Origin of the sequence: Pseudoalteromonas luteoviolacea NCIMB 1944 (genome assembly GCF_001625565.1) — a bacterium.
In the GTDB taxonomy this organism is placed as follows: domain Bacteria; phylum Pseudomonadota; class Gammaproteobacteria; order Enterobacterales; family Alteromonadaceae; genus Pseudoalteromonas; species Pseudoalteromonas luteoviolacea_F.
Map to the genome: position 1 here is coordinate 1 of NZ_AUXS01000016.1, position 115,343 is coordinate 115,343.

Here is a 115,343-nt window from a genome sequence, read left to right on the forward strand (position 1 = left end):
ACCACCAATAAACATGGATTGCGGGGCAAGCCCACAATTACAGGCTAAAACAACTAAGCCCGCAATGACGAACCTATAATATCAACCCATCACCAATAAAACATGGATTGCCAGGATAGATCATTATCATACAAAGTGTGCATTTAATTGCATTTATGAATCATTCCTAATAATAGGTAATACTTTAGTTACTCAAACTTTAATACTGTAAAATAAAGCCGAATGCTTTTAACACCCTATCAAAATCAATTCTTTATAACTATAAAAAGAACCAAAAACCAATCCTAATCCATTATCTCTCCATATTTTGTTGTTCTAATCCCGCCCCTCGCCACTCATGGGTAATTCTGAGTAGGCATGAAAAGGATTTAGCGCGTCGTATTTGCCTGCACCAGCTTATGGTTCTAGGTAACGCTGTTGTTATAAAACATTCAATTTTAGGCTTTTTCATGCTCGAACTCGAATCCTACTTTAAGCAATTTAGAACACACACAATTGGTACTGATCTTATTTCACCAAACGGTCACCAAGTTGTATACGCTGATTGGACAGCCAGTGGAAAGCTGTATCAACCAATAGAGTCTTTTATCACAACACAGCTTGGTCCTTACGTTGCTAATACCCATACTCATACTAGCCTTACTGGTTCAACTATGACTCTGGCATATGAAGAGGCCAGAGCCACTATCAAAAAGCATGTTAACGCCAGCGAGCAAGATATGCTTATCGCGGGGGGCTCTGGCGTAACAAGCTTAATAAATAAGCTGCAAAGGCTAATGGGGCTGCGAAACCATTCTGCTAAAAAGCAAACGAGCACCTCTGAAAACGATAAACCCTTGGTCCTTGTTACCCACATGGAGCACCATTCAAACCATACTTCATGGAACGAATGCGACGTCACTGTAGAAATTATTCCGCCCAATGAACAGGGAACACCCTGCTTAAATCAACTTGCCTTATTGCTTGATAAGTACCAAGACCGAACACTAAAAATTGGCTCTTTTACCGCATGTAGCAATGTGACCGGCATATTTACGCCTTATCGAGAAATGGCCAAGTTACTCCACCGAGCCGGTGGCTACTGCTTCGTCGATTTTGCAGCATCTGCCCCTTATGTCGACATTGATATGCACCCCAAAGATGACAAACTAGCATACCTAGATGCTGTATTTATCTCTGCACATAAATTTCTGGGTGGGCCAGGAGCCTGTGGGATCATGGTCTTTAACCAATCGCTTTGTGTTCACGACATACCCGACAACCCTGGTGGGGGGACTGTAGACTGGACCACTCCATGGGGTGAGCAACGTTATGTAAAAAATATTGAATCTCGTGAAGATGGCGGTACTCCCCCCTTTTTGCAAATGATAAAAGCGGCACTTGCAATAAAGCTAAAAGAACAGATGAGCACCGAAAAAATCCATATTCGCGAACTCAGCATAGCGAATTATATTTACAGTGCGTTAGTTGAGCATAACAATGTGGTCGTACTCGAGCCAAAATCACGGTCACGACTCAGCATGATATCCTTTTATATTCCTGATTTGCATCACAACTTAGTGGTCAAATTACTATGCGACCGATTTGGTATTCAGGCAAGAGGAGGCTGCGCATGCGCGGGCACTTACGGCCATTACTTACTCGGCATAGATAAAGCGCAGAGCAAAGTGATAACTGATAAAATTGATGCTGGCGAAGCGGCAAGCAAACCAGGCTGGGTTCGCATATCATTACACCCGATAAACACAGACCGTGAAATAAAGTTCGTTGTTAAGGCCATAAAGGACATCGCCAAGCACGGCAAAACATGGCAGTACGATTATATTTGCGATACAGAGACAGGCGAGTTTGCAAGTTACAGAGGCGATGTAGCACCAGTTTCATTGAGTTCGTTTTCAGCATTGATGAAACCAAAACCAACGTTTTGGAAAGCGATTTTTCAAAGGCTATAGCACACGCCTTTGAAATAATATTTACATTAAAAACAGGGAGATGTTTAGGCCAAACAGATTTCTAGAATTAGGCTATTAAGTCTTTCGAGTCATACTGGTTAACGGGTTTCAAACCACTAGCAAAGAAAATAACCGAAATAGACTTAATTAAACACAAAGCCGCCAATACGCCGACTAACACTGACCAAGGGTTAAAGTCATAACTCAAAGCACAGTGAAAACACTTTCTGGTTGGTAGAGACATATTAAATGTCGCGACACTTAGTAGCCAACCACATAAAAAATAGCAAATCGCCTTTATCATCATTTAATTTCTTCTCTTAAGTTCGTTTTCAGCATTGATGAAACCAAAACCCACGTTTTGGAAAACTATTTTTCAAAGGCTATAGCACTGGCCTTTGAAATAATATTTACATCAAAAACAGGGAGATGTTTAGACCAATCAAATCTCTAAAATTGGGTTATTAGGTCTTTCGAGTCATACTGGTTAATGGGTTTCAAATCGTAAACAAAGAAAATAACCGAAATCGACTTAACTAAACACAAAAAAGCCAGCAAACCCAGCAACACTGACAAAGGACTAAAAACATAGCTCCTAGAACAAGTAAAACAGCAGCAGGAGGGGTAAGACATAATGAAAGTCACAACACTCAATAGCCCACCACATAAAAAATAGCACATCGCCTTTATCATCATTTAATCTCTTTTCTTAAGTCATCCAGCTTTAAACGAAAAACCTAGGCTCTGACTGCTCGACAAAGTCCCAAGAGTCAGCCCCGTCGAAATACCGCACTGACACCTCATTGAGTAGCGCTTTATCAAACATACGTAAATTAACTGCCATACGGGTAGTATTATACTTTTCAGTGGGGGTATAGTGCGTTACACAACCACAATCTGAACAGTGATGGAACGCTAGGTATTGATCTCCATGTTGGTAAGACTTTACCTGTGAATTTGTAACAGTTAATTCTACTTCTGACAGCTCAAAGTACCCCCAAATAGCGCCATACCGATGACAGAGTGAACAATTACAGCTGGTTACCAGGTCAACCGCTTTTTTTAGCGTAATCGCGATATTTCCACAATGACAACTGCCACTAAGATCCATACGAAGCCCCTTTCCTGCATACTACTTTATTATTTTTTTCAGTTGTATTGTATTGATAAGAATAACCAAAAAGCAAGACGACTCTGGGTGCAGGCAGGGCATTCAATGAATTCATGCATTATCTCATAAACTCTTGATATTGAATGTGCAGCTGGCTCGCCAGTTGTTCGATTTCAGTTAATGATTCCACTCTATTATCAAACTCAATCAAAGAGAGCCCACCATTAAAGGCCCCCCAGATAGCGCCCGCCATTGCAGCAATGGTATCGGCGTCGCCTCCGAGTTCACAGATAACTTGTAGCATCTGAGAGTATGACTGCCTTCGATATGCCATTGCAAAATATAATGCAGTAACACAAGACTCACTCGCCAACATACCGTTGCCAAACTCAGCTTTTATAATGCGCGGGTTTTGCACTTTGGCACTGGCAATAAACTGCAAACAAAGGCTGAGTTGGCGCTTGTATTCAGGGTGTAATGCACTTGTACACAGCGCTTGCAAAATACCGATATTCTCCACATTGATTAAAGCCAAACGTGTTGCTTGCGCAATTATTTGTGCACCTTCGATGGCCAATGGGTGTGCATGTGTGATCTCCGCGCTATCGTGGATATAATCAGTTAGTGAGCCTTCACACCCTAGACTACACAGAGTGGCAATGGGCGCTCGCATCGCCGCACCATTACCCATTGACCCTGCTTTGTATTTTTTGCGATTGAGGTTTTGCCATGCTTGCCCTGCACGGACACCTTTAAGTAGTACTGCGGCACTGGGTCCATACCCCCTGCTCCATTGATAGCTGCTGGCAAAAGTATGTGCTAGATGAGTCTGGTCGACATGACCACACTCCAAAAATGAATTGGCGATATCAATCGACATTTGCGTGTCGTCTGTATATCGTCTTTCGCCCTTTTTTGTTCTTCCTATAAAGCGCCAAAATAACCGCTCGACAGGTCCTCCCTCATAAGACGCTGCAAAAGCATCACCAATAGCAAGGCCTTTGAAGCACCCAACAAACTTATTTTTTTCAATCATGCCATGCCCCATCAATTACCTAAAGAGCGAACTTAATCATATGTTTAATACTAGAAACTAATACATAATATTAGCTTAATATGACATGAAGACATCCAAATATAACAATATAGTTAGTCTTTTAACTTATCGTTTTTCAAACAATAAAAGCCCCTAAAAAAGGATACATCTACTCAAAGTAGAACATATAGCTACCATCACTAGATGGTAAATAAAATCACCATTTTATGTAAATTTAATATTAATTAAAGAGTCTAACTGATAGCATTGCAATTGTTTAAAAAACAAACTTCACAAACACAAGGAATGAAGATGAAAAAAACCTCTAATAAAACCACTATATTACTAGCGTCGCTTGCCGGTATGGTTAGTTTAACGTCTGTCGCAGCGGACAAACCATTATATAGAGCCTATAAACACGGCAATCACTTTTATACTACTGATCTGGTTGAAATGTTAAATGCCACTGCATCTGGCGGGTTTAAATACGAAGGTATTACCGTTCATTTAGTAGAATACGGCGACAGTGATGCCAAGGACGCATTTTATCGCCTTTATAATGAAAATGCAGGGCCTGGCGGCAACCACTTTTATACCTCCGATTTATTGGAAGCATTGAATATTAAATCATTGGGCTATGTGTATGAGAGAACGGAAGGCTACACAACCAAGTCAAAAGCTAAAACGATTTATCGCGGTTACCACAGTGAACTTGATAACCATTTCTACACCGCTGATGTAGTCGAAATGCTAAATGCAACGGCTTCTGGCGGTTACACCTACCAAAAAGAAGAAGGTTACGGTAAGTAACCCGCATTGGCATCAGTTTACTAAAGCTGGTGCCTAACAGGATCAGATAATGACAAGATTTAAACCTCGTTATTTTTCAATTTTATTGCTCTGTGTTCTACTCTCTGTCGCTACTTTTGCCCAGTTTCAAATCACCATGCTTTCGAAGCGTATTGCCATGTTAGAAACACAGCTCGCTCTGGCAAAACAACCTAAATCACAGCCAGGCCTAAATTTTGAAGACACGCTTATTGATATACAAAATCGTCTACAAACTATCGAGCAGCGCACTAATAAAGATAGCTTTGCAGCGAAAACCAACTTGCCTGTAACCCGAAAGAACACGCAGCCCGAAACACCTGAAGAATACGAGCAAAAGGCGCTTTTAGAAGGCAGAGCCCAATGGGAAGAGAAATATTTACCGACACTTTATGAGGACTCCGACAAAAAGGCCCAATTAATGGTGGAGCACTTAACACGCCAGCACACAATACCAGATCATACAAAACGGCAAATCCACGCGATATTAAAAGATAACTTTATTAACATAGCCTATGCCATATCTGATGTTGACGGGTTCCCATCGTTTGCTGAGTTTTCACAACAAATAGACTCGTTGAATAAAAGTAAGTTAGCAAAACTCGAATTACTACTAAACCCGGAGCAGCTCGCGGTTCTCAACCGAACCGATTGGCATAGCCAATTCAAACAGCATGCACTGCATTAAGTTTAGGGAAATCGCTTAGTTCAGCATACTTTACAAACAAAGCGGTTAGTTAATCAGCAAAAGCGCTCTGGGTTCACACAAAAGCCATAAAAACTATTGCTAAGCCAATATATTAGGGCTACAATGCCGGAAAATAACAGCTTTACTTGGCGTTAACAGTAAAGTTTTTATGTACTGAATGAAAGATTTCAGGGGCTGATTAGGATTCGACAGGATTCATGAAGCCTGAGGTGCATGTCGAGGGGCGGTTGGCCTCGTAAAAAAGCCGCATTTAAAGTAATCGCAAACGACGATAACTACGCTCTAGCGGCATAATAAGCCCGCTAGCACTCCTCCAAGAAATGCTTGTGGTTCTGGATTTGGAGTGTCACCCTACATAAGATCGCTACGGAAACCCTGGCCGGGGTTGAAGGGCTAAATATAAGCGGCCTCGCCTTTACTTATCGTGTTCGTCCGAGATTTAAAGGTTAACCAATAGACGATACTAAACATGTAGGACCGAGGGTCGACGCTTTCTGGACGGGGGTTCAAATCCCCCCAGCTCCACCACATTAAGTGTTATAAAACAGCCAGTTAGAGAACTTCTTTAACTGGCTTTTTTGTGTCTGTAGTATTATGTCCATATATTTTAAACTACACTACTCGCGGGCGGTCACTTACAAATAGATGTGGTTTTTCGGGAGAGCTTTCGCTTTTTTAGTATCGATTTTTCTCGGTCGAATCGATTGATAAGGGCTTCAAACTTTTGATTCTTCTATAGTTCGAAGTCAAAGCTTGCGACTTTAGAGCTTGACCGCTCCATTCAACTTCTTAGGGCTGTTTCCCCCATTGAACAGCATGCCTCCGAAAATGAATATTTTTATTCAAAGCGAACAGCCTCAAGTATAATTCCGAGTTAAATGTTCACCCCTTGTTGTCATTTGGCCCCATAGTTGAGTGGCGCTCATGCCGTATTAAGTTATATCGGGTTCTCGTGAACCACTCCGCTCTGCCTCTAGTATGAGCACAAGTAATAAAGTGTAATATTATTTCTGCCAAAGTATCTTATCTTTCATATTCTATTGCTCAGTCCCACTACTTACTCATATGGAGATTTCAATTATGACCAGGGCTAAATACGCTGCATTAAGAAGTACTAGAACGGGATACTATTTAAATGATTCAGGAGATTTCGTAAAAACATTTAATGTTTCTACCTGTATGGTTCGAATATACGAAAAAGAAGGAAAAAGTATCATCAGGCATGATATGCATCACAAATATCTTAGCGCGCTTAAAGGCTGGAGTGATGATATACCAAATGTTGAAGCTCAATTTTTCACTGAATATTGCGATGAAAGTCATTTAGATATTCTGCGAACTTCCTCATCTGACGACAAAAATGGCGCTAGTAACCTGCATTCAGACCGAGAACTGTTTATCGAAGAACGTGATGAACGAAAAGTTATAAGTGCACCAACAGGAAACTATCAAATTCTTTCCAATAGCCAACTTGACGAGATCAACACCTTGGCCAAAGGCGGTAGTGGTCTTACAGCGTTTGCAAACAAACGAGCATTGGCCGAAGATAAATCTGGGAACTTGGTGAAAAAAATTGGAGAAACTCCTGAAGCTGAACAAGAGCACTTATGGGTTAAAGCTCATCTAAAAGACGGTACACCAATCCAATATTCAAACCATTTCGGCGCAAGAATAACTGTAATCTATCAGAAGAAGGTTAGTAAATTCGGAGCCGGAATAGCAGAAAAGCTTAGACAGCAATCTGCACATAACGCTAACGAATTTGACGAAAATTTAGAGGAGGACTACGGCGAAACATCAGAATTAGTTTTCATGCTTCAATCAGGTGAAACAACTACTTTTCAAAACTTCGTCAATTTATCAGGAAAAATTGTACCTAATATAGTTCTGACGTCTTTACTTGTCAAAGGGCTTAATGCTTTTGCCAGAAACATGGTTCTGAAAGGCGTTCAGAGAACCATATCGAGAGCATTAGCTTTAGGATTAGAGAACTCAATGACTCAAGAATTATGGTATGTAAGACTTACTTCATATTTGACTAGAGGCCCATGGTATTCTTCAGGGCGATTAATCGCTGGAGCCTTCAACTTAGGAGCTGCGCTAGCAATTGGTTACGCCATCAGCGTAATTATTGAACTATATGTATTTGTTCCACAAAAATTGAGAGTTAGTATATTAAATATGACGAAAAGCTCTCTTAACTTAGGGGCTGCGTACTTAGATAATGTACCCGAAAACCTCGCAGCACCAACTCCTGATAGTCCATATAACTTACCCGCAATGACAACCGCAGGTGAAGTAATAACCATAGATCCAATTCTAGGACCAATAACAGCGGACCAAACTGTAGTTTATGGTGCAGACACTGTTGCAAATAATGACAATATTATTGCAGAAGGGTTAGGTATTTTATATTCCATAGTTCCTAATTCACCAAGTTCTATTCAAAATGTATTTGCATCTGTTGACATCCCATATGCCCGCTCCAACAACTTAAACATTGACTTTGACGTTAGTTCAACAAATTATAAGTCGATTTTCAATAGGTTAGAAAGCGGACATAAAGAGCTATCGTACTCAGATAAAAAAGGTGATGTTGCAGTAGAAATGTCGCTTAATGCACTCACAGGCAGTGACCACGACTATGTTGCACAAATTCTTATAAAGCCTAAAACATAAAGCGCTAATATACGGATCTTAACCCCTCTGTTAACAAGCCATCACTGAGTTTTCATTTTAGGTGTCAAGATCTGATAAGGCGTTTTCCCCTTCCAACCACCAAGTGGTCTGTGACAGTTATAAAACGCCTTCCTACCAGCTAATTTATCCTGCAGGTTAATGCCACCTTATACGTTAACCCGTTATAAAAGAGTATTTCAACTTAACTGTTTAGATTGAGGCTAACCAGCTTAATATAGCCATGCTACAAACTAAAATTTTTACAATGCCAACGAAACTCAGATTGGAATTCTTAATCACAGTAATTTGGGCTAAATTACGGCTGCATAACTCTACTAAAAAGCTGTACTAAAGCTAGGGTAGTTACACCTACTCTCCCTCTCAACTCATTCATACTCTGACGCATACGTATCTTCATAAGAGTGTGAATAAAATTCAAATAGATTGCCAAAAGGGTCTTCTAGGTAAACCATTTGCGCTTGTTTTAGCTCATCTTCTGGATGATAACGCATGATATCCATTCGTACTTTACCGCCATATTCTTCAACACGGCTGATCGCAGTATCAAACTGCTCTTTTGGTAGATGTAAACAGAAATGGAAGATCCCCAAGCGTGAGAAGTCAACAACGTGACGTTCTTCACGGTCCACCATCTCAAAAAGCTCAATACCGATACCATCACTCGTGACTAGGTGCGCAATATTAAACCCTTTAAAGCCTTCGCCAAAAACTGCAATACACATGCGACCAATTGCAGACTCTCGCTCTTCTGTCACTTTCGTGTTGTTCATCACAACTCTAAGACCAAGCGCTTTAGTGTAAAACTCAACGGCTTTATCCATATCACCAACCATGATGCCAACGTGGTTCATTTTCATAACTTACTCCTAGATATCTCTTTTACCTTCGATCTAATTGTTGAGCAAATGATATGAAAAGCCTTTGATTAGATAAAATTATCAAATATTATTAAAATGATAATTTAAAATTATTGAAGGTATTTATGCTAAACCCAATTTGGTTAGAAACTTTCATTACGCTTGTTGATACTGGGCACTTTACGCAAACAGCAGACAAACTGTATATGACTCAACCCGGAGTTAGTCAGCATATCAATAAACTCGAAGAAGCTTGCGGGCATACTTTAATCAAGAGAGAGAAGAAGTCATTTGTCATTACCGAGCAAGGTCGACTCGTCTACAACTACACTAAAAAGTTGCTCAGAGGTGAAAAGTCTCTCTTTGGGCAGCTAAGCTTTGACGACCCTTTTTCTGGACAATACTCTTTAGCATGTTCCGGCTCAGTATCATTGTTGCTTTACCCAAAATTATTAAAACTTCAAAATAAATATCCAGATATTTACATCAATATTAAAGCCGCGCCCAATCATCAAATTTTAAGTGATATTAAAAATGGCCATATTGATCAGGGGATCGTGACAGATATACCCAAAAAAAGTTTTTTTGATTTTGAGGAGCTTGGTCAAGAAGAACTTTGTTTGATATTACCGCACAAGACTGACGTGAATAAAAGCTGGAAACAGCTCTTGTTAGATCTAGGATTAGTTTCTCACCCAGATGCCGAGCATTATTTATCCTTGTACTTCAGGCAATGCCAAGAACAAGAGCTAAAGTTACTTGATATCAGTAAAATCCCGGTCGTGGGTTCAATTAATCAAATTAGTCAAATATTAGAGCCTTTAGCTCAAGGGATCGGATTTACCATACTACCTAAAAGTGCAGTGGATAGCTTTCACAGCCCAAACCTCTTAAAAGCCCTCAAACCTCAACAACCTGTAATGGAAAGTTTATATTTGGTCCGTCAGAAAAATAGAGAGCTGCCCGCTCGTTATGAAACCTTAAATTCAATTATCCGAAAGACATGGGCTTAAATCGACTATTTAGCGCTAGCGGCCCTTAAAGAAAGTCGCCACAAAACACATTTTAAATTGAATTTTACCAGCCGAGATATCACAAGGGCCTTTGTATTCACTCCGTAAAACTACAAATATAGAGCTCTTTGGCAGGAAGATTTATACTAGATTATTACACGCTCACTCTCATCATGGTAGCTCTTCCCCGCCTTGATGATGGCAAAAATAACAAATCCTTTCAGAATAAATATCTGAGCAAGGGCAGATCCCTATGCCCCACTAAATAAAGTAAAAACAAGTAATTAAACCCTTTACTTTGTTGGTGCAGTGTATCTGTAGTGCGCACTCCCCCTAAATAATTTACATCTCAGTACATTTACATCTCTCATTTCTCCAAACAGTCCCATGCAGGGACTCTTTTCCAAATACTGAATACACAGCAAAGTAAACCCGATGAATAAGCAACAAAAAATAATACAAAAATACACATTGATTACATTATTAAAAATATGTTAGTTTTATTTTGATTTTTTAAACACAAAGGAAATAATGTGAATAACAAAAAACTACAAAAAACCATAATGACAACACTCTTTGGGCTGACTCTGGGCGCAGGTTCTTTTTCTGCAATGGCAGATAAAGTTAATTGTCGCATGGAAACCACATCACAAAAAAATATCTACAGTGGTACTGCACAATGTACAGGAACATTTTGGTATACCACCTGGGAAAATAGACGCATTGTTAGAAAACAAGGTTCCAAGTCATTACAGCAATTCTTTGAGCCCACAACTAATTCAAGTGCCATCTTGTCGGGTATCGCATACGTAACGACCAGCTCATACGGTGGCCAACCTTTGAATGAGTCATTTGTTGTAAGATGTTCAGCAAGCATTCCATTCAGTCATAAAGAAGATGTAAAAGAAGAAGTATGCGACCACACGCCAACAGCGAGTGTCGGTGTAAATCACCACGAGTTTTGGGATGTTAGTTTTTGGGCTAGCGGCCGAGATGAAGACGGTACCATTGTTTCAAAAGAACTTTGGGTCGATGGTGTAAAACAATCAAGCAGCAGTGTATGGAAAACTTCTTCACAAAATCGCACTTACAATATTCGTGTTAGGGTAACAGACAATGATGGTTATACATCAGAAGCAACGCGTACCTACCATGCAACAAACAAAGGTCCTGTTATGTGCGGCAAATACCCTTGCTAATCATTAAGTAAGTATCTATTGATACATTTTACCAGCGTCGTCTCTATGTCGACGCTTTTTTTATGCAGCATACAGCAACTAGCTAATTTGGCGCTAACGGATAAGCTGCGCTATCAAGCCCGCTCTCTTTGGACGATTTGTATCCTCGTATGCCTTTACTTAGAACAGTTTCCCAGATCCATAATTTTTATAATCACATCACAGTGCCGGCTTAGTTAAATCTAAAAATACCATAACATTGCAGCCACGCATGATAAGAAAATAATGAAATATATAATAAAAACAAACACTAAAGACACAGAAAGCAAATAAAGTTATGATATTAAAAAATTTCGACTAAGGATTTAATTAATGAAAAAAGCGCTATTTCTCTCTTTGGCAGTAGGGTTATCGTCTTCGTTTTACGCTGTATCATCACCAAGTTCGGAGGCGTTGCTTTCAGAGCAGGCGTTCACAAAAGCTTATTTGAAAGAGGTAAAAAAGCACTTCAAGGATGCACAATTTAAGGTTACTGATGATTTATCTATTGAAGTTACGTACTCAACAGGCGCGACTTTTTCAACAAATCTCGTAAACGCTTATTTAAGATACTCAGAAGAAAAAGACGCACTTGAAGAGATATTTGCATATTATATAGATTCGACTAAAAGTGCTCGCCAGTTATCAGAAAAGTCAAAGTTACAAGTTAGCCAATTAAGGCCCGTTATTAAGCCAACCTCTTATATCGAACATATAACGGCTAAAATAAACCAATCAAGTGATAAAAAGGTCCCTTTCCCGTTTTATTACGAAAAAATTAACGATGAACTCGTCCTACTACTAGCAATAGATACACCTTCAAGCATTCAGTATGTCAGTAAAGAGAAGATAGATGAATTTAAGCTACCCGTTGAGCAACTCAAAGAGATTGCGAAATCTAACTTAGATACACACCTCGCTGAACTGGGTGCAAAACTCCAAAGAATTGAACAAAAAGAAGGAAGCAGTAACATACATATGTTTATTGCTGACGAGACCTACGAAGCCAGTGCTGTTTTCTCAAATTATTTTAAGCAACAGGTCAAAGCTACATTCGAAGGCCCTGTCGGATTAGTTTTCCCCAATAGAAGCAACGTGTTGGTTGTGCCGCTGAATGATGAAGCAGCACTTTATCAAATTGCGATGCTCGCTTATTCAGAGTATCCAAACCTATCTTACAACGTATCACCATTTGCTTATGAATATCATGATGGTGAACTAAAGCGTATTCAGTTTTAAGTTGTGGGCCTCCAGCCTCCTCTTGCTAGCAAGCCAAAGTTAGCATTCAGTGTTTGAAACAAGCCCCTCATCAGGCGTTTACCCTTACAATCACCATGTGGTCTAAAACGCCTGTCACACCACACCCTTTCCTGTCCAAAACTGAAGTGGGTTTAGAACATATTGGAGTTAAATAAAACGATTTGCCATTTGTTGCATAGCCGTTTTTCTCCAACGTGTTGCTCAGGATACGCTCTGATAACGGCCCCCTGTACTGACATTTTAATTGCTTTGCGTGGTTAAGAGTGGGTTGCAGGTAAGCCTCATCACTGCATATCTTTACCACGCAATTTCGTGATGTAATATCGTGTATTTACTTTCTTTCAAAATACTGGATATTCGGTAAACAAAACTCATCGCCAAAAATTAAATACATCTCGTATACCAGCTCCATGGTCATATAGGTTTTACCGGTTTCAAAATTACTGATCGTCGCTTGGTCAACGTTGAGCTTATCCCCGAGTTGCTTTTGCGTTAAGTTATTACTTTTTCTGGTGCTCCTTAAATTGTTTTGCATTTCGACCATCAATTTATTTATTACTAACCTGCGCCTGATTGCGTCATGTCTCATAAATCTACTAACCATACAATTTCCTTATAAGTAAGTGATCAAGTTATATAAACGGTATCCTTTTATACCCATTGTAGATCACCCTAAAATTATCCTATGAAAAAATAGTGTTAAGATTTTAAACCGCTGGGTGTGAAAAAATCTTCAATCGCTAAGGAGATATCGATTAAGTGCATGAATTTAATGTTATAAAGCTGCTATAGTTATCGCTTTCAAGATGATGGCATACACGTAAATAAATAACTTGAAATGTTCTCAGCCACAAATACAGAATTCGGTTCCTACAAATAACAAACAGATTTATGGTCAACTTGAACTCTGTAAAACAGCTACTAAGCGCACGTTGAATCAAACCGTTGTATATAAAAAATTTAGTCCATAGTGACTTCAACATGTTGAAGTCGGTTTAAGCAATAGTGAAAAACACGCAACTCATGAACTTAACGATTATTGTCGTGTTTTTTCATTAACCCTATTGACCCGTCTATTACTTTACAGTTTAGAGTCTCACCCATCGTAATAAAACATCGCAAGAAAATACCGATGACTATACCAGGAGCCAAAATGAACATTTGTATTCGAGACGAACAGCCCCACGACGCAGTGCACATAGAGTCGCTTACTAAAGCAGCATTTGCTGAAGTAACGCATTCTGATCAGTGCGAACACTTTATTATTCGAGCTTTGAGGCGTGCAAATGCACTGACAATTTCACTCGTGGCTGAGTATGAAGGTGCTGTAGTCGGCTATGTAGCCATCTCTCCCGTTGTACTTTCGGATAATCAACAAGGCTGGTTTGGACTGGGCCCAGTGGCAGTTTCCCCTGCTCAGCAAGGCCAAGGCATAGGCTCGCAATTGATCAATAAGGCACTTGAAATGCTCAAACATAGTCAAGCTAAAGGCTGCGTGGTGCTTGGAGAACCTGCGTATTACAGCCGCTTTGGATTTGCGGCCAATGAAAAGCTCGTGATGGCAGGCGTTCCTCCTGAATACTTCCAAGTATGTGCATTTAACCAAGACGTACCTACTGCTAGCGTCACGTACCATAACGCCTTCGGCGCAACATCTTAAACCAAATGAGCGGGAGAGAGATTTAACACTCCCGCATTATTAATCCGCAAATACCTTCCCAGCAACACACTCACTGAGCAAACTTTTGAGGCTAGCTGATAGGCTTTTCACCACAATATAAACATGTACTGCTGCAGGCAAGATGCTGTAAATATTTAAGGTACACTTGTGTTATTTTTTTGCTTGTTTATTCGTCATAAAAATGACTTTTAATGCTAATCAATAAGGAATATACAATGAAATTAGCTTCTCTCATTTCAATGGTTGCAATCATTTGTGCCGCTTCATTTAATACACAAGCAAACGACATCGACATCAAGTCAGCAACGAGTAATACCCATTATTTAATTGAATGTTTTCCAAGGTATTCACCAACGCCTTATTGGAGCACTGTAGAGTGGCAAGAATCGCAGATCCGAGCGGTGCTTTATGAGTGTCGCTCAGAAGGTGGGTTTCCAAAAATAACTGAGCTCTTTTAAATTAATAACTCAGTTGCCAATGTTGGGGAGAGCTTAGCCCCAACACTGCCTATATTGTCGGAATTACAATTTTAACGGGTGTTTATCACGTTGCTTTTGCACATAACTTTTGGCCGTCATACCATATTGCTTTTTAAAGCATGCACTAAAGTAAGACGCCGAATTGAACCCAACCAATTCAGACACAACCGCCACACTTTTACCATGTAACAATGGAGTGATCGCTTGATACAAGCGGTACGTTCTCAGGTATTCATTTGCCCCCATAGAAATGACCGCAGTGAGTTTGCGATGCAACTGTCGCTCACTCAGCGCCATCTCTTTGGCAAGTTCAGCTACAGAAACATCTGGGTTTTGGTAGCGCTCGTGGATCACCCCATCTAGTTTGTCCAAAAAGTCGTAGATGTGCGGTTCATCTTTAAACTCAAATTTTGGCAACATGGGTAAACTGTCAGCTGCTTTTTTACCCCCTTGCTCAATACGCGCATGCCATCTAGCAGCATTGGCTGCATAGTGCGAAAACACGTTGCGCACTTTAAGCTCTAACGCCTGTACACTAAACGGTTTAGTTATGTAATCATCGGCTTGGCGGCTGAGGCCTTCAAGCTCTCTTTGTTCATTTAAGTTGGCCGTCAATAAAATAACCGGAATATGCGCAGTTAGAGGGTCTTGTTTAATGCGGCTCAACAATCCGAAGCCATCAAGCTTTGGCATCATCACATCGGAAATAATCAGATCGGGAAGTTGCGCTTTTGCCTTTTCAAGGCCTTGTGCGCCATCAACAGCAACCTCTACTTTATAATCCTGCTCAAAAATACTACTGAGTAAAGTCAACATATCTGGCGTATCATCTACGATAAGAACCGTCTTATCGCTTAGATCGTGCCGTGAGCTAGATACTTGTGCCTCATTGTCAGAACACGATATGGCAGGAAGTGCATTAAAGACCAAACTAAACTCACTGCCCTTACCTAACGATGACACAACGTCAATAGACCCTTTTAGCTCATCTGCAATCGCTTTCACGACACTCAACCCAATGCCCAAGCCAACATTTTGCCGTTTACCTGTGTCGGTTCTATATTCAGGTGTAAAAATGGCCTCCAATTCACTTGGCTCAATACCTACCCCTTCATCTTGAACATGCAAAATACAGCGAGGCGCTTTTTCATCACCTTGTAAACTCAAATTGAGTGACACGGTTTTACCCACAGCGCTATATTTAATTGCATTGCTTAGTAAGTTACTCACACATTGCTCGAGCTGATCTGGGCGAGCCAGAACATGGATATCGTCTTCAATATTTGTTTTCAGCATAATATCGCTTTGCTCAGCCATTGGACCAAATGCAGCTATCTGCTCTAAACAAATTTGAGACAAATTAAAGCTGGTGAGTGACTGCGTCGGGCTGACAATCGGCAACTGAGATTCTTGATTGAGGTTTGATACCCGCATCAACTGCTCTATTAACACCTTTAAACGCTTGGCATTGCTAATCACGATATTTGCCATTTTGCTGCGTTCATCAGGTTGTTGGACTCTGTTGAGTTGCTCTGCAGGCCCTTGAATTAGAGAAACTGGCGTCATCAGTTCGTGAGACAACGTTTTTAATAACAGCGTTCGCTGCGCTTGTGCTTGTGCCAATGCATCTGACTTTTCGGTAAGCAGTTTGTTTTGTTTACTTATTTCTCGTGTTTGCTCGGCAACTTCAATCTCCAATGCGGTTTGGATACGTTTCAAAGCCGCTATACGAATTTGATAAATAATATATAAAATCAATATCGAACCGAGTGCATATGCACAATATGCCCATACAGTTGCATACCATGGGGTTTCAATGGTAAAAGAAAACTCGCTGATGTTCTGTGACCAGTTTCCGTCACTGTCAGTGCTTTGCAGTAACAACTTGTATTGGCCGTATGCCAGCTTGGGGATCATCAATACCCGGCTTTTCCCCAACTCTACCCAAGTGTTAGCGATCCCCTCTAGTTTGTACCTAAATTGCTGCTTCGAGACACTGGCAAAGTTATTGTTAGCAAGCACAAAGCGCATACTCGCGTGTTCGTAGGGAAGTGCAACCAGATTTTCTTGGTGAAAGTAACGCTTCGACTGTCCGTTTGCAAAAGTAAGCTCAAATTCACTCACCTTAGGCTGCGCGTCGGAAAAACCAAGTTTGTTAGGGCTGAATAAAGTCATTCCATCAGGTGCTATAAAAGCGAGTTGTCGCTCAAAAGCAGCACCTGCACTGCCTAAATACCCTTGTGTAAACAGGCCATCTCCTTTGTCAAAATGGCGAACGCTCAAGTCCGAGTCCTCTGGAGACCACCCCATCACGCCAAAGCTACTGGCAAACCACGCATAGCCTGTATCATCAAAAACAACACTGGTATTGGTCAACCTTTTGAGCTTATCTGGTAAGGCTTTCCATGATTGGGTTTTTAGATCCAGTACTTGTAAACCACTTTCAGTTTGAACAAATAAAAAGTCTTTTGGGCTGAGATAAAGGTCATAAACCGCATTTGAGACTCTATCGCCAAGCGCTGTTTTTGGTTCAAAACGCTGCGTGCTGACATCAAAGGTTTGCAGCCCACTTGATGTGGCCACCCACAGGAGCTCGTTATGAAGAACCAAGCTGTGTATTTCATCACTTAACAGGCCTGAGTTTTCAGTATTAAATCGCTCTACGTGTTTAGTACGCGGGTTTAATCGAGTCAAACCATCAAAGCTATGGGACAGCCAAATAGTTTGTTCGTCTTGAATAACAATGCTATAAATCGCATCGGGGATATTATATTTCTCAAAATCAAATTGTTGAACCACTGTCATTGATTGTGGTTCGACTTTCACTAAGCTTTTATAGAGGCTGATCCACACATGTTCACTCGGCGATACAGCCATTGCTTGAGCAGATAAGTCTTCGGTATCAAGGCAACGTTGAAAGTCACCCTCGAACGAGTAACGGCATACACCAGCTAGTTGATCGGCAAGCCAAATAGACTCATCCGTAATCAATACATCGTTGATTTCATACTGTCCGGTTTCACTTGGATGAGCAAACTCTCGGTTTTTAATTGCATTGTGATTGGTTGAAAGCAGCGCAACACCTTCGCTGTATGTGCCATAAGCCTTTACTTGTTGGTCTTGGTACAATGACAGTAATGGTGGCAATCCACTACTGACCTCCACCTTGCCACTGTTTAAGGTCAGTAGCCCAGTGTTCAGTGACGCTGCATAAAATTCGCTTTCACTTTCTTGAATATCAAATACATAGCCAACAGTGTCAAACTCGTTCTCGTCAATGTAGCGCATTTCTAACTTGCGCTCGCTATGCTCATAGGTAGCCAAGCCATAGCCATGAATGCTTAACCAAATTGACCCATTATTTAGACGCCACACTTTGTCAGCGAAGGCTGGCTGACCATTTTCATGTAATAAGTATTCAGCTCGCAGCGTATTGGTATCAACAATCATAATACCACTATCAGTCGCGAGTATTAGTTTGGACAGTTCAACCTCGGTTATCGATAATACTTGAGGGGTAATGGAACGCCCATCCAGCATCAGCGCCAATGGGTTAAGTTGATTTTGTTCAAACTGATAAACGCCAGACTTCGCGCCAACCCATACGATACCGTCACTTGATTCAAATACACTGTATGCGTTTAGCTGTGTATCTGGCTGGGACGACGCAATTGGTTCAAAACGCTCACTTTTAGCACCGAGTACTCCAACGCCTTGATCGCCAACAGCCCACAAGCGATTTTGAGAATCAAACAATAAATCACGCACCCGAGTCGACTGGTTTGTACTGAGTGTTTTATGTGAGAAAAAGCGTACCGTGTTTACGCCATCAAATCGGGCAAGGCCTTGGCCGGTAGCTATCCACATAAACCCCCGGTGATCACGCTCGATGTCAAACACACGATTGCCCGGCAATCCATCTCCCACGCCTAAAGCTAAGTGGGTATCAGATTTACCAAAGCTTTCGCTGCTGAACAGCATACCAAATATAATTAAAAAACCGACATAAAGCGCGGTGACGAAATTCCTATACATATTATTAAAACATTGTTTTTATTGCTTATTTTTATAATTAACGTTGGTAAAACTTGTACCTGTGCTACATAATAACAACAACTTAGCAATTATCAAACTTTGTTGTTATTTGCGATTTAAGGCAGATTATTGCGCATTTTTGTCTGTTTTTCGCTACCTGCAACACAGTGAGTTTCCCTATAATGAGCACATTGACTTAGTCTAGGCCTTTAATAGAACCGAGCTAGTCGAACTTCTAATAACAATAGTTAAAGACACATTTAATCTAATTTTTGCAGTAACCAATAAGCCTGCGCCAATAATAAGGAACGTGCATGTATAAATCACATTTAAAGACCCTCTCACTGGCCATACTCTGTAGTACCTTATTTACAGGCTGTGGTGGCGGCGGCGGTGGCGGTGGCCCCAAAGGACCCAGTATTGACTTGAGTAACAACAATAATACGCCTAGCCAAAATACCGGCTCGACAGCGTCAAATAATAACAATACAACCACAGGTACAGTGAATAACAATAGTGGCAATACCGTAACCAACCCACCTGTTACGGATGACCATAGCCGCTATGCACGACGTGGACGAGTGATTGACGGCTATGTGCAAGGAGCAACTGTTTGGCTTGATCTAAATAACAATGCGGTTAAAGATGATAATGAGCCATCTGTGGTTTCAACAGATAAAGGCAGCTATGAATTAGAACTCACTGAGGAGCAAGCCCAGTGTGCTGCCTATGTGCCAACCTATGTCGATGTGCCGGTTGGTGCCATTGACGAAGACCTTGGTGAAGTTACTAAGGCTTATCAAATGGTTCTGCCACCTACGCTAACAAGCCTAGAAGGTGAAGATCAGCAGCACATTACACCACTAACTACGGTGCTGTGGCAGTCACTTTATAAAACTGATGCATATAAAGATAAAACATGTACCACCATACTTGCAGATGACGTGCTTCAAGAGCAGCTGAAAATTGTAATGCGCGAAACCATTGATCAGGTGATTGAGCATTACAATATTTCTGAACAGCAATTATTCAGTGACTATATCGAGAGTGGTGACGAAGCGCTAAAGAAACTCGCTGAAGACATTGTTAAAGGGCTTCAAGCAAGTGTAGAGAAATATCTAAAGCTTGCAAAAGAATATGTAGACGCGCATGAAATTCGTGTTCTCCACTATCTCGATACTCCGCCAGAGCAACCAGATAGCACCGAACTTGTGTGGTATAGAAGTATTCTTATTTATGGAAAAGACGGTAGTACCCCAGTTGATGAGCGTGTACGCATGGATGACAATCTTGAGACTGTGCTATTTGTCCAATATGACCGCAAAGAAATAACCAGCCCTTGGAGCGATAACCACACCTATATTCAAACAACAGATTTGGTAAAAAATAGTGCTGACGATATCGGCCACTGCTTCCAGTTTGAGAGATTAGAAGTGAAAATTAGCGGCTTCACCTATGAGTTACGCAATTGGAAAAGTATTGACCGTACATCGCAACAGCAAGCTTGCGATGACAACATTGACTTTAGTGACGCAGAAAACCGCGTATTATCTGTATCTTACAGTAAAGATAAAGTTTCCTATCTAACCGAGTTTCACCAAAATGCGGAGTCAATTGCTGAGCTAGACGACTGGAAAAATATGAGTGAAAAGTCAGAGATTTTAGATGTACTCGTATTGGTGGCATACTTCTCATTGGCAGGCTACGAGTTTGACGATAACGTCAACATCCCTTTCTCTTCTTGGCATAAGCGCGTTACAGATGACTCAGGTGATAACCGAGTCATCACCTCCAGAGATAGCGATGGCACATGGCAACGCCAAACATATCAAGACGATTTCACTTATGTACAGGAATGCAGTACCGATGGGCAAACTTGGGCCGAGTGTAGCAACTAATAAAGATCCTTTTTAAGGGCTGTTTATAACAAAGTAGCCCATGGTTCTCCCATAAAATAGTTCTCCCATAAAACGGTGTAAGCATTATTCAACTTACACCGTTTTTTGTGCCTAAGTCACTCAACAAAATTTGCCCCATGGTCTCTTGCCAGCTTTGCTTGTCCAAGCCTTCAGCATCTGGTCTTTGCTGTTGCTATGAATGGCTGAATAAGCACCTAAAACAAGCTAATAACACTATGAGCACTCAGACAGTGCCTTTTACTCAATTTAAGCCTCTTGTACATGTAATTACTCAGTCAGGCCAATTCAACAGCCTCCTGAGTGCACATCACAGCATTGTATTGTCTCTGGAATAAAAACGCCCAAATTTAGCACTGACAACGGCGAACACGTTGCCCATGCTCCTCAAAGCAGACTTCTTTGTTTGATGTTTAACCACAATGAGGCATCATCACACATTTGCTTTTTCTCGTGGTGAATACAGCGGAACCTTGAACAGGCTAATACTTTTTAAAAATTGGTGAGCTTATCAAAATCACATTATTGTGTTTTTGTACTTAATATAATAGTGCAATAATGATAATATGACACTATACCAAGATTCCTTAGCTTTTATTATTAAAATTTAGCGAATAATCAAATAAAAACTACTAAAAAACACTCCACACTACACTAATACTTTGTCATTAAAAACCCTGTAAGAAAAAACAATAAATTTTTTAATTTTTTGTCAATTCATGGTTTATTTCTCAAAAACACCTTGATATTATCAATCGCAACAAATGAAATATTTAATAAACATCAGGTGTAGAAAAATCGAGTAAGCGTTAAATTACTATTTAGATAACATGATAATATTCATATTAACTGTCAGATATCGATAAAAGCTTGCAATTACAAGCTTTTAAGTGATAGCTTTTGTTAAATTTGTTATCAAAAGGTAATGTTGGAACATATGAAACTTAGAATTCGACAACTAGGATTGTTTAATGGCTTATGGGGAGAAGCAGCCAAGTCGATAAGATCGATGCGTAAGGATGCAGGCCTCACTCAAAGTCAATTAGGACAGAAACTTATCCCTGTAGTGGACCAAGCAACGATATCCAATTGGGAAACTGGTAAAACCCCAGTCCCATTAACGAGTTATTTTTTAATATGCTTTATTTGCGGTTTTAGTCCGGAAGAAAAAACTAAGCAACTACTCGAAAGTCAACAACCAGAAAACAAAAGAAATTAAGGACGTATCTGATGTTTAGTTATGAAAATTTTACGGCGCTACAAGAGTATTACAGCATTGCTGTACTGCCAGTATATTTTATAGCACTTTTTATCAGCTGGAAAAATATTAACTTTAGATATTTAATTTCTATGTTAATAGCTATTGAATTGTTCGACTCAGCCACTTATTTACATATAGTTCCTCTAGGAAGCGTTTATTACTTATGGGGAGCGTTCGTATGTGCTCTTTTCATAATCCCAGTTATGGGAAGAAGGCTAATCGCGGGCAAATTAGAATCCAAATTTGCATTCTTCAAACAAGCTAAAGAGTCTTATCACTTCACAAAACAAGAAGGTGGATTACTATTTCTATACTTTCTTACAGCAATAACATTTTTGATTACGTTTGTGGAAATAAGCTTATATAAAATCCAACTGACGAGTGGAGTTCCATTTAGAATTCATATGTACGGTCCTTTTCATACGTTAATTTCTTTCTTCGAGTTATTTCTTGTTATTAGTATGGTGGTCGGAAATAAAACGAGGCAGGAGGAAGGGCATCACAATTTCGCTTAGACTTTACCTCTAAAAAACGAGGTAAAATTATATTATATTAAGGAAAAAGCATGAAAGTTTTAGACAAAGAGATATTATCCCTAATTTTTGGTGGCGGTCCAGCTAATGGCGTTGGTGAAATACCACCCCAAGCTCAAGCTATAGAACCCAAGAATTTTGAAAATGGTAATTAAGCTTTCTTTTTCCTTTTTTAGTTTTCATTGTGGCAAGAACACCTTTTTTACGTAAAATGATTGGAGACTATTTAGAAACAAAGTGATATCGGCTGCCAAATTACCTTATTGTTTTTATTAGTTTCCACCCAATTAAAACTACCAAGCAAAAGCTTTTCAATTCGATCTACCTATTAGAAATACGTAGATTTCAATGTTTTCATATATAGCACTAGAGTAACTAATTAATCAAAAAAGACTCTCCATAAAATAGCATTTACTTTTGCTATTGCAGCTTACAATGTAGAATAAATTATAGATTAAATACAAGAGCACACTCACATTTTCCTAGTAAAAACTTCTTATCACACCAACTTAAAGGCTTACCTTTCTTTAGAAGAATATGGATAAAACTCACTTAATTTAACTGCAATTGAAGCGAAAAAACCGATTTAAAACCTTACTCTTACATAATTGATAGGCTTACCTAATTAAGGTATTCTTGAAGGCAGAAGGTAAAGTTAGCAAGCCTCTAATTACAAGCTTTATCCTAATAGACGATAATTAGGCGCAGAATGAAAGATCAAAACCATCAAGCAGGAATATTAAAAACTCTTTGGAAAGAGCTTGCTGTTGCAGTCAAATTAATAAGGGAAGACTCAGGCTACTCTAAAAGTGAGCTTGGCAAGAAACTTGTTCCCTCAGTTAGTGAAGAGACGATCTCTGCTTGGGAAGAAGGGCATGAGCTAATTCCAATTTATCAATTATTACTAATTTGCTTTGTATGTGGCTTTACTTCGGGAAAAGAAAGCCAAACAACAATTAAAAAATCAGCGTACTGATAAAAAATAAGAATTATAGGTGCCCAATGTTTAGCTATGAAAACTATAAAGCACTCTATGATGGCGTTGCTTTTTTCATTACTCCCATTAATTTTATCTGCCTACTAATTGCTTGGAAAAGCATCAACACGCGGATGCTACTAATTTCACTGATAACGCTCGAAGCAATCGACACATTGCTTACTGGCTGGTCGTATACTCTTGGCAATAATTACCACTTTTATGGTGTATTCATATGCTCCATCTTTCTGTTCACTGTTCTGTTCAGACGGTTGTTAGCAAAACTGTTAAGTAAGCATGTAAAGTTATGCAACGATGTATACAACAATTTCAGTTTCAGTAAGCAAGAAGCCGCTATTACTTTTATGTATTTTATTGTTGTCATACTACATGTAGTTGCACTGATTGAAGTAAAGTTATACCAATATGATATCATTGATGTATTTCCTTTTAGGAACAATGTATTCCCTCCAAGTATAACTATTTTACACTTGCTAGAAGCGCTCATGCTATTAAAGCTATCAATTAGACACCTTCCTATTGATGAGTATTTGCAGCATTTCAAGAGAAGGCTAACAAACGATAGAAAACTTGAGGGAACGAGTAGTTATCGGAGCTCTGCTGAAGATAAAAAAGACCGCTCGTAATGACACCAGTCAAAGGCAGCTTAAAGTTTTTGATACTAACTGATGAAAAGTACTTTTCTTTTAATGCACTTGTTTTATTTGTTTAAAATAAGTGTTGTTCACTTAAAGTAAACGCGCACAGGATTGATAACTTGCTCAATAGCGACTCTCTCAATTACATTTATTATGTAATTGGTCAAATTTCAACACCAGTGTTTTTTATTGCGCTTATTGCTGGCTGGAAAAGTGTTAACACCCGGAGTTTGTTGTTAATCCTGCTCGTTGTAGAGGCCATCGACACCTTGGTATCAAATATCGCGCTGTCTTGGCAATACAACTTCTACCTCTGGATCTTTTTTTATAGTCTTGTCTATATCTATGTTGTATTTGCCAGAAGATTGATAGCAATAAAATTGAGCCCCCACTTTAAATTCTTTGATGAGGTTCGTAAAAACTACTACTTTAGCAAGCAAGAAGGCGGGCTTATTTTTGTATATGCCTGTGCAAGCCTATTTTTGTTTATTAATTTGATTGAAATTAAACTGTATCAATATGGCGTGCTGGGCAGTTTATTTATTGTGGAGCAACTTTTCAGCCCCGCCCTCACCCTACTTTACTTAGTCGAAGCCCTATTGCTGCTTAGGTTATCCATTCGGACCCTACCGGTTGATAATGACTAAGCGCACCTATAACACAGCTGTATATTTTCATAATGCGTTAGCTATCACATTTTCCCACTGTATTTAAAGTAAAACTTTGTATGAATAGAAAAAACTAAGTTACAAATAAAAGGCCAACGGTGCATCAAAAAGTATTATATTAAACGCCCATTTTAGGGGGATTGTCACTTTGCATCATTTTATAGCGGATTCATCTTATTAGAGGTCCATTAAAAATAAGAACACTATAAACTAAGTAAATACATGTACTCGCACGTAATTTTTAAAGGCCAACACACTTGCTAGAAGCGTTTTCAATAAATTCTATTTATCATGCAATTAGCTTTGTTAGCTTGCCAGTAATGATCATTGCTTTATTTGTTGGCTGGAAGAGTATCAATACTCGCTGCTTACTATTGATGTTGGTTGCACTTGAGTTAATGGATACTATCTTTACTGAAATAGCCATCAGCTGGGGAAATTATTACTACCTATGTGTGTTTATAATTAGTTGGGCATATGTCTATGTTGTTTTTGCTCGAAGATTGATAGTTGCTAAACTTAAAAGTCGCAGCAGGCTTTGCAAAGACGTTTACGACCACTTCTATTTCACAAGACAAGAAGGAGCATTGCTTTTTGTCTATATATCCTATGTATTTGTTACTTTTATCGCGCTAGTCGAGCTTGGTCTCTTCGTGTTGTACGTAATAGATTCATTTCCATACATTAGATATCTGTTTAGCCCCTTACTCACCTTCTTCTGCCTAATGGAAGCGATAGTGATCCTTTGGTTGGCCACGCGTACAGCACCGGTTGACGAGCATGTACTGGCAATGAAACATGCGCGGAAAATGCGTAGAAACAACCATTCCGATAGACACAAGTAATACTTGAAGGCTTTAGTCTACGCCATAGCGCTGCTTATATTTTTGAATAATCTCTTCAATGCGTTGTCTGTTTTTTATAATGGCTAAATTGAGCTGCCTCAGTTGCGGCTCGCTCAGCATGCCTGGCCTGAGCATATAGTGAATAGGGTTGTCGTAAATTTTTATGGTAGTAGCTCGAATCACCCCTTTATAATCTGCATCCTGAGTTAAATGAGCACCTGTTAAAATGTCTTCTACGGCATATTCTACCCGCTTGTGTTTAATTAAATTAAAGCGTTCGTGGGCAAAGTTGGTTTCTACCACACAATCCTCACACGCCTTTCGAAAACCCTCAAAACCTTGCCCATAAACACTGCCTCGGCTAGTTGCAACCAAGTTGTTTTTTAGGTGTCGTAAAAGCGCAATGCTTGTTATTAAGCCGTCGTGCATCATGGTATCTGTATTGTCTTGATGTGCAAACAGCAACATGACTTCTTGTCGATACGGCAAACTGAACTCGGCGTATTTTCGTCGGGATTGTGTAAAACTAGCCGCAGGGATCAGGTCAACTTTGTTTTCTTGAAATTGCTTAAATGCGCGGCTTGAGGAAGGGAGCTCAACGTACTGCCAGCAAAACCCAGCCTCTTTTAATACCAGCTCAACAACTTCAACTTCTAACCCCTCATAATGCCCGTTTACACGCTGTGAATATGGCGGCCAATTACCGCTGGTACTTACACGCAAGGTCTTTTCACAACTGTATGCGGCTCTGCTTAATGTTAAAGTTACTAACATCAGAGTAAGCACACACAAATTAATCATAAGTGCGCAGTAAAGTTTGCTCGTTGCCTTTATCAATCTACCTGGTGCCTTGTTATTTATAAGCTTTTATCTAATCCTATCCTGTTTCGTAGCAACTAGGCTGTCTCGGGCACGCTGTCCCTCTGGTGCAAATGACTCGTACATCATTGTTGATCCCTCTGTCTATCCAATTGATGTTGAGAATTTTTGCTACGCTCATGAGCTGCTTTTTCAGATGCCATGGTACAACACTTGCGCCGCCTTGTTTAATACAAAGTGCCTGTAACTCTTGCACCACTTCATCGGCGCTTATCCCCTGTGCGTCAATTGCTGGATTTAGGTCTATGCCAGCACACAGTACATGGGCATTCTCTACAAGATCATTTACCTTAAGTGACTCACAACAGTATAGATGAGGTTTACCATTTACATTGAGAATGGAGAGTTGTGCACTTGACTGCTGAGACTGGGCTACAAACTTTCTAAACACCGCCCAGTGCTGGCAGGGATCTTCAACGCTTCTCATATTCCCCCAAGGTAGAGGTATACCATTGCCACGATATACGGCTTTTAGTTTTCCGGGTAGATAGGCATCAAAGTAATGCCAATGCGGATATGGCGACACAACAGTCATACGGCGCATCGCAACAGACGGTGAAATATTTAAATGCTGGTGAATGTCTATTTCATAACCATATGAGTCGAGCAACTGCCGATAGGCAACTTTTGGACACAGTAAAGCGCCTGCAAAAAAGCTTGACTCAAAATCATGCCAAGCCGTTAGAATATCCTGCGCGTTGGGTGTAGTGTCTGAAGCTGGTAGCACTGCGGTATTAAAGCCACCTGTTCGCAACACGCAGCGCAGTCCTTTGAGTTCGTGCAACACACTATGGCCAATGTGCACAGCTAAGTCATATTTTAGTCTTGCAGGGTTTTTCTCAAGCAGGCGGTTTACATGTACCACGTTGGGCTCTTCGAAATAAGAGGTGATCAAGTGATTAAAGACATGCCCACTGTCATCCATCACTTCATTTGGGACTTCATCATACCAGCTCAGTTTCAGACCGTGCTTTTTTATCAACACCATGAGGTCTTCAACACTTAAATAGAGATTTTTATCTCCAACTTCGTCGGCGGCGCGCTCCAGATCAGGAAAGTGGTTTTGATGGTGCTCTTGATGAGCTCGGATCAAAAGGTGGGCAAACTGTCTACCACTGATCCCCGTTTGCGAAAGCATCTCTGGTATCGCAATTTGTAGTATGTCGTTAGAAAATAAAAAATTTGGCTCTAGTGCCATCCCCTCAATCCCACCAGAGCGGCCTTTTTGTGGGGTGATGGCATCGGGCTCGGGATCTGTGTCTAAAAACCACGATAGTGGCTTTTGAAACACTTCAGCAAAGTTCTCTAACATGTCACTACTTGGCGTGCGTTTACCGCGCTCAATCATGGACAAATATGACACTGAAGGCGCTGTGTGCGGATCTACTCGGATACACCGAGCAGACAAATCTTCTAGCGTTAAATGGTTACGTTTTCGGAGGTTGCGGATCTTGGTACCGAGAAAGTGAGACTTACGCATCAGCTCTGAGCTTTTTTTCATTTTAATACCAATCCTTCTCATTTAAGCGACTTTAGTCAATTTTATCGACATTTTTACTACATGTTCATGATATAAAAGAGCATAAATTCGACCATTTTACAACAAGAGGTCTGACCAGATTTTGTAAAATTTACACTGTAAAATTCTTTTTGTGAAATTTATTGATAATTTTTTATACACTGAAATTGTAGTCAATTAATCAGCACACGTTATGTGACAACCGTAACGTTTCACAACAATTTAATTTCGGTAACTGGGGATACATCAATGAAAGCACAACTTCAAACTACACCACCACTAAGTGAAGAATGTCAGAAGCTCGTTATTGCAAAACAATTTTTAGATCAACACTGCCCGCTCGAATTTGGCTCTCATACTCAAGTCAGTGCTTACGTTGTTTATTACAACCACTTAATGGTGTTTTTTGCGGATGGACAGCACTGCGGACTGAAAAACACCAAACAATTTGTTGCCCTTTGTGGCCACAAAGAAGCACCATCTACCATCTTATTGCAAAAAGACGATGGCTTGCACATTGAACTAAGTTTTAACATCGCTGGTGATACCGGAAAATATGACAAAGCCCATATTAATGATGTGCAATACGAAACACCTTTTAGCGCCATCGACACGCAAAACCGCAAGCATACTAAATTGTGGATGAGCTTTATTGACGGTGTTCAACACACTTTGCTCGAAGAGTCGCGTTGCAAATGCTACCGCAGCAAAAATGGTGAAGATTACGAAATCTAAGCCTCAACTTTAAAATTTCTTGCTTTTATTCGCTGTGAATTTTTATCTTGGCCACAATACAACTTGTGGCCAAATGTGAATACTTACTCGCATCAAATCCATATTTTTTCAATGCTTACACCCGTATCGCACTATTTCATTTCATGCATTCAGATTAATTTCAGCTAATCTCAATATAATCGCGCACCAATTTAACTGCGACGGGTGATCATGAATAAACTATTCAACTGGATAAAAAGTATGAACTGGATGCTATGGGCATTGATCCTTGGCATAGCAACAGGACTTATTTTTGGTGAGCGAGTTGCGTTTTTAAAACCAATTGGCGAAGGCTTTGTCAGCCTTATGCAAATCACTATCTTTCCTTACATCGTGGTCAGTCTGGTTGTGGGGTTAGGTAAATTCAGCCCAGATCAGGTTAAAACCGTGCTGGCCAAAGCCGCCATTACCATGGTTGCACTTTGGGTGATTGGCCTTGCGGTGATCTGGTGCTTTACCCTGACCTTGCCAAGCCATGACGCTGGGACTTTTTTCTCACCTGCGCTGGTAGCACAAGCGCCTGATGTCAATTTCGTCCAACAGTATATCCCGTCAAACCCTTTCGCTTCTATGGCTGACGGAAATGTACCTGCGCTGGTTATATTTTGTATTGCACTGGGTTTGGCACTGATCTCCAATGGCCGAAAAAACCAATTACTCGATGTGCTTGAAGTCGTCGGGCAAGGCTTAACTGTGATGTCGAAAAAAGTGATTAAATTCTTCCCTATAGGTATCTTTTCGATGACTGCCAGTACAGCAGGTACTATAGGCCAAGAAGAGCTCAGTAATTTACAAATTTACTTAGTTTTGGTCATTTGCTTAGGCTTTTACCTCATGTTTGCCTTATTGCCAATGCTTGTTGCGGCGCTTACGCCTGTTAAATATCGAGACTTAATCAAAGTCATGCGCAATGCGTGGATCACCGCATTTAGTACAGGAAATGTCTTCATCGTGCTACCCGTTATCACCGAGGGCATTAAATCGCACTTACAAAAAATTAAACGCAGTGATGAAGAGTCTGATCACATTGCTGAAGTGTTAGTTCCCATCGCTTATACGTTCCCAAGCTTGGGCAAGCTTACAACCCTGATGTTTGTTACATTTGCAGCTTGGCTGACGGGTAATCCCATTACCCTAGAGCAGATCCCCAATGTCACGCTTTCAGCCATGCTCAGTTATTTTGCCAATGTACACATAGCTATTCCCTATATGCTGGATAGCCTAAAAATTCCAGCCGACAGTTATCAGCTTTATTTGTCGATGTCGGTGTTAACTGCCAAAGTGGTATCACCAACAACCGTTGTTTATATCTTTGCGGTCACACTATTGTGCATCTTTTACAATAAACAGCAGCTGCATTTAAAGCGTATCCGCTCGCTGTACTACCTCACTCTATTGTCAGCATTTTTACCTGCTTTTATGGTGCTTAGCTTCACTACCAACAACTACTTGGCACAAAGCACAAAAGGTGCTGATGACGTGATTGCTAACATGATAGTGTCTGATCAAGTGCCCAATGACGTGCTCAATCACGTGCCAAAAGCTTACCAAAGCGGCGAGCTGTCATTGACCAATATCGACATCATTAAAAAACGTAATGTATTGCGTGTCGGTTACTTAGTCGACAACGTACCCTTTAGTTATTTCAACCAAAAAGATGAACTGGTAGGTTTTGACATAGGCCTTGCCCATAAATTAGCGGCCGACTTACAAGTAAAGGTGGAGTTTATTCCATTTAAAAAACATCAACTGGCAGAATACCTGAGTAAGGGGTACTTTGACATCGCCATGTCGGGATTAGAAATGAGCGTTATAGATTTAAGTACTGTTCGCTTTACTAACCCGGTTTTAGAACTACAGCTGGCTTTGGTTGCCAAAGATCACCGGCTCAAAGAGTTTGCTACTAAAGAGCAGGTATTAACAAAAGACAATCTTAGCCTAGCCCATGTGGAGTATCAGCCGCTGATGCGCGATGTGGCCAACAAGTATAAGCAGATCCGCGTCAAACAACTTGGCAATCACCAAGCATTCTTTGAGAAAAGCAGTGACTTCGATGCGCTGGTTATCAGTGCAGAGGCAGGGTTTGCGTGGAGTATGTTTTACCCAGAATATGGTGTGGTGGTACCAAAAGGTGCTGAGCTTAAGTACCCGGTTGGGTTTGCCGTCGCTAAGCGCAATGTGGATATTCTCAATTACGTCAACACATGGCTGGCAATTCAGCAAAGCAAAGGGACTATTCAAAGCAGCTATGATTACTGGATTTTGGGCAAAGGAACTCAAAATAAAGCGCATAGATGGTCGCTATTAGATGAATTTGCTGAACAAAATTAAACACATCGAATAAGCGCCAGTCATTGCTGGCGCTTTTTTATTTTGACTCAGGCGTGTTAATCAACGTAATTGACTAAACGTACACTTGGACAAACCAAAATACGCTCAACGATAATTGTAAAGTGATCGCGGCCAACAACTTAAGTTGAAAAGACCACTTGCTGGTTTTATGTTGCGTAAAATGCATCGTCAAATGCGTGGTACAATGCAGTGCCAACATGGACAGTACAATCAGTGTTTTTTCAGAGATCCTACGCGCATCTTTTTTTGCATTGTGTTTGTCTTTATAAAACCCTAAATACATCACAATATTTGCAATAACCAACCCGGCAACAAGCCCCATCAATAAGACAGGGTCGCCACTCACCATAGGTACTACCAACATACCCAATGCACACAAAGAGATAGCAACCCCACACTTACTAATAAACATAATCAAAGTATTAAAAAGCACGGTGTCTCCCAGTAATAACTCTATCTAGTTGTGAATTCATAGCTATTGTGTGTCCTCTTGCTGCTTATCCTTGGTATTTTCGCTCGCTTCTATACGCCGCTGATTAATTAAATTAAATAGCTCAACGGTTGCCAATGCATCATTGAGTGCTCTGTGATGTCCATTCAACTCTATGTTCAATGCTTGGCAAATTTTACCCAATGAATAAGAAGCGTGACCCGGCAGCCATTTTCTACCCAATTGCACAGTGCATAGTTTCGCTCTTTTAAACGGCCGCTCTAAGTGCGCAAACTCTGCTTTGATAAAGCCATAATCAAAGTTAACATTGTGTGCTACAAAAATAGCTTCTCGGCCAAATGCGTCAATATCATCAACAACTTCACTGAACACAGGAGCATTAATGACCATTTCATTATCAATACCTGTAAGCTCTGTTATGTATCTTGGGATCCGCCTCTGAGGGTTAATTAGGCTATGCCACTGCCCCACTATTTTGCCATTTACTACCTTTACCATGGCGATTTCGGTGATCTTATCATGCTCCTTTTTGCCGCCAGTGGTTTCAATATCAACAATGACGTAGGGTTGCTCTGGCTGAACCTGCCACTGGACGGTTTGCACGCTCACGTCAAACCCTGACTCAATCAGCTTTTTAATCGTGATCAATTGATTACGACGCAAACTATCCCCAGGAGCTTTGACTTCAATGAATTTGACGCCTTGCTGGCACAACATTAGATCAGGATATCCATCTTTTAACCCATTGAAATCTTTACTCATCGCACGCAAATGCGCACGCACGGCATCGATAGGTGCATGTTTTGCAAATTCAAACAATTGAGCGAGGCAATCAGGATGCCAGAACATCAATCTGCTGTGTTGGTTGAATTTGTCAGCAGCTTGTTTTATCAGCCAGTTTAATAATTGGGTATTGTCGATAAACGTGGTAAGTCGCTGTTCAATTTCGGTTTCAAATACGTTATAAAACGAATTGTCTTTGAGGCACTTTGGGGTGTGCTCAAATTCATTGGAAAACGCATTTCGTTCATCTTCGAATAATTCGTGCCAAAAGCTTAAACAAAATAAGGCCCGCCATAGCATATTTTCACAGTGATAAGCATTTACATTAGCCCGTCCATAGTGTTCGATTAGCCCTTGCTCTACATAACCAACAAATGCTTCATCAAGACAAATGGGTTGACCACTTGCACGCAGCATATCGGTTAGTAGCGAAGTTCGCTTTTCAGTAAACTTGAGCCGATAAAAGTCCTCCGCGAAAAATAACAGTTGCTCGTCACCTGGCGCGTCTAATAGCTGTTCTATCAGCTCTTTGCATTTTTCATGTTCGCCTTTGGCATACAGTGATCTAATGTATTTCTCCTGCGCTTTGGGGTGTGCACTTAATGTCAATAATGAATCACTCAGAACAGCATCGTGATCAATCACCAAATTGGCCAATTTATAGCACAAATGATCGTATTTAAGCTTTGCCAATAACCCCATCGGACTGGTGTAACTTTGTTTAATGATGTTGTCAGCTAACTCCAAAAGCGATTGTTGTGGCAAAGTTTTTAAATCGTTGTATAGGTTGCAATACAAAAATGCACTTTGTGCTTCTTCTTTCGACTCAAAATGCGCATTGCCTTGCACTCGTTGTCGATGGGTTTGCATTACGCCCAAATCCCGCATTGAAAACTGCGACAATGCGCCTCCTAACTTACCAAAAAAAATAAACAGAAAATAAGCTAAGTCAGATTTAAACGTAGAGGTAAAGTAGCCAGATAATATGGCAGAGGGAGCAACTTTAATGCTCGCAAGTTGACCGCATATATACTCGTGCCAAATAGCTTTTTTGGCAGACTTAATTGGCAGTTCTTGAAGCTCAAGCTCCTTCGCCAGCGCCATTAGTTGAGATTTATTTAGCTCAGATATCAACGTACTTAACATGGCTGGGTCTTGTGCCCGAGTGAGCCAACTCTGCTCATTTAATAGCTGATAGGCGCCAGGATAGTCGTCTATTTCGTCATAAACTAACTCTTCACTGCAAACAAAATGACGTTTTCGATTAACAACCCGAATCAGTAAACACTGCGCATCTTGCGGCAATAACTTAAAGGCATTCAGTTTAGTACGCTGCGCGTCACTTATTAGATGCCAACTGGTTTGCTCTAAGTAATCTAACAGTTCAAAAAAATGTGTTAGATAGTATTTCTCGGGCAGCGTTTTCAAAACATAAACCTGTATATTTAGACAGTGTTTAAATATGCCAAAATTAAGGTCAATTAGCTATCTATTTTTACTCTGTTACATTAGACCGTACACTTTGCGTACTCAAATGTGCTTTCAAACATTGCATTAAAGTGGTGGGTTGAATTGGCTTAGTGAGATAATCATCCATACCTGCATCTCGGCATTTTTTTTCGTCGCCACTCATTGCGTTTGCGGTTAGCGCTATGATTGTAATATCTTGATTGCCATTACCAGCTTGCCCTTTTCGAATATTCCCTGTTGCTTCATAACCATCCATTTCAGGCATTTGACAGTCCATAAGCACCAAATCATAGGGATTCGAATGCTGACAGTGGCGCAGCGCATTGATTGCCTCTTGACCATTGGTAACCACATCTACAAACTCGATACCCAATTTTTTCAACATACTTGTTGTGACAATTTGATTTACATGGTTGTCTTCAGCCAGTAGCAGCCTAGGTTGAGGATCCCATACTAGGTTCTCTGTGTCTTCGTTCTCTCTAAACGATTTGAGGTAATGTGACGTAACAATTGGTTTGGCATTGGCCAATGCCTCCCCATCTTCCCCTACTACCGATAAAGCATTGTACAAATCGGTCGTCGTCGCGGGTTTTGGAAAATACCCAGAAAAACCACGCTTAGCAAAGTAGGCAGCATCGCCTTGATGGCCCATTGAAGTCATCATAATAAGTTTAATACTGTTGAGCCTCGGATCACTTTGCATCTCCTCCCCCAGTTGAGCACCATCCATAACCGGCATTTGCATATCTAGTAATGCAATATCAAACAAGGTTTTATTGGGATCTTTCAAACGTGCTTCACACTGAGAAAGCGCCTCAATCGCAGATGAAGCCTCTGTGACTTTAGCGCCCCAAATCTCTAACTGGTCTCGTAATACCGTGCGATTTGTACGATTATCATCAACAATTAGCAGCTCAAGTTTACTAATATCAAATTTTGGCATCGAGCGGTTATTTTGCTCACCTGCCTCTAACATAATTGAAAAGTAAAACTCGCTACCATGACCTTCATCACTTTTAACGCCAATGCTGCCGCCCATCAATTCGCATAACTTTTTAACAATGGATAAGCCAAGACCCGTACCACCATATTTGCGTGTGGTTGACGAGTCTACTTGTGAGAATGTTTCGAATAGCTTGTGCTGTTTAGAAAGTGGAATGCCAATGCCAGAATCAATAATAGAGCAATCTAACCGTAAATTCCCCTGAACCTCAGTTAGCTCTGCACGTATGATGATCTCTCCTTCATCAGTAAATTTAATGGCATTACCAACTAGGTTTGACAAGATCTGACGCAAACGACTCGGATCACCTTTTACCACAGAACTGTCTACTTTCACTATATCCAGAACTAGCTCTATACCCTTGCTCTGAGCTTGCAATGCCGCAGACTCTGAAAAGTCGCCAAACAGTTCCCTTAGATCAAAGTCCAATAGTTCTAATTCAAGCTTGCCCGCATCAACTTTAGAAAAGTCCAAAATATCGTTAATTAGATTGAGTAACGAATTGGCACTGTTCATTGCCAATCTAGCTCGGTGTTTTTGCTCATCATCGAGCGGGCTATTCATCATTAAATTCAGCATGCCCAAAACCCCGTTCATAGGCGTGCGAATTTCATGACTCATTGAAGCCAAGAAGGCGCTTTTAGCTTCGCTGGCTTGCTCAGCTTGTACCTTGGCATCAGCCAAAGCTTTTTGTTGCTTAATTTGCTCCGTTACATCCTGTAAAATCCCAACGTATGCGATCAGCTTTTTGTTTTCATCCAATACCGGGCCAATGTGCATGTTATTCCAAAAAGGCTCTCCATTTTTGCGATAATTCAGGATTTTTTCTCGGTGTGGCTGCTGCATTTTGATGGCTTCGCGAATGGACTCCAGAGCAGACTCTGAGGTTTGTTCACCTTGCAAAAACCGGCAATTTTTTCCAATCACACCGTCGTCATAGCCAGTGATACGTTTAAACGCTGAGTTTATAAAACTCAAAGGCATATCCTTTTTATAGGCATCGGTGATCACAATTCCAACATCGCAAGACTCAATTGCATATGCCAATAAATCATTGTGTTCTTTAGCTTTTTTCAGCGCCTCTTGATACATTTTTTGGTCGGTGATATCCGTCAGGGACCCGGACATTCGCACAGCTCTGTTTACACTATTTCTCAGTGCCAAGCCTTTTGAACGATAAAAGCGATACTCACCGTCTCGGTTCCTCATTCTGAACTCGACATCAAACACATCGTTGTTTTCTAAATGCGCGTTGAGCGCGCCAAATGTGTGAGTTTTGTCTTTTGGATGCATGCCTTTTTCAAGGCTTTCAAATACATCAGGGAAACCGTTTGTGTCGTTGCTATCATACCCCAATAGTTCGCGAAAACGCGGAGAGTAAAACATGCTGCCTTTCTCAATATCCCAATCCCATATCCCATCGTTACTACCTTTAATGGCCAGTTTAAATCGCTCCTCGCTTTTTTCAGTCTCTCTTTGCGATAACTGCAGTTGCTTAAATGGATTGAGTAGTAGCTGACGCCCAAAGAAAAACAGCAGTAAAAATGACAACAGCAAGCTGATCACAACGGCTTTTGCGATGGCTAAAATAAAGATATTTACATTATCTTGGATCATTTGTTGATCGATTAAAAATGTAACGTCGACATCAGTATCAGTCAAACGGCTGGCAAACAGTTGCAGATAATCATGGCCTGACGCCGTATTACTGTATTTTACCCACTGACCGGTTAACTCTACGGCTAGCTCAGTTTGCGCTGTGTCAATGGCTAATAAAGACCCAATATCTGTCATAAACTCTGAGATCAAAACGCCTTCTGTGAAACCGTTATATTCAATTGGCACTGCTAAAATAAATTTAAATTGTTGGTCTTCATGTTTTAGCACCACAGCTTGGCCCAGCTCTCCTAGCAACATCTGATCTAACCAGGGCTCTTTGCTGAATTTACCACTGTATAAAGGCGAGTTTGTAAAAACCGGTTCAGATAACACATTGTACAAATGCAGCGGCACATTTTGCCCCAACACTTTGTAGTCTTTCAAAAAGTCTGATAAGGATGCGCGAGAAATGTCACTGCCCATGACCGCGTTAGACAGCATCGGGATTTTGGCCAAATCTCTTAGCAATATTAGTCTGGTCGAAATAAATTGGCCAAGGTTGCTTACCGCAAGCTTGGCTTCAGTCTGTCTAGCTTGTAATTGCAATTCTTTTACTGAGCTATCGGCTCGACTACCAACTAAAGACAAGCTAATAACAATAGACAACACCAAGCTACACAATAAAAATGCGTAAAAAGCTCTGTCAGAGGACATGCTAAAAACCTGATTCAGCCAACGCTTCATGAATTGTCCACCAGTACTTTGGTACTGCCATTGGATTCAAAGTATGCCATGCACAAATCGTCAATTCCCAATGCTTCATGCGCATCTGGGTTTTGTGCACTCCATTTAGAATAGGGTTTTTGATAAGTTTTGATTAAGCCAGCAACTGGCTTATTGAGTGACTCTAAAGACTGTCGAAATGCCGCTCTATCTTTGGACATATCTCCTGTAAGCTCAATTTGTGCGAGCGCCGCTAATGCCACCTTTGCTATGTCATAACCATGTATAAAACCTGTCGGTGCAAATAGAAAGTCCCGTTGGGAAAACTCATCGGGGAATAACGTTTTTGCCCTGTTCCACACTTTCGTGGCTTCGCTTGATAATGGACGTCTTTGGAAAGAAAAACAGCTTTGGATAAAGTGCAAATCAATACCAGAGGCGAGATCAACCTTTGCTTGATTGAAAAAGTCACCGCCCGTGATCCCCCAATGACTGATGATCGGGATGCGTTGCGCCTGCGGGTAATCAGCCATTGCGGAGACCAGCTGTTTGCCTTCTATGGCATTACCGACAAATAATAAACAATCACTGCCCTTTGCAAGCATTTCCCTAATATGTATTTTGGCGCTACTGGCTTTCATTCCCCAATCAAACCAAGTCACACTCGGCTCAAGTTTGCCTAGCGCCTGACCGATTGATTTATAGTTTGATTTACCCCATGGCGTTCTTTCTAAAAATAGATGTGGATTTTTACATGCTCTTTGATTGGCAAACTGAACTAAAGTAACGCCTGCCTTAGTGTCATCAACAGATAGTCGATATACCCAGTTTTCGCCTTTGTCATAACGGGTGATAGGTCCACCAGCAGCCCAAGGAACAAGTAGTGGAATTTGGTTTTTATTAATAAACTCTCGATATTTGATATAAGGTGGAGAGTGCAGCCCACCCAACACAAATAGCCCGGAAGGGTCTTTTAAAAAGCGCTTAAAGTTCAGAAAACTGCGATTACTGTTACCGCGATGGTCGCGAGACAAAAACTTCAGCTTAAAGCCTTGAGTCTGGCTATCCACTTCGCTCAAGGCTGTGAGAAATCCCATTTTAATCGCAATAGCAGACTCTCTGTGTGTACTGTAGTCTGAGTCATGATAGATATGTAATTCAGGCAAACCTCTATCATTGGCAAATAAAAAGCTCGACAAAAACACACAGAGCACGGCGCAGCAATATTTGATCATAAGCACTAATCTATTTATTTTGGCTAAATATAAAGTTAGTCTATCTTCGCTGTTAATTACAATTCACTCAAAGTATTAAATATCAATTAATTGTCTAATCGCCTGCCAAGTTTGAGGGCTATTTATTACTCTGCCGTGTCCTTGACCTTGCGTGCTCAACAAACTCGCGTGCTCATGCTGAGCAACTTGTTGTAATGTATGCTGATATGGCGCGAACTTATCTTCTTTATCGTGCACCATCAGGATATGCTCTTGTTTGCCTAAATGAAACTCAGCCTGTAGTGACTTAAACACCATATCATGCTCTGTTTCCACTTCATTTAGTAATTTTTCAACCAGCTGATTGGCAATGCCAGTGGCGTAAATCCGCTCTTGAAACGAATTATAAAAATCAAATGTTGGTGCAATCATCACGTGACGGCCTCGATCAATTGCATTAACAGCACTGATGGTGCCCATTGAGTGACTCACAATGCCTTTAATTTGGTCATCTTTATGCTCAGCTAGTACGTGCTTAAGGCCCTTAATAAACAATGGCAGGTTCGCTATCTTTCCGTCGCTCTGTCCATGACCATAGTGATCAAAACCAACCACTGAAAACCCTTGCTCCATCACTTTTTCCATCAAAGGGTAAAACTGGCTTACGCCACCGGACCACCCATGGGTGAAAATAACCTTTGGGCCGCTGCCGCCTTCAACAAGATTTAACCCACCATAAGGTGTCGTAAGTTTGCGGCTTTGCATATTTTTTGGCAGTGCAACCTCTTTTCGCCCTGCCGCAGGGGTTAGCAGTAATTTGCGTGTTGCTTTTAAACTCGTTTTAGGTGCAACTTTTGCCATCAAACTAGATACACTGCGGGTTAGGTGATAACTCATGGACTTTTTACCACTGTCCGAAAAGTATATTTTGCTACTCATATTAATTTGCTCCGTGTTTTGCCAGCAATGCATTAAAACCAGCTTGAAAGCGACTGCGATTATCATCTTCAAGTGCCAACCAGCGTAAATTTTGGCTACCGAGATAAAGAGAATAAAGTTCAAAAACAAACTGTTGAGGACAGGTATCTGGGGCGAAGTCGCCATCTTGGACTGCTTGGGTCACAATATGCTGCAAATAACTTAACCAGTTTTTTAACGTTGCTTGAATATGGTCTCGCAGCGCACCTGGTTGGTCGTCAAATTCGGCTGCGGCATTGATGAATATGCAAGTCGCTGCATCTGGTTTGTACCAATTTAGCCAGTTTTGACATAACTGGTTTAGCTTTACCAAGCCTCTAATGTCTTTATCACAAGCCAAGATCACATGCTCTTTGAATAGCTCAGACGCGTATTCGAGCACATTTAGCTGCATGGTCTCTTTAGAATTGAAGTGCCCAAACAAACCTGACTTGGACATGCCAGCAGCCGTCGCCAACATGCCTATGGTCAGGTCATTTAAACCAGTTTCAGAAGCCAGCGCCAAACCCTTGGCCAAAATTTGCTGCTTCGTTTGTTTACCTTTTCCCATTACCCACCAAAAAAGTACGAACGTTCGTTTTATGTTAGCGAATAATAAGCATGGATCAAGGTTTATTTTCAATGCAAAGCGAAAGCACATTGAATGAAGTGCTTAAAAAGCGCTAAAAAGTAATGACTTACTAGGTAAAACAACTTTATTTTTTGCCAAAAGGACAAAAAAAGAGCGCTTAATGCGCTCTTTTACTTTGCTTAACATGCTAACTCTCGTTAGCTGCCAGATCCTGAATCACCATTCATTTGGCTTTGAATGTAATTTTGGATGCCGATTAAATCAATGAGTCCGAGATGCTGTTCAAGCCAATAAATATGGTCCATTTCAGTGTCATCCAGTAGCTCTTCAAGGATCTCTCTTGTCACGTAATCTTGCTCTTCTTCACACACAGCAATGACCTTTTTCAAATGGTCTTTAACCACAACTTCTGCTGCTAAGTCATTTTCGAGCATTTCTTTGACGTTGCTACCTACACTGATAGGCGCGCGCGAAGCGGTATCTGGTGTGCCTTCTAAGAATAGGATCCGCTCTGTAATGCGTTTTGCGTGATCTAGTTCTTCTTCATATTCATGAGATAACTTTTCGTGAAGTCGCCCCATACCCCAATCTTCATACATTTTCGAATGGGCTAAATATTGATCCATTGAACTAAGTTCAAGGGTAAGTTGCTTGTTGAGCAAATCGATAACTTTTTTTACGCCTTGCATAATTTAGTCCTCCATCTGTGACTGAAGATAATTTTCAATGCCAGTGTTTTTGATTAGGAAGTCTTGTGTTTCTAACCAGTCTACGTATTCCTCTTCGTACTCTAAAATGTCTTCGAGTAACTCTCTGCTAACGTAGTCCTGCTCTTTTTCACATAAATCAATGGCTTCGCGCAGTGCCGGTAACTGCTCATGCTCAAATGCTAAGTCACAACTGAGCATTTCTTCGGTGTGTTCACCAATGCGTAGTTTCTCGAGATGCTGTAAGTTAGGTAAGCCTTCTAAAAATAAAATGCGCTCAATCAAATCATCGGCTTGCTTCATATCTTTGATCGATTTTTTGTAGGCTTTTTCGTTGAGCTCTTCCAATCCCCAATTTTTATACATACGAGCATGTAAAAAATACTGGTTAATAGACGTGAGTTCGAGTGTCAAAATTTTATTCAAAGTGACGATTACTTGCTTGCTACCCTTCATAGGGCCCCCTAGTAACAAATTCAGTTAGACGCCATTTAACACTAGTCCAATATTTGTACTTGGCAAGACTAAATAAAAATAACAAATAAGTTTTAATATCCTTTTAAAATAAATAACTTATAAAAGAATTAAGAACAATTTTCATTGCCAATTACACTTGAATTTAAGTCACGATTAACACTTTAAACTCACTATTGCGTTTACCGAAGTTGACTACTTAACTTTCTTCACAGTTTCGACGCCTAAACGTTTAGCTAAACGCACTAAATTCGCTCTGTCGACGCCAAGTTCGCGCGCAGCTGCTGCCCAATTAAGTTGATGTGTTTTGAGGGCATACAAGATCTGATTCTTTTGAAATTGCTCAGTGGCTTCTTTTAATGGCAGTACAAAGCCTTCCTGGCTTTTGACCTCACTCATTTCTAGATTGGCTTGTGGCGATTCAAAACTTAGCTCACAGTGGGTCGACATAATCTTTACAATGTCCTTTTGCCAATTAGAATGTTTGGCCTTGAGCGCTGCACGACTCAGCACATGTTCAAGCTCTCGCACATTACCAGGCCAATCGTGTGCTTTTAAACAATCAAGTAAGCCATCATCGAGTAAAAGCTGCGACACCCCTAACTTTTTGCGTAACTGTTCGGTAAAGTAACCAGCTAAAGGGACAATATCTGACGTGCGATTTCTGAGCGCGGGCACCTGCAGAGGAAACACCTGCAAACGGTGAAACAAATCCGAGCGAAATCGACCTTCTTCGACCTCTTTTTGCAAATCACGGTTGGTGGCTGCGACAATTCTCACATTAACAAAATGGGGCGTATCACTGCCTACAGGTTGAATTTCTCCACTTTGCAGCGCCCTAAGTAGCTTGCTTTGAATATGTAACGGCAACTCCCCAATTTCATCCAAAAACAGGGTCCCTTGATCAGCAACCAAAAACTTTCCTTCTCGATGGGCATCCGCCCCCGTAAACGCGCCTTTGCGATGACCAAAAAACTCACTCTCGGCCAAATTGTCTGGTAGCGATGCACAATTCACCTGTACAAATGGCGCATTGCAACGACTAGATTGTGCATGTACCTGCCTAGCGACGAGCTCTTTACCCGTGCCTGTTTCTCCTTGGATCAACACACTCAAATCTGAATTGGCCACTAAATTGATATCCGCTTTGAGCTGTTTCATCGGCGCTGAGTCACCAACCATGGTGTACTGCTGATGGCTCAACTCGTGTAACATGGCGATGCCAGAGCGAGCTCGCTTGCAGAGTTGATGCATATTATCGACGGCACTAAAGTGACTCGATACCGAAGCTTGCACCATAGTCAGTAGCGACTGGCTGTAACTATCGAATGCATTAGGGCTCAAACTATCAAAGGTAATTACCCCCAAAAGTGCATCCTCTTCATACATCGCAAACCCCATGCAAGCATGAACCGGAATGTCACCAGTTTCAGCAAGCAACATACCGTCATAGGGGTCGCTCAACGTGCAATCAGAAGGAAATATAACGGGCTTTTTAGCGCTTTGTGCGATCTGCGCTAGCCTTGGATGTTCAGAAAGTTGAAATCGCCTACCCATTACTTCAGGTGCCAGCCCTGTGGCTGCAAGAGGTACCAACGCACCTTGCTGATGACTCAATACAGCAATTGCATCAGCACCAATAAAAGCTTTGAGTGCGCTGGTAATTGCTCTGCAATAAGGGAGTAGCTCTACCTCATTGGTTTTTGGTAGTGCTTCTGCAAGGGATTGATTCAAAGTGAGTAGTTGAGATAGTGCACGCTGATCCATGTCATTATGACCTATATGATTTAATTTGACCCATACCAGTGTAGGTCAAAATGACCTAACAATACAATGTCAAATTCTTAAGCCGTTGATTTTTAATAAAAATAAAATTGGCATACCTTGTGTATTAAGTAAGGCATCGAATACTGTTAGATGAGTGTAATTATGCAAACTCAGCAAGGCAATTTTAATCAAGCTTTTACCTTATTACTAAGCGCTGCAAATTGGCTGCTTATTGTTAGTGTAGCGGGCTTTGGTATCGCAGTTATGGCGAGTTACCCCCTTGCTCACACCCTATCTATACCAGTACAAATAACTGCACATATCAGCAGCTTACTTTTCGCTACTTTGTTAAAAATCAGCTATGTCGTGCGCTGTTTATGTCAATACAACTTAGGCTTAGAGGTACGTTAATGAACATACTACCTATTGAAGAGCCCCTCCCGAAGGTGAGCCTATTTAAACCTAATACATGGCCATTTTTAATGCTCGGATTTCGCCCTTTATTTTTACTCAGCGGGATCTGGGCAATTGTAAGTATGTTGATTTGGGCAAGCGTGCTGTCGGGCGCTTTCTCTTGGCAAGGTAACGCTCCTGCAACCTTGTGGCATGCACATGAAATGCTGTTTGGCTTCGCCAGTGCCATAGCGGTTGGGTTTTTATTTACTGCTTCAAAGAATTGGACGGGCGTTAACACCATCAATGGTAGCCACTTATTGGCATTATGCAGCCTCTGGGCTGTTGCTAGATGGGTGTTTATCTCATTAGAAGAGCCGTATTTCTGGTTGGCAATATCACAAGGTCTGTTCTGGCTAGTCAGTATTTGTCACCTCGCCACAACACTCATCCAAGCTAATAGTAAAAACAACTACCAGTTTATAGTCATTTTATCGCTGATGGCGAGTCTAAATTTAACCTTCATCTGGCTTTTAGCGACTGAGAATTACATGTTTGCACTGACATTTTCTCACTTAGCGGTGTTGGGGTTCACGTTTTTGATTAGTGTGATCGCAGGACGTGTTACGCCGTTTTTTATCGCCAGAGGACTTGGACTAAAAGATCAAGTTACCACGGTAAGACTAAACCGAGCTTTATTTTGGTGCTCACTAATCGGCATGAGCGGGTTCTTTGCCCACCATGTTTTGATGAGTCCATTAAATCCAGGATATGTACTCATACTTACGGCCGTTTTGCACCTCATTCGCAGTGTTTACTGGTTCAATGTTGGCGTCGTTAAAGTGCCTCTACTGTGGTCTTTGTACGGTGCATATATTTGTATGAGCCTTGGACTTCTGGGCTTTGGCGGCGCTTATCTAGGATTACCATGGCAGGCGAAAGATGCCTTGCACTTAATCACAATTGGTGCAATGGGTCTGATGATTCTATCGATTATGTCTCGTGTATCGCTAGGTCATACTGCAAGACCGCTTAAAGCTCACCCTTTGATGAGCATGGCATTCATTTTATGTCTACTCGCAGCCGCCGTCAGAAGCTTGCTGCCGTTATTTATCAACCCGCACGATACATGGCTAGCCAGCGCAATTTTATGGTCGCTCGCTTTTGCCATTTTCGTTGCGATTTACACCCCTATTTTAATGAAAAAACGCCTTGATGGGCGTCGTGGTTAATTGGAGATTATCTATGCTATCAACTCAAACAATTAAACTGGTCAAGGATACCATTCCTCTGCTCGCTAACGCAGGTCCCGCAGTTACGGACCATTTTTATAAGCGTATGTTTAGTCACAACCCTGAACTGTTAGATATATTCAATATCAGTAATCAAAAATCAGGCAAGCAACAATTTGCCCTATTCAGTGCGCTGGCTGCATACGCAACACATATTGATAACCCAACAGTGCTCGCACATGCCATTGACCGAATAAACCACAAACATGCTAGCTTAAATATTTTGCCTGAGCACTACCCTATTGTTGGCACACATTTACTTGCTACATTACAAGAAATGTTTCCCAATGAATGTACGCCAGAAATCATTGACGCGTGGGCCGAAGCATATGGCTTTTTAGCTGACTTATTTATCACGCAAGAAGAAGGCATTTATCAAAATAACGAGAACAAGACAGGTGGATGGCGAGGTCGACGTCGTTTTACGATCTCAAAAATAGTCAAAGAATCAGATGTTATTAAGAGCTTTTATCTAACACCGTCTGATGAGCGCCCTGTTGCAAGCTATCAAGCAGGGCAATACCTTGCTGTGGATTGCAAAGTAAATGCCAGTGATAATCGCCAGATCCGCCAATATTCATTGTCACAAAGAAGCCAACCGGATCACTATCGAATTTCTGTAAAAACCGACGGCTTGGTGTCCGGTTATTTACACACACTCAACGAAGGTGATGAAATTGACGCATACCCACCAGCGGGTGACTTTGTACTGCAAAATACACCAGCGCCTAAAGTGTTCATCAGTGCAGGAGTTGGGATCACACCTATGATGGCTATGCTCGAAACAACCAAGTTACATTCAAGTGAGACTCCTTGTTGGTTCTTACATGCCGCACGCACCCACAACGAGCATGCATTCTATGATGTGGTTGAATCTTACAAGAGCCAAATGTCATCACTGCAAACTCACTATTGGATTGAAAAAGATGCAGATACACACACACAAGGCCTCATGCAGCTGGCACCACTTGAAACACAATTACCTTTGCTACAAGGTGAGTTTTATCTTTGTGGGCCAAGTGCGTTTATGTCTTTTGTGAAGCAACAACTACTCGACTTAGGCGTACAAGACACGCAAATCTTTTATGAAGTCTTTGGTCCTCACCAAGATGTCTAAAAGTAGCTGTTAAAAGAGCCGCAAGGCTCTTTTTATCTTATTCTAAAGATTATGGAATATTGCTTGCTTGATAAATAAACAACACAAATCAAGGAACGAGCATGTATATTACCAATATCCCTAACAGCTACCAGCCATACTCGGGTGTTACTCGGACCCTGCTGGCTGCCACAACCTCTGATGATCACCACCGAGACTCAACTCAGCCCTTAGATCGCCAGTACGACTTTACCAACATGACCTTAAAGGAGCAGTCTAAAGCCGCGAATGTTCTCTACCAAAAGGGTTTCTGAACATGGGTGAAATGGCATTTTTAACCGGAAGATACGGCCTTATTGAGCATGATGGGCAATTAGGCGGCACGACCTTGCATGATGCCAACACCCGCTCTTATAACGTGATCGCGGCAATGCACGCAGACTTGTCCACTCTTAAGTCACAACACGGCGCACATTCCGATGTGGTTAGCAACCACCAAGCACTTCTCCAAAAACTTGAGAGCTATCAATCCGGCATTAACACTAGCGCCTAACCAGTTAATTGCTGTCTCCGTAGGCAAGTTATTACTTTATCGACTTGCCCATAAATTATTTTCATTACTTTCATATATGTAGCTCAATACATAGCAGATAAAAGCAATCGTATTTATTGCAAAAATAGCCCCAATTACAGCGTTTAGTTTATTTATCTAAATCACCTTTATGTTTATTTTTTACACAAAAAGGCTTGACCTCTGACCACTCTGAACTAGCATCTTGTTACTCAACTGTAAATATTGGAGCAAATACATGAAAAAAATAGCACTGACTATCCTACTCGGTATTATGTCACTCTTTGCACATATGGCGCATAGCAATGACAAGCTTGAATACCCGGTTGTATTGGTACATGGCCTGTTTGGTTTTGATAATTTATTGGGGGTAGATTATTTTTATCGCGTGCCTTCTGTCATTGAACAAGAAGGCGGCACCGTCTATGTCGCAGAGGTTTCGTCCGCTCATAACTCAGAACTAAGGGGTGAGCAGCTACTCGAACAAATAGCACTTGTTAGAGCACTTACTGGAAAAGATAAAGTCAATTTAATTGGTCACAGTCAAGGGGCGCAAACCATTCGATACGCCGCTTCTGTCAAACCACAATGGGTTGCATCTGTCACCAGTATTGGGGGTGTAAACTGGGGGAGCCGCTTTGCTGATGTGGTGCGAAATGGTGTAGATAGAGACTCTTTTTCTGAGCGGTTTTTGGCGTCTTTAGCAAACGCGCTTGCTGGCCTAATCGACTTACTTTCAGGAAAAGCCACCGCCCCTAAAGATGCATTGCAAGCCCTTGACGCACTGACCACCGAGGGCACACTCGTGTTTAATCAAAAGTATCCTGAAGGCGTACCAGCTACCTATTGTGGCCAAGGCCGGATGCGAGATGACAACGGTGTGTATTATTTCTCATGGAGTGGTAACAAAGCGTGGACCAACGTATTTGATCCAGCCGATAGTCCTCTGGCTTTAATTTCTCAGGTATTTGATGAGGCCAATGATGGACTCGTTTCAGCCTGCTCTAGTAACTTGGGCTATGTCATCGGTAATCAATTCAAAATGAATCACTTGGATCAGGTAAATCAAACCATTGGTATACACCACTTATTTGAAACAGATCCCCTTACTCTGTACCGACAACACGTTCGCCGTCTGAAAGGGTTAAATTTATGACGCGTACACACCTTTTCATCCTCAGTTGTGCAAGTGTTGGTGGGGTTTTACTGTACTTAACTTTAGATACTGTCAAGCCGATACCATCTTATCATTTTGCGATAGAGCAAATCGGCACGACGTCCAAGCCTGCTAAGTATGAGGTGGCACACACGCCACCTCCCCCATCCGCGCCCTGTGGCGCGGTCAGCAAAGCACATAAGCATTTATTAGATGATTGGATTTTAGCACTACAAAGCCAGCAGCAACTTGACAACTGGCGACAATCGCTAAAAGCGCTACCTCACTGCCTGCAAGACATTGCGCATAGTTACATGCTATACAAACAAGCGCTTGCCCATGTCGACGAGAACCTGACGATTGCAGAGCGCTTTGATGTGTTGAGCTCGTTGCAAACCCAGTATTTCCCCCAACCCGTAGCCACAGCTTGGTTTAGTGAGGAAAATAACTGGCACGCTCATGCCTTGACGCGATGGCATATCCTGTCAGACAAATCTCTGAGCAAAAATGATCGCGACGCTCTGCTTAGTGCGCACATTAGTCAGCTACCTCAAAAACAACGACACACTATTGAAGCTGCTCAAGCCTTTTTGCAATTGCGACAGCACTGGCAATCGATGGACTACAACGACTTTAGTGCAAGCTTTGGCAATGACGCAGCGCAGCGACTTGTGCAAGCTCAGCAAGACCAAAAAAAATGGCAGCTGCGAGTCGACAATTACATACTCAAATATAAATCAATCAAAGAAACGACACCTGTGGCATTGCAATCACAAAGATTAGATACACTTAAACAGTCGCTATTTAATGTACATGAGCAAAAGAGGCTTAATGTCGTGATGGCAAAAGAGTCATTGTATTGACTTGTTATGGTCACGGGACAAAAAGTCAGCCTGACAGCGGTATTTTAGCTTGCGCTAAAATACCTTTGCATATTGTTGCTTTGGAGTAAGCTCAAACCCTTGCTTTAAACCAAGTCGCTTATATTTTGCCGTCATCTCTAGTTTTGTATGGACGCCATTACCGTACAAGGTATTGTGAAAAGACAGGCCCTGTGTATGGTCTATATTGATAAATTTCCCCATGACAACAATCTGATCTATGTCCGTGCCATCTCCATGATGTGAGGCCTGTGGAGACAACATTAGGCCGTCTATTTGCTTTATTTTATCCGCTTGTTGCATATAGACGCCACCAAGTGTTTTGGTAAAGATAGAGTCTTTAGCCTGCTTAAATTCGTTAAAAGACAAATGACCATTATTGTCTAAATCCGCTTCGGGAAAGTTTGATGATGCAAGGGAAATTACTAAGTATGCGCCTGTTTCATCAAAATTCAGAGTGCCATGATCTGCAACCATCAGATGCGCATTCGTTGGCATACTAAGTATAAAACAACCATACATAACGTATTTTTTTATCGTGTTAAACATACAAACCTCGTTATCTAATCACACTGAATCTTATAGCGCGCCTTTCACACAGCGTTGAAAGTAGGGGTAGCTATCAGTTGCATAGTAGTGGTAAATACCTTGCGGAAACTCGGGAGTCACGCCATAGCGGCCATTGCATTCATCAAGGTCCCCGCTGCCAGCGACATACTCCCAATCTTGCGCAAACGTGCCCAATGCATACACTGACGTTGAAGGTCTACTATTACTGACATTTTCAACCAATTGATAACTACCTGCCATAACCTTGAGCGCTGACTGTGCATTTTCAGCGTCGCTGTAACCGTAACGTGCATATATTGGAAAACCATCTGCCGCCCACCCTATCAACGTCATGGTTGAGTCAGAGCCGCCTCGAAGTGCAATAAACCCTTCGGGCATACCGTGATAGTGATAAGAGCCGTCAGGCTGTACATGGGCATTGTTATCATCTGTTCCAAAATCAAAACTCGTTTGACCCAAAGCTTCAATACTCCAACTGCCAGTATTACCAACTAGGGTGCAATTATCGCCCGAGTCATCGCATGACCCTGCTGTGTTGGCATCAATTTTAACCCCATTTAAAACGTAACCTGTTGCCCCTCTCGGTCCTCCTAAAGTTGAGCTGTTATCAGTTTTAGTCGGCGTTAGGGTGTAGCTAATCGAAACAGACGTTTCACTGATTGTATTGGGATTACCTGGATTAGGAAATGTGCCAGTTTGATGATCAGGGATCCCATTTGCAGTTAAAGTCCGCGCAGCACCTGTACAGCTCCAATCCGCATTGCTCGTCGCTTGTACAGAGGCTGAGTCATTAAATTCATTGTAAAAATAATCGCACAACACGCCATCTGTTGAATTAGCGACAGACGCTGTTCCATTATCCGTCTCCGCTGTATTTTGCGCAGTGCTTGAATCACTGTCGGATGTTGTGGTGTTACTACTGGCATTATTATTCGCAGTACTGGTGCTTGTTGCGGTGGTGGTGGTGCTTGCTGTATTTTGCGTCTGTGCTGTTACTTGGGTTTGTGTACTGTCACCATCACTTGAACTAGAACCACAACCAGACAACATCATCAAAGTAATACTGGCTGTGATCATTGAAATAGGTGTTATGCTCAAACTTTGCTTCATATCGCTTGCTCCCATAAAAATTAACAACTGACGCAACCGTTATGCACGGTACTATTGCTTTTTTTTCACTATAGGAGCGGATTGTGCAAACACTGTGCAACAAGTAAATAATTTTATATTTAACGAAAAAGTGAAAGGTTATTCGCTCAATTATCTCAACACACTTGCCTGTTCTTTAAGAAAGTTAGCCATGGGAATAAACAGCGGCTTAGGTAATTCATCAAGGCTAAACCAGCGCCATTGTTTACATTTATTTGGTTCAAGTACTTTTGCATCACCATCACGACACTCGGCCATTACAAATATCGTAATGTAATGCTTACTCTCGCTGATAAAAATATCATTGGTAAAACCGACTTCTTTTACACCTGTAACGCAGAGCCCTGTTTCTTCAAGGACCTCTCTTTTGGCACAGCACTCGATGCGTTCCCCAAACTCTAAGTGCCCCCCAGGCGTTGCCCAAGTATTAGCACCATGCGCACCAATGCGCTCACCAAGCAAAATTTTGTCACCTCTTTTTATGATGACGCCAACACCAACACGTACTGCTTTACTCATGGAAGTTCCTTTCAACAGAATGAATCAGCACGGGATTTTATACTTCAAACAAGGATAAACAAGACAAATTTAGTTATCACGACATTGTCAATTGACCCAACCGCCTATAAAAACACATCTCGATTGGGTACACAGTGATTAACCTAGAGAGTTAAATAACAAACATATCCATAAACCGATTAACTGGTGTCTTTAACAGCTTTTCTTTATCTTCAAATAAATCAATAATTTGCTCGCAGCGGTATTTAGGGAAACGTGTCGCTAAGTTATGTTCAAACTTCGCTTTTAATACCGGATCACCTTCACTGCGACGGCGGCGATGTCCAATGGGGTATTCTACTTCTACTTTTTCTGTGCTGCTGTCATCGTTGAAGAAAACCTGAATCGCATTGGCAATCGAACGCTTCTGTGGATCGTGATATTCCTCGCTGTAGCGCTTATTTTCAATGATAGTCATCTTGCTTCTCAGCTCGTCAATTTCTGGATGCGCTAGATGGAATTGGTCTTCATAGTGTTCTGCGTTTAATGTGCCAAATAGAAGTGGCACCGCTACCATGTATTGCAAACAGTGGTCCCTATCGGCAGGGTTTGCCAATTCCCCCTCTTTTGAAATGATGCGGATCGCTGATTCATGGGTTGTGATCTCAATACGTTTTATATCACTCAGTCTATGTTTTATTTGATCATGTAAGGTTACGGCTGCTTCACAAGCCGTTTGAGAATGAAACTCAGCAGGGAAACTGAGTTTAAAGAGAATGTTTTCCATTACATAAGTGCCGTATTCCCTTTGAAAACTAAACTTTCTTTGTGCTGCAGGTTTCAAAGCTAGATCTTTATTGGTTTGGCTAAATGATACGTCGTAAAACCCCCATTGTGGCGCAGTCAATACGCCCGGTATGCCCATCTCACCTCTCATTGACATGTCAGCTAGTCTCACACCACGAGATGTTGCATCCCCGGCCGCCCATGACTTGCGAGAACCGGCGTTAGGTGCGTGACGGTACGTTCGCAGCGCAGATCCATCCACCCATGCCTGTGAAATCGCAGCCATGATCTGCTCTTTATCACCGCCCATCATATGAGTAACCACTGCGGTAGTTGCAACACGCACCAATAACACGTGGCACAGCCCAACGCGGTTAAAGCTGTTTTCTAATGCCAATACGCCTTGAATTTCGTGTGCTTTTATCATTGCAGTAACAATATCTTCGAGTGTTAAAGGCTCACCTCCAGATACGGCTTGCTGTTGAGCAATGTGATCCGCCACCGCCAAAATTCCACCTAAGTTATCCGATGGATGACCCCACTCAGCAGCAAGCCAAGTATCATTAAAATCCAACCATCGAATGATACACCCAATGTCCCAAGCCGCCTTTACAGGGTCCATGGCAAATTGTGTACCCGGTACACGAGCGCCAAAAGGCACCACAGTGCCTGTCACAAGGGGGCCTAAATGCTTGCTACATTCAGGAAAACCTAGCGCTAGTAATCCACATCCCAAAGTATCCATTAAACAGTTAATTGCTGTATCAAGCGCTTCTTGAGATTCAACTCTATAATTAATCACATAGTCGGCAATACCTTGAATTTCCTGATCGTAATTTGGGCGATTTGCTAAATCGACATTCGCACTCATAGTGCCACTCCTGTAGTTTCGCTGTTAGATGATTTTTATGAGAGGAAGTCATGTATTGCATAACTCATCCTCGAAAAGATAGCTGGGGCCGTTTTTAATTTAATTAGGATATTAACCACAACACTTTGCAAATGATATTTATTTTCATTATCATTTGCAACTATAGGTTTTACGGCAATAAATGAAATGCCATCACTTTATTTCACTAAGCGAAAGGATAAAAATGTCAGCTCATTTACTAACTTTGGTTTCATCCACAGACACAAATTCACCTGCCATGGAATACAATCGACTAATCGATCGTGCGCAGTCAGCCTACTTGTTTGGTCATCAAGAAAAAGCAGCAAACTGCTATACGGATGCGTTTAAAATCAGCCTTAAAATATTAAAACAACCAAACGCTAACAAGGTTTCGATAAACCGAATGGTCGAAATTTGTAATTTTTGTTTTGATTACTGCCCGATTTTTGAGGACACAGAGGAGTACTTCTTTTTGGAAGAAGCTGCCTATGTACTAAGTCAAATTGTACAAAGTCAAAAATCGCTAAAGGTAAGAAAAAAAGCGCTTGAAGGGTATAAAAATATTGCCTGTTTAGCGTGTGAACTGGTGCGTTTTAATCAAAGTATTCGCTGCCAAATTATCATTGACCAATATGTTCAAATTGAGTCCAAACTCGCGCGCTATTTGTCACACTAAATATTCGCATGAAGTAGACCTAGGCTGTGTCACGCATCGACACAGCACCAGTAGCTACATTTAATTGAAATTGGTTGTATAGGCACCTAAGTATGTTTGATGATTACCTACTTTTTTGCTTAGACGACACTCGAACGCATATGCTGTTCCTACATTACTGCTAATGCTATTGATGGGGCTTGCAGAAACAGACTGTAGCAAATATCCAGGGTAACTTGATAAGGTAAAATCTTTTACCAATACAGTTGGCTTGGTGTTGTAATGTGACCACTGACGGCGGATCAAACTACAATACACTGTACGGTGCGGTTGATGCCAAATATCTATTCCTTGAAACTTTAAGCCGACTTGACTACGGATCGGGCATCGAATCGTTAGCTCACCCGTTGCTGATAAATTTGTCACACCCGCTTCTTCAAATGCAATTTCTCCTGTGACACTGACTTGTTTGCACTCCAAAGGGTCCATTACTGTGCGCACTTGTGCACCAGCTGCAAAAGACAATAATAATCCTGATAGTAGTAATGTATATTTCATGATGTTTCCTTCATTTGAACCTTTACAAGAAACACAATATTACACATTTATTACAACTTGTTAATGTTTATTTCAAATAAAATAAGCATTACTCATATTGCCCGGCTATGAATGCTTGCCAGTGAATTCTTCGTTATTTTTCAAAAAAGGAAAGCTGCACCTACTTTCCTTACGTTGAATAAAAAGCGGAACATTAAAAAGCATTTTAAAACCTGCTATCAAAGTCTATCCAAATTTACTCAACAACAAACATAGATTCTTAGTGCTCTGTGATGCACTGCATATTGACTCTTGCGCTCGAATATCACCACAACTGGGAAAAACCGCCATTGCTGCATTTGCTTTAGCAGCCTATATGGTTTTTTAGACAATTTAAGAACCAGCCCTCGCCAGTATCACGGCTTTATTTTCAACGACGCCTTGGTCTTGGCATTGTTTAAATACCGCCACGGTCTTCGGCTTTTGGAGTTTAAAGTGGTGTACAGCGATGACACTGCCAGGGCCCATACCGGTGTGCCCAGCGGTGTCCAAATTTGCATCCTGATTACACATAAGGCCCAGCCCCACAGCGGGGCTTGTCCATGGTCGCTCGCCAACATCTACATTTAATTTGTAGAGTTTTTGCATTTCAATTAGGGCATTCTGACTGACTAAATTACCATTCATCAAATAGTGTAAAAACAGCGCAGCATCTTCTAGGTTACCGGCCAATAAACCGTGATAGCACCAATTAGGGTCGTAGTCTTTGGGGCCTACTTGCAGCGCATTGAAAGCAGCGAGATCTTCGACCAAAGAAACGCTGGTCAAGCTAAGCTCTTTAACTAAAAAAGCAGTTATGATGTCTGACAACGTCATATCGTAGATACGTTCAACCTCAAGACGCAGCAACAGGTAACCCACATTTGAATAACACCAGCCACAACCAGGTTCAAAGCGCAAATCATCAACCTTGACTTTGTTCATCAGAGTGTCAACAGACCACGAAGGTTTGTTTTCTGCGACGGCTTGGTGATATTCACTTAAAAAACTGTAATCATTCAGACCTGAAGTATGTTGTAGCAATTGCCGATAGGTAAAGGGCTTTTCAGGCAGTTTCGAATCTAAATTTAATTTACCATTATCACAAAGCCGCATGGCGATAGTTGCAAGTACCGTTTTGGTAAAGCTCCACCATGGAACCGGGCGATGTGCATGTATGCTTATACTACCCAACTCATCAACCACACTGTATATCATTAATTGCTCCCATTAAAATCGATGTTTGCTACATAACAAGACTCTTTGTGGACAGTTAAATTAAGAGAGTTAGATTCACTTTTGTGCAAGGATAGATCTTTTTCGTGCCAAGTTAATCGCAAAATTTTAATGCAAACTCGCAATGATATTAAAAACTTAGCATGTACATGAATTTATCTCACGAATACTTTTATTGCCCTGTTGAGAATGTTAGTTTATTCATCTCTTTAAAGTTATAACTCAATCTTTTAGGGCTTGCTAACATGGTTCAAAATCACAAGTTAAGTAAAATATTGGTTGTTTGTATGGGTAACATTTGCCGCTCCCCGACAATGGAAGCCGTTTTAAAAGCCAAAGCTCAAGACAATAATCTAACTTTAAACATTGATTCCGCAGGAACGATTAACTACCACGAGGGAAACACACCAGACAAAAGGAGTGTCAAAGCGGGTCAAAAGCGCGGTTATAGCTTCTCAGGTATATATTCGAGGCAAGTTTGCCAAAACGATTTTGCTTCCTTTGACCTTATTTTATGCGCCGACAAGCATAACATGGCCGATTTACGTGCCACTTGCCCAACCGAATACCATCATAAATTACATCTGTTCTTAGACTATGCAAACTTAACTGAGCAAGAAGTTCCTGATCCATATTATGGTGAAGGAGATGGGTTTGAGTTGGTGCTTGACCTTATTGAGCAGGCCAGTGACAACATCATTAAGCGTCTATTAACACTATAATAGGTACACATTACCTTACAGATCTAAGCGCAATAGCACTAGACGACAATTTTTGAATTACCCATAATAAAAACACATTAGTAATAAGCCAAAGCTTAAGGAAAAGAGATGAAAGAACTCGCCATCGCCTTAGTCGGGGATTTTGACAATACAGTACCCGCTCACCAAGGGATCCCACCTTCCATAGATCTCGCAGCAGAAGATCTAAAAATAAAAGTAACGGCTACTTGGTTGAGCACGGATAAAGTCAAAGACACTGATCTGTCACTATTTGATGGTATTTGGTGTGTACCAAAAACCCCTTATGCAGACCCGGAGGGCGCCTTAACAGCCATTCGATTTGCTCGAGAAAATTTACTTCCATTTCTTGGTACTTGTGGTGGCTTTCAGCATGTTGTTGTTGAATATGCACGAAACGTGATTGGCTGGTCGGATGCCGCGCATGGGGAGTCTTCTCCAAACGCTAATAGACAGGTCATTTCAGAGCTCAGTTGTGCATTGATAGAAACAACTGAAACCATTAATTTATTTCCAAAGAGCCAGCTTGCTCGTATTTACGATGCCCAGTCTATTCAAGAAGGTTATCGCTGCCGTTACGGACTAAATACCCATTTTCGAGAGGCACTTCTAGCAGGCCCTTTGGTCGCAGCCGCAGATGACGATACAACAGAAGTGCGCGCCGTAGAGCTAACGATTCACCCATTTTTTATCGCGACGCTATTTCAACCAGAGCGAGCAGCGTTGAGTGGAAAACGCTCACCACTTATCAACGCATTTATAAATGCCTGTGCGCAAAATCAAGGTTTATCCAGTAAGTAACAAGATGCACTTGCCTTTTAGCACGTGATTCGGTAAAAAGCCTGCACATTATCTGGAGGTGTGACTTGTCTGACTTTGACACTGAAAACGTATATGAGCAAATTGCCAATGATTTGCGTGCGACTGGCTTAAGCATTATAGAAAACGCTATTGACCCAAACATTATTCAAGCACTCAATGAACGAATTGCGAGTTTAGAAGCGGATACATTTCAAACCGCAGGCATTGGTCGACAAAGTGACCATGAAAAAAACGCAGAGATCCGCCGCGATAAAATCCGCTGGCTTGACAAAAACAGTCACCAAGAAGCGGGTTATCTAAATGCCATGGACGATTTAAAAGACTACTTAAATCGTCGCTTATTCATGGGCTTGTTTAGCTATGAAAGCCACTTCGCACATTATGAGGCTGGTGCTTTTTATAAAAAACACTTAGATGCATTTAAAGGCAAAGCGAACCGAGTATTGACCACTGTCTTTTATCTCAATGATGAGTGGCAACCCCAAGATGGTGGCGAACTGGTTATCTTTGACGCTGAAAATCATGAAAAAGAGCATTGCCGTGTATTGCCTAAAAAAGGCACGCTGGTAACTTTTTTAAGTGACGAGTTTCCTCATGAAGTGCTCGCGGCGAATAAATCCCGCTATTCTATTGCTGGTTGGTTTCGGATCAACGCAAGTACTGCGGGTCATGTTGATCCACCAAGATAATCAATTAGATGCGGTAGTGCTCACTATCGCATCGCCCTCCCCTTATTCTCGAAAGCTACACCTAATTACAATAATTAACTTTCAAATTATTTGTGATAGCTATATCGTGGCAAAAAAATGAAAGGAAAATACTATGCGATTACCACTTCTTTGTGTTTTGCTTGTGATTTTTTTAGCTGGCTGTGTCTTTGTTTCTAAAGAAGTTCACTATTACGATGAACAGTGCAATGTCACGAAACGAAAGTATGTATTAACGAGCGAGCAAGTCGCATCGCTCGGAGCATGTTCTGGACAAGCATGCGCACTGGCAATGGCTGGTGCAGGTATTGTTTCAGCAGCCAGTTTAGTTGTGTCGGGTACCATAGTATTAAGCAAAAATACCTTGTCTTGGCTTGAGCAAAGTGAAGGGTGTACAACCCCACAAACAGAGACTAACACAAACAATACATAGTAAATAAAAAGCCCGCTATAAAGCGGGCTTTTTATTATACATTTTCACATTTAAAACTTTGCACTTGCTCACCGCGTAAGTTAAACACACTTACTTGATATGTTAAACCGGGGTTGTCCATATCTACCTTGTAGCGCCAAGCCTTGGTGGTTTTACCTCTGAAGATAGTAAAACCATCCTCTTCTAGTTTGCCTTTATTAAACACTTCCCAACGAATTATTGCAGCTGCCCGTTTACCTGTGTCGACTCCATCTAGATCGACAAATGCTTCAAGATAGCACTGTTTTGGTTCGTTCGGGATGTAGTGCGCTTGATCTATAGGAACGAGTTTGTCTCGCCAGCTATAACCAATGTGGCGGCTCCATACATAGGTTCCCATGCCTCTAACCTTGAGGGTAAAGTCTAACGTATCAATGTGGTACTTTTGCACTATGAGGTCCATCAAAGACGCTTTAATGTCTGATGGTGTATCTTCACTGACGATCAGCCTAGCCAATGTGCTCATAGCCGGTGATTCAAACTTCTTAAGAAAGTCGACTGGGTATGTCAAACACCGCTGTGCTTGTTTCTCGTTTAGAGGAGTTTGGCAATATAACATGAGACGCAATAAACTTTCTTCTTGATGTTCGCTAATCTCGGTAATTGAAGCCAATACTTCATGTGCTTTAACGGTATCTTTTTCAATGCCCGTGCCATGGAAATATAGTTTGGCTAGGGCCACCTTTGCATCTCTATGCCCTTTTAGAGCAGCTCGTTCATAGTAGCCTTTGGCTTTAATAAAGTCTTTAACACGCCCAAGCCCTTGTTGATGAAACTTGCCAAGGTTGTACAACGCATCCGTATTGTCATACTGAGCAGCACGCTCATTAAACTTAACCGCCAAATTATAGTTTGGTGCTAAAATAACATCTTCATTGTCGTAAAGCGCAGCGAGTTCCAAAGACTCGTTCGCAAGTAGTGCTTTTTCAATATCAGAACTAGGCTTCAATGGCTCTAATTTAAGTACTCTTTCCAAAAAATCAATTACTGAAAGAGATTCCTGTCTTTGACGATACCAGCTCGACTGGCCATGCCCCACATGCTTAAAGAATAGCGTTTCAACCTCTTTATTGTGGATTTCTAATACTTGCTTGAGTCTATGGCTATGCTCGAAATGCGCAATGTAGTCTCTACGGCCTGCTATCAATAATATAGGTACGTTCAATTGTTCGGCAAGGTATACAGGTGATGGTTTTTCCTGAGCGTCTGCTTTTGCTCCTACTGCGCCTTCTATTCTTTTGATCATCTCTTCTTTTCCATGAAAGTTTGAGCTCGAGAATAAATAGGGAATATCATAGATACCATAAGCCGCAACAACACAATCAAAGCGCTCAGGTTCATGGATTGCCAACATGACCGATGAATAACCACCATAGCTACTTCCCATAGCGCATGTTTTAGTAAAGCTAAAACGTTCATTTACTTTGTCTAATACAGTTAAGATATCCGCTTCAATATCTCCACCCAAGGCCCCGATCCCTAAGTTTTGGAAAGCTTTTCCGTAGCCGGCAGATCCTCTAAAGTTCACTCTGAGTACAGTAAACCCTCGATTAGCAAGCAGTTGGATCTCTGGTCTGTAAACATTACTGTCTTGTACTCCTACTGGACCTCCATGAGGCATAACAATTAATACCTTGCGATCATTGACTCTCGGGGTGGTCAACAACCCTTCTAAACGAATACCATCTTTCGTGGTAGCCTCGATAAGTTGTGTCCTTGCAAGCTCGTATTCTTCTAAGTTTTCATAAGCTGAAATTAAACGAGTAAGTACATCAGAGCCGCTATCAAAGTGATACCAACTACCTGCATGAGTGGGAGAACTGGCAAATAGCAAATGGTTTTCACCACTTCTATCAATCGCAAGCGTCGTTAATGACAAGCCTTCTAATTCTTTAGAGAGACGACTTTTAAAAACTGCTTTTTGTTTATTTAAATACTCGTGATGTGGTTTACCATGGCGTAAGTAAGAGACGCTGACGACCTCGCCATTTTCGATGTCTGCACCTATGACGTCATATTTGTCGTTGCCATATATTAAATCGCCAATTTTATTCTCTACTAAAGAATAAGCATACACAGATACTTTATCGCTATCTTTATTACTCAATACCACCATATTTTTACTGTCTAAAAACCCTATTGGTAGAAAGTAATTTTTCTGATCGGCTTGAGCGGTCAGTAAAAGGGACCAATTCGGATCGTCAAGTGCTCTTGACGAGACCAATAGCTCAGTGTCTTTTTCTTTGAAACCAATCAGCTGTTGAATGCTTGATTCATAAAATAATTGATTGTGTCCATAACTCGTACTGAATAAATTTCGTACTTTGGGTTTTACTTGTGAAAATAAACTCTCAATTTCAACCAGTGAAATTTGATACTTTTGGCGCTTCTTTCTCTCAGAAATAAGTATATGTTTACCATTACTTGGAAACCCGCGAACCACAGACCATTTGCGGTCTAATCTGATTTCTTTAAAGCCATCTTGTGTTCTTTTAGCTAAAAATGTGTGGTTTGCTTTTTTCCCCGTAACTTCAAAGAGCAATACATCATCACTCACCCAATATTTATCGAGAAGCGCGTTGGAAACGTGAATATTTTTAATCGGCTTTGCAGTGCGATCTTTAACATTGTAATTAATTATTAGGTAACTATTCTTGCCTCTTTGGATATAGGTAACATTGTCACCATCGGGCGATAAGCTAAATCGTCCGTACTCCGCAACTGTGAGCAACTTTTGTGAATCAATTAAATGGGCTTGAACAAACAGCGGCAGTACTAACAGCCAAAGCACTAAAACAATACGTTGCTTCATAGTTTTTTACCACTCCATAGCTTGAGATAATCGTCCTCTCCCGGCCCACCATAAACTATTGTTTTATTTGATAAGATATTTGGAAATTGCGCTTTTACAAACTCTAACGCCAAAGAGGAGTTATTGATTAACTCCATGTTATATCGCAGTGCGCGTGCGAACCGTTTTGTCCTAAGTTCAATATCTCCACCATAATTAATTTCCCCTTCATTAATGGTAAAAGTCCAATACTCAGGGTCATCGACGTAAGCTCGATAATATTGGTTGAATTCTATTCGACTTAGTTTGTATTTGCCAGCTTGTAAAGCCAATAAGATATAGCTGCTTCCAGCAGTCAGATCTTGGCGGGTAATCCTAATATTTTGAGGACCTTCAATGTCGATAGACTTGAGCGTCATATTGCTATCAACACCTAGTAAGATATAACCCGTATTTTTATTTATCAGTACATCTTTATCATCTTTAATTGACTCGACATTGGTAGCACAACCACTGATAAACAAGAATACAAGCAACAGAAAGTACTTCATCAACTTAATCCTGTTAATTATAAAAAATATAAAACCGTAAACAATTATAAATTTTTATGCTCGCGAATTATAGTTTTATTCTTAGAGGTTTTTAATTGATAGTAAGTATTAACTATAGAGCTCTTTATAGCTTTAAAATAGTCGCGATAATAATCGGTGCAACGTGCATTAGCAACCAAGTGGCAATACAACCTCAACCATTAACCCTCCCTCAGCTCTGTTGCTGATGCTGATATGACCATTGTGAGCGTCTATAATCTCTCGGCACAGAGCGAGCCCTAACCCTGAACCGCTTGCCTTGGTTGAATAAAATGGTACCAGTGCATTGGTGAGTACAGCTTCTGTCATACCCGGCCCACTATCAGACACACGGAATTTCACGCCCTTTGGAATGGCGACAATATCCAGCTCGATTGAACCCGGCTGCGATCCAGATTCATGGGCGTTTTTTAGTAAGTTAATGAGCAATTGTTCCAATTGTCCACGATCGGCATGTACGACACTCACTTCACAAGAAACAGTACAAGGCCATTGCATTTGCATTGCGTCTAGTAAAGGGAGCAACTCAACTTGTTTAATCTGCGGGACTGGTAACTTAGCAAATGTGCCATAGCCTTGAATAAACTCACATAAGTGTTCAATTCGTTCATCAATCGTACTAAATACTCTATTTAAACGCGATTCATCTAGCTTATTGGCAATGATTTTACCGCTATGCAACATAGATGAAATAGGCCCCAATGAATTATTCAGTTCATGGCTAATCACTCGAATGACCTTTTTCCAAACAGCCACCTCTTGCCTATTTAGCTCTCTGGTTAACTGCTTAAAAACATACAAGCTATGAGGTTGGTTATTCAGTATCAGTTTACCAACGGCACTATGCCATATCTGCTCCTCACTGTGCGGTGACTTCACACTCACCAAACCATCGGTGAGCTGCGTGATAGCATGCATTATTTCTTTGGGGGCACCATGTGCTAAATCTGCCACCTTACTACCTTCTAGAGGGGACGAGCTACCCAGTAAACGCTGAGCACTTGGATTTGCAAATACCACAATCTCTTGATCATTTACCAGCAACAATGCTTGTGGTGCACTTTGCAACATCTTGTCGAGCATCATTTCCCGTTGATAAAGCCACTGTTTTTCTGTTCTAAGTTGTTGTGCCGTTTCATTGTATAGCCGGCATAAATCACCAAAGTCATCGTTTGATTGGTAGGCAAGTTGGTTTGAAAAGTCACCATCTTTGAAATTAAGCAACCCAATTTGAAGTGCATCAAGGGATTGTAAAAAAGGCTTTAGCAATTGTTTTAAGACCACACAAGCCAATATCCAAGCGCCTAGGGTGGTACAAAGCCATACCGGCCAAGACACCATAAACGCCACAGGCAAACAGGCAACTGCCATACTAATGCCTATGGTCAATCCTGCTCTATGGATCAGTTTACGGTGGGTTTGCTCCATTAATATTCAATCCCATATTTTTGCAAGCGTCGGTACAAGGCTTGGCGACTCATGCCAAATTGCCTCGCAACTTTGGCTATAACACCTTCACATTGCCGCATGGCTTGCTGAAGCTCTTGCTTCGACGGCTCATGGCCTTGCACCGGTGGCGTTGATTTTGCAATAGTTGATGTTAGCCCAAAATCAGCAGTATCCAGTTCACCTGTTGGCTTGAGCACCCCAGCTCTTTTACACGCATTTTCAAGCTCTCTAACATTGCCAGGCCAGGTATGAGCACGTAGTGACTTTTCTGCACTAAAGGTCAACTCTCGAGTCGGCAAAAAGTGGTGCACCAATGGTAAGATATCATCGACTCTTTGATTTAGGTTGGGTAGTTTTATCTCAATAACATTCAGTCGATAGTATAAATCTTCTCTAAAGCGACCAGCGGCAATGTCATTTAAAAGATCTGCATTGGTGGCTGAAATCACCCTGACATTCACTTTGCGAGTTTCAACAGAACCAAGTCGTTCGAATTCTCCGGTTTGCAATACACGCAGCAGCTTCATTTGACCAGACAATGGTAAATTACCTATTTCATCCAAAAAGAGTGTGCCACCATCAGCGGCTTCAAACCGGCCAATTCGCTGTTTATTCGCACCGGTATACGCCCCAGCTTCCGCGCCAAACAGCTCTGCTTCAATTAAATTGTCAGGTAGTGCACCTGCATTAACTTTAATAAACGGTTTATTCGCGAGCCTAGAGTTGGCTTGGATAATCTCTGCTACTTTTTCTTTCCCGCTGCCATTTGCCCCCGTCACAAGCACTGCCACATCAGATTTGGCAACTTGCACAGCCATTTCAACAGCGCGCTGCATAGCCACACTTTTATATATCAGGCCACAAAGCTGAACGCCCTCATTGAACTGTACCCTTTCTTGCTCTTGCCGTTGCAATTGTTGGCTGTCTTCACTGGCCTTGCCAAGCGCAATCAAATTCGCCACGCTGACAAGTAACTTTTCGTCATCCCAAGGTTTGGCCAAATAATCTGCGGCCCCTGCTTTGACAAGAGAAATTGCCATTTCCAATTCAGTCCATGCGGTTAGCAAGATTATGGGCAAGCAAGGGTTAATCGATCGCAGGTTAAAAAACAGCGCCTTGCCCTCTTCACCTGAGGTTGTATCAGCAGAAAAGTTCATATCCTGAATAACCAAGTCAATACGTTGATAGCGCACAACTTGTTCGGCCTCAAAAGGAGTTGAAGCCTCGACAACTTGGTAATCATGTAGCTCAAATAGAAGAGATAACGACTGCAAAACAGCGGGGTTATCGTCAATAATCAGTATTTTATCCATGTGCGTTTTATAATTATGTTACACCCTTTCGAGTGTAACATAGTGTTGTTCCTAATTTTTAAATACTTCGCGTTGCCACACTTGGAGAAATATTTGCGGCACGCCGAGCAGGTGAATAGACGGCAATAAAGCTCATCAATAGCATCATCCCTGCCGTGATTAAGATTGCGCTTGTTTCAAGCGGTGGCACGCTATAATGCCCCATCAGCTCTCGCCCTAGTACCAGTGCTCCAACGCCTCCAATCACTACGCCCAAAGCGGTGACCATCAAGTTTTCTAACAAAAAGTACTTGAAAATGGCTGATTTTCTCGCCCCCAGCGCACGTCGAGTACCAATCTGTTTTGTTCGCTTACTGATATTAAAATGTGTAAGGCCAAAAATGCCTAACGCAGTAATAATTACTAAAAACACGACAATTGCGATTAACATGCGGATCATTAATGTGTCACCGGCATAGGTGTCCGCTTTCGATTTGTCCAACCCTTTGATATTCATAACGACTCGACCACGATCAAGATCTAGCAGTAAAGGCTCTATTTGTTTCATGACCTGTGCGCGTTTTTGTGGCGTCGTTTTAACGATAAACTTTTGGTAAGTTTGCGCTTCTTCAATGGGAAGAAATATCAAGCTATTTCCCATGTTTGAACGAGGCCATTGGCTTTTTAGGGTATCGATGATCCCGATTATTTTGAATGCATCGTCTCCATTATAAACTGTTTCATTTAACCCATTACCTTGTCCAAAAAGTTTGTCAGCGACTGCTCTACTTACAATACCAACAGATGGGTAATCGCCATTTCTACCATAAATCACATCACTTTGCGTAAAGTCTCTCCCCTCGTTAATGGTTAAACCCAGTGTGCTAATAATATGATGATTTGCTCGAATATACCCTGAGTCTGCATTTTTACCGCTATGCTCTTCGGGATCGGTGCTTAATGTTCTTGACCCGCCGCTGCGCGACAAAGGTATAGAGCTTACCGCCAGCACATCAATCACGCCATCCAGCGCTTTAAGTTGTCTGATGTCTTCTTTAAATTGTTTTGGTATGTCGGTATCTTTGTCATAAGTTAACAAGGTATAAGATATGATCCCTTGTTCATCATAGCCGGTGGTTTGGTTTATCTTTTCTGCTCTGTCTGCAACGATGGACATTGCATTGCTTACCAACGCCAAGGTAATGGCGATTTGCATGACCAGTAAAATAGCCCCGGTTTTTGATCGCGTTAAAGCGCTTAAAATAGGTTTGATTTCAGACATTTAAAGCACTCCTTTATTGTATTTTTAAGTGTGTGGCTGGTGATGTTTTACATACGACCCAGGCAGGGAAAAGACCTGCAATTAAACATGCCAAGATAGAAATCAAAGGCGAGATCAACAACATCTGCCAATCCATGGTCGCGATCAGTTCATAACCTGATTTAGACTCTCTGATCCCCGCTAAGCCCAACTGCGCTAAAACCACACCAACGACAGAGCCAAGTAGCCCCAAGATGGCCACCTCAACCAAGTGTTGATAAAATATCTGGCGCTTACTTGCCCCCAGCGCACGCCTTACACCAGCATCAGGGGCACGTTTTAGAAATTTCGCCAGCAGCATGCCTAATATGTTTGCAATGCACACAGCTAAAAACATAAAACTCAATCCAACCAATATTTTGTTGTCTGCACTGACGACGTGATTGTACTTTAACCACTGTGTTACAGGCTGCAAATTGTACGCTAACTCTTTGCGATTAAAGCGGCCTAGCTCTTGCTGTTCGCGCATATAATCCAGTAAAAACTGCCCATACTGCGCTTTTTCGGACGCTGAATTAAGTTCAACCCAAAACTGTAACCACACCGTTTCTGAATTTAAAAATTGCTCCCTAGAATTAATCTCTTCATTCTTCCAACCATTGGTATTTCCCCAACTTGAAACTTGATAAGCTTTGGCATGACTCAGCGGAATAAACACCTCTTCAGCAGGGTCAAAGGCGCTATTGTTTACGTCATAAAACTTCACTGCTGGGCGCCACTTTTTTGTAATGCCTACAACTTCATAGCGGCGGTCACCTAAATAAACGGATTCACCTAAAGCATTCTTTCGGCCAAATAGCTTTTGCGATAGCACTTCACTGATAACAACAACAGGTGCGGCTTGCTCACTTTGTGCTTCACTCCATACATTTCCATATAAGAAAGACATATCGAACATGTCGAAAAAATCTCTGCTTGTTACCCTCACGTCTTTAATAAAAGGCACACTGTCGGGCTTATCTAAATGTATCGCGGCCCCCGATTTGAACATCGCAACTTTCTTTTCCAGCGGTGAATTTTCTAGTAAATACATCGCATCCTTATAAGTTACCTGTTGTGGTAAGTTATCTGGTGTGCGCCAAGTTTGACCATCATCCATAATCTGTAACTGTAATGCATGAAGCTGTGCGCTTTTGTTCGGAATAGGATCCGCACTTTTCATGTGATAAACAGATAAAGTTGTCATCGTCACGCCAATGCCAATACCAATCGCGATGATCATCAATACGCTGATAAAGGGTGTTTGTCTGATATTTCGCCACGCTAAATCACAATAATGTAGCAACATATTAAACCCCCAATGGCGTTTGTGTGTTTTCACGTGTCCCTTGTACACCTTGGTATAAGGTAAAATCAGCAACTTGGCCGTCTACGATTTGAATGTTACGTGGCGTTCTTCTCGCAAGTTCTTGATCGTGCGTCACCATCACTATCGTTGTACCCGCCCTATTTAGTTCCTCCAACAATGTCATAACCTGCTTTGCCATTAAGCTATCTAGGTTTCCTGTCGGCTCATCAGCCAGTAAAAAGCGTGGTTCTCCAGCCAGCGCACGTGCGATGGCGACACGTTGTTGTTGGCCTCCAGACAATTGCTGTGGTAAATGACGCGCGCGCCCAGCTAACCCAACTTGTTCAAGACATTGCTCTATCCGTCTTTTTCGCTGTGCAGTTTTAATCCCGCGATAGCGCAGCGGCACTTCAATATTTTCAAATAGATTCAGGTCTGGAATTAGATTAAAACCTTGAAAAATAAACCCTATTTTTTGGTTTCTCAGGTCCGATCGCTGATTGTCATTAAGCTTCCCTACATCTACGCCATCGAGCATGTATTGACCAGATGAAAATGGTTCAAGTAACCCTGCAATATTTAAAAATGTGGTCTTTCCTGATCCTGAAGGCCCTGTTACAGCAATAAACTCTCCTTCATTGACGGTTAGATTGAACTCTCTCAGTGCTTGTGTTTGGACCATTTCGGTTTGATATAACTTACCGATATCTTGCATTTGTAACATCACATGTCTTCCTTATTTATTGTCTGATTAGCACTGAACTTGCATCGCTGAACGCATCATAGCCAGAGACGATGATTTCGTCACCCTCTTGAAGCCCTGCAATGATTTCAATGTCTTTTAAACTACTTGAACCGGTTTTGATATCTACACGCTGAGCCAAATTGTCACGCAAGCGATAAGCAACATATCCACCGGTATTTAAAAACGGGCCGCGCTTCACTTTCAGCACATTATGTTTGTTTTCTAGCTGAATACGGGCATGTACTCGTTGATTCTGGCGAATACCAGAAATGTCTTGATTGGAAAACTTTACTCGGGTAGTCACTTCACGATCGCTGACCTCTGGCGATATGGCGCTTAGTTGACCTTCGAACTCTTTTGCACCTATACGCATTAATACAGGCATAGATAAACCCAAGTCATTGGCATAACTTTCAGGGACTTGCAGCTCCACTTCATAGGCAGATAAATCAACCAAAGTCATCAAGGGTTGATTCTGGCTCACTGCCGATTTGTTTTGCACCAGTAAATTACCAACAATCCCATCCACTGACGCTCGCACTTGTAAATTGGTCACTCTGCGTTTGACTTCTTCAACCACAATAGCCTGACGCTCAACATTGCTTTTGACAGAGGCGAGTTCAAACTTCAGAGTATCACGACCAATCTCTGCCTCTTTTTGTGCATGCGTAAAGTTCAGTTTGGCTCGAGCAAACTCATCCTGTGCTTGTTCAAGATCTATTTGGCTAATTAAGCTTGTTTTAATCGAGATCTGAGCACGTCGATTCTCTCTTTCTGCTGCATCTAGAGTGACTCTGGCTAAATCTAATGACTTTTCAAGCGCCAAAGCCTGACGCCTTGATTCTAATTGCTGCCGTTGCCATTCGCTTTCTAAGCGCGACAATTCTGATTCTTGTTGCTTTAACTCACTGCTTAACTCGGGACTGTGTAACTGAGCAACGAGTTGCCCTTTATGTACACTGTCACCTGCATTGACATATAAGGTTGTCACACCAATTTCAGGGCTGTAAATGGTTGGCGCATGTGCTGCAACAATTTTGCCTTGAGCACCGACTTCACGTACCAAATTGCCAAATTCTACTTTAGCAATATCCAACTCTTCTCTCTCAATAGAATGCTGTGCATGTGGCGATAACTGCAACCACAACAACACCCCAAACAACGCCGCTGTCACACCGAGCATGAGTGCCCACTTACGCTTATATATTGGCCTCTTATTTAGAATGTGCTGATCCTGTCCACTGGTATCTTTAATCATCTCAATCACTCATTTATATCCTGATGCAATCAGATATACCAATACCATGCCAAAAATATCATATTGATTTATAAGCACTTTAATTTTTAGGAAGGGTAAAAAAGCGTCCGCGGACAGAAATTGTGTCCGCTGCGGACAGGTACTGTACTCGCTATAAAATCACTGATAAGGGTGCGCCATGGAGCAGAACACGATATAGTACTGAAGAGCACAAGAAGACAAGGAAACTCACTATGCGTACTGTATTAATTCTGCTTTTGGGCCTATTGAGCTTTTCAAGCTTCGCTATGCCGGAAAATATCATTCTCGTCAGACATGCCGAGAAACAAAAAGGCGTTGATCCTAGCCTGACACAACAGGGAATTAAACGCGCGCATTACATCGCGCAAATGATGCTCCCGTATGAGCCAACAAAACTATACTCAACCAACTACAATCGTACTAAAGCAACACTAGCACCACTTGCTGATCTGATAGATACACATATTTCAATGTATAACCCAGGGAAGCTCGAAGAGTTTGCACACATGCTGAAAAAACAAACTGGAACTATAGTCGTTGCAGGTCACAGCAATACAACACCCACTTTGGTTTCACTGCTAACTGGTCGAGATGTCAGCATAGCCGAAGACGAGTTTGACAAAGTTTTTGTGATCACATTTGAAGACGAAACCGGTAAATTAAAAATCCGCAGTTCAAATAGATAGATTTATTCAGCGGCTATAGCAGGTGTAATAATGTGTAATGTTTATAGCTGTTAATTCCCTTTATAGTGGACATTATCACTTTGTTGGAGCAGCTTCATTTATTAGGAGCTGCATTGTCATTTACCAAAATGGAGTACTTGATAGATGTCTTTCATAACCCCCCCAGGCTCATATAAATCGAGTTGCCGTAATATCCACTTTGAGGGGATCCCTGGCGAAGAAGATTGCTATATCATCGCATTATGTCAAAAAGAAGATGGCAGCTGGGTTGAAAGCAGACTCAAATATGACATTGCAAATATCAACGGGCAACTTGCTTGGGCGCCTGATAGGAAATAGAGCATTCCCTTTTAAAAAACATGCAATCATATGTCGATACAGTGGGCCTAGGCATGGGCCTTTTTTCCTTCTCAACTAGAGCTCAAAGCAACTCAAAAATCCGTTTTAACCCTGCCGTAATATTCTCTGTATTTTGACCTGCAAATCCAAGCCGTATGTGGGTATATGACGCCCTCGGCGAACCACAAAATGCACGCTCAGTAAGCGCATAGATACTCGCCTCATGCAATTTATTGGGCAAAAAAGCAATGTCGCGTTTCAGGTCGACCCAAAAAGCCATGCCGCCGTCTGGTTGTTTGAATTCAATGTCATATCCTTGGTTTTGAAACTGAGTCAACTGCGATGCCATTAAATCACAGCGTTGTTGGTATAACTTAGTCATGCGTCGCAAATGACGCTCAAAACACCCCGTTGCCATCCAATCAGCAATGGCCAATTGCAACAATACATCATTTTTATGGTTTATCAGCTGTTTTAATCTTATCAATTGCTGCAAAACCACAGGCGCCGCTGTGACATACCCCAAACGTGCACCTGCAAACATGATCTTAGAAAAAGTAGACAGGTAGATCACTATTTGAGCCGGATCATTTGCCGCGATGGGTTGTAACGGTGGGCAACGATAATGAAACTCATGATCGTAGTCATCTTCGACAATAAACACCCCATGCTGTGCACACAACTTGTAAATCGCCAATCGGCGGGCAACCGACATGGTGATCGTGGTCGGGTACTGGTGTAAAGGCGTTAAGTACACTAAACGTATATCAGCACCTGAAAGACATTCAGCCAGTGAATCAACACACAACCCTTGTTCATCTTGCGCAATATCATGAATGACACCACCAGATGCAAGAAATGCTTGGCGTGCTGGGGGGTAACCTAGCGCTTCCATCGCCACGCCTTGCCCTGGCGATAAGAACGCCTGGCCGACCAAAAACAAAGCCTCTTGAGAACCGTTACAAACTAATACATCTTCACAACTCAGTCCGCGCCCTTTTCTTAAATACGCTTTTAACTGCTCCCTAAGTGCTGGCTCTCCCGCGGTATTTTGGTAATGAAATGCTGCTGCATTACTGCTTCGACAGATCCGGTTCATACTGCGTCTAAATTCGTCAAATGGAAAATGCTTCACATCGGGTAACCCACCAGCAAAATTGTATTGATAGTCACTTAACTGAGTTGATTTTACCGCAGCTAATGGGGCAGAAAATTGAGGCAATACTGGTTGATACAGCTCGTTTTTTAGTTCAACTTGTGCACTTTCCACCACAGGCAATTGCTGATTAACCTTGTAACCCTTTCGAAGCTCTGAGATCAGCCATCCTTCGGCGACCAGATTTTGCAAGGCCACCATGATGGTGTGTCGATTAAGACCAAATAGTTGCCCCAATGTGCGTGCTGATGGGAGCTTTTCACCAGGTTTTAATTGACCACTTTGAATCGCTTCTCGCACTTGTTGAGCCATCTGAACATGTTTAGCGGTTTTAACATGCTCTTCGAGTGGACGACCTGTAAACATAATAATTTTGATAACTATGACAATAGCCATAGCGTATAAAAAACACACCTCACTGACAAGCTGGTATAGCAATTTATTTAAAACTGGTTGTTTTAACCTTACCAGTTTCAAGTAGGCTGGAATTTATCGCATCAAGCATGCTTTTCGTCATCATAAAAAGGAATCACCATGTTAAAAGCAATGACATTATCGACCAATAAAGTAAGGCTAGAGCCACTTTCCCAAGCACACCTGGGCCAATTGCAACAGGTAGGCCAAGCAGAAGAGCTTTGGCGCTGGGTACCCAGTCGTTATTGCCAATCCCAAGAAGTCTTGCAAACTTGGTTTGAGCAAACAGCACAGTTTGATCCTCAAGAACAGGTTGTGTTTGCAATTATTGATGCACAGACCAATCAAGTTGCAGGCAATACTCGAATTTTCAGGTTAGATACACACAATTTACAAGCAGAAATTGGCCATACTTTTATTGGTCTAGACTGGCAGCGCAGCCATATTAATACTCATGCAAAATACCTGTTACTTCAGCATGCTTTTGAAACTCTTGGCTTGGTTCGCATTGAATTTCAGACCCATGAGCAAAATCACAAGTCTCGCAGTGCCATTGCTAGATTGGGTGCTCATTTTGAGGGTATTCACCTCAAAAATAGAAAGCTACCAGATGGCAGTTTTAGAAACACAGCCCGTTTTAGTATCATCGATGATATGTGGCCCGATATTAAACAACGATTGGGATCTTGGTTATGAATTATCCTGTCAAAACCTATGTGGAAAGTGACAATAAAGCATTATTTGATGTCATTGAGCGCTTTCCATTGGCTACGATGTTCTGTACAGGTAGTGATACAACACCTTCGCATATATGCCACTTGCCAGTGAGTCTATGCAGAGATACCCTGACTATTTTTGGTCATGCAACACGTGAAAACCCCATAAAACACTTTATTTCGTCATCGGTAGAGGCTGTCTTTCGCGGCCCAGATACTTATCTATCACCCAAACAGGTTGAAGGTATAAAGTTACCCACTTGGGATTATGTAACAGTGCACTGTACAGGCATGTTGGAATCAATTGATGACTATGAACAGCAATTGCTCACCATGCAGCATATTTTGAATGCCTTTGAAAACGACAATGATCCGTGGCAGTTAAGTTCAGTACCAGAAAAACAGTTAAAGGCAATGTGTAACGCGCTCATATTTTTCAAAGTAAAACTCGATACCTTAACCGGGAATTTCAAACTTAGCCAAAATAAAGGCGCTGAAACACGGGCTGAAATTGCCAATCTGTTGTGCAACACCAACCCGCAAATGAGTCGCTACTACGACTAAATAAAACGGTTACAAGGCGCTGCCATCACAGTAACTAACTGCTTGCCATGCATCGTAAGGTCCCGCTCTATCAGGTGCAAAGTTATAGCTCCAATGATGCGCCTGATAAATCACCCCCTGATAGGCAACTTGCTGCCCAGGAGTTTGATATGCTACATCTTTTTGCCAATCGCGTGCTGCGCAGCCGCCAAACTCGTAACCTACCGTGATCGGAATGGAAAGCTCTCGCCCAAAGTCGGCTTCTAGTTGAGTTACGTGAGCATCGACTTCACCACTGTGGTGCAGTTTAATTTCGCCCTTGCCTTTTCGTTGGTTAAAAAACGGGAATGCGAGGCCGTCATGTTCGCTGTCATTAATTTTTAGCGTATAACATCCAGCAGGCACATCTAATGGCAGTGCATGCCAAGCTGTGTTCGAAAACGTTGGCCAGTGCTTTACAGTATTTTGGTCTCTATCAACTATGGATACGCTGGTTTCCGCCCCTTGTTTTCCCGATAACAAATGTAAGACGGCACTTTTATCTAGCGCAATAGGCGCCTTCATTTTCACTGTTTGAGCGTTATTAACGCCTTGTTGATCCGCGGCGCTTCGCACAGCAACAGTAAGTTCAGAACCATTGGCAGCAAACCTGCCCATGTATGCTGTCGCAAAGTTAATTTGCTTGGTTTCACCCGCAGGCAGTTCACCTTGCCAATAATATTGTTGTACCTTTTGCCCTTCAACCCCATAGTCAAACCAGAGTTCATCAATGTCAGAGTTTCCTAAGTTTTCAACTTCTACCTCAATCTCACCACAAGACATACTAAAGCGATCTGGCATCGCAGCGTTAGGTTTTAAAACTCGCTTAAGTGCAATATCTTCCTTGAGGTCATAATCACCATAAGTCACTAACAGCGCACTCACAATATACCGAGGAGCATCTTTCCCATATTGAGAAGGCTGCCAACTGTAAGCTTGCCAATCAAGGTCAAATAGAGAGTCTTGGTTGTCTGTAGAAACAGAAAAACTAAATGGCGTTATTGCTTCCCCTGGGCACCAATTTGCACGAGAAAATAAGTACGTTCCCCCCTGAGGAAAAGTTGCACTCTGATCGCAGGTATCACGCCATAAATTTTGTTTAACGACTAACTCACTGTCCTGACTGAGCGTGAAATAACGGTCGCACCACTCTCCACACAACTCTGCTTTACCTTCGGGGTTGTCATAAGATAGCGCGTGGCCGTGCGCCGACACTATCATCTTAATTTCAGCATGCTTTTCACCCGCTTCAAATGTCACTGTTTTAGCAGGTAGTAAATTGGCAAAATCCTGTGCCGTTTTATATGGCCAACCTTCGGAGCCCGATTCGTACAGCGGGATCACTCGTTTCACCTGTCGATTGTAAAAACCCGGTTGAGAAATTAGCTTTGCGCTCACACCAAATGCACTTTTTTTCGCGCCCCATCCGCCGTAATGCACATTAAATGTGCCTTCACCATTTAATACCGGAGCAAGGTGAGAAACATCAAAATAGTAGGTTCTTCGCCAGCTGCGGTCAAAACCGTGCATTCCTCTTTGCATGTAGCCCGCATAAGGCGTGATCAAACGCCCCATTTCATAGCGAGTGTCTCCTTGGTGCCACTCAAACCTCACGGTGTAATCCCAATCACTGCACCCTTGTTCAGCACACCCTAGTTCAAGTTCAAGCACATGTCGTCCACTGGGGTCTACTGGGGTTAAGTTGACAGCAAAACGGTGATCACCATGTTGAGTAAATGAGGTATATTCTGTCAATACTTGCGTTTTAGCCTCAGCCGCGAAGCTCAACCACGCAAGAAATACGTAAAAAATCGCTTTCATCACACAATCCTTGATTACAAAAAATTAACATAACCATACGGATTGCAAGAAAACATGTAAAGAGCAGCTGTTCCTTTTTTACCTAAATATTTAAATAATAATGGAAGGATTTTAAGCATCAAAAAAAGCCGCCTAACGGCGGCTGGTTGGAAACATCAATAAACAATTAACAAGGAATAAGGGAAAAAGTAAGAGCGCTTAGTCGAGTAATTTATTTGCGCCAATTGCGATTTTTCGCGGTTTCATAGCTTCAGGTACTTCGCGTTCTAGATCTATTTTTAGTAAACCATTTTCTAAATCTGCACCAATCACTTTAATGTGATCACCGAGTTGAAATTTACGTTCAAAGTTGCGCTCTGCAATGCCTTGATGAATGAACTTTCGTTCTGATGTGGCGTCTTTGTCTTGTTTCTCACCTTTTACGGTCAGCGTGTTATTTTCCGATTCAAGAGTCAGCTCCTGTTCGCTGAAACCTGCAACGGCCATGGTAATTTGGTACTTATCTTCGTCTAAGGCTTCAATATTATATGGCGGGAAACCCGACTGTTTTTCTGAACTTCTTTGCGCTGAGTCCATCAACGTTGCCAAGTGATCTAGGCCGATAAATGAACGATAAAGTGGTGATAAATCAACTGTACGCATAAGTGTATCCTCATAAAGCGATATAACGCCTAATTCACTCTTCGAGAAGCAGGAAATAGGCTTATTAAACAATATATTAAGTAAATTTCTGGCCCCTTACGGCGACCTCATAACTATATCTATGGACACACTGAAATGATTTCAAGAAAGAATACGAAAAAAAGTCACACTTATTCTTAATGCTTTGATTATTAAAGATTTAAAATAATCATTTTAGGAGCGCAACAGTGTCACGCTCTTTTTTTACTTTAAAATAGGGTCGCATCAGAGGGGGTCATGCTTTCTTTGAACAAAAAGCGTAACTCTTGTGGTGGCTTTTTCAAACTACCTAAAATTGCGCTTATCTTCTCTGCGTTATCACCAAACGCTTCGACCATGCCTATTAAATCATCACTTGAACTGGCTATGAGTTCATCCAAATCATTTTCGTCTTGAAGATCAAACTGTGAAATAAGACCCGAGTCAAACAGTTGCTGTTTAAGGTTTGTGTTTGATTTCGCCTTCGTGTCTTTTAAACTCGCCAAGATCTCTTTGTTCGTTTTTTCAATCGAGAGAATTTGCTCCACCATCTCAGCTCGTCGATTGAGATTGCAAATGGCAAGCTCCAGCGCATCCATAACATGCGCGCAAATGTCGCTTAACTCTCCAACGTTTTTAACCAATAAAATACTGCTTCGCCAGTTAAAAACCATAGGACCATGATCAAACTGATGGACACGCTCAAAGTCTTCATGGTGCAACAGTAACTCTTTCTCAAGCTTTGCAACGTTGCCAGATGTACTGCGAAAAAGTGTTCTGTCTTTAAAATGAACGACAGCACGAAGATCCAAACTCGACAACGTGTTGATAAAGATTTTTTGTAGTACTTCAAGATCGCTACAATAGTGGGTTGCTTGCATAAATAACCCAATGGTTTTCATGCTGGCATTTTGTCTTTGTAAATCCAGCAATAAGCACTCTTTTTCAGCAATGTCGGCATGGGCTTCAAAATAGTCATGATCAGCCTCTAGAATTGCCACAACCTTGCTTTTAAGCTCTTCTGGGTGAGTTGTTTTGCACACATAATCGTTTGCCCCAATTTCAAACGCTTTTAAGCGGCAGTCTGACGAAGACAAATTGGATATAAAAACGATGGGTGTATGCCGCAGGTGCTCTATTTTCCTAAGCTCAGAACAGGTCGCATAGCCATCCATACCTGCCATCACAATATCTAGTAAAATGACATGGGGTTTTAACTCAATGGCCTTTTTTAAGCCTTCTTCACCACTGGATGCAACACTGACGTCATATTCCGCGAAAACCTGTGAGAGTAAAGTACGATATGTGTTGTCATCATCAATTACTAAAATTCGGACGCTCATCCCAACTCCAATTCATTGTTGCTTTCTCACAATATAGACGTTAAACGACACTCCGTTACAATTAGCCCACAATTATTTAAAAAAAAGGGCTGCAAATGCTGCAACCCTTTGGTCCCTCTACGGAGAGTGTGAAAAATGAATTTTTACCCTTGATATTAAAATTGGATATTCATACCTGCGTACACATACCTTCCAAGTGTGTCATACGTGTACGGATCGGTATTTGAATCATTGTTTCCTGAGTAATAAGGAGGTTGCTTGTCAAACAAATTATTGATCCCACCTGTCAATTTGATCGTATCGCTCACAAAGTAACTTCCTGAAATATCGTGATAAACCATACTTGGCGTACTCGGAGCGTAGCAACTACTTGGATCCTCTAGACAACTAAAGCTATCCATACCAGATAAGTAACGTACTTTGTAATTGGCACTCCATGTCTCTGCTTTTACCGCCAACGACAAGCTCGATTTAATATCCGCATAGCCGCCCAAGCCGGAAGTGATCAGCCCGGAGTAGTCGACCGTTTCTCCTGCCATAGTTACTGTGCGCTCTTTCAAGATTGATGTGTCCCAACCAGCGCGCCAGTTTAAACCTGCAGCATCAAAGCTATAGGCGACATTGACATCATAACCTTGCGTTGTTTCGTCACCAATATTTTGCAACTGGTTGTTAAACGTCGCTTTGCCATTAGAGATTTGCATGTTGGCTGAAGCACATACCGGCGAACTTTGATTGATCAAACCACCATTACTATCAACGCAATTGTCGATGATGTACTGGTTATTAACTTCACTAATCGCATTGGTAATTGCAATGTCGTAGTAATCTAAAGTCAGTGACAGACCTTCAATAAAACCCGGCTCGTACACTAAACCAAAGGTCAAAGTGTCTGCTTCTTCAGGCGTTAAGTTGGCGTTACCCCCCACTATCACTTCAGCTTGACTGTCTAACAGAGGATGAGAGATCTGCTCAAACGATGGCGATTTACCGCCGTACAATTCATCCACTGTAGGTGCTCGAAATGCCGTTGATTTCACACCTCTAAACATTAACTGATCATTTAATTTCCAAGTAAATCCAAGCTTCCAAGTAGAGTCACTACCAAAGCTGGAGTAATCAAATGCTCTGATTGCAGCGCTCAGATCTAGGTTTTGCGCAAATGCTTTGTCCGCCAAAACAGGAATAGCAAACTCAACAAACGCTTCATTCACATCGTATGAACCACTGGTTGGTTCAACTTTAGGGTCGTTGGCGAGACCTTGTGAGGTAAGTGAATCTGGCGTATACCAAGCTTTTTCTGTGCGCTTTTCAATACCTGTTGCAAAACCTAAATAGCCTGCTGGCAACTCTATAATATCTCCAGCCAAAGATGCACTGAAGTTCAACATTTGGCTGCCACCCGTATTTTGCTCTGTATACAAGTAATCAGTCATATTGTCTGCTGACCAAGACGCCTGATCGAGTGGGTTAAAATTACCCAGTTCTATGTCTTCGGTTAAACTGCCAATGTTGTGCAAATTTGATAGTTGGTCAACAGAGTCATTGCGACCAAAATTAACTGCAACATCCCAACTCCAATCATTATCTAGTATGCCTTCAACACCAACAACCGTTCTCACTGTGTCAACGACCTGTGAGAAGTCTCGTGTGCCAGTGTCTGTCATACGACGACGATAGTGAACTGTATCGCCATACTCTGCACCATGCTCTAATAAATCATCCCCCATCGCTTCAGTATAGGTAAAATCAAACCATACTGGTTGCGGTGCCATTTGTTGCTCAGACCACCGCTTGGAGTACATTGCTTCAGTGAACAATGTGGTATTGTCACTTAATTCATAATTTATAACGCCAGTCAGGTTTAACCTCTGCATGGGAGTGTACAAATAACTATCTGAAGCATAATTGTAAGGGTCCGTTTCTGGATTATATTCAGCATAATTCCCCTCTTTGTCACCCTGTAACTCTTTTCCATTCTCAAGATAAAGGTGACCGTTTGGCGTGATTGTTGAACCACCACATGTTAGCGATTTGCCCCCGTCAGTCTCACTTAATGGGCATGAAGAAAAGTCTCTGTCTGCTTGACTCGCAGATCCACGCTCCATGTATTGAACGCCAAATACCATGTTGCCTTTGTCAAAACTCGTACCCACTGTCAGGTCGATATTGTGCTGCTCTGCATCTCCCTCACCAGATAAGCCAGTCTGAGCATTGAGTTCTGCGCCTTCAAAATCATCTTTTAAAATGATGTTTACAACACCTGCTACGGCATCAGTGCCATAAACCGCAGAAGCACCGTCTTTTAACACTTCAATATGCTTGATCATGGCGACCGGAATAGTATTTAAGTCCACCGTTGACGCAGCCCCAGTTCCTGAATTGATCATTCTACGGCCATTGACCAACACCAGTGTTCTCTGTGCCCCTAACCCACGTAAATTGATGCTCGCGTTTCCGCCTGAACCATTGTTTACTCCGGGGTTAGTCATGGCCCCTGCCGCAGCTGTGATGTCTTGTAAAACATCATCGATCGTCACGGCACCGCTCGCTTGGATAGCATCAGCACCAATAAACGTGACCGGGCTGGCAGTTTCCATATCAGAGCGTTTAATACGAGAGCCTGTTACTTCTATTTTCTCAATTTGTGCGGCCTGCTCATTTGCAAATACAGGGGAGATTGCGCCTCCTGTCGACATTGCTATCGCTATACTGATCGCGGTTTTCTTCATAGATACTTTCCTAAATTGATGTTGGTTTTACTTGCCATGGCGCTTAACTCGACATTAGAGCGAGAAAAATGAATGAAAAATTAATAAAAGCGCAATAAAAACTCACCTAACAATGTTTACTCGCAAAATTGCCACGCTTTTGAATTTAAAACCATTTAAAATGATAAATATCAACAACTTAAAAACATTGAAAAGATAGGAAAAGATGCGTAAAGATGCGTTTTCGGTTGTAAATCAATGTTACTTTCACTATTTACAAGGTGAAAAATGAGATTTTAGGCCGAAAACAAATGCAATATTCACAACAGTTGAACATTCGAAATTGAGCGTTTTTTAATTTTGACAACAAATCATCCAAGCGTAAAAAAACAGAATTATAAATTATTTAATATCAATCAATTAGGTGATATCAGAACAAAAAAGTTAAAACTCTTTAAAAAAATGTGAAATAAAAGAAAGCAGTACTGGGTCTTGCTTAGTGTCACTCAATTAAGGAGAAATTAGCCATGACAACTTTAAGTAAACCAGCAACTTACTATCCAAATTATGAGGTAAACGCCGATGACATCATGACAGTTATCGAGATTTGCCACCCCGACAGCCCTTACAAAAAACGTGCTTTTGATATGATCCAAAATGCACAAGTAAAAAAAAGACACCTCATCATGCCTTTGACAGATGTTGTCAAACAAGGTGACTTTGGAGAGCGGGCAAAAGTATACCAAGATGCAGCCATCGAAATGGCTGAAAATGTCGCCCGTGAAGCTATCCACAATGCCAGACTCAACGTGGATGAAATTGATATGGTTATCGCCACCTCTTGCACTGGATTTATGATGCCATCTTTAACTGCGCACCTTATCAACCGCCTATCACTTAGACCTGATACAAAACAGATCCCAATAGCACAAATGGGCTGCGTTGCTGGCGCCTCTGCAATTGGCAGAGCATTTGAATATTGTGAACACCGACCTGATAGAAACGTACTAATTGTGTGCGTTGAAACGTCATCACTGTGCTTTCACAAAGAAGCTGGCCGCCTTCAAGATTTTATCAGTAACTCACTATTTGCCGATGGCGCTGCCGCTGTTGTTATGCGCGGAGACGATCAGATTTCAGGGCTGCGGCTAACTCACAACCAAAGTGTCACAATTGAAGACACCATGCCCTACATCGAATACCAACTGACCGACAAAGGATTTAAGTTTTCTCTGGACAAAGACGTGATGCATTCAATTCCGCATGTTGCGCCTTACTTGCAGTCATTTTGCAAAGACAAATTGGATATCGATGCCAATAATGTCGACAATACGATTTTTCATACTGGTGGACGGCGCATATTAGATGAACTAGAGCGCTGCTTAGATCTGGCACCTGAAAAGGTTAAACACTCACGAGCATGCTTGGCAGAAACAGGCAATACTTCGAGTGTTGCCGTAATCGACGTGCTGCGCCGAACTTTTGAGCATGCAACCAAAGGGGATACCAGTTTACTTGCTGCATTTGGACCTGGCTTCACCTCAGAGATGAGCGTAGGAGTATGGCAATAAGCAAACAGTAAAGTGAAGACGGGCGATAAGCCATTTTACTCATCAAACTGAGCTAAATGGCTTGCCATATTCGTCATGCATCTTCTTCAATTTTCAATAGTAGTGCTTTGATGCCGTCTTTTGCGTTTAAAATATGGCATTTCAAGTATTCACACGCGCCGTCAATGTCTTTGTCACGACATAATTGCAACAACTGCCTGTGTTCTTCGGGCGCAGTGTTAATACCGCCAGCCAATAAAATATGCATACGCACGTAACGTTCAGAGTTTTTGCTGTAAACAGCAACGAGCTCTCTTGTTTGAGGACGATTTGCGCGCCCATACAACTTGTTGTGAAACTCTGTATTGAGCTTGCCTGTCGCTAACTGAGAATCCCCCGCTTCAACGGCGTCTTCTAAATCGGCTAAAATCGCTTCCGCTTCCAATAGATCGCGGTTGGTTAAATGCGTGATTGAGTGTCGAAGTAATTCGGCTTCTAACAAGGCACGTAAATCAAATATTTCATCAATTTGATCGGCACTTAAGCTCGTTACCGTTGCGCCTTTATGCGCTTCAAAATTCACTAAGCCTTCCGCTTCTAATTGCAGCAAAGCCTCACGAACTGGAATACGGCTTACATTAAGCTCTTCGGCGAGTGCAGCTTGACGCAACGGCTCTCCAGCTTTAATTTCACCGCTTAAAATTTTGTCTCTAATCGCTTCGGCAACAAGTTGAGTTCTAGTTTTATGTACAATCGCCATAGGGTTAATCAAAAATTTACAGTGGCTTACATTATACGTAGCTAAATCTAAATTGCACGTGAGCCACACTTGAACTTTGTTAAGTTAATCCAATAGTAAAATCTACTTAGTAAAAAAGTAGACTTTACTGAGTAAAAATAGTTACCTACCCCTACTTTACTATTGGTCACCTTGCACACATAACGGACGTAAAAACCTCGTCATTGCTTTAGTGCCAACGGAAGTACTTCGTACATCCGTGGAGGAAGGGAAAGGTCCGCCATGATTCATAGACATACACACTTCTACACCGGTAGGTGCTTGACTGTATATAATACGCCCGACTTTATAACTCAATGCCTCAATCAACGCGGCTTGCTCCTTCAGCTCTTGAGTTTCACCGTAAATACTTGCCGTCAATTGACCTGCTAACCCGTCAATGGCCAGCAATAGTTCATCATAACTTCTGTATTTCACAAGTAAGGCGCAAGGTCCAAACACCTCTTCCTGCAGGTCCGCACTTTTCAAAAACTCTTGTATATCACAGCAATACAAATGTGCAGACGCATGATAATCCTTCGTTTGTGGTCCTTTTGCGAGCAGCGACACTGCGTCATGAGCAGTCAGCGCAGCAATGCTGCGATTGAAAGCCTGTAAAATTCCCGGTGTGAGCAAAGTATCCGAAGGTGTAGCTTCGATCGCTGTAGTAGCAGCTTCAACCAAATTGTCATCTTCACTCGGTACAAACCAAACGCCTGGACTTGTACAAAATTGTCCATGACCCATTGCCATAGAGCTCACCAATTGAGTCGCTAACACGCCACCTTGTTTTTGGCTGTAATCTTGTAAAACAATTTGTGGGTTTACGCTTCCTAGTTCGCCATAGAAAGGGATTGGCTCTACCCGCTGATGAATTGTTTTAAGCAGTGCATTTGCCGCACCTAAAGACCCTGTAAACCCTACCGCTTTAACAATAGGCTCGCTCACCAATTGATGAGAAATCTTGTGTTCACTGCCTTGTAGCATAGAAAACAAGCCGTCAGGCATGGCACACTTTTCAATTGCACTGGCTATTGCTTTGGTCATTAATTCATTCGTTGCAGGGTGCGCTGGATGGGCTTTAACAATAACCGCACAACCAGCCGCAAGGGCTGAAGCGGTATCACCACCTAGGGTTGAAAATGCATAGGGGAAATTTGATGCACCAAAGACGGCAACAACCCCAACAGGCAAATAAGTCAACGCCGTTTTAGGTTTTGGAATTGGCGCTCTTGTCTCGTCACCTTCTTCTGCACAGCTCAGTTTCAACGGAGCTAAATCTTGCTTTAATACATCAGCAAATACGCGTAACTGATTTACCGTACGCATGCGCTCACCTTCAAGGCGCTGACGAGGTAAATTGGTCTCTAACATGGTGGTTTCAATAAGAATATCACCAAGCGCTAAGATCTCATCCGCGATGGTATTTAAAAATTCGCTACGCTGCTGATTTGGAATACTTCGATATTGTTTAAAAGCTGCGTGCGCTGCATCAGCAGCCTGTGAAATTTGCTCGCCCGACACTTCATAAAAGCGAGTCGGTAAATATTCATTAGTGCCAGGACAAAACCCTTGAAAAACGTCATCACGGTTGTTTTCAAGCCACTGTCCAGCAATATAACTCAAACCTGTAAATGTCATGATTGCCTCCTGTTTTTTTGATGTGTGCACAAAATAGTTAGATCACTTGAAACCCAAATGCATAGGGGTCATCGTCGTCAACGGTTATACAATTGGTCCCCGTTCGAATGGCCCAGCCCTGAATACTCGGACGAATTGCAGCTTTGCCTGCAACTTCGGTTACCTCTTCTATTCGGCCGATAAACTGGCTACCTATGTAGCTTTCGTGGATAAATTCTTGTTGCGGATGCAGCTGTCCCTTTGCAAATAGTTGAGCCATACGTGCGCTTGTGCCAGTGCCACATGGCGAGCGGTCAATGGCTTTATCTCCGTAGAAAACCGCATTGGCCGCTGAGGAATTTGGTTTTTGAGGTTTACCAGTCCAAAGTACATGAGATGCGCCAGATACACTTGGATCTTCCGGGTGGATACAATCAACTTTTGCGTTGACCGCTGCCCTAACCTCACGACTTAGCTTTATTAACGTATCGGCATCTACTTGCTCAGTGCCTTTGAAGTTTGCTTGAGGCTCAACAATAATATAAAAGTTACCACCATATGCTACATCGACCACTAGCTCTCCCAGCCCCGATACTTCAATCGCCAATTCAGAATGAGCTAAAAATGCAGGGACATTTAATAATTTTACCCATTTCACCTTGCCCTCGCTTTGCTCATACTCGGCATTAACTCTCCCTGCAGGCGTGTCGATTTTTACCGTTCCAGGTTGCTTGGGATGAAGTAAACCCTGCTCAAGCGCGAAAGTTATGGTACCAATGGTGCCATGACCACACATAGGTAAGCACCCAGAGGTCTCAATAAAGAGAATACTGATGTCTCCATCTTCAGTGCAAGGTGGGTAAAGAAAAGCGCCCGACATCATATCGTGACCTCGAGGTTCGAACATCAAGGCTTTTCTGATCCAGTCATACTCGGCTAAAAAGTGCTGCCGCTTGTCAGCCATTGTGGCCCCCTTTAAATTCGGGTGGCCACTTGTGACAAGACGTACAGGGTTACCACAAGTGTGGCCATCAATACAAAAAAATGTACCCCTGTTCATGTCGATATTCCTTAATCAAGCTTATATTTGCTTAGGTCAATACGATTAGTGATTGCTTCATCATACAGACGACTCACATAAGCCTTGTCTTCTTGACTCAAAGTCAAACGTGGCGCACGGGTTTTCTCGCTACCACGTCCTGCAAGCTGTTCTGCATACTTGATGCATTGCACCAATGTTGGGATCGTATCTAAACGCAGCAATGGTAAGAACCAACGCCACAACTCTCTGGCTTCTTCGTATCTACCTTGTTGAGCAAGCTTGTAAATCGCCACTGATTCACGCGGGAATACATTGGTCAAACCTGAAATCCAACCTGTTGCACCTAGCATTAAGCTCTCTAAAGCAATGTCGTCTACACCGCCAAATACGACAAAGCGATCGCCAAATGCAGCAAATAGCTCGCTAATGCGGCGAGTATCTTCAGTGGCCTCTTTAACCGAAACAATATTTGCTTCTTGAGCAAGTGTACGCATACCCTCAATCGAAACATCAACACCATAGGTGATTGGGTTGTTGTAAATCATAATGGGCAATGCGGTAGAACGTGCTACTTGCTGATAGTGATAAATCGCTTCTCGCTCGGTAGAGCGATACACCATGCCGGGCAACACCATAAAACCGTCAATTCCGATTTCTTCAGCATCCTGTACAAATTCAACTGCGAGCGTAGTTGTTGTTTCAGCCACACCTGAAATTAAGGGTACGCGACCAGCCACAACTTCTTTTGCCATGGTCAAAATTTGTCGCTTTTCTTCTGCACGCAAAGAGCAATTCTCACCCACAGTACCCAAAACAATAATGCCGTGTACCCCTTCTTCGATCAGTGAATTGATCATCGATTTGGTCGTGTCAAAGTTAATCGATTCGTCATCATTAAACTGTGTGGTTACCGCTGGGTAAACCCCCTGCCATTCTACATTCATGGTTTTTCCTCTGTTATCGTTCTTGCTTTTTACTATAGGTATATTGTATACAATAATCAATATTCTATTTTAGGAAATTTCATAATGTCAGAGAAAAACCATGAAAATTAAATCTAACACATTGATACATATAAATTTATTTTTTTGCGTTAGCAATAAGCATTACTTTTAAGCGATAGATGCAATTTAAAATGAGGGTAAAATAATGACCAAAAATAAAAAAATTGCAGTGATCGGAGCAGGAATTGTCGGGTTGTGTAACGCGCTTCAGTTACAGCGACACGGTTATCAGGTTACTCTGTTTGATCCCAATGGGATTGGCACAAAATGCTCAATCGGAAACGCTGGACATTTTGCAACCGAGCAAGTTTTTCCACTTGCAGATAAAGCCTTACTTGGCAAATTGCCAAAAATGCTCATGGATAGTTTGAGCCCATTGAGAATTGATTCGCGCTATATCCTTAAAGCATTGCCTTGGTTTGCAAGGTTTTGCGCCAATATGCCAACAGAAAAATACCGACTAAACAGCACGGCACTCAAGGCTCTTAACACCCCCGCCCTCGATTCATACAAACGATTACTGGGCGACAGCTTTAATGATCATATTAAACTCAATGGTAGCCTATTAACTTTTGAAAATTTCAGCCTCAGGGAAGTTGAAAAGGTGTATCACACTTATTCATCTAACGGTGTAAATGTCGAACTGCTTGGTAGACAAGCGGTGCATACTTTAGAGCCCCAGCTGAGTGATCTGGTCAATTATGCATTGCTGTTTAAAGATGTTGGGCACACGCCAGACCCTCATCAGTTATCTCTTTGTATTTACGATATGTTCGTAAATCTTGGCGGGGAGTTTATAGAACAAGCAATTACTGAAATAAACGTCCAGAGCAACTCAGTTGATCTCACAACACAGCAGAGCGAACATAACCAGTTTGCCAAGATTGTGATCTGTACTGGCGCTTGGAGTAAAGACCTTTGTGCACAATTGGGATACAAGCTTCCAATTGAAGCGGAACGTGGTTATCACAATATGCTCAGCACACATGCGTTAACGCGACCTGTGGCCTCTGCTGATAGACAGTTTATCATGACCCCGATGCAATCAGGATTAAGGTTGGCTGGCACCGTAGAATTTGCCGGGTTGGATACTGCACCTCTTTACACGCGCGCCGCACGCCTACTCACCCACGCAAAAGCAATGCTCAAAGCCTTTGCAGATGTTGAGCAGGGCACCCATTGGATGGGCCCTCGACCATCATTACCCGACTCCCTACCTGTGATTGGGGCAGCCCCAAATCACCCAAATGTAATTTTTGCACTGGGTCATCAACACTTAGGATTAACACAGGCCGCTATCACCAGTGAACTCATCGCAAACGTAGTTGCAAAGCAGCCAACTGTATTTGATATTACTCCCTACAGCATTGCTCGCTTTCAGTGATGCTGGATTTTAACTAACTAGGATATATTTATGATAGGTATAGGTTTTCAAACTAAGCAGGCAGCCTTAGATAGCCTCAATGATATGACCGCTGGGGCGACCCCCATTACCGAAGCCGAATATCGCGCACGCATGCACAAAGCTCAAACTTATATGCGTGAACACGACATTGATGCTTTATATCTCAATGCTGGTACAAATTTAAAGTATTTCACCGGATTGAGCTGGTCAGCCAGCGAAAGGCTGGTTGGGGCTTTATTACCTGCAAATGGTGATGTCTGTTTTATCGCTCCCTATTTTGAACTTGGTACTATCAGCGATTATCAAGTTGTTCAAGGTAAAATTTATGCTTGGCAAGAAGAAGAGAGTCCATATCAACTGCTTGGCCAAGCTTTGTCAGAGTGTGGGATTGAACAATCTGCAACTCTGGCAGTCGACGAAAGCACAGCTTTTTTCACTGTTGACGGGATAGTAAAAGCTAATTCGCAATTGAATGTGATCAATGCTCATAAAGTTACTAGCCATTGTCGTATGCATAAGTCAGAGAATGAACTGGCCTTAATCCAGCGAGCCATGGATATGACCTTAGCTGTGCACCAAGCTGCAGCTTCAATGCTCCATGAAGGCATTACCACCACTGAGGTTGAAGCATTTATTGAACAAGCACATAAAAAGGTCGGCGCGCCGGGTAACTATTTTTGTATCGTGTTATTTGGTAAGGCATCTTCGTTCCCACATGGTGTCAAAGAACCACAAACACTTAAAAAAGGTGATGTTGTTCTTATCGATACTGGATGTAAGTTACATGGGTATCTCAGCGATATCACACGTACTTATGTGTATGGAGAAGCCACTGAGTTCCAACGTGAAATGTGGCAGCATGAAAAGCAAGCACAGTTGCAAGCATTTAATGCAGCGCAAATTGGCGCAACATGCGGTGATGTAGATCATGCAGCAAGAAGCTACCTCGCGGCGCAAAGCTTAGGGCCAGACTATCAGCTGCCCGGTTGCCCACATCGAACCGGCCATGGGATCGGGTTAGATATTCATGAACTTCCCTATCTCGTCAAAGATAATCCACAGGCGTTGGCACCGGGCATGTGTTTTTCAAACGAACCCATGTTGGTGGTCCCTGATGAATTCGGTATTCGTTTGGAAGATCACTTTTACATGACTGAGGCCGGAGCCAAATGGTTTACTGAGCCAAGCCATAGTATCGACGACCCATTTGGGCTAGAAAAATAAGCAAAAAGCTGCGAGTAGTGACTCGCAGCTTTCTAATATGACAATTAGTTTTGCTGCTCTCGGATCCCTTGTAAATTAACTTTACCCGAGCCGTCATCAATCAATTCAAATGACTGTGCATTTTTTACCGTAATACTGCCTGAGCCATCATCGACAGACACTTTACCCGACACATTTTCAACAACAATTTTCCCCGAGCCATCCTCGATAGAAACATCGCCTTTGACATCCTCCACAGAAACCTTACCAGAGCCATCATCAATAATAAGCTCACCCTGCACTCCTGAAACTTCAATGCCGCCCGACCCATCTTCAATTTCAAGTGCTACCAAGTTGTCAGAAACTTGAATAGAACCTGAGCCATCATCGATATACTTAATACTCACACCTGACACATCGAGTGAACCCGAACCATCTTTGATCCGAGTCACAAGTGACTTAGGCGCTGTTATCGATAGATGAATCAAAGTGTAATTAGTTCCGTGGTGACAGACATTGGACTTGAGTAACGCTTTACCGTTTGACTGCGTAAGATCCAAGCAGTAGTCATCACTTTCTTGAGATTGATAGATTTTTGCTGTTACGCTTATTTTATCCGTATCTGCACCAACTACACGTAACTCTCCTGCCCCAGCTTCTATTTTAAACTGGTCAATTTCTGCGACAGGCAAAGACAATGAAGTACTTTTTACAAACTCAAAGTCAGACGAGTAAAACTGGTGAGCCGACGCGTTAAGTGAACAAGCCGCCAATGCGGCCATCATGAATGCTTTCATCTTATGGTCCTTGTTGTTTGATATTTTTAACTTAAGACGCAGCGGATGAAAAAAAGGTTTAAACGCAGTGAGATTTTTTAGAAAACATATTAACTGTCAATGCTTCCAGCTCAAGTTGCAAGCTCGACTGGCTAATTCAGGGGGAGGGTTTGTGATACCGCTCGGAGTAAATTCGTTCACATCTTTGATACTATGCTGTTTTTGAAAGTCTACTGCTTGATAGACCACAATTTGTCAGCAATTTTTACCAATTTAATAAGCGTATTGAGCTTATTCGATTAGAAAAAATATTTAAATTATTTATTAGATTTCATTGAAATTAAAAAACGAAAAGGTATTAAAACTAAATATTAGCTTAAGAAAAACCCAAAGCGATGAAATAAAAACCAAATTATAAAAACAATCATTTTTATATTAAATTAGCCAGCAAGAATCATTTAAATGCATAAAATAATCCTTGCCCACTTATTAATTTTTTTAAATTATCATTTCCCAATAAAGGAGACTGGTTTACTTACAGCTAAAAGAGAGATTTATCTGGTAAGGTTCGCCCATTGAATCTTCAGCAATTCCGCCACCGATCCACATTGCAGTACCAACATCATCAACATGGCCCCCACCAAAAATAGACATACCAGCACCGGCTACTTCAACAGCTTCAGCGAGATTGCGATTTTTCAAATACTCTTGCTCAGGCATTGACCCCATATATGTGATCGTTTCATTGATAACATAAGCTTGTGAAGCACCATTCTCTGTACAATAGTGGTTAGCTTGGTCCAGCGCTTCTTTCCCCGCTTTCTCTCGAGTTTCTGCAGTTAAATTAGCGTAGTGCTTGCCATCTTCTGCTGGCCTTACATTGTTGTGATGTGCACACCCACTCGCCAAAACGGCAATCAAAGATACTGTCAAAAGTTGTTTCATTGTTTTCCCCAATCATGTTTGATGAACAAAGCATAGGCCAAGCCGCTGTGTGAATCAGTCAGGGAGTGTTTAAAAGTGTAATTCCTGCAACAAAAACTTTGACAATTAACCAAATTCGTAAAGTTTAGACTCAACCTTTACAAGCAAAAATTGCGCTTTTGCAGTGTTAGAACGCTTGATGAAAACCTTAACACGAAAGAATGATACCAAACTCGCAGTTACATAATTCAGTTCAAGACCAGTACATAGCCAGCTAAAGCATGCTCGAAAGCTAGCCAATCAATCTCATCACTATATCAATCTAAGAAAGATGACGTTTTCTTAAAAAGAAGGAGGCAAAACCACACAAGGGAAAGAACAAACAAATAATAAAGCATCCGAAACTACCGTTCTCAACAAAGTTCTAGCACTTAAACGTGCTCAAATTAATTTAAAAATAACGTCACAATTATACCACCTGGTTAAATAACTATTAAGAGCAAGCTTGTATAAATTGAAAATAATATGAAGAAAATCATCTTTAATAAATATTCGCATAAGCAACATATCTAATTAATAAATATACATAAAATATATACCTGAAAAATCGTAGCTAATTGACTATGTGCTTTTCTGCTCATTCAAAGCTCAAGCTGTTAGAAGATATAACTCGAGATACATAAAGTAGTGAGAACAGCCATTTGCTTTATCCATTGACCTTGTCAAAAGTTTCCGCATCTTTTGGATTCAGCAGCTTGGTTTGCACTCCTAGATAAAGGGTGTACAGCTAAGATCTCACCAATCCTAAGGTTTGCTAGTATCGCGGTTATGCCTAGTCAATCGACTGCTAAATCACACTGATATGGTCTATGAACATGCCTTCAATTTACCCATAGGTTACTCGTTGTGAACGCTCGAATATGAATGGTTATTAACCGCAAAAGCCCTTCCCTGTCTATAAAACGCTCAAACAAACCGAATAAACATGCATCATCCATTGAATTTCTATATCATCCGCGCGATTAAAATTAAAACTTAGGACAACAAGTATGAGTAATTCACAGACGGGAGATCCCCGCTCTATGGCAGATATGGGCCATAGCCGCTGGACCCAACATGACACAAATTGGGTATTAAGCCTATTTGGTACTGCCGTAGGCGCTGGGATCTTGTTTTTACCAATAAATATTGGCATTGGTGGATTTTGGCCACTACTGATCATGGCTGTGCTTGCTTTCCCAATGACTTATTTAGCCCACAGAGGGTTAGCCAGATTTGTGCTTTCGTCAAAAAACAATGACTCTGATTTTACAGACGTAGTTGAAGAACACTTTGGAGCAACCAGCGGTCGCCTTATTTCCTTGCTGTATTTCTTTTCAATTTTCCCTATTTTACTTATTTACGGTGTTGGATTAACCAATACAGTCGACAGCTTTATGGTGAATCAACTGGGAATGGAATCCTTACCACGCATATTGCTCTCAGGTGTGCTCGTTGCTGGTATGATAGCCATTATGCTTGGTGGTGAAAAGCTCCTACTACGCGCTTTTGCTATTTTAGTTTACCCTCTTGTTGGCGTTTTGCTGTTCTTATCGCTATACCTGATCCCTAACTGGCAATTGCCCGCCATTTCATCGCCAGACATGGGCTCATTGACAGAAACACTGTGGCTCTCTGTACCCATCGTGGTATTTTCATTTAGTCACGCCGCGGCTATTTCTAGTTTCGCAAATACGCAGCGTAAGCACTACAAATCTGAAGCGACAGTCAAAGCCGAAAGAATTTTACGACATACAGCACTTATGCTCATTGCATTTGTTTTACTATTCGTCTTCTCTTGTATATTTTCACTCACACCTGAACAAATGGCCGAAGCAAAAGAAGCCAATGTATCGGTTCTATCCTACTTAGCAAACGTGTACAACAATCCATTTATCGCAACATTAGGACCACTTGTGGCATTCATTGCGATCACATCGTCATTTTTAGGTCACTTTTTAGGGGCAAGGGAAAGTTTTAACGGTCTACTGACCAAACAAACTTCTATTGGCTATAAAACTGCAGATAAGATTGGCGTGGTGCTGATGTTCATCTCTATTTGGATTTGTGCCGTAATTAACCCGAGCATACTAGATATGATGGGCGCTATATCCGGTCCAATTATCGCATTAATCTTATTTGTAATGCCGACAATCGCCATTTATAAAGTGCCAGCACTACAAAAATATAAAGGGAACTTAAGTACTTACTTTGTACTGATTGTTGGATTACTTGCCGTATCTGCATTGCTGTTTAATATGTAGCTCTTTGCAAAAAGGTGCAATCGCTATAATTGCACCTTTCTACTTAGGTTCTTTGGCTATCAAATACGCCTGATCTCGACCATTAGTCTTTGCCAAATACAGACCTTCGTCTGCTTTTTGGATTAAATCTTCGATATTATCATAAGCGCCATAGTGGCCCACTGCGACACCCGCACTCACCGTCACTACATCAAACTGGGACTTGCAATGCGGGATCTCTAAGCCCTTTACTGCATTTACTATCGACTGGGCAATCTTGAATGCTCCCTCTTCACTGGTATTGGGAAGTAACACCGCAAACTCTTCTCCACCATAGCGAAACACACTATCAAGCGGCCGGTTAACCATTTTCATCGCTATTTTTGCCACATCTTTGAGCGCATCGTCCCCTTGCAGATGCCCGTATTTGTCGTTGAACAATTTAAAATAGTCGATATCCAACATGATGACGGACAAACACTGCTGTTGCCGCAAGTTTTGCCTGAACAAACGCTTGCATTCCATATCAAAGTAACGGCGATTAAATACCTCTGTTAAACCATCAAAAAATGAATACTGCTTTAATATGTCTGTTTGACGCTTGTATTTTAAGTGAGTCCGGACTCTGTTTACTAAAGTTCTAGCAACAATAGGCTTTCCTAAAAAATCGACAGCCCCGGCATCCCAGCACAGTTCTTGCTGGTTTTCATTGGTATTTGAAGTCACAAAAATAATTGGAATTTCATTAAGCTCATCCATTGCTTGAATTTTTTTACACGCTTCCAAGCCAGTCATACCACCTAAAATCCAGTCCATCAAAATCAAATCAGGCGCGGATTTTAAGCAGTAATCGATTGCATCTTCGGCGCAGTCGACTGCGTCAACTTTACACAGCCCCTCTAAACAAGCACTCAGTACTTTTTGCGTCAGCGCAGAGTCTTCTACAATCAAAACTAAGCTATCACTGAGGTCGTCAATTTCCTTAAACACGCTACCCTCTACAATAATTAAACATGCCTATGTTGTTTATAGCGAATACTTTTGTCCCCCACAAGATCAAAAAGTGAAATCATATAAAAAATACGTTTATAGCAGCATAGTACTCTCATATAAAATCACTTTAAACTATCAAGAAGAGACTCTAATTCAATGACTTATCAGGCCAAAACTTGGTTCCTTTTACAGTAGCCTGTAGCGCCAAACCACTTTGCGTTAAGGTGTAAACCGACATGTCACCGTAATAAACTTCGCCTTGAATTGCAGCGCCCTTTTCAGAGGCTTTTGCTGCCGCATCGGCATTCCCGCCAAAGGTCCAACCATTACTCACAAAAGTATCGAGTGCTGCGGCAGTATGAAAAACGACGATAAGACGATAATCTTTGACGCCTAGGCCCAGCCCAACTCCACCTTCAGCCATATTCATATAAGTAAATTGACCAGTTTGATTGTTTTGCACCACGCCATAACCTGTGCCCGCTGAAACCAATAGTAAGTTAATGTTGGCATTTGAAAACACAGCATAGCCAACTGCTGATCGCAGCTGAGCTCGGGTATCTGGTTTCTCTTGATACAATTGCGCCAATGTTTCGTTTTTCATCTTTATTATTTGTGCACGTTTTTGCACGTTATCTCCCGACCCCATCGATGCACAACCACCGATTGCTAACATCATCAGTAAAACACTGGCTTTAAAAAAATACGTCATTTTTTACTCCTCAATTACTACCAATATTGCCCAAGCTTTATGCTACAGTGCACCAGTAGCATAAGATGCAAGCATGAAGTTTAGCCTAAGATGAACAACGCAATACACACTTGTATAAAAGTGTAGAGTGAGCTTGGAAAAATAGTTTGCAAAGAGTAAAAATAAAAAGGCCACCATAAAATGGTGGCCTTTAACACATCATGGGTAATCATGAAAGGGATAAATGTGAAAACAACTTCATTGTAGCGGCTAGGTAGTAAATTAAAATCATATTATAATGGTCAATTAGTTCGGTTTTTTCGAACATTCTTCCGCCCAACACTCCCATTTCGCAATCGTTTGAGGTTATTTTACGCTTTCATGGTCATTTACTCGATTTATTGATTGTGACCTTTTACCATACACAAAAACTATATATAGACACTATGCATTATCTTTCATTTGTAACCGTACTCTGGGCATTTTCATTCAGTTTAATTGGTGTATATTTGGCCGGACAAGTAGACTCTTGGTTTGCGGCATTTAGCCGTGTTGCCATCGCGTTATTGGTTTTTTTGCCGTTTACCAAGCTTACCGATGTAAAGCCACAAATTGCTGTTAAATTAATGGCGATTGGTGCAATCCAAATTGGTCTAATGTATGGATTTTACTACCATTCTTTCCTCTACCTCAGCGTACCAGAAGTGCTGCTTTTTACTGTAATGACGCCTGTATACATCACCGTGATCAGTGATCTTCTAGAGAGAAGAATGCGGCTTCATCATCTCTTTGTAGCACTGATAGCGACAAGTGGGGCAATCACCATTCGTTATGCCGAACTCAATGAGGACTTTTGGTTTGGGTTGATGCTAGTGCAAGGTGCCAATATCTGCTTTGCCCTGGGCCAAGTGTTGTACAAGCGTTTACTTGCCACAGAACAGCTACCAGCACAACATACCTGTTTTGGTTTTTTCTTTTTTGGTGCACTCATAATCACAGGGCTCAGCTACATTATTTTAGGAAATGAAAATAAACTTCCTACGACTCAACTGCAGTGGGGGATATTAATTTACTTGGGACTGGTCGCCTCGGGCCTAGGGTATTTTTTATGGAACAAAGGCGCGACACTTGTCTCCGTCGGTACATTGGCAGTTATGAACAATGTACTTATCCCAGCTGGGGTGATAGTCAACATAGTAATATGGAATAAAAATGCAGAGTTAACCTCACTGCTCATAGGCAGTAGCATTATTTGTGTCGCGCTGCTCCTAAACTTTATGTTTGAAAAAAATGCTGCCAACAAAGAAACGGCTTCGCACTAGCCAAGCCGCGCTCAACCTATAGCGTTTTTAGAAAGTGAATTTTACTGTCTGTGCCATCCTCCAGAGGGTGGCAGGCAACAATGTGATAGTTATTTTTTAAAAGCATCATCAACATAGACTTAAAACGATTCATAGATTTAACTGCAATGCTATGAAACCCATTCGCTTTACACCAGATCTCCTGTTCAGTTAATAAAGCTTGTGCAATGCCTGCACCACGGCATTGGGGTATCACGGCACCTAACCAACTATAAAAGCGTTGCGCATCGACTGCATACCCTAACTTGTAAGCTACAGGCAAGCCATCTACTTTCGCTATCAACAGTAAAACTTTTTTCCCTCGCAATCGAACGTCTAAAATCTCTCTGCTTTTAGGTGTTGCAAATTCAGGGATTTGATTTTCTATTTGTAAAAGTTCTTCAACACAGCCCTGTTCAATATGCCACTTCATTTATCGCTCCAACATCGCCTTTTTACATTTTTTGACATGCCGTCTGGCTATTCGTTATTTCTTTGGTCAATTTTCTTACTTATCGACTGAGCTTTCAACTTTTCTCAAATTAAATTATTGAAAAACCGATTTTTTAATGGTTATAGCAGAGGAATATTTAACCACTCCCTGTAAAAAAAAGCCGTAAAAATATTCTCAAAACTCGTTCAAACAGGATATTAAAACACCTAGTTAGTTGCAAAACTGTAAAAAAACCTTTGACAAAGTTCAAAATACAACCAATTATTTAAAACGTTCCAACTCAATTGGCAATAATAATGCCTGTGAAAGAATAACAACAATCAAGAAGCCAATAAATACAGCGGAACAAATCACAATCACTTTTTTGGAACGATACAAGGTTGAACATATGAAAACTCAAATTACACACGTGTCACTTAAGAAAACTAGCTTAGCCTGCCTACTAAGCGCTCTTTTTTCTGCGTCAGTCATCGCCCAAACAGATCTCACATCTGATAATCCAAATGCGATCACCGCATCGGGAGAAAATGGCAGTTTTGAGGGCAGGACAAAGGCGTTTGATAATAATAAATACAGTAAATGGCTTACTTTCTCGTCATCGGGTTGGATAAATTACCAGTTTTCTCAACCACAAAGAGTGACTTCCTATACTCTTACCTCAGCAAATGACGTACCAAGCCGAGATCCTCAAGATTGGCAACTCCAAGGCTCCAATGATGGTGTAAATTGGTTTACCCTTGATACCAGAAACAACCAATCATTCAGCAGCCGACATCAAACTAAACAATTTACAGTAGCAAATCCGCAAACCTACTCATTTGTAAGGCTCAACGTATTCTCAACAAATGGCGCCAACATTCTACAAATCGCAGAAATCGAAATGTTCGCTTCAGATATCGTAACGCCACCTAATACTCTGCCTATTTCACAAAGCAACACATTGAATGCCGGACAATGGCAGCACTTTGGGCCGTTTAATGTAGCGAACAAGGTTGTCGCAACGACCTCGGGTACAGGCGATGCAGACCTATACATGCGACGAGCAGCTCAGCCAACAACTCAAACTTTCGATTGCGCTAGTACTAGTCCCAACGCTGATGAGTCTTGCTCACTACAAGGTAATGATGTGTATGTCTCAGTATATGGCTATTCAAATACAAGTTATACCATTAACATACAAGAAGAAGTGACTACCCCGCCAAACGGTGAATGGAAAAAACCACAAGTGAACTTCGTTGATGTGGACCCGCACACACAAGGCTCAATATTATTCAAACGTATTATCTCAGATCCAGCAGGACATATGGCGAACCGCTGTGTCGACGTCGCAAAAATCCTCTATCGTGATGCAATTGAATCAAACAGATTCCGGAACCTACAATTTGAATTGAGAGCCAAAGATCATTGGGGCAATGAATTTGTTGCCTACAAAATGGGAGAAGACGGTTCTGGTGAAATGACCATTGTTGTTAGCACCAGTCACTTAGAAAAAATTTACCGCGATAATGGAAATTCAGATTCAGCGATCCGCGATGAAATAGACGGTATCTTATCTCATGAAGTTACCCATGGTTACAATAACTCTCCACTTACTCACGACAACTACGGAGATGGCAAAGCCTATTGGGCATACACAGAAGGGCTTGCTGATGCAGTGAGAATAGGAGAAGGTTTACATAAAACCCGCACGCTTAACGTCAATGATCCAAAAAAATGGCTCGGTGGATACACCACAACAGGATTTTTCTTACACTATGTCAGAGTAACCCATGACCCAGACTTTCTTTATAAGTTTAACAAAGCAGCGAAAGATCTAGGCAATTATACCTGGTCATTTGACGCAGCCTTCCAGCATGTATTAGGTCGTGGTGTTGATGAGCTATGGCAAGAATATGTCACCTTTATAAATAATGGTGGTCAATTACCTTACTAACCCCAATAAAAGCGAGAGTGAAATACCTCTCGCACACTCTCACCGAATTAACGGCAACTGATTGGCTTTTAAAACGGCCCCGGCCTAATACCTAGATCACTTTGCAAAATGCATTCAGAATTTTGACTTAGTTAAAATAATTTACTCTATATTCCATACTAAATACTTAGCATATGTCACTGTTGTACACTATGCTGATGAGAGTCAAAAAGATTATGAATATTTTATAGTTCAGTGCAGGAGTATGTGTGCTATGACAGACATTGCCAAGGTTCTTATTGTTGATGATGAAGAAGCAGTAAGAGATATGATCACCGCAGCACTAAAGCCTTTTTTTGTTTGTGAGCAGGCTGAATCAGCAAGCGATGCCTTCGCAATTTTAGAGCACTTTGATCCTCAAGTCGTCCTGATGGATATTAGTATGCCGGGTATTGATGGCTTGGCAGCATGTGAAAAAATAAAAACTGAGATAGCGCCTGCAAACTGCGCTGTTTTTCTTGTTTCTGGTTATAACAATCTCGATATGCGGCTACGAGCTTTTGATGTAGGAGCCGATGACTTTATCGCTAAGCCATTTCAAATGAAAGAATTAGTCACTAAGGTACAACGAGTCTGTGAATTTATAAACTCGCAGACACTGCTTAAGGCCAGTGAACAAGAGTCAATAACGCTCGCGCTCTCCTCAATGCAGCAAGCGTCGCACTACAGCTTGGTTATGCAATTTTTTAAACTCTTAAATCAATGCAGTGATCAACAGCAAGTGATCAACCAATTCTTCTCTACGATGAAACAGCTGGGCATGCTAACCAGTATTATGATCAAGCAAGAGCAAATGCATTTTTATGGCCCAGGAGGCACTCAAATAAGTCCAATTGAGCAAAATATATTTGAGCTATTATGCACAAAAGGACGCTTACACAATTTTGGTAGGCGTCTGATTGTCAACGAAAAGCACATTTCATTTTTAATAAAAAATATGCCTGAGTCACCAGAGGAAAATGGCGCTATACAGGATATTTCAGTTGCCATTATTGAAGGAGTCGAAGCCAAGTTAATTGATCTCGGTCGACAACACGCAGTTGAACAAATTGTATTAGATATTACCAATGGGATCAGTGAACTTCATACAATTTCCGAGGAATATAAAAGCCTGATCCTCGATGTAACCAATGACTTAAATCAGCAAATCTCTTCCAGTTTCCATATTCTTGATTTAACCGAAGAACAGGAACTCTTTATTGCCAACCTAATCGCCAAAGAGGCCAAAAAACTCAGTGCAATTGAGCCAAAAATGGATCTCCTTAAGTCGAATTTAACAGATATCATTGAGCAAACAGATAAATACTTCGCCATGGAGAAAAAGTCAGTGCCCGAAGCGGACACAAATATGGATATAAATACCACCAAACCTGAGTTATTTTAGGCACAATTGAGATACTCGATTGAGTAGCTCCTGAGGACGAAAAGGTTTACGGATCAAACTTTCATAGAGCTGCGCATCAAAATCCGTGACTTTTTCGATGTCGACATAACCACTGATCATTTGCACTTTGATATCAGGTCGTACCTCACGCGCCCTTTTGGCCAAGCTAAATCCATTTAAGTCCGGCATTAAGACATCTGAAATAACCAAGTCGTACTGCGTATTGTGCAGCGCATTTAATGCATCTAACGCACTTTCATAGATATCCACGTGATGACCAACTTGGCGTAATAGTTTTGCCACCACATCAGCCAAAGGCAGCTCATCGTCTACGACAAGGATTTTTTGCGAGGCGTGGTGTGGCTGATTAGGCACAACCTCAACCACTGAATTTTGCTGAGCTTGCGACTTAATTGCAGGAAAGTAAATTGAAAACACAGTGCCTTTGCCATTCGTTTTAACCTCTACTTGCCCCTTACTACGCTGTATAAATGCATACACTTGACTAAGGCCAAGGCCTGTCCCTTTCTCTCCTTTGGTAGAAAAGAAAGGGTCAAAAATACTGTCTAAAAACTCCTCCGGGATCCCTGTTCCTGAATCAGACACATCACACCTCACATGTAAGCTTGGCGACGCGCCAACAAGATCATTTTGATACCTTTGAGCTGAAGTTTTAATGATGACCGTACCTGCTTCATTGATGGCATGTACACTGTTTATCACTAAGTTTAGTATCATGTCGTCGAAATCATGTTTATCTAGATTCACGCTGGGTAGCTCTTCAGCTAACTCAAATATCAACTTAACATCGGCTTTGAGCGACTTTTCTAAAAGTTGTTGGCTCTCTTGCAACGCTTTGTTTAAGCAAAATATTTCACTCAATTCACTTTCTTTTTTCGAAAAACTTAATAGCTTTTGAGTTAAATTAGTAGCTCGTTCGCCAGCTTTAACAATGGCTTGAATGTAACTGCGCGAGTCATCACCTAACCCTTCTTGCATCATGATAATATCGCTATAACCTAACATGATACCAATCAAGTTATTGAAATCATGTGCGATCCCCCCAGTTAACTTTCCTAACGCATCCATTTTCATTGAGCGCCTCAACTGCTCTTCCTTTTCTTTTATATTGGTCAAATCAACACAGTTGCCAATAAAGCGGCGCACACCATTGGGCATAAGAGGTAATTCACTGATTGATAGGTGCATTGGAAAAACGCTGTTATCCGCTCGCTTTCCCACTACTTGTCGACCAATACCAATCACTTGCCTTTGTCCAGTTGTCATATAATTTGAAATGAATTGATCGTGATGCTGTGCAAACTCATCTGGCATGAGCATCTTGACGTTTTTACCAATCACACTTGGTGCCTGATATTGAAAAGCCACTTCAGCAGCCTTATTGAAAGTGAGTATTTGCCCTTTATCATTTATCGTGATCACTGGGTCGACCATAGATTGCAGCACTTCATCCTTTTCAGCTTCTTTTAATTCGAGCGACTCAATGACGTCGTGCAACATCGTAATGTCAGAGATCAAGGACGCATAACGCGGTGGTTCGCTCTGTGTATCAAACACCGTAAAGCTCTGCCATTCGGTCACTCGTTGCTGACCTTTGGCATCTGAAATGGCAATTAACTGCTTAGCTGAATATTCATCTGACATGGTACTGAAGAGGTAGCGCTCAAGTTCAACATTAAATTCTGAGGTGACAACTTCTGTCAGGTTACTGCCAATTAGCGCGGCTTGGCTAACACCAAATAGGTCTGAAGCTGCCTGATTACAAAATACGATGGTCAGAGATTTATCCCATTCAATAATGGCAAGCGGTGCGTGACGAACCAATCCAGCGAGCCTTTTTTGTGTTTGCTGCAGCGTATAGTCAGTTCTTTTTTGAACTGTTATGTCGGAAATAACACCAGCCATCGCATATTTGCGATCTGCTCTTTTAACGATGGGGAAAAGCGTGATTGCACTATAAAAGGTCTCTCCGCGATGCTTATAATGTACCTCTTCTCTTATATAGCTGTCTCCGGTCATTACCGAGTTCATGCGGTTATCTATAAAGTCAGCAATATTTTTTGGGCAAGCTTGAAGTAACTCTTGGGCGTTTTTAATAGGCGTAGTGACAGATAAAAACTGTTTTAGTTGGCTGTTTAGATAGGCCACTTCAGTATTTTCTTGTAACAAAAATACACTTTCGGGTATGTTTTCGATGATGGAGTAAAATTTACGCTCACTTAACTGTAGTTGTAAGTTCAATTCAAATTCTTTTTGTTGGTCAACAAATGCAACCAAGTAGAAACCTTGTGCCTGCTTTTTTAAATTCAGTTTAGTAACGGACAAGTTTATTGAATGCCATGTATCTCTATATAGCCAAAAACTTTTTACGCTTTTCCCGCTATTTCGCTCAGCCTCAATAGACAGACTTAATAGCTGATCGGTATCGCACGAATGAGACAGCTTGAAGAATCGGCTGAATTTCGAGAATGACTGCGGTTGGGAAGTAAGATAAGACTGAGCGACATGATTAAGATCTAAAATATGGCCCTGTTCGTTAACGATAACCACTGCATCGGTGATCCCTTCAAACAAGGCTTGAAAATAATCTTTTTGTTCTCGGGTTGCCGCGTGACTAGCCGCTAAGTCTTGAAATAGCCTGTTGCTTCTGCGAGCAAGCTCACTGATCTCATCCTTTCCGCCTATCTCTATTAAAGTAGTACTATTATTTGAATTATAAGTATCGAAGTGCCGAAAAATCTTCTGCAGTCGATTTCGAATCGATACATGAAATATCAATGCAACTAAAAGCGCGGTCACCAACATGATCACAAATAGCGGTGTAAACGCGTGCATGGTTGAATTTTGAATGTACCTTGCCACAAGCGAGTAGTCAGCCAAAATTACAAGCTGTTTATTCTGTTCGAAGTTTTGTCCAATTGAAATCGTACCAACCATCACGAGCATGTTGGTTGTCGTATCAAAATATGAGTAATCTTGCTCGTTTGATAGGGCTTTGGGAATCTGAAGTGCTAGCTCGGGTGGCAGGTCAAAAGCCGCTGTTAATACTTGAGAGGTAACGCCACGGTACTTTTGATTTGTACTAATTTCAACCTGACCTTGGGAATTAAGCACTACGGCTAATGCGACCTCTGAATGGGTTTTCATTAAGCTTAGATACTCTTCAACCACATCCAGTCTGTTTTCAGAAACCATAAACTCAATGGCCGTTTTAGCTTGTACAAACAGGCTATTCACTTCATCTAATCGTGTCTCTAAATGGCTATCGGTCGTCTGCTTGAGGGTAAATATATGCAAGGTCGCTACTTGTGCAAGTAACCCAAACACCACAACAACAAAAATTTTAAGGGCAATGGGAATTCGAGCAAAATTACTAAGCCGTTGCATAACCCAAACTCAAACAAATTGACGACAGAGCGGGACTAAGGTAGCCGGTAGCACAGTAACCTTACTTGCAACTACAACGTGTTGAATATGGAGGACAATTCTAACCACATATATTCCTGCGACAAAGCATCAATGCATTGAGCATAGTACATGGTGATTAAATCACCTACTCGTGAAGGGGTAGTTATCGATGAAGTGAGTTTGATGAAAAAGTGTCTGCATAAGGGGCCGTTACCCCCTACACTCTATAAATGAAGTAAATTAATCACAGCAGTCCGTATTTCGACAAGCTCTAATATTATCGAAATGACTATACGCAACAACCACACTTCCTATGATGGTCAAGATAGTTTCCCCGTACTCACCAATTAAGTCATGACCAAAAAACGCCGCAATGCTTAACGTTAAAAGGCCAACAATACCAGTCGTGAAAATACGCCATTTTTTATGAGCTTTACAGCCGCTGTATAGGGCCAAAATACTGGTCACCAACACACCAATCAATAATACTTGATGAAATGCCTCTTCTTTTAAAAAACTCGTAGCTAAAAAGGGCAACAGTGTGATTGCAATAGGCAAAACCAAACAGTGCGCCAAACACATCACCGCCAGACCTATAGACACTCGGTCTCCAGCTAATTGATAGTTACCAAGCATTTATCTCTCCATACAACAAAAGAGATAATATAACATAATATTTAGATAATAAAATGCTCCATATCCACCATTGAAACCGAATAAGTGTTCACCAACCCCTATAGAAGTTGTAAAAAAGTCACAAAAAATACATGCCAAAATCATCAAGGCTTTTTACTAGTTCGCTTAGATAACCCTTATCCGAAAAACAAAAAGACATAAAAACCCACATATAAAAACAAATAATTAACCCCATTAATATTTTTTCAGTAAAATAGCGAGAGAAATTAACAGTTCACAAGGATCATTTATGAGTACGACTACCGCAGACATTGAAATCGCACAGCAGCAGGATTCCCCATTGCTAACCGCCCCCATTTTCAAACAGTTTTGTTTTTTGGCAATACCCACTATTTTAGGAATGCTAATCAGTGGCTTATACAGCTTTGTAGATGCCCTCTTTATATCTCAGGGTATTGGCGCACACGCAATGGGAGCCGTATCTGCTGTATTTCCAATACAAATGCTGTTAATCGCGATTAGTACTATGTTAGGTAGTGGCATGGCATCTTTGGTTTCACGGTATTTAGGAGCAAATCGCCAGCAAGACGCCAATCAAGTCTTTTCAGCTTCTTTTTTACTTGCAATTGGATCCGCATTTATATTGTGTGTTCTAACCTATTTTAACCTAGACAGTATCTTTAATTTGCTCGCTGTGCCTGAATCACTAAAAGCGCAGGCCACCAGCTATATCACACCTATCATACTATTTTGGGTGGTGGGCTTTATTTGTAATCAAATTACTGAAGGGTTTCGTGCTTCGGGTAACCCAAAAGCAATGATGCAAGTGTTGACCACAGCCTCAATTTTAAACATCGTACTTGATGCCCTCTTTATCTTTGTATTTGAGTGGGGAGTGGCAGGTGCAGCTTGGGCTACGATTTGCGCTATTAGTATTGCACTGGCTATCGCAATACAGCTGCAACTAAAAGGTGAAAGCAAAGTCCAGTTTCATAAGCAGCAGGTATTTAGCCCGCTACAAATACATACAAAAATTTTAAGCCTAGGGCTACCTGTTTTATTATCCCACGGCGGCTTCTCTGTCATCCTTGGTGCAACGGTGTACTCGATATCGACAGTATTTGCGGACAATTCCGAGCCGCTTATCACAGCGCATGGAATTTTAGTACGCAGTTACATGTTCTTATTCTTGCCTGTTATCGGCATGATGGTCGCACTACAAACCTTAGCGGGCTTCAATTATGGTGCGGGTCAATATCAACGTGTTTATAAAGCATATATAGTCGCGTGTGCCATGAGTTTCGCTTGGGGACTTATTGTAACCTTTATATTGTGTTTTAAAGCCCAGTGGCTGATTGCCATGTTTACTCAAGATCAGCAAGTCACTGAGCTGGGTGTTCAAATCGCGCTCATCTCTTTTTGTGGGTTTGCCCTATCAAGCTTTTGCATGATGTCTAGCGGCCTGTTTCAGGGTATGGGTAAAGCAATTCCCGCCACAATGCTAGACGCCGCCCGTACCTATATTCTACTTTTACCCTTAATGGCAGTGCTACCAGATCTGTTCAATCCAAGTGCTTTATGGTGGTCTTTCCCCATTGCAGACATCGTTGGCGGTCTATTTGCACTAAGTTTCTCACTCATCACCCTTAAAAAGCTAATGAAAAATAACTAGATCAGCACCAAGTTATAAAAAATTCATCTTAGTTTTTACATTGCAAATAAACAAATACCGATTTACCTATTGTTTTAGCACTCTAGGTAATCGGTACAATTACAAAGCAAATTCACACAAAAAATTCAAGCAATCACTTGTAAAATTTGACCTTTTGCCGACACTGACAAACTTTGATTAAATCGCGAGCAACGCGCTCAATTTATCTAAAAAAACCCTTAAGAATCTTATCATTATGAAATAGTCCAATGGGGCTATTTACACCCCCTGTCCCTAAACTAACCGCCATGTGTAATGCACTGAAATCAACTCTCCATAATTCATACATATTTATCCCCAAATTGAAAACAAAAATTCATGTACCAATCATGAAACTTGAACACAACTTTATCCCAAAAAAACCAACTAAAGCCAATTTCGCAATAAAGTAAATGCACAAATTGCAATAAACAAAACAATTTAATTTTTGTTACAGACCGAAAATATCATTATTTTAATAACATTTCCGTGATCATTGTTAATTATTGCAAACGTTAATGGTATCATTCTCCACAACAGATATAGCGAGTTTAATTAATCATAATCTATTGATTTTATGGAATACGAATTTAACACTTTCGTGTTTCAGTGAATAAACCGGCTTAACAATGATTTTTAATATTTAAATAATGTTAATTATTAATGAAGTTTCATTTAGAGCTACAAGTTTTTAGGAAAACTCAAGGAAACATGGAACATGACGGTTAGAGAAAACACCATCTCAATCATCGGAGCGGGCATTTCAGGTATTTTTTGCGCGCTAACGTTAGCAAAATCAAAAGAGTGTAAAAATACAACCATTCGGGTTTATGAGCATAAGGATCGCGTGGGTGGTCGCGCACATGCCGTAAAAGTCAATGATCACTATGTTGACTTAGGTGCTGGACGCTTTTCTTCAGGGCTTCATCATAATGTCAAAGAGCAAGTTAAGTTGCTTGATTTGGCATATGAAAAATTCCCTTTTACACAACTAAAAAGACCGCAAGCATTGCATAAAAGTTTAAAGAGCATTCTGAAAAATTTGAAACCACTTTGTGATGAACATCCCCACGATTCATTTGAAGAGTTTTTAACTATTTACGTAGGCAGAATCCAAGCAAAAGAAATGATCAACGCATTGGGTTATGACTCTTTAGCTCTGCCGAATATTACGCCACATATCGCTTACGATATAATTGAAAAACACCCCGAGATTCAGGGGTTTTCTGACAATGCTGGCTATGAGTGGTTTAACCTGAAGGAAGGCTTTTCTGCACTGACCGAGAAGCTCTATGAGCAGGCTCTAGCACACGGTGTTGAGTTTCATTTTGGACATGAGCTGATCAGTCTAGAAGCTGATACTGCGTCCCCTTCACTCATATTGAAAAAAGACAATCAGCAAACAGTGATCATAGACGAAGGTGAAATGATTTTAACTTTTCCTCCAACAGCTATGAAAAAGCTAGATTGTGGTTTTCCACAAGATTGGAGCAACTATACCTATGGTTCAATTCCGTTGTTCAAAGGCTTCTTGTTTTACGATGCACCTTGGTGGCAAGAGCTCGACTTAGCCGATCATGTTGTCATTGCCAACAGCCCGATGCGCAAGCTGTATTTTAAGGACAATAGATATGTATTTTTTTATACCGATAGTGAATATGCGAACTTTTGGCGTGACGCCACATTAAAAGGTGAAGCACATTACTTACAAACGGTAAAAGAACTTATGGCAGAGGCGCTAAAGTGTCATGTAAGCCAACTCCCAGATCCCAACAATCACACATACAAACACTGGGTCCATGGTGTTGAGTTCTCCCAAGAATCTTGCCCAAATCACCCTGAAACACTTGAACACAAACGGTCTCATATCATCTCAGCATCAGATGCTTATACATCTCATTGTGGTTGGATGGAGGGCGGCATCATGGCAGGAACGAGTGCTGCAAAAACATTGCTTACACGAATTAAGCAATCTCAAGCAAAGGCTGTAACAAAGAGTGAGCTTGTACACGTTTAACTGTCATTTGATAAAGACATACTGTAAACAAAGTAACTAGGAAGTTTTAAATAAATGAGTATTCTCGATTTTCCCCGAGTTCATTTTAAAGGGGTTGCGCGTGTCAATGTGCCAACAGGTAATCGTAATATTAACAATACCTTAGATATATCGACAAACACGGCGATCAAGGATGGTAAACCCTACGACGTAGCAAAGCCACCGCAGGCCTTTCATGACTACGTAAAGTCATTCGGGCCAAAATTTAATGCACACGGCCGTCTTGACGATGAAGGTGAATTTAACCTAGCTGCTGGTTACAACATGTGTGGTAATAACCACTTCAGCTGGGAAAACACCTTAATTACATCGGTTCAACTAAAACCTGGTGAATACATTACCGAAGATAAGTTAGTCGGCAATAAACTGTCACTTTGGGGGCATTACAACGAATATTTGAGAACATCATTTAATCGTGCACGCTGGGTCGACAACGACCCGACACGAAGAGATTCGGCACTCATTTATGCTGGTCAACTGACTATCACAGACCCTAAATCGTCAGCCAATACTGCACATATTTTATCAGCAGACATTGACTGCACACATGGTGTTCGATGGGTTAACCGTGGTTATATTGAAGAGCCGATTAACCACTTTCTCCATGAAGAAATGAGCGAAGCTCGTCTGTTTCAGTTCACAGTAAAAAAAGACAGTGAAGAATTTATATTTAATCAGCTAGGTCTTGAGTCTGAATTTCTATCAGTATTGAAAGATAAGCTAAAAGACCCAACGGTGAAAGGCTTAGTGGTACAGTACTGTGTAAGTAACCTGTCTCCGCCTATGACACCTAACAAACCCGTTTTTTGCGACTTACACGGCTCCATTGGTTTGTGGTACGACGATGACATGAAAACCTCTCCAACAGGACGAATTTTAAGGCCGGATAATAGTGAGCAGTACGCGCCTATTGCGCTATCAGTTAAAGATAACTGGCTCAGTCTAAACAGTGCGATTAGTTTTCCTCATCAAAATTATGAACAAGCTATTCCGGTTCAAAACGGCATGCCACCTGCACTAAGTGGCAAGGTTAACTTGGGTGATCTGTACTTGAAATCCAATAGTGGTCAGGTGTTAGCAGTGATACAACCGCAAGACTACATAAACAATCACCTCAATGCTGGTGTCATTGATATTCCCTTGCCTGATATCGATGCACAATTTCATCAGCAATCTTTAAAGCTATGCTCAGAGCGGCACACTTGGTACGAAAGTGATTGGTATATTCAAGCTGAGCAACACATCCTCTCTATGGAAAGTCCAAACAAGGAGCTAAATAAGCCAAGTACACAGTCACTGGACATACGCAGCTACTACAGAGGTGAGCCTGCATCTGTCAGTCAATTGGCCACCCACGTGTTAACACCTAACACAGTGGCTTGCTCTCCTTTTGTTGAAACAGATGACAATGGGCGAGGAAAACTCGACATTGAGAGCCTTGGTGCAGGTAGCGCAGAGCTCTTTTTAGGAGAGTTTTATAGTCCAGTGCAAATCCGTGTGCTTGCAGATGATTGGGCATTGGCTGATACGCCTACAGAGCTGGTTGACTATGACTTTCTCTATACCCATGTTATGGCCTATTACGAACTTTTTTATCCATTTATGACTGAAGCGGTATTCAGTATGGCGGATAAGTGTAAATGTGAAACCTATGCCCGACTAATGTGGCAAATGTGTGACCCAAAAAACCGCGACAAAAGCTATTACATGCCGAGCACTCGGGAGATGCCAGAAGTCCACTCACAGCTGTTTTTAAAGTATCTGTGTAATGTAGAACAATCCGCTATGCCAAATATATTGCCAGCAGCGCAATCCGAGGCAAAGATCCGCGGCAAAATCAAAAACAAAAAGCAGCTGATCAGCGCACTAAAAGACGCTGTGGACCTAGAGCTTTCAATTATGCTGCAATATATATACAGCGCCTACTCATTACCTAACTATGCTATTGGCGAGCACTTAGTCTCGCTTGGACGCTGGAACGAGCAACAACTAGAACTTGTAAATGGTGGCAAAGACAGACGACTCAATAGCGGCTGGCGCGGTGCATTACTTGAAATCGCACACGAAGAAATGATCCACTATTTAGTGGTAAACAACCTCCTTATGGCATTGGGCGAGCCGTTTTATCCAGGCAAGCCGGTTTTGGGAGAGCAAGCAAAAGACACTTTTGGTCTCGATACTGAGTTTTCATTCGAACCATTTTCAGAGCACATAGTTGCCAAATTTGTTCGCTTTGAGTGGCCAGCGTTTTTCCCAACCGTCGGGAAGTCTATTGCAGACTTTTATGCCGATATCACAAAAGCAATCGATGAACTACCTGACTTATTTGGTGAAGAGAAGATCAATTTGGGCGGCGAGCATCATTTGTTTCTCAATGAAATTATCAATCGAGAATATCCAGGCTATCAGTTTGAAGTTTACGATAAGGAGACAGCCTTATTCGCTATTAACTTCGTGACTGAGCAAGGCGAAGGAGTTGCTGCTGAGTCCCCCCAATTTGAAGTCAGTCATTTTAGTCGTTTACGAGCGATATCAAAAGCCTTAACTAACAGTGATATCCCATTTGAACCAGCATATCCAGTGCTGAAAAATCCCGTATTTGAAGCACGAAGCGGGTGTAACCTCGTGACGGACCCCGCAGCAGTAGAACTTATGCAGTTTTATAAAGGGTGCCATGAATTAATGTTCCAGCTGATGATGCAACACTTTGCTATCAAGCCGCTGGGCAGTATGCGCCGTTCACGATTAATGAATGGTGCTATCGATCTCATGACCGGGATATTAAGGCCACTTTCAGTACTACTTATGACATTACCTTCAGGCGTACCAGGTAGAAACGCGGGTCCACCTGTACCTGAAGCTATTAACACACACGTATTTCCAGACCTAGAGCAAGGGTGTATGGCCATATCTGAGCAATGTAAAAAGCTTGCAGCTATGGGTAGAGCTATGGTCTGTGCAAAACCTCCAACAACACAAATTGAGTTATTAGAGTTTTTTCAAAATCAGATGCATGAAATCGCAACTGGCAAACTTTCAAGGGAAGCTTAATCATGAAGAAAATAATTGTCATTGGCGGCGGTCTAGCCGGTGGCCTGACAGCCATATACTTAGCAAGACGCGGATACGATGTACACATCATAGAGAAACGTGGAAACCCTCTATTGAGCCAAGCAGACTACATTGATCAGGTCAGCTCACGCGCCATTGGTGTAAGTATGACTGTGCGGGGCATAGAGGCTGTGGTTGCGGCAGGGATCCCGCTTGAAGAGCTTCAAGCATGCGGTGTAGAAGTATCTGGCATGTCGTTTTTTGTTAAAGGAGAGCCAAAAACGCGTGAACTACCCCCGCTTGATAAACTCAAGCCGCTATCTCTCAGTCGCAGTGCGTTTCAAGTTTTGTTAAACAAATATGCGGAACTTGCAGGTGTGAACTATCACTATGATCAACGCTGTATCGAAGTCAATTTAGATAACTGCTCAGTGATGACAAAAGACAGCAATGACACTTTTGTTACTCATAAAGGTGATTTACTTATCGGTGCAGATGGCGCGCGTTCGTGTGTCAGAGAAGCGATGCAGTCCCATTGTAGGCGTTTTGAGTTCCACCAATCATTTTTCAAACATGGTTATAAAACACTGGTTGTACCCGATGCATCTAAAGTTGGATTGCGCAAAGATCTCCTGTACTTCTTTGGCATGGACTCAGCAGGACAATTTGCAGGGCGTGCTGCGACAATCCCCGACGGCAGTATCAGCTTTGCGGTTTGCCTTCCTTATACGGGTCAAGTGAGCTTGCACAGTGACGACAGCACCGCAATGCGAGCATTCTTCGACAAATACTACCCAATGGTTCCTGAAGATATTCGTCAAGATATGTTTGAGCAATTCATGATCAAGCCTAGCAATGACTTAATCAACGTGCGCTCATCTACGTTCCATTATAAAAACACCGCATTACTGATTGGCGATTCAGCCCATGCGACCGCACCATTTTTAGGTCAAGGGATGAATATGGCGCTCGAAGACGCCTATGTATTGGACACCTTGTTTGACCAATATGGCGATGACTTTACCAAGATCCTCGAAGAATTTACCGTTCAGCGCAAAATTGAAGCCGATGCCATGCAGGATATGGCCCGTGCTAACTATGAAGTTCTTAGTTGCTCAGACCCTATCTTTTTTATGCGAGCTCGATTTGCACGCTATATGAATCAGAAATTTCCAGATCATTACCCGCCAGATATGGCAGAAAAACTTTACTTCACATCAATGCGTTACAGTGAATTAAGAGATAAGCAAGAAAAGCAAAACGTTTGGTACAAAATAGGGAGAATGAATTAATGAAGATTTTAGTTGTTGGTGCCGGTCCATCAGGTCTGATGTTTGCTAGTGAAACCAAAAAGTTAAAGCCAGAATGGGAAATTCGTATCATTGAGAAAAACCACCCTGACGCCAACGTCGTTGGCTGGGGTGTTGTACTGCCAGGGAGAGCGCCGCATCACCCGGCTAACCCTTTGTCATATTTAGAAAACCATGAAATACTCGATGCCCAGTATTTAGAAGACTTTAAGCTAACGCACCACAATCAAAGTGCGTTGAAAAGCACAGGAGTGACCTTGTGTGGTGCCGAGCGAAAGTCGATGGTTCGTGAACTTAGACAATTATGTGTCGGCTTAGGTATCACCATAGATTACGAACATCCTGCGGTAGAAGATGCAGAGCTATTGTGCAACGAATACGATTTAGTCGTGGTTTCAAACGGCATTAATCACACCACGACTTATTACCGTGATTCCCTCAAACCCAAAGTGGAATTTGGTAAAAACCGCTACATGTGGTACGGCACACCAAAAACATTTGATGCCATGAACTTGATCTTTAAGTCGCACTCAAAAGGCATTTTTGTCGCACACTCTTATAAATATTCAAGCACGATGAGCACATTCGTCGTCGAGTGCAGTGAAGAAACCTATCAAAAATCGGGGCTTGATGAAATGTCGCCGCAAGAAGCAGAGAAATTCATCGCTTCTGTCTTTGAAAGTGAGTTAGACGGCAATCCGGTTATGGCGCAAGAAGGCTTAAAATGGCGTAACTTTATGACGCTTAGCCATGAGAAAGCATATGACGGTAACGTTGCTCTGCTCGGTGACGCATTGCAGTCGGGTCACTTTTCAATCGGTCACGGTACGACCATGGCTGTGGTTGGCGCACAAATCTTGGTTAAAGCCGTTTTCGATAACCCCGACAATGTTGAAGCTGCATTGGCTGACTTTAACCAGCACGTTATGCCAATCATGCGCCTATTTGATCAACATGCAACCATCAGCCGCCTTTGGTTTGAAACGGTAGAAGACAGAATGCACTTGTCTACGGGCGAAGTCGCTCAGAGCTTTGCTGAGCGCCGTGGCGAGCTCCCACCATTACCGGCAGCTTTAGGCCAAGCGCTTGAAAGAGCCCTTGCCCGCGGAGACAAATAATATGGATCTGCAAAAACAAAAGCATCCCCCTAAGCTACCTACGCAGTGGAATAGCAGTTACATTTCATACTGGCAGCCAATGCAGCCGCAAGACCATATCACGTCTGGTTATTGCTGGTTTGATTACGCCAATAATGTCTGTCGAATAGATGGGTTGTTTAACCCTTGGTCGGAAGAAAAGACCGGTCATAGATTGTGGATGTCGGAGATCATGTACCCGGCAACCAATGAATCTTTTAAGTCCAAAATCGCTTATAGCCGTGCGCAAATGGATCAACAAAGCTCGTTTCAAGAGCAAGTATTAAACGATGAGGTTGACCCCTGCCATGAGTTGATATTAATGCAAGATGTACTTGAGCTATGCAACGCCGAGTTTATAGGCACCTGTGAAGTGATGGGCACTGAAGCGGATATTTGGCACTTTGAGCGTCCTAATAATAAGGGACCAGCCACTTACTATTTCAAAGCGGATACCAATCAACTTTTGCGAATGGTTACAGGCGATCCACAAAAAATGGCATCGGTACGGGATTTCCCCAATTTTAATACTCGAGAAATTGACCCTGAAATTTTTCAACCGACTCCATTAAAACAACCTGAGTAAGACACCCAATCGCATTGGGAATGAGGCGTGCCGACCACCGTTTAGTTAAACCGTGGTCGGTCACATAATATTCCTTTCAAAAAACACTTAAGCCAAATGCGCTTTTCACTCTACCTAATACTTGCTGTGACTTTTGATCAGCTTGCTCTGTGCCAGCTTTAAGCAAGGCTTTCAGCTGATGCGGATCTGCTAAATAGTGTGCTCTTCTCTCTCGAATGGGCGAGATTAAATTAATTAAACAATCTACCAATATGCCTTTTAGTTTGCTGTCACCAAGCCCGCCGCGTCGATAATGCGCTTTCAATGACTCGATGTACTGCTTATCTTCATGAAATGCATCTAGGTAGGTAAACACCACATTGCCTTCAACCTGCCCAGGATCTTCGACACGCAGATGATTTGGATCTGTGTACATAGCGCGCACGGCTTTAACTATTTCATCATCTGTGCTGCCAAAAGTGATGACGTTACCCAATGACTTAGACATTTTTGCTTTTCCATCCACGCCAGGTAAACGAGACACCTTGCTTAGCAATGGTTTCGCTTCCACCAATACTGGTTGGCCAGCAACATTATTGAGTTTTCTTACAATTTCATTGGTGAGCTCTATCATAGGTAGCTGATCTTCACCTACTGGCACCAAGGTAGCGTCAAAAGCAGTTATATCAGCCGCTTGACTGATTGGGTAATTTAGGAAACCCGCGGGGATTGATGCGCCAAAATCCTTGCTGGCAATTTCGGCCTTCACCGTTGGGTTGCGCTCAAGTCGCGATACACTCACTAGATTTGCGTAGTACATCGCAAGCTCCGCCAAAGCAGGCAGTGCCGATTGCAAACAAATGGTGGTCTTAGTAGGGCAAATACCTACAGCTAAATAGTCAGCCATCACATTAAAAATATTGTCGGCAATTTTTTTCGGGTTGTGGCCGTTGTCAGTCAGCCCTTGCATATCGGCAATCAGAATCGTTTGATTATGTTGTTCTTGCAACGCAACACGATGTTGCAGTGAGCCGACAAAATGTCCAAGGTGCAAAGGGCCGGTTGGTCTGTCACCGGTAAGAATGGTATGTGTCATAGCTGTCTCCTTGTTTAGTTGGCTACCGAAAGAGACAGTGTTTTTGTTCAACCCTTACCTTTCGGCAGCAGTTGAACACACGTATTCAAGCGCCGCTCAATTAAGAGCGCCACCAAGAAAATTTGATAAGTGTTTCAAAGTTAAAAGTATTCATAACGGATTTAAGCTAACACAGGGTTGTGTATACAGCAAGATTATTTTTTGTTAAATAAACAGGCTTTGAAATAAAACTTCGAACAACAAAAAACCTCATGTAAAAAGCTGATAAACACAATATAAATTCACCAGCGTGAAAAATATTCAACAAGTCATCACCCGCGTTCCAAACTCAAAAATACAACTTAAAAATCAGATGCATAACTTAACATTATTTTATTTTAACACCTCAAAATCTCGCACAAAAACCAAACTAAAGAGAATACAAATATTTATCATTTGCATATAAATTCACAAAGAAGTAGCTTGGAAAGCCTGCTTAAAAAATGTGTAGCTCGTTTTCAAAGTCAAATACTAGGATGAGCACACCCGTTTTACTGAATTGGGTACACTATGAAACGATATTTATTTGATAAAGACCTCGATAAGTCTAGTTGTGGTGTCGGCTTTATTACTCACAAGCAGAGCTTAAAAACACACCAACTTATCCAACACGCACATCAGGCACTTTGTATGATCCCACATAGAGGTGGAATGAATGCCGAAGGAATTGGCGATGGCGCTGGTGTAAATATTGATTTATCTCTCACATTTTTTAGAAAAGTGACCAAACAACCTGCTCTTGAGCTGGGCGAGTTTGGTGTTGCTAACTTTTTCCTGCCAAATGACACTGTCAATCGAGAAGATGCATTGTCTTTGATAAATACGGTACTACAGCAATATGAGCTAGATGTACTGACCACCCGTGATGTTGCAACCGATGCCGCAGTGCTCAATAGCGCAAGCCAGCAGGCACAACTAACCATAAAACAAGTCATTTTTTTGCGCCCTGCTCACATTCACAGTCAAGCACTATTTGAATCTCTTATTCATCAAGCGCTTGAAGAAATAGAACAGCATGCGTTTACCACACAAAAGCTTCGGGGTTTATATCCCCTATCCATGAGTTCAAGGACGCAGGTATTAAAAGGCCGATTGAACAGCTGGGAAGTGGTCCCCTATTTCAAAGATCTCAATGATCCCGATCAACAGATACACACGCTGTTTTTTCACACCCGATTTTCAACCAATACAGCCCCTAACCCCATGTTTGCCCAACCATTTAGACGTATGGCACACAATGGAGAATTAAACACTGACCGTAAAAACCGGCTCAGTGAAAACGCCATTGCGAAGTATAAAAACAAACGGCTGATCTTTCCGGCTGGGCAATCAGACTCCGCGCGGCTAGATCAAACCCTTGCTCGACGTGTCATTGAAGATGATATGCCCATTGATGTTGCCGCTCTTGCTATGATGCCGCCAGCTTGGGAAAACGATGACAGTTTGTCCGAGCCTGTACGCGCGATGCTCGAGTATTTCTCTCTTTACGAAGAGAAAAATGATGGTCCCGCCGCCTTTATTTTTGGCGATGGCGTCAAGGTAGGTGCAAGACTCGACAGACTTGGCCTACGACCTTTGCGTAGTGTCGAAACTCACGACTATTTGGCAGTAATGAGTGAAGCTGGTCAAATAGACTTTCCCGCTGAGGAGATTATTCGCAGAGGAAGGATTGAAGCTGGCGGTATGATCGTATTTGATCATCAGCACAAAGAAATTAAATTTACTGCTCAAATTCTAGAAGAGCTCGCCTCAGAGCATGACTATGCTGCCTTGCTAGGTGAAGCAAGACTCACGCTCGCTGAATTACCCGATGTAACGCACAGTGATATAACGCAAAACACCCATTTAAACATTACTGCGCAACATGTCGCTTATAGTATGAACCAAGAAAGCTTTAAGTTTATGCTAGACCCCATGTTGCAAGATGGCTCAGAGAAAATATCGGCAATGGGCTATGGCCTTGCGCCCAATGTATTGACTCGAGAGGAAGGTGGCGTTTCTCGCTATTTTAGTCAGCGTTTCGCCCAAGTGACTAACCCGCCATTAGATAGCATACGCGAAGTTGACGGTATGACGCTGCGTGTTGCACTGGGGGCAAAACCCAATATTAGCTCGACTAGCCATCGCCAAATAGTGCTTAATTCTCCACTGTTAAAACCCCATGATTTAGCCAAAATTACAACGCAGAGTGCACTCAAAGTCGAAACACTGCCAATGCTCTTCAATGTTGATGCAAGTCATA

General features: G+C 41.7%; 97 protein-coding genes and 1 other RNA gene (1 of these 98 running past the window's edge). 50 read left to right on the forward strand and 48 right to left on the reverse strand.

Features of this window, described 5'->3' with window-relative positions; all coding sequences use genetic code 11:
* The first annotated feature begins 449 nt into the window (after nt 1–449).
* Complete coding sequence (locus N483_RS04960) at nt 450–1,952, forward strand: aminotransferase class V-fold PLP-dependent enzyme (protein WP_023402169.1); 1,503 nt, start codon at nt 450–452, stop codon at nt 1,950–1,952.
* Nucleotides 1,953–2,019: 67 nt separating this feature from the next.
* On the opposite strand, the gene N483_RS26865 is transcribed toward N483_RS04960, so the two are convergent.
* The 3 genes from N483_RS26865 to N483_RS04970 all read right to left on the reverse strand — a co-directional run bounded on the left by N483_RS26865 (nt 2,020) and on the right by N483_RS04970 (nt 4,099).
* Nucleotides 2,020–2,259, reverse strand: coding sequence for a hypothetical protein (locus N483_RS26865; protein ID WP_023402168.1), 240 nt, complete (start codon nt 2,257–2,259; stop codon nt 2,020–2,022).
* Between the two features lie 417 nt (nt 2,260–2,676).
* Nucleotides 2,677–3,063, reverse strand: coding sequence for a GFA family protein (locus N483_RS04965; protein ID WP_023402167.1), 387 nt, complete (start codon nt 3,061–3,063; stop codon nt 2,677–2,679).
* Between the two features lie 118 nt (nt 3,064–3,181).
* On the reverse strand, nt 3,182–4,099 hold the full coding sequence (locus tag N483_RS04970) for an ADP-ribosylglycohydrolase family protein (protein ID WP_172642436.1): 918 nt from the start codon (nt 4,097–4,099) through the stop codon (nt 3,182–3,184).
* A 312-nt stretch (nt 4,100–4,411) separates the two neighbouring features.
* Here N483_RS04970 and N483_RS04975 point away from each other — a divergent pair, with 312 nt between their 5' ends.
* From N483_RS04975 to N483_RS04990, 4 genes are all read left to right on the forward strand, one after another.
* Nucleotides 4,412–4,909: a hypothetical protein gene (locus tag N483_RS04975; protein WP_023402165.1), complete on the forward strand. Its 498-nt coding sequence runs from the start codon at nt 4,412–4,414 to the stop codon at nt 4,907–4,909.
* 49 nt (nt 4,910–4,958) lie between these two features.
* Nucleotides 4,959–5,615, forward strand: coding sequence for a hypothetical protein (locus tag N483_RS04980; protein ID WP_023402164.1), 657 nt, complete (start codon nt 4,959–4,961; stop codon nt 5,613–5,615).
* Nucleotides 5,616–5,806: 191 nt separating this feature from the next.
* Nucleotides 5,807–6,164: a transfer-messenger RNA gene (gene ssrA, locus N483_RS04985) on the forward strand.
* A gap of 552 nt (nt 6,165–6,716) precedes the next feature.
* Nucleotides 6,717–8,315, forward strand: coding sequence for a hypothetical protein (locus tag N483_RS04990; protein WP_023402163.1), 1,599 nt, complete (start codon nt 6,717–6,719; stop codon nt 8,313–8,315).
* Nucleotides 8,316–8,701: 386 nt separating this feature from the next.
* On the opposite strand, the gene N483_RS04995 is transcribed toward N483_RS04990, so the two are convergent.
* The gene (locus N483_RS04995) at nt 8,702–9,193 is read right to left on the reverse strand and encodes a VOC family protein (protein ID WP_023402162.1); all 492 of its coding nucleotides are present in this window, start codon (nt 9,191–9,193) and stop codon (nt 8,702–8,704) included.
* A gap of 125 nt (nt 9,194–9,318) precedes the next feature.
* On the opposite strand from N483_RS04995, the gene N483_RS05000 reads away from it, so the two are divergent.
* From N483_RS05000 to N483_RS05010, 3 genes are all read left to right on the forward strand, one after another.
* Nucleotides 9,319–10,206: a LysR family transcriptional regulator gene (locus tag N483_RS05000; protein WP_023402161.1), complete on the forward strand. Its 888-nt coding sequence runs from the start codon at nt 9,319–9,321 to the stop codon at nt 10,204–10,206.
* Between the two features lie 533 nt (nt 10,207–10,739).
* Nucleotides 10,740–11,405, forward strand: coding sequence for a hypothetical protein (locus N483_RS05005; RefSeq protein ID WP_023402160.1), 666 nt, complete (start codon nt 10,740–10,742; stop codon nt 11,403–11,405).
* A gap of 351 nt (nt 11,406–11,756) precedes the next feature.
* Nucleotides 11,757–12,662 carry a DUF1444 family protein gene (locus N483_RS05010; RefSeq protein ID WP_023402159.1) on the forward strand — a complete coding sequence of 302 codons (906 nt, stop codon included), beginning with the start codon at nt 11,757–11,759 and terminating at the stop codon, nt 12,660–12,662.
* Nucleotides 12,663–13,014: 352 nt separating this feature from the next.
* On the opposite strand, the gene N483_RS05015 is transcribed toward N483_RS05010, so the two are convergent.
* Nucleotides 13,015–13,287: a helix-turn-helix transcriptional regulator gene (locus N483_RS05015; RefSeq protein WP_023402158.1), complete on the reverse strand. Its 273-nt coding sequence runs from the start codon at nt 13,285–13,287 to the stop codon at nt 13,015–13,017.
* Between the two features lie 549 nt (nt 13,288–13,836).
* Here N483_RS05015 and N483_RS05020 point away from each other — a divergent pair.
* Together N483_RS05020 and N483_RS05025 are read left to right on the forward strand one after the other, a co-directional pair.
* Nucleotides 13,837–14,343 carry a GNAT family N-acetyltransferase gene (locus N483_RS05020; RefSeq protein ID WP_023402157.1) on the forward strand — a complete coding sequence of 169 codons (507 nt, stop codon included), beginning with the start codon at nt 13,837–13,839 and terminating at the stop codon, nt 14,341–14,343.
* A gap of 236 nt (nt 14,344–14,579) precedes the next feature.
* Nucleotides 14,580–14,822 (forward strand): hypothetical protein, encoded by a 243-nt coding sequence (locus N483_RS05025; RefSeq protein WP_023402156.1) that lies wholly within the window; start codon nt 14,580–14,582, stop codon nt 14,820–14,822.
* Nucleotides 14,823–14,885: 63 nt separating this feature from the next.
* On the opposite strand, the gene N483_RS05030 is transcribed toward N483_RS05025, so the two are convergent.
* Nucleotides 14,886–18,878, reverse strand: coding sequence for a response regulator (locus tag N483_RS05030; RefSeq protein ID WP_023402155.1), 3,993 nt, complete (start codon nt 18,876–18,878; stop codon nt 14,886–14,888).
* Between the two features lie 314 nt (nt 18,879–19,192).
* On the opposite strand from N483_RS05030, the gene N483_RS05035 reads away from it, so the two are divergent.
* The 8 genes from N483_RS05035 to N483_RS05065 all read left to right on the forward strand — a co-directional run bounded on the left by N483_RS05035 (nt 19,193) and on the right by N483_RS05065 (nt 25,736).
* Nucleotides 19,193–20,776 carry a hypothetical protein gene (locus tag N483_RS05035; protein ID WP_023402154.1) on the forward strand — a complete coding sequence of 528 codons (1,584 nt, stop codon included), beginning with the start codon at nt 19,193–19,195 and terminating at the stop codon, nt 20,774–20,776.
* A gap of 955 nt (nt 20,777–21,731) precedes the next feature.
* Nucleotides 21,732–22,013: a helix-turn-helix domain-containing protein gene (locus N483_RS05040; RefSeq protein ID WP_023402153.1), complete on the forward strand. Its 282-nt coding sequence runs from the start codon at nt 21,732–21,734 to the stop codon at nt 22,011–22,013.
* 11 nt (nt 22,014–22,024) lie between these two features.
* A complete protein-coding gene (locus N483_RS05045) occupies nt 22,025–22,570 on the forward strand; it encodes a hypothetical protein (RefSeq protein ID WP_023402152.1) in 546 nt (181 codons plus the stop codon).
* A 50-nt stretch (nt 22,571–22,620) separates the two neighbouring features.
* Nucleotides 22,621–22,743, forward strand: a complete 123-nt coding sequence (locus N483_RS27590; RefSeq protein WP_023402151.1) for a hypothetical protein — start codon at nt 22,621–22,623, stop codon at nt 22,741–22,743.
* A gap of 554 nt (nt 22,744–23,297) precedes the next feature.
* The gene (locus N483_RS05050) at nt 23,298–23,564 is read left to right on the forward strand and encodes a transcriptional regulator (protein ID WP_023402150.1); all 267 of its coding nucleotides are present in this window, start codon (nt 23,298–23,300) and stop codon (nt 23,562–23,564) included.
* Nucleotides 23,565–23,590: 26 nt separating this feature from the next.
* Nucleotides 23,591–24,211: a hypothetical protein gene (locus N483_RS05055; RefSeq protein ID WP_023402149.1), complete on the forward strand. Its 621-nt coding sequence runs from the start codon at nt 23,591–23,593 to the stop codon at nt 24,209–24,211.
* A 131-nt stretch (nt 24,212–24,342) separates the two neighbouring features.
* Complete coding sequence (locus N483_RS05060) at nt 24,343–24,870, forward strand: hypothetical protein (protein ID WP_023402148.1); 528 nt, start codon at nt 24,343–24,345, stop codon at nt 24,868–24,870.
* 278 nt (nt 24,871–25,148) lie between these two features.
* Entirely contained in the window at nt 25,149–25,736 is a 588-nt protein-coding gene (locus N483_RS05065; protein ID WP_155250830.1) for a hypothetical protein, read from the forward strand.
* A 12-nt stretch (nt 25,737–25,748) separates the two neighbouring features.
* Here N483_RS05065 and N483_RS05070 read toward each other — a convergent pair whose 3' ends face one another.
* On the reverse strand, nt 25,749–26,510 hold the full coding sequence (locus tag N483_RS05070) for a substrate-binding periplasmic protein (protein ID WP_172642435.1): 762 nt from the start codon (nt 26,508–26,510) through the stop codon (nt 25,749–25,751).
* 103 nt (nt 26,511–26,613) lie between these two features.
* Nucleotides 26,614–28,116 carry a DUF3612 domain-containing protein gene (locus N483_RS05075; RefSeq protein ID WP_023402145.1) on the reverse strand — a complete coding sequence of 501 codons (1,503 nt, stop codon included), beginning with the start codon at nt 28,114–28,116 and terminating at the stop codon, nt 26,614–26,616.
* Nucleotides 28,117–28,383: 267 nt separating this feature from the next.
* Here N483_RS05075 and N483_RS05080 point away from each other — a divergent pair, with 267 nt between their 5' ends.
* Complete coding sequence (locus tag N483_RS05080; RefSeq protein WP_023402144.1) at nt 28,384–28,869, forward strand: hypothetical protein; 486 nt, start codon at nt 28,384–28,386, stop codon at nt 28,867–28,869.
* Between the two features lie 210 nt (nt 28,870–29,079).
* Nucleotides 29,080–31,239 carry a cation:dicarboxylate symporter family transporter gene (locus N483_RS05085; protein WP_036977342.1) on the forward strand — a complete coding sequence of 720 codons (2,160 nt, stop codon included), beginning with the start codon at nt 29,080–29,082 and terminating at the stop codon, nt 31,237–31,239.
* A 73-nt stretch (nt 31,240–31,312) separates the two neighbouring features.
* Here N483_RS05085 and N483_RS05090 read toward each other — a convergent pair whose 3' ends face one another.
* The 9 genes from N483_RS05090 to norR all read right to left on the reverse strand — a co-directional run bounded on the left by N483_RS05090 (nt 31,313) and on the right by norR (nt 43,000).
* Entirely contained in the window at nt 31,313–31,693 is a 381-nt protein-coding gene (locus tag N483_RS05090; protein WP_023402142.1) for a DUF1294 domain-containing protein, read from the reverse strand.
* A gap of 42 nt (nt 31,694–31,735) precedes the next feature.
* Complete coding sequence (locus N483_RS05095) at nt 31,736–33,922, reverse strand: exonuclease domain-containing protein (RefSeq protein ID WP_023402141.1); 2,187 nt, start codon at nt 33,920–33,922, stop codon at nt 31,736–31,738.
* Between the two features lie 67 nt (nt 33,923–33,989).
* Complete coding sequence (locus N483_RS05100) at nt 33,990–37,310, reverse strand: PAS domain-containing hybrid sensor histidine kinase/response regulator (protein ID WP_023402140.1); 3,321 nt, start codon at nt 37,308–37,310, stop codon at nt 33,990–33,992.
* Nucleotides 37,307–38,524 carry an ABC transporter substrate-binding protein gene (locus tag N483_RS05105; RefSeq protein WP_023402139.1) on the reverse strand — a complete coding sequence of 406 codons (1,218 nt, stop codon included), beginning with the start codon at nt 38,522–38,524 and terminating at the stop codon, nt 37,307–37,309. The genes N483_RS05100 and N483_RS05105 overlap by 4 nt, the downstream gene beginning before the upstream one ends.
* Nucleotides 38,525–38,599: 75 nt before the next feature.
* Nucleotides 38,600–39,442 (reverse strand): alpha/beta hydrolase, encoded by an 843-nt coding sequence (locus tag N483_RS05110; RefSeq protein WP_023402138.1) that lies wholly within the window; start codon nt 39,440–39,442, stop codon nt 38,600–38,602.
* Between the two features lies 1 nt (nt 39,443).
* Nucleotides 39,444–40,031 carry a TetR/AcrR family transcriptional regulator gene (locus tag N483_RS05115; RefSeq protein WP_023402137.1) on the reverse strand — a complete coding sequence of 196 codons (588 nt, stop codon included), beginning with the start codon at nt 40,029–40,031 and terminating at the stop codon, nt 39,444–39,446.
* A 218-nt stretch (nt 40,032–40,249) separates the two neighbouring features.
* Nucleotides 40,250–40,741, reverse strand: coding sequence for a bacterioferritin (bfr, locus tag N483_RS05120; RefSeq protein ID WP_023402136.1), 492 nt, complete (start codon nt 40,739–40,741; stop codon nt 40,250–40,252).
* A 3-nt stretch (nt 40,742–40,744) separates the two neighbouring features.
* The gene (gene bfr, locus N483_RS05125; protein WP_023402135.1) at nt 40,745–41,215 is read right to left on the reverse strand and encodes a bacterioferritin; all 471 of its coding nucleotides are present in this window, start codon (nt 41,213–41,215) and stop codon (nt 40,745–40,747) included.
* A gap of 213 nt (nt 41,216–41,428) precedes the next feature.
* Nucleotides 41,429–43,000: a nitric oxide reductase transcriptional regulator NorR gene (gene norR / locus N483_RS05130; protein ID WP_023402134.1), complete on the reverse strand. Its 1,572-nt coding sequence runs from the start codon at nt 42,998–43,000 to the stop codon at nt 41,429–41,431.
* A 162-nt stretch (nt 43,001–43,162) separates the two neighbouring features.
* Here norR and N483_RS05135 point away from each other — a divergent pair, with 162 nt between their 5' ends.
* The 7 genes from N483_RS05135 (at nt 43,163) to N483_RS05165 (ending at nt 48,371) form a co-directional block, all read left to right on the forward strand.
* Nucleotides 43,163–43,411, forward strand: coding sequence for a hypothetical protein (locus N483_RS05135; protein ID WP_023402133.1), 249 nt, complete (start codon nt 43,163–43,165; stop codon nt 43,409–43,411).
* Entirely contained in the window at nt 43,411–44,625 is a 1,215-nt protein-coding gene (locus N483_RS05140; protein ID WP_023402132.1) for an NnrS family protein, read from the forward strand. The genes N483_RS05135 and N483_RS05140 overlap by 1 nt, the downstream gene beginning before the upstream one ends.
* 13 nt (nt 44,626–44,638) lie before the next feature.
* Nucleotides 44,639–45,802 (forward strand): NO-inducible flavohemoprotein, encoded by a 1,164-nt coding sequence (gene hmpA, locus N483_RS05145; protein ID WP_023402131.1) that lies wholly within the window; start codon nt 44,639–44,641, stop codon nt 45,800–45,802.
* A 101-nt stretch (nt 45,803–45,903) separates the two neighbouring features.
* On the forward strand, nt 45,904–46,095 hold the full coding sequence (locus tag N483_RS05150; protein WP_023402130.1) for a hypothetical protein: 192 nt from the start codon (nt 45,904–45,906) through the stop codon (nt 46,093–46,095).
* A gap of 2 nt (nt 46,096–46,097) precedes the next feature.
* Nucleotides 46,098–46,334: a hypothetical protein gene (locus N483_RS05155; protein ID WP_023402129.1), complete on the forward strand. Its 237-nt coding sequence runs from the start codon at nt 46,098–46,100 to the stop codon at nt 46,332–46,334.
* Between the two features lie 256 nt (nt 46,335–46,590).
* Nucleotides 46,591–47,508, forward strand: a complete 918-nt coding sequence (locus N483_RS05160; protein WP_023402128.1) for an esterase/lipase family protein — start codon at nt 46,591–46,593, stop codon at nt 47,506–47,508.
* Nucleotides 47,505–48,371: a lipase chaperone gene (locus N483_RS05165; protein ID WP_023402127.1), complete on the forward strand. Its 867-nt coding sequence runs from the start codon at nt 47,505–47,507 to the stop codon at nt 48,369–48,371. The genes N483_RS05160 and N483_RS05165 overlap by 4 nt, the downstream gene beginning before the upstream one ends.
* A 54-nt stretch (nt 48,372–48,425) precedes the next feature.
* Here N483_RS05165 and N483_RS05170 read toward each other — a convergent pair whose 3' ends face one another.
* The 4 genes from N483_RS05170 to N483_RS05185 form a co-directional block, all read right to left on the reverse strand.
* Nucleotides 48,426–48,938, reverse strand: a complete 513-nt coding sequence (locus tag N483_RS05170; RefSeq protein ID WP_023402126.1) for a hypothetical protein — start codon at nt 48,936–48,938, stop codon at nt 48,426–48,428.
* A gap of 30 nt (nt 48,939–48,968) precedes the next feature.
* Nucleotides 48,969–50,069: a YHYH protein gene (locus N483_RS05175; RefSeq protein WP_023402125.1), complete on the reverse strand. Its 1,101-nt coding sequence runs from the start codon at nt 50,067–50,069 to the stop codon at nt 48,969–48,971.
* 150 nt (nt 50,070–50,219) lie between these two features.
* Nucleotides 50,220–50,627: a nucleotide triphosphate diphosphatase NUDT15 gene (locus N483_RS05180; protein WP_023402124.1), complete on the reverse strand. Its 408-nt coding sequence runs from the start codon at nt 50,625–50,627 to the stop codon at nt 50,220–50,222.
* Nucleotides 50,628–50,778: 151 nt separating this feature from the next.
* Complete coding sequence (locus N483_RS05185; RefSeq protein ID WP_023402123.1) at nt 50,779–52,263, reverse strand: bifunctional 2-methylcitrate dehydratase/aconitate hydratase; 1,485 nt, start codon at nt 52,261–52,263, stop codon at nt 50,779–50,781.
* Nucleotides 52,264–52,486: 223 nt separating this feature from the next.
* Between N483_RS05185 and N483_RS05190 the strand changes: the two genes are divergently transcribed.
* The gene (locus N483_RS05190; RefSeq protein ID WP_023402122.1) at nt 52,487–52,960 is read left to right on the forward strand and encodes a hypothetical protein; all 474 of its coding nucleotides are present in this window, start codon (nt 52,487–52,489) and stop codon (nt 52,958–52,960) included.
* A 60-nt stretch (nt 52,961–53,020) separates the two neighbouring features.
* Here the strand turns inward: N483_RS05190 and N483_RS05195 are convergent, their stop codons facing one another.
* Nucleotides 53,021–53,497 (reverse strand): hypothetical protein, encoded by a 477-nt coding sequence (locus N483_RS05195; RefSeq protein WP_023402121.1) that lies wholly within the window; start codon nt 53,495–53,497, stop codon nt 53,021–53,023.
* Between the two features lie 372 nt (nt 53,498–53,869).
* Nucleotides 53,870–54,733: a serine hydrolase domain-containing protein gene (locus tag N483_RS05200; RefSeq protein WP_023402120.1), complete on the reverse strand. Its 864-nt coding sequence runs from the start codon at nt 54,731–54,733 to the stop codon at nt 53,870–53,872.
* A 263-nt stretch (nt 54,734–54,996) separates the two neighbouring features.
* On the opposite strand from N483_RS05200, the gene N483_RS05205 reads away from it, so the two are divergent.
* The 4 genes from N483_RS05205 (at nt 54,997) to N483_RS05220 (ending at nt 57,453) form a co-directional block, all read left to right on the forward strand.
* Nucleotides 54,997–55,473, forward strand: coding sequence for a low molecular weight protein-tyrosine-phosphatase (locus tag N483_RS05205; protein ID WP_023402119.1), 477 nt, complete (start codon nt 54,997–54,999; stop codon nt 55,471–55,473).
* Nucleotides 55,474–55,581: 108 nt separating this feature from the next.
* Nucleotides 55,582–56,292 (forward strand): CTP synthase, encoded by a 711-nt coding sequence (locus N483_RS05210; protein WP_023402118.1) that lies wholly within the window; start codon nt 55,582–55,584, stop codon nt 56,290–56,292.
* Nucleotides 56,293–56,357: 65 nt separating this feature from the next.
* Nucleotides 56,358–57,002 (forward strand): 2OG-Fe(II) oxygenase, encoded by a 645-nt coding sequence (locus N483_RS05215; RefSeq protein ID WP_023402117.1) that lies wholly within the window; start codon nt 56,358–56,360, stop codon nt 57,000–57,002.
* A gap of 133 nt (nt 57,003–57,135) precedes the next feature.
* A complete protein-coding gene (locus N483_RS05220) occupies nt 57,136–57,453 on the forward strand; it encodes a hypothetical protein (RefSeq protein ID WP_023402116.1) in 318 nt (105 codons plus the stop codon).
* A gap of 34 nt (nt 57,454–57,487) precedes the next feature.
* Here N483_RS05220 and N483_RS05225 read toward each other — a convergent pair whose 3' ends face one another.
* From N483_RS05225 to N483_RS05260, 8 genes are all read right to left on the reverse strand, one after another.
* Nucleotides 57,488–60,304 carry an alpha/beta fold hydrolase gene (locus N483_RS05225; RefSeq protein ID WP_023402115.1) on the reverse strand — a complete coding sequence of 939 codons (2,817 nt, stop codon included), beginning with the start codon at nt 60,302–60,304 and terminating at the stop codon, nt 57,488–57,490.
* Nucleotides 60,301–60,834, reverse strand: a complete 534-nt coding sequence (locus N483_RS05230) for a hypothetical protein (RefSeq protein ID WP_023402114.1) — start codon at nt 60,832–60,834, stop codon at nt 60,301–60,303. The genes N483_RS05225 and N483_RS05230 overlap by 4 nt, the downstream gene beginning before the upstream one ends.
* A gap of 168 nt (nt 60,835–61,002) precedes the next feature.
* The gene (locus N483_RS05235; RefSeq protein ID WP_023402113.1) at nt 61,003–62,301 is read right to left on the reverse strand and encodes a sensor histidine kinase; all 1,299 of its coding nucleotides are present in this window, start codon (nt 62,299–62,301) and stop codon (nt 61,003–61,005) included.
* Nucleotides 62,301–63,635 (reverse strand): sigma-54-dependent transcriptional regulator, encoded by a 1,335-nt coding sequence (locus N483_RS05240; protein ID WP_023402112.1) that lies wholly within the window; start codon nt 63,633–63,635, stop codon nt 62,301–62,303. The genes N483_RS05235 and N483_RS05240 overlap by 1 nt, the downstream gene beginning before the upstream one ends.
* 58 nt (nt 63,636–63,693) lie before the next feature.
* The gene (locus N483_RS05245) at nt 63,694–64,896 is read right to left on the reverse strand and encodes an ABC transporter permease (RefSeq protein ID WP_023402111.1); all 1,203 of its coding nucleotides are present in this window, start codon (nt 64,894–64,896) and stop codon (nt 63,694–63,696) included.
* A 13-nt stretch (nt 64,897–64,909) separates the two neighbouring features.
* Entirely contained in the window at nt 64,910–66,223 is a 1,314-nt protein-coding gene (locus N483_RS05250; protein WP_023402110.1) for an ABC transporter permease, read from the reverse strand.
* 1 nt (nt 66,224) lies between these two features.
* The gene (locus N483_RS05255) at nt 66,225–66,947 is read right to left on the reverse strand and encodes an ABC transporter ATP-binding protein (RefSeq protein WP_023402109.1); all 723 of its coding nucleotides are present in this window, start codon (nt 66,945–66,947) and stop codon (nt 66,225–66,227) included.
* 16 nt (nt 66,948–66,963) lie between these two features.
* Nucleotides 66,964–68,226 carry an efflux RND transporter periplasmic adaptor subunit gene (locus tag N483_RS05260; protein ID WP_023402108.1) on the reverse strand — a complete coding sequence of 421 codons (1,263 nt, stop codon included), beginning with the start codon at nt 68,224–68,226 and terminating at the stop codon, nt 66,964–66,966.
* A gap of 233 nt (nt 68,227–68,459) precedes the next feature.
* On the opposite strand from N483_RS05260, the gene N483_RS05265 reads away from it, so the two are divergent.
* Both N483_RS05265 and N483_RS05270 read left to right on the forward strand, forming a co-directional pair.
* Nucleotides 68,460–68,933 (forward strand): SixA phosphatase family protein, encoded by a 474-nt coding sequence (locus tag N483_RS05265; protein WP_023402107.1) that lies wholly within the window; start codon nt 68,460–68,462, stop codon nt 68,931–68,933.
* Nucleotides 68,934–69,077: 144 nt separating this feature from the next.
* Nucleotides 69,078–69,272: a CVNH domain-containing protein gene (locus tag N483_RS05270; protein ID WP_023402106.1), complete on the forward strand. Its 195-nt coding sequence runs from the start codon at nt 69,078–69,080 to the stop codon at nt 69,270–69,272.
* Between the two features lie 82 nt (nt 69,273–69,354).
* Here N483_RS05270 and N483_RS05275 read toward each other — a convergent pair whose 3' ends face one another.
* Nucleotides 69,355–70,794, reverse strand: a complete 1,440-nt coding sequence (locus N483_RS05275) for a PLP-dependent aminotransferase family protein (RefSeq protein WP_036977405.1) — start codon at nt 70,792–70,794, stop codon at nt 69,355–69,357.
* Nucleotides 70,795–70,962: 168 nt separating this feature from the next.
* On the opposite strand from N483_RS05275, the gene N483_RS05280 reads away from it, so the two are divergent.
* Together N483_RS05280 and N483_RS05285 are read left to right on the forward strand one after the other, a co-directional pair.
* Nucleotides 70,963–71,538 carry a GNAT family N-acetyltransferase gene (locus tag N483_RS05280; RefSeq protein ID WP_023402104.1) on the forward strand — a complete coding sequence of 192 codons (576 nt, stop codon included), beginning with the start codon at nt 70,963–70,965 and terminating at the stop codon, nt 71,536–71,538.
* Nucleotides 71,535–72,122 carry an FMN-binding negative transcriptional regulator gene (locus N483_RS05285; protein ID WP_023402103.1) on the forward strand — a complete coding sequence of 196 codons (588 nt, stop codon included), beginning with the start codon at nt 71,535–71,537 and terminating at the stop codon, nt 72,120–72,122. The genes N483_RS05280 and N483_RS05285 overlap by 4 nt, the downstream gene beginning before the upstream one ends.
* 9 nt (nt 72,123–72,131) lie before the next feature.
* On the opposite strand, the gene N483_RS05290 is transcribed toward N483_RS05285, so the two are convergent.
* The 4 genes from N483_RS05290 to N483_RS05305 form a co-directional block, all read right to left on the reverse strand.
* Entirely contained in the window at nt 72,132–73,961 is a 1,830-nt protein-coding gene (locus N483_RS05290; RefSeq protein WP_023402102.1) for a peptide-N-glycosidase F-related protein, read from the reverse strand.
* A 198-nt stretch (nt 73,962–74,159) separates the two neighbouring features.
* Nucleotides 74,160–74,603, reverse strand: a complete 444-nt coding sequence (locus tag N483_RS05295) for an Hsp20 family protein (protein ID WP_023402101.1) — start codon at nt 74,601–74,603, stop codon at nt 74,160–74,162.
* A gap of 248 nt (nt 74,604–74,851) precedes the next feature.
* Complete coding sequence (locus N483_RS05300; RefSeq protein ID WP_023402100.1) at nt 74,852–75,964, reverse strand: response regulator; 1,113 nt, start codon at nt 75,962–75,964, stop codon at nt 74,852–74,854.
* Nucleotides 75,965–76,119: 155 nt separating this feature from the next.
* Nucleotides 76,120–78,696 (reverse strand): TonB-dependent receptor, encoded by a 2,577-nt coding sequence (locus N483_RS05305; RefSeq protein ID WP_023402099.1) that lies wholly within the window; start codon nt 78,694–78,696, stop codon nt 76,120–76,122.
* A gap of 506 nt (nt 78,697–79,202) precedes the next feature.
* Between N483_RS05305 and N483_RS05310 the strand changes: the two genes are divergently transcribed.
* Complete coding sequence (locus N483_RS05310) at nt 79,203–80,246, forward strand: type III polyketide synthase (RefSeq protein ID WP_023402098.1); 1,044 nt, start codon at nt 79,203–79,205, stop codon at nt 80,244–80,246.
* Between the two features lie 73 nt (nt 80,247–80,319).
* Here the strand turns inward: N483_RS05310 and N483_RS05315 are convergent, their stop codons facing one another.
* The 4 genes from N483_RS05315 to dapA form a co-directional block, all read right to left on the reverse strand.
* Nucleotides 80,320–80,985: a GntR family transcriptional regulator gene (locus tag N483_RS05315; protein WP_023402097.1), complete on the reverse strand. Its 666-nt coding sequence runs from the start codon at nt 80,983–80,985 to the stop codon at nt 80,320–80,322.
* A 159-nt stretch (nt 80,986–81,144) separates the two neighbouring features.
* The gene (locus N483_RS05320) at nt 81,145–82,644 is read right to left on the reverse strand and encodes an aldehyde dehydrogenase (NADP(+)) (RefSeq protein WP_023402096.1); all 1,500 of its coding nucleotides are present in this window, start codon (nt 82,642–82,644) and stop codon (nt 81,145–81,147) included.
* Nucleotides 82,645–82,681: 37 nt separating this feature from the next.
* Nucleotides 82,682–83,683 (reverse strand): 4-hydroxyproline epimerase, encoded by a 1,002-nt coding sequence (locus N483_RS05325; protein WP_023402095.1) that lies wholly within the window; start codon nt 83,681–83,683, stop codon nt 82,682–82,684.
* An 11-nt stretch (nt 83,684–83,694) separates the two neighbouring features.
* Nucleotides 83,695–84,609 carry a 4-hydroxy-tetrahydrodipicolinate synthase gene (dapA, locus tag N483_RS05330; RefSeq protein WP_023402094.1) on the reverse strand — a complete coding sequence of 305 codons (915 nt, stop codon included), beginning with the start codon at nt 84,607–84,609 and terminating at the stop codon, nt 83,695–83,697.
* A 205-nt stretch (nt 84,610–84,814) separates the two neighbouring features.
* On the opposite strand from dapA, the gene N483_RS05335 reads away from it, so the two are divergent.
* Together N483_RS05335 and N483_RS05340 are read left to right on the forward strand one after the other, a co-directional pair.
* On the forward strand, nt 84,815–86,053 hold the full coding sequence (locus N483_RS05335) for an NAD(P)/FAD-dependent oxidoreductase (RefSeq protein WP_023402093.1): 1,239 nt from the start codon (nt 84,815–84,817) through the stop codon (nt 86,051–86,053).
* Between the two features lie 30 nt (nt 86,054–86,083).
* Nucleotides 86,084–87,298 carry a M24 family metallopeptidase gene (locus tag N483_RS05340; RefSeq protein WP_023402092.1) on the forward strand — a complete coding sequence of 405 codons (1,215 nt, stop codon included), beginning with the start codon at nt 86,084–86,086 and terminating at the stop codon, nt 87,296–87,298.
* 44 nt (nt 87,299–87,342) lie between these two features.
* Here the strand turns inward: N483_RS05340 and N483_RS05345 are convergent, their stop codons facing one another.
* Nucleotides 87,343–88,074, reverse strand: a complete 732-nt coding sequence (locus N483_RS05345; RefSeq protein WP_023402091.1) for a hypothetical protein — start codon at nt 88,072–88,074, stop codon at nt 87,343–87,345.
* A gap of 510 nt (nt 88,075–88,584) precedes the next feature.
* Nucleotides 88,585–88,998: a hypothetical protein gene (locus N483_RS05350; RefSeq protein ID WP_023402090.1), complete on the reverse strand. Its 414-nt coding sequence runs from the start codon at nt 88,996–88,998 to the stop codon at nt 88,585–88,587.
* 1,028 nt (nt 88,999–90,026) lie between these two features.
* Here N483_RS05350 and N483_RS05355 point away from each other — a divergent pair.
* On the forward strand, nt 90,027–91,280 hold the full coding sequence (locus tag N483_RS05355; protein ID WP_023402089.1) for an aromatic amino acid transport family protein: 1,254 nt from the start codon (nt 90,027–90,029) through the stop codon (nt 91,278–91,280).
* A 39-nt stretch (nt 91,281–91,319) separates the two neighbouring features.
* Here N483_RS05355 and N483_RS05360 read toward each other — a convergent pair whose 3' ends face one another.
* Nucleotides 91,320–92,249 carry a diguanylate cyclase gene (locus N483_RS05360; protein ID WP_023402088.1) on the reverse strand — a complete coding sequence of 310 codons (930 nt, stop codon included), beginning with the start codon at nt 92,247–92,249 and terminating at the stop codon, nt 91,320–91,322.
* A 151-nt stretch (nt 92,250–92,400) separates the two neighbouring features.
* Entirely contained in the window at nt 92,401–92,964 is a 564-nt protein-coding gene (locus N483_RS05365) for a YSC84-related protein (protein ID WP_023402087.1), read from the reverse strand.
* 425 nt (nt 92,965–93,389) lie between these two features.
* Between N483_RS05365 and N483_RS05370 the strand changes: the two genes are divergently transcribed.
* On the forward strand, nt 93,390–94,265 hold the full coding sequence (locus N483_RS05370; RefSeq protein WP_023402086.1) for a carboxylate/amino acid/amine transporter: 876 nt from the start codon (nt 93,390–93,392) through the stop codon (nt 94,263–94,265).
* A 16-nt stretch (nt 94,266–94,281) separates the two neighbouring features.
* Here N483_RS05370 and N483_RS05375 read toward each other — a convergent pair whose 3' ends face one another.
* Nucleotides 94,282–94,716 (reverse strand): GNAT family N-acetyltransferase, encoded by a 435-nt coding sequence (locus N483_RS05375; protein WP_023402085.1) that lies wholly within the window; start codon nt 94,714–94,716, stop codon nt 94,282–94,284.
* Between the two features lie 409 nt (nt 94,717–95,125).
* Here N483_RS05375 and N483_RS05380 point away from each other — a divergent pair, with 409 nt between their 5' ends.
* Nucleotides 95,126–96,670, forward strand: a complete 1,545-nt coding sequence (locus N483_RS05380) for a basic secretory protein-like protein (protein ID WP_023402084.1) — start codon at nt 95,126–95,128, stop codon at nt 96,668–96,670.
* 253 nt (nt 96,671–96,923) lie between these two features.
* A complete protein-coding gene (locus N483_RS05385; RefSeq protein WP_023402083.1) occupies nt 96,924–98,093 on the forward strand; it encodes a response regulator in 1,170 nt (389 codons plus the stop codon).
* On the opposite strand, the gene N483_RS05390 is transcribed toward N483_RS05385, so the two are convergent.
* Together N483_RS05390 and N483_RS05395 are read right to left on the reverse strand one after the other, a co-directional pair.
* A complete protein-coding gene (locus tag N483_RS05390; protein WP_023402082.1) occupies nt 98,085–101,501 on the reverse strand; it encodes a PAS domain S-box protein in 3,417 nt (1,138 codons plus the stop codon). The genes N483_RS05385 and N483_RS05390 overlap by 9 nt on opposite strands.
* 261 nt (nt 101,502–101,762) lie before the next feature.
* Nucleotides 101,763–102,158: a MerC domain-containing protein gene (locus N483_RS05395; protein WP_023402080.1), complete on the reverse strand. Its 396-nt coding sequence runs from the start codon at nt 102,156–102,158 to the stop codon at nt 101,763–101,765.
* 289 nt (nt 102,159–102,447) lie between these two features.
* On the opposite strand from N483_RS05395, the gene N483_RS05400 reads away from it, so the two are divergent.
* From N483_RS05400 to vioE, 6 genes are all read left to right on the forward strand, one after another.
* The gene (locus N483_RS05400; RefSeq protein WP_023402079.1) at nt 102,448–103,830 is read left to right on the forward strand and encodes an MATE family efflux transporter; all 1,383 of its coding nucleotides are present in this window, start codon (nt 102,448–102,450) and stop codon (nt 103,828–103,830) included.
* A gap of 736 nt (nt 103,831–104,566) precedes the next feature.
* The gene (locus tag N483_RS05410) at nt 104,567–105,865 is read left to right on the forward strand and encodes an FAD-dependent oxidoreductase (RefSeq protein ID WP_023402077.1); all 1,299 of its coding nucleotides are present in this window, start codon (nt 104,567–104,569) and stop codon (nt 105,863–105,865) included.
* Nucleotides 105,866–105,919: 54 nt separating this feature from the next.
* Nucleotides 105,920–108,955: an iminophenyl-pyruvate dimer synthase VioB gene (gene vioB / locus N483_RS05415; protein ID WP_023402076.1), complete on the forward strand. Its 3,036-nt coding sequence runs from the start codon at nt 105,920–105,922 to the stop codon at nt 108,953–108,955.
* A gap of 2 nt (nt 108,956–108,957) precedes the next feature.
* On the forward strand, nt 108,958–110,247 hold the full coding sequence (locus N483_RS05420) for an FAD-dependent oxidoreductase (RefSeq protein ID WP_023402075.1): 1,290 nt from the start codon (nt 108,958–108,960) through the stop codon (nt 110,245–110,247).
* Entirely contained in the window at nt 110,247–111,383 is a 1,137-nt protein-coding gene (locus N483_RS05425) for a hypothetical protein (protein WP_023402074.1), read from the forward strand. The genes N483_RS05420 and N483_RS05425 overlap by 1 nt, the downstream gene beginning before the upstream one ends.
* Nucleotide 111,384: 1 nt before the next feature.
* Entirely contained in the window at nt 111,385–111,987 is a 603-nt protein-coding gene (gene vioE / locus N483_RS05430; protein ID WP_023402073.1) for a violacein biosynthesis enzyme VioE, read from the forward strand.
* A gap of 76 nt (nt 111,988–112,063) precedes the next feature.
* Here the strand turns inward: vioE and trpS are convergent, their stop codons facing one another.
* Entirely contained in the window at nt 112,064–113,062 is a 999-nt protein-coding gene (gene trpS / locus N483_RS05435) for a tryptophan--tRNA ligase (protein ID WP_023402072.1), read from the reverse strand.
* Nucleotides 113,063–113,611: 549 nt separating this feature from the next.
* On the opposite strand from trpS, the gene N483_RS05440 reads away from it, so the two are divergent.
* A protein-coding gene (locus N483_RS05440; RefSeq protein ID WP_023402071.1) for a glutamate synthase-related protein crosses the window boundary here: on the forward strand, nt 113,612–115,343 show its start. Its footprint extends 3,698 nt past the window's final position; only the first 1,732 of its 5,430 coding nucleotides appear in the window; its start codon is at nt 113,612–113,614; the stop codon falls past the right edge of the window.

Excerpts from the sequence above, each read along its gene's own strand:
- N483_RS05040 (WP_023402153.1), top strand. The coding sequence starts at position 21,732 with ATGAAACTTAGAATTCGACAACTAGGATTGTTTAATGGCTTATGGGGA.
- N483_RS05190 (WP_023402122.1), top strand. The coding sequence starts at position 52,487 with ATGTCAGCTCATTTACTAACTTTGGTTTCATCCACAGACACAAATTCA.
- N483_RS05255 (WP_023402109.1), bottom strand. The coding sequence starts at position 66,947 with ATGTTACAAATGCAAGATATCGGTAAGTTATATCAAACCGAAATGGTC.
- N483_RS05230 (WP_023402114.1), bottom strand. The coding sequence starts at position 60,834 with ATGAAGTACTTTCTGTTGCTTGTATTCTTGTTTATCAGTGGTTGTGCT.
- N483_RS05020 (WP_023402157.1), top strand. The coding sequence starts at position 13,837 with ATGAACATTTGTATTCGAGACGAACAGCCCCACGACGCAGTGCACATA.
- N483_RS05380 (WP_023402084.1), top strand. The coding sequence starts at position 95,126 with ATGAAAACTCAAATTACACACGTGTCACTTAAGAAAACTAGCTTAGCC.
- vioB (WP_023402076.1), top strand. The coding sequence starts at position 105,920 with ATGAGTATTCTCGATTTTCCCCGAGTTCATTTTAAAGGGGTTGCGCGT.
- hmpA (WP_023402131.1), top strand. The coding sequence starts at position 44,639 with ATGCTATCAACTCAAACAATTAAACTGGTCAAGGATACCATTCCTCTG.
- N483_RS05055 (WP_023402149.1), top strand. The coding sequence starts at position 23,591 with ATGTTTAGCTATGAAAACTATAAAGCACTCTATGATGGCGTTGCTTTT.
- N483_RS05210 (WP_023402118.1), top strand. The coding sequence starts at position 55,582 with ATGAAAGAACTCGCCATCGCCTTAGTCGGGGATTTTGACAATACAGTA.
- N483_RS05250 (WP_023402110.1), bottom strand. The coding sequence starts at position 66,223 with ATGTTGCTACATTATTGTGATTTAGCGTGGCGAAATATCAGACAAACA.
- N483_RS04990 (WP_023402163.1), top strand. The coding sequence starts at position 6,717 with ATGACCAGGGCTAAATACGCTGCATTAAGAAGTACTAGAACGGGATAC.
- N483_RS05320 (WP_023402096.1), bottom strand. The coding sequence starts at position 82,644 with ATGACATTTACAGGTTTGAGTTATATTGCTGGACAGTGGCTTGAAAAC.
- N483_RS05290 (WP_023402102.1), bottom strand. The coding sequence starts at position 73,961 with ATGAAAGCGATTTTTTACGTATTTCTTGCGTGGTTGAGCTTCGCGGCT.
- N483_RS05205 (WP_023402119.1), top strand. The coding sequence starts at position 54,997 with ATGGTTCAAAATCACAAGTTAAGTAAAATATTGGTTGTTTGTATGGGT.
- N483_RS05070 (WP_172642435.1), bottom strand. The coding sequence starts at position 26,510 with ATGTTAGTAACTTTAACATTAAGCAGAGCCGCATACAGTTGTGAAAAG.
- N483_RS05025 (WP_023402156.1), top strand. The coding sequence starts at position 14,580 with ATGAAATTAGCTTCTCTCATTTCAATGGTTGCAATCATTTGTGCCGCT.
- N483_RS05375 (WP_023402085.1), bottom strand. The coding sequence starts at position 94,716 with ATGAAGTGGCATATTGAACAGGGCTGTGTTGAAGAACTTTTACAAATA.
- N483_RS05015 (WP_023402158.1), bottom strand. The coding sequence starts at position 13,287 with ATGGTTAGTAGATTTATGAGACATGACGCAATCAGGCGCAGGTTAGTA.
- N483_RS05275 (WP_036977405.1), bottom strand. The coding sequence starts at position 70,794 with ATGTTTACAGGTCGTCCACTCGAAGAGCATGTTAAAACCGCTAAACAT.
- dapA (WP_023402094.1), bottom strand. The coding sequence starts at position 84,609 with ATGAATGTAGAATGGCAGGGGGTTTACCCAGCGGTAACCACACAGTTT.
- N483_RS05110 (WP_023402138.1), bottom strand. The coding sequence starts at position 39,442 with ATGAGTAGCAAAATATACTTTTCGGACAGTGGTAAAAAGTCCATGAGT.
- N483_RS05325 (WP_023402095.1), bottom strand. The coding sequence starts at position 83,683 with ATGAACAGGGGTACATTTTTTTGTATTGATGGCCACACTTGTGGTAAC.
- N483_RS04980 (WP_023402164.1), top strand. The coding sequence starts at position 4,959 with ATGACAAGATTTAAACCTCGTTATTTTTCAATTTTATTGCTCTGTGTT.
- N483_RS26865 (WP_023402168.1), bottom strand. The coding sequence starts at position 2,259 with ATGATGATAAAGGCGATTTGCTATTTTTTATGTGGTTGGCTACTAAGT.
- N483_RS05010 (WP_023402159.1), top strand. The coding sequence starts at position 11,757 with ATGAAAAAAGCGCTATTTCTCTCTTTGGCAGTAGGGTTATCGTCTTCG.
- N483_RS05315 (WP_023402097.1), bottom strand. The coding sequence starts at position 80,985 with ATGGCGATTGTACATAAAACTAGAACTCAACTTGTTGCCGAAGCGATT.
- N483_RS05185 (WP_023402123.1), bottom strand. The coding sequence starts at position 52,263 with ATGAGTGCGAATGTCGATTTAGCAAATCGCCCAAATTACGATCAGGAA.
- N483_RS05045 (WP_023402152.1), top strand. The coding sequence starts at position 22,025 with ATGTTTAGTTATGAAAATTTTACGGCGCTACAAGAGTATTACAGCATT.
- norR (WP_023402134.1), bottom strand. The coding sequence starts at position 43,000 with ATGGATCAGCGTGCACTATCTCAACTACTCACTTTGAATCAATCCCTT.
- N483_RS05385 (WP_023402083.1), top strand. The coding sequence starts at position 96,924 with ATGACAGACATTGCCAAGGTTCTTATTGTTGATGATGAAGAAGCAGTA.
- N483_RS05245 (WP_023402111.1), bottom strand. The coding sequence starts at position 64,896 with ATGTCTGAAATCAAACCTATTTTAAGCGCTTTAACGCGATCAAAAACC.
- N483_RS05140 (WP_023402132.1), top strand. The coding sequence starts at position 43,411 with ATGAACATACTACCTATTGAAGAGCCCCTCCCGAAGGTGAGCCTATTT.
- N483_RS05175 (WP_023402125.1), bottom strand. The coding sequence starts at position 50,069 with ATGAAGCAAAGTTTGAGCATAACACCTATTTCAATGATCACAGCCAGT.
- N483_RS27590 (WP_023402151.1), top strand. The coding sequence starts at position 22,621 with ATGAAAGTTTTAGACAAAGAGATATTATCCCTAATTTTTGGTGGCGGT.
- N483_RS05035 (WP_023402154.1), top strand. The coding sequence starts at position 19,193 with ATGTATAAATCACATTTAAAGACCCTCTCACTGGCCATACTCTGTAGT.
- N483_RS04970 (WP_172642436.1), bottom strand. The coding sequence starts at position 4,099 with ATGATTGAAAAAAATAAGTTTGTTGGGTGCTTCAAAGGCCTTGCTATT.
- trpS (WP_023402072.1), bottom strand. The coding sequence starts at position 113,062 with ATGACACATACCATTCTTACCGGTGACAGACCAACCGGCCCTTTGCAC.
- N483_RS05220 (WP_023402116.1), top strand. The coding sequence starts at position 57,136 with ATGCGATTACCACTTCTTTGTGTTTTGCTTGTGATTTTTTTAGCTGGC.
- N483_RS05225 (WP_023402115.1), bottom strand. The coding sequence starts at position 60,304 with ATGAAGCAACGTATTGTTTTAGTGCTTTGGCTGTTAGTACTGCCGCTG.
- bfr (WP_023402135.1), bottom strand. The coding sequence starts at position 41,215 with ATGAAGGGTAGCAAGCAAGTAATCGTCACTTTGAATAAAATTTTGACA.
- N483_RS05345 (WP_023402091.1), bottom strand. The coding sequence starts at position 88,074 with ATGAAAGCATTCATGATGGCCGCATTGGCGGCTTGTTCACTTAACGCG.
- N483_RS05340 (WP_023402092.1), top strand. The coding sequence starts at position 86,084 with ATGATAGGTATAGGTTTTCAAACTAAGCAGGCAGCCTTAGATAGCCTC.
- N483_RS05300 (WP_023402100.1), bottom strand. The coding sequence starts at position 75,964 with ATGAGCGTCCGAATTTTAGTAATTGATGATGACAACACATATCGTACT.
- N483_RS05080 (WP_023402144.1), top strand. The coding sequence starts at position 28,384 with ATGAAAGCACAACTTCAAACTACACCACCACTAAGTGAAGAATGTCAG.
- N483_RS04965 (WP_023402167.1), bottom strand. The coding sequence starts at position 3,063 with ATGGATCTTAGTGGCAGTTGTCATTGTGGAAATATCGCGATTACGCTA.
- N483_RS05160 (WP_023402128.1), top strand. The coding sequence starts at position 46,591 with ATGAAAAAAATAGCACTGACTATCCTACTCGGTATTATGTCACTCTTT.
- N483_RS05165 (WP_023402127.1), top strand. The coding sequence starts at position 47,505 with ATGACGCGTACACACCTTTTCATCCTCAGTTGTGCAAGTGTTGGTGGG.
- N483_RS05030 (WP_023402155.1), bottom strand. The coding sequence starts at position 18,878 with ATGTATAGGAATTTCGTCACCGCGCTTTATGTCGGTTTTTTAATTATA.
- N483_RS05235 (WP_023402113.1), bottom strand. The coding sequence starts at position 62,301 with ATGGAGCAAACCCACCGTAAACTGATCCATAGAGCAGGATTGACCATA.
- N483_RS05410 (WP_023402077.1), top strand. The coding sequence starts at position 104,567 with ATGACGGTTAGAGAAAACACCATCTCAATCATCGGAGCGGGCATTTCA.
- N483_RS05180 (WP_023402124.1), bottom strand. The coding sequence starts at position 50,627 with ATGAGTAAAGCAGTACGTGTTGGTGTTGGCGTCATCATAAAAAGAGGT.
- N483_RS05350 (WP_023402090.1), bottom strand. The coding sequence starts at position 88,998 with ATGAAACAACTTTTGACAGTATCTTTGATTGCCGTTTTGGCGAGTGGG.
- N483_RS05370 (WP_023402086.1), top strand. The coding sequence starts at position 93,390 with ATGCATTATCTTTCATTTGTAACCGTACTCTGGGCATTTTCATTCAGT.
- N483_RS04960 (WP_023402169.1), top strand. The coding sequence starts at position 450 with ATGCTCGAACTCGAATCCTACTTTAAGCAATTTAGAACACACACAATT.
- N483_RS05285 (WP_023402103.1), top strand. The coding sequence starts at position 71,535 with ATGAATTATCCTGTCAAAACCTATGTGGAAAGTGACAATAAAGCATTA.
- N483_RS05085 (WP_036977342.1), top strand. The coding sequence starts at position 29,080 with ATGAATAAACTATTCAACTGGATAAAAAGTATGAACTGGATGCTATGG.
- vioE (WP_023402073.1), top strand. The coding sequence starts at position 111,385 with ATGGATCTGCAAAAACAAAAGCATCCCCCTAAGCTACCTACGCAGTGG.
- N483_RS05200 (WP_023402120.1), bottom strand. The coding sequence starts at position 54,733 with ATGATATACAGTGTGGTTGATGAGTTGGGTAGTATAAGCATACATGCA.
- N483_RS05355 (WP_023402089.1), top strand. The coding sequence starts at position 90,027 with ATGAGTAATTCACAGACGGGAGATCCCCGCTCTATGGCAGATATGGGC.
- N483_RS05305 (WP_023402099.1), bottom strand. The coding sequence starts at position 78,696 with ATGAAGAAAACCGCGATCAGTATAGCGATAGCAATGTCGACAGGAGGC.
- N483_RS05075 (WP_023402145.1), bottom strand. The coding sequence starts at position 28,116 with ATGAAAAAAAGCTCAGAGCTGATGCGTAAGTCTCACTTTCTCGGTACC.
- N483_RS05195 (WP_023402121.1), bottom strand. The coding sequence starts at position 53,497 with ATGAAATATACATTACTACTATCAGGATTATTATTGTCTTTTGCAGCT.
- N483_RS05050 (WP_023402150.1), top strand. The coding sequence starts at position 23,298 with ATGAAAGATCAAAACCATCAAGCAGGAATATTAAAAACTCTTTGGAAA.
- N483_RS05270 (WP_023402106.1), top strand. The coding sequence starts at position 69,078 with ATGTCTTTCATAACCCCCCCAGGCTCATATAAATCGAGTTGCCGTAAT.
- N483_RS05280 (WP_023402104.1), top strand. The coding sequence starts at position 70,963 with ATGTTAAAAGCAATGACATTATCGACCAATAAAGTAAGGCTAGAGCCA.
- N483_RS05265 (WP_023402107.1), top strand. The coding sequence starts at position 68,460 with ATGCGTACTGTATTAATTCTGCTTTTGGGCCTATTGAGCTTTTCAAGC.
- N483_RS05335 (WP_023402093.1), top strand. The coding sequence starts at position 84,815 with ATGACCAAAAATAAAAAAATTGCAGTGATCGGAGCAGGAATTGTCGGG.
- bfr (WP_023402136.1), bottom strand. The coding sequence starts at position 40,741 with ATGCAAGGCGTAAAAAAAGTTATCGATTTGCTCAACAAGCAACTTACC.
- N483_RS05100 (WP_023402140.1), bottom strand. The coding sequence starts at position 37,310 with ATGAAGCGTTGGCTGAATCAGGTTTTTAGCATGTCCTCTGACAGAGCT.
- N483_RS04975 (WP_023402165.1), top strand. The coding sequence starts at position 4,412 with ATGAAAAAAACCTCTAATAAAACCACTATATTACTAGCGTCGCTTGCC.
- N483_RS05135 (WP_023402133.1), top strand. The coding sequence starts at position 43,163 with ATGCAAACTCAGCAAGGCAATTTTAATCAAGCTTTTACCTTATTACTA.
- N483_RS05420 (WP_023402075.1), top strand. The coding sequence starts at position 108,958 with ATGAAGAAAATAATTGTCATTGGCGGCGGTCTAGCCGGTGGCCTGACA.
- N483_RS05390 (WP_023402082.1), bottom strand. The coding sequence starts at position 101,501 with ATGCAACGGCTTAGTAATTTTGCTCGAATTCCCATTGCCCTTAAAATT.
- N483_RS05115 (WP_023402137.1), bottom strand. The coding sequence starts at position 40,031 with ATGGGAAAAGGTAAACAAACGAAGCAGCAAATTTTGGCCAAGGGTTTG.
- N483_RS05260 (WP_023402108.1), bottom strand. The coding sequence starts at position 68,226 with ATGATTAAAGATACCAGTGGACAGGATCAGCACATTCTAAATAAGAGG.
- N483_RS05240 (WP_023402112.1), bottom strand. The coding sequence starts at position 63,635 with ATGGATAAAATACTGATTATTGACGATAACCCCGCTGTTTTGCAGTCG.
- N483_RS05170 (WP_023402126.1), bottom strand. The coding sequence starts at position 48,938 with ATGTTTAACACGATAAAAAAATACGTTATGTATGGTTGTTTTATACTT.
- N483_RS05425 (WP_023402074.1), top strand. The coding sequence starts at position 110,247 with ATGAAGATTTTAGTTGTTGGTGCCGGTCCATCAGGTCTGATGTTTGCT.
- N483_RS05365 (WP_023402087.1), bottom strand. The coding sequence starts at position 92,964 with ATGACGTATTTTTTTAAAGCCAGTGTTTTACTGATGATGTTAGCAATC.
- N483_RS04995 (WP_023402162.1), bottom strand. The coding sequence starts at position 9,193 with ATGAAAATGAACCACGTTGGCATCATGGTTGGTGATATGGATAAAGCC.
- N483_RS05395 (WP_023402080.1), bottom strand. The coding sequence starts at position 102,158 with ATGCTTGGTAACTATCAATTAGCTGGAGACCGAGTGTCTATAGGTCTG.
- N483_RS05000 (WP_023402161.1), top strand. The coding sequence starts at position 9,319 with ATGCTAAACCCAATTTGGTTAGAAACTTTCATTACGCTTGTTGATACT.
- N483_RS05295 (WP_023402101.1), bottom strand. The coding sequence starts at position 74,603 with ATGCGTACAGTTGATTTATCACCACTTTATCGTTCATTTATCGGCCTA.
- N483_RS05400 (WP_023402079.1), top strand. The coding sequence starts at position 102,448 with ATGAGTACGACTACCGCAGACATTGAAATCGCACAGCAGCAGGATTCC.
- N483_RS05310 (WP_023402098.1), top strand. The coding sequence starts at position 79,203 with ATGACAACTTTAAGTAAACCAGCAACTTACTATCCAAATTATGAGGTA.
- N483_RS05105 (WP_023402139.1), bottom strand. The coding sequence starts at position 38,524 with ATGATCAAATATTGCTGCGCCGTGCTCTGTGTGTTTTTGTCGAGCTTT.
- N483_RS05150 (WP_023402130.1), top strand. The coding sequence starts at position 45,904 with ATGTATATTACCAATATCCCTAACAGCTACCAGCCATACTCGGGTGTT.
- N483_RS05155 (WP_023402129.1), top strand. The coding sequence starts at position 46,098 with ATGGGTGAAATGGCATTTTTAACCGGAAGATACGGCCTTATTGAGCAT.